We start from the raw sequence: 115,343 nt of genomic DNA, 5'->3' as shown, positions 1-115,343 counted from the left end.
TCAAGTCGCTCGCTGAACGCGGCAATACCCATAGCAACGACGCTGAGCAGCAGCACCGGAAATGCCCATTCCGTTACCTCTTTTGCCAAAACCGCGGAAATGCCACCCAGTAACCCGACCAGGGCAAACGTCCGTATGCCCGCGATGCGCTCTCCGGACTTTTGTTCCCGCGCATCCCATCCCCGTTCCAGACCAATAATGGCACCCAATAACAGGGCGATGGCTAGGTGGATCGTGGTCTGGTGAGAAGTGAGAAACTGCGCAGTTACATCATCCATGAACGGAGTGGCTTCCGGTGTTGGAGAAAATTTGAAGGTATTGGTGAATTGTAGCCTGTCATCCGATCATCAAGAAATACAGGGGATAATCCTTACCTTACTTGTAAGGTGCTAATCTGGTAAGCTTCGCGCCCCTGTTTTCAACCCCTTTTGATCAAAGCTCGCCGGAATTCTGTGATAGCCAGTCCGCCCTAGTGTTTATTCCCGCGCCATTTTTATTTGAGGGAATATTTTCTCGCGATCGTCTCAAGGTGACTGCCCCGCAGCTTTGTACCTGTTTTACCAATTACGGAACTCAACATGGTTAATACCCTGAAAAACCAATGGTTATCCAACGTTCGCGGAGATCTTCTCGCCGGCATCGTAGTCGCTTTGGCTTTGATACCCGAGGCCATTGCCTTCTCGATCATCGCTGGCGTCGATCCCAAAGTGGGGCTATATGCCTCGTTTTGTATCGCTGTCATTATCGCATTTGTCGGTGGCCGTCCTGGAATGATCTCGGCCGCGACCGCCGCCATGGCGGTATTGATGGTAACGCTTGTTAAAGAACATGGGCTTCAGTATCTGCTGGCGGCCACGCTGCTGACGGGTGTTATCCAGGTTGTTGCCGGTTATCTGAAGCTGGGCAGCCTGATGCGGTTCGTCTCACGTTCGGTGGTTACCGGGTTCGTAAACGCTTTGGCAATCCTGATTTTTATGGCCCAACTACCGGAGCTGACGAACGTCACCTGGCATGTGTATGCCATGACGGCGGCCGGGCTGGGCATTATTTACCTGTTCCCCCTGATTCCCGTGGTCGGAAAGGTTCTGCCATCCCCATTGGTGTGCATCGTGGCTCTGACTGCAGTGGCTGTTGTGCTGGGCCTGGATATCCGTACGGTGGGTGATATGGGCGCACTGCCTGACACGCTGCCGATATTCCTGTGGCCGGATGTCCCGCTGAACCTGGAAACCCTGATGATTATCCTGCCGTACTCCTTGCCGCTGGCGGTGGTCGGCCTGCTGGAATCGATGATGACGGCAACCATTGTGGACGACCTGACGGATACCGAGAGCGACCGGAACCGCGAGTGTAAAGGCCAGGGTATTGCCAATATCGGTTCTGGCCTGATTGGTGGTATGGCGGGCTGCGCGATGATCGGCCAGTCAATAATCAATGTGAAATCAGGCGGCCGTACCCGCCTTTCCACCCTGACGGCGGGCGTTTTCCTGTTGATCATGGTGCTGGTGCTGGACAACCTGCTGGTGCAGATTCCAATGGCGGCTCTTGTGGCTGTCATGATTATGGTCTCCATTGGTACCTTCTCCTGGGAATCCATTCGAAACCTCAAGGAACACCCGCTGTCCACCAACATCGTGATGCTGGTGACGGTGATTGTGGTTGTAGCGACTCACAACCTGGCCTTCGGTGTACTGGCAGGCATCCTGCTGGCAGCGATGTTCTTTGCCAACAAGATTGGCCATTACATGCTGGTAACCCCGGAGCTGGATGAGCAAACCGATACCCGCACCTACAGGGTTGTGGGTCAGGTATTCTTCAGTTCATCGGAAAAGTTCCTTCAGTCCTTTGATTTCAAGGAAGCAGTCGATAATGTGGTAATTGATCTGAGCCGCGCTCATTTCTGGGATATCACGGCGGTGGGAGCCCTGGACAAGGCCGTCATCAAATTCCGACGTGAAGGTTCAGACGTCGAAGTGATCGGGTTGAATGAGGCCAGTGCCACCATCGTTGACCGGTTCGGCGTGCACGATAAGCCTGAAGCCGTTGATCAGCTGATGGGGCACTGATATGACCCAGACCAAGGAATCCGGCAACGATCGCAGTCAGAATAACAACCACAAGGATCAGCAAGGCGAGGTTGAGATGTTACGAGTAGTAGCCTGTATTGACGGTTCCCGCGCTGCACCGGCTGTGTGTGACTACGCCGCCTGGGCAAGCCGGCACATGGAAACACCCATGACGCTGCTTCACGTTCTGGATGAAGAGCGCTATCCCGCTGAGCCGGATCTCGCTGGCAGCATTGGCCTGGGCAGTCGGGAGCAATTGCTGGATGAGCTGGCGGAGCTTGATCGCAAGCGCTCGAAGCTGGCACTTGAGCATGGTCATCATATGCTCGATGAAGCCGAGCGCCGGGTGAAGGCAGCAGGCGTTAATGACGTGGCCAAGCGTCAGCGCCATGATGACCTGACGGAGTCGCTGCTTTCGCTCGAAAACCAGACCCGCCTGCTGGTGATGGGACTGCATGGGGAGAGCAGTTCCGATCGTGACATTCATATTGGTAGCCAGCTTGAAACCGTCATTCGGAGCGTGCACCGGCCAATTCTGCTGGTGCCGGACCAATTCAGGGCGCCTCAAAGTGCCATGCTGGCCTTTGATGGCAGTGCCACTGCGTTCAAAGGTGTTGAATTGCTGGCCGGTAGTCCGGTGTTGAAGGGGATGCCGCTGCATCTTGTAATGATTGGCCCGGACACCAATGACCGCTGGGAACAGCTGAAAAAGGCGGAGAAGATGTTAGGCGGCCTCGAATCGGAAATTACGCTGGCTATTCGTGCCGGAGATGTCGAGCCTGCGCTCCACGCCTATCAGGAAGAGCATGATATCGACATTCTCGTGATGGGCGCCTACGGCCATTCCCGCATTCGGCAGTTTTTGGTGGGCAGTACAACAACCACCATGCTGAAAACCGCAGAAAAGCCGCTCGTTATTCTTAGGTAACCGGCTATCGCGATTCTTCTCAGGAGGCTTTCCTGGAAGAGTCGCCAAACTCCTTGACCTGCGATACAAAGTCGCTGAACCGGGCACCCTGAATCATCACATGCTCTTTCAGGTGTTGCTCGGCTTCTCGCTCTTTTCCCATCTCGATCGCCTCAAAGATCTTACGGTGTTCTTCAACAGAGTTATGAACCCGGTTTCGGGCCTGTAACTGCAGACGACGATACGGTTTTAAACGCTGTTTTAGCTGCCTTGCCTCTGAGGCCAGGAAGCTATTGTGGCTGGCAGAGTAGATGCAATTATGGAACTCTTCGTTTTCGTAATAGTAGTCGTCCGGATCGGCCATAACCTCTGGTTCCTCGCAGCGATGTAGTGCTGCGCGCAAGGCCTCAAGTTCGTCTGGCTGAATCCTTCTGGCCGCGAGTCGCCCGCACATGCCTTCCAGTTCCGCCATCACCTCGAACATCTCGATCAACTGATCAAAACCTACTTTGGCGACGAAGGTGCCTTTTTTGGGCCTCACAGTCACCAGACCGCTGACCACCAGTTGCTGTACAGCCTCACGAATCGGTGTCCGGGACACGCCATATTGTTTGGCCAGGGCATCGTGATCAAGCTTCTCGCCGGGGAGCAGACGGCCATTAATGATGTCTTCTTCAAGGGCGTCTTTCAGCTTCTGGGTACTTGAACGCTTCATTGTCGTCGTCCTGCCTATGGTTGAAATCGGACGTGGTTATACTTTAGTCAATTTGTGTTGACAACAATATACAACAAGTCTAATGATGTATACATCAGATTAGTCTGATCAATAATACAAAAACAATTCTGGAGACAAACAATGAAGATGCCCTTCGCTAAACTGGCCATAGCGGCCTCCCTGTCTGTATTTTTTTCCAGTGTCGTTGCTGCCGAGACAACGTTGCGCGTCTCCCACCAGTTCCCGGGCGGGAAAGGGGATGTGAGAGACGAGATGGTGCAACTGATGGCACGGGAAGTTAAAGCTGCTGATGTCGGCCTCGAACTTCAGGTGTATCCGGGTCAGTCTTTGTTCAAAGCCAAAGAACAATGGGGTGCGCTGGTTCGTGGGAGAGTGGATATGATCTCCCTGCCGCTGGATTACGCAAGTGGTCGCCATCCTGAATTTTCCGCAACGCTTATGCCTGGCCTGGTCCGCAACCACGAGCGCGCCCAGCGCCTCAACGATTCCGAATTCATGGGTATGATCAAGAAAGTGATCAATGATGCTGGTGCCCGGGTTCTCGCCGATGCCTGGCTGGCGGGTGGTTTCGCCTCAAACAAGCAGTGCATCACTTCGCCGGATACGGTCAAGGGGCAAACCATGCGTGCTGCCGGTCCGGCGTTCGATGAAATGCTTGCGACAGCCGGCGCGTCCATCGCGTCTATGCCATCGTCGGAGATTTACACCGCCATGCAGACCGGTGTTCTGGACGGCGCTAATACCTCTTCAGGCTCCTTTGTATCCTACCGCATCTACGAGCAGGTGACCTGCCTGACCGCGCCGGGTGAAAACGCCCTCTGGTTCATGTATGAGCCGGTGCTTATTTCTGATCGCAGCTGGAACAGCCTGAATGCAGAGCAACAGGCCGCTTTGACCGAAGCCGGTCAGAAAGCGGAAGCGTACTTTGCGAAAGAGGCGGCGGGACTTGACCAGAAGATGGCCGACGTGTTCTCCGAGAACGGTGTCGAAGTAGTCCAGATGAGTCAGGAGAACTACGAGGCGTGGCTGAATATTGCCAAGGAGAGCTCTTACAAGACCTTCGCAGAGAATGTTCCCAACGGACAAGCCCTGATTGATGCTGCGCTGGCTGTCGAGTAACCAGCCCGCTATCAGGTTTTCTGTCCACCTTGCCCCTTCCGGTTTTCGGCCGGACGGGGCAAGCACAACTTTTCCCGGGTTTGAGTTATGTCCCAATCTTCCAGTTATCGACGAGCCTCAGAACGAGGTGTGTTTGGCGGGTATATCCGCTGCATGGATGCCGTTTCAGTGGCCGCCGCAATTGTAGCGGGTGCTCTGCTTGCGCTCGGTGTGCTGTCCGTTGTTCACATGGTGTTTGTTCGATATGTGTTGGGTGAGAGCACTGTCTGGCAAACCGAGTTCACGACCTTTGCGATTACGGCGTCCATGCTTCTGGGTACGCCTTATGTTTTGAAAACCGGTGGACATGTTGCGGTAACGGTCTTACCCGACGCACTGCGGGGCTTCCCCAAGCGCCTTATGCGTTTGTCCGCTTCACTGGTGGGCCTGGCCTTCTGTCTGGCACTGACATACGGCTGCTGGTACTACCTCTATGAAGCTTACGCTTTTGACTGGACCACAGGTACAGTCTGGAATCCGCCTCTTTGGCCGGCAATCCTGCCGGTGGCTGTTGGCGCCGCTCTGCTGTCGCTGCAATACGTGGCAGAAATCCTGCGAGGAGAGCTCTAACTATGGATCCGGTAACTAGCGGTATTCTCGTCGTAGTTGTTTTGCTGATCCTGATGGCCATTGGCACCCCTATTGCGTTTGCACTGGGTGCGGTGTCACTTGGAGCCCTGGTTCTGGACCGTGGCATAGGCGAGTTGGTCTACTTTGGCGAAACCTTTTTCGGAAACGTTGCGTCTTTCGGCTTCGTTGCCATTCCCATGTTCATTCTGATGGGTGCGGCCGTCGCCTCGTCGCCCACGGGCCGGGATCTCTATCGGTCCCTCGATCTGTGGATGGGTAAACTGCCGGGTGGCCTCGCCATTTCCAATATCGCGGCCTGTTCTATTTTTGCTGCGTTATCCGGTTCGTCGCCGGCGACCAGTGCCGCTATCGGTAAGCTGGGTATTCCGGAGATGCGCAAGCGTGGCTACCCCGATGGTGTCGCCGCCGGATGTATCGCCGCCGGTGGTACCCTTGGCATTCTGATCCCGCCCTCGGTCACGATGATCGTCTACGGTATTTCGACCGAAACCTCCATTGGCCGCCTGTTCATCGCCGGTGCCATGCCGGGCTTGATGTTGGCCGCGCTGTTCATGGTCTGGACACTGCTTGCCTGCAAACTGGCCGGCGGCTACAACAGCCCCAATCCTGTGGCTCAGGCAGCGGCTCAGATCAAGGAAAACGTCGAAGGCAATCTAAAGGCGCTGGTGCGGGTCCTGCCGTTCCTGCTCGTGGTGATGGGCATTCTGTTTGCACTGTACGGCGGTGTGGCCACACCGTCCGAAGCTGCAGGTGTCGGAGCTTTCCTGTGCCTGGTACTGGCTATCGTGGTTTACCGGATGTGGCAGGCGAAGCCGATCGGCATCATCATGCGCGATGCACTGCGCGAGAGCGTGATGATCATGCTGATCATTGCCACGGCAGAAATCTTTGCGTTCGCCCTGTCATCGCTGTTTATTACGCAGACCGTTGCCGGTGCTATTGCTGACATGGAGGTAAACCGCTGGGTTCTTATGGGGGTTATCAACCTGTTCCTGCTGGTAGCCGGTTTCTTCCTGCCGCCGGTTGCCGTCATCGTTATGGCGGCACCCATTCTGTTGCCGATCATTGTCGCTGCCAACTTTGACCCTTACTGGTTTGCGGTCATTCTGACCATCAACCTGGAGATTGGACTGATCACGCCGCCTGTGGGTCTTAATCTGTTCATCATCAAGGGCATTGCCCCAGACATTGCGCTCCGGGACATTCTGCTGGGAAGTCTGCCGTACGCGCTGTGCATGATCCTCGGCATCTTACTGCTGTGCTTCTTTCCGCAGATCGCCCTGTGGCTGCCGGACCTGATTATGGGTGCCGGCTCCTGAGGCCAATCAAAAGGTTATGGCTATGAACATGAGTTTTTTGCAGGAGCTGTTCAGCAATATCACCCAGCGTGATGCCTTGCAGCGTAAGTTTGGAAACAAAAAACGCAGCTACGATCATCGGGACCTGATCACTGCCTGCGAAGAGTTGCTTCACAGTGATGGTGAAGCCGCCAGCATCGTGTTGGCGAGCCGGGCTCTGGACATCTACCAATCCCTCGGTGATGAAGAGAAACAGGCCTTTTTCGAGGTGCTGGCAAAGCAGTTTTCGGCCGACCCGGACAGGATCGATAAGGCTTACCGGGATTATAGAAATGACCGGTCCAACAAACACCTGGCGGTGCTGTTCGACGTTGCAGAGCCTCTCCGGCAGGAATTGCTACGGCGTCTGAACCTGGCTCAGGGGGCAACCTATGAGCTGGTCAAAATGCGCCAGGATTTCCTGGCGCTGATGAAGGGGCACAAAGATTTCGAGTCCATTAATGCGGATTTCGTTCATCTTTTTGCTTCCTGGTTCAACCGTGGCTTCCTTGTACTCAAGCGAATTGACTGGACAACTCCGGCCTCAATACTGGAAAAAATCATTCGCTACGAAGCTGTGCACAAGATAGAGGGATGGGATGACCTGCGCCGGAGGCTGGACAACAGGGATCGCCGCTGCTTCGGGTTCTTCCACCCCGCCATAGGCGATGAGCCTCTGATTTTCGTTGAGGTAGCGCTGACCAAGGGTATCCCGAACCGCATCCAGCCCATTCTGGCGGATGAACAATATGACATTGATGCGCCTGAGTTGGCGGATTCCGCCGCATTCTTTGGTATCAGCAACTGCCAGGTCGGGCTCAGGGGCATCTCGTTCGGTAATTTTCTGATCAAACAGGTGGTGCAGGAGCTGAAGCAGGAATTGCCCAACCTGAAAAATTTCGTGACGCTTTCCCCGCTACCAATGTTCCGGAGCTGGCTCGAGAAAACCTATCACCCGGATTCCGGCCTGCTGACGCCGGAAGCACAAGCCACGCTGAGTTTGCTGGACAACCCGGACTGGGCTGCCAATGAGGAGCTACAGAATCGTCTTAACGAGGTTGTTCGGCCGCTGGCGGCCCGCTATCTGCTGAAAGAAAAGAACAGCGAAAACCTGCCGCTGAACCCGGTGGCGAGGTTCCACCTGGGTAACGGCGCGGAGCTGCACCGGATTAACTGGCTGGGAGACGTGTCGGAAAACGGCATGAAACAGTCCGCCGGGCTGATGGTCAACTACCTGTATGTTCTCGAGAACATCGAACGCAACAATGAAAAATACACAATGAACGGCGAAATCGTCTGTTCCCCGAGCGTACGTGAGCTGGGCAAGCTTGGTCGAAAATTGTTTCAAGGAGAACTCGAAAAATGAACCATAACCTGTTCGATACGTTTGCCGCCAAAATGCAGGCCCGTGGAACGGCCAATTTCATCACCACACCCGAGGGCGGCAAATACTCCTATGCCGATGCCCTGGCTCAGACTGAACGCATGGCGGGGGCGCTGAGAGATCTTGGTGTTACGCCCGGAGACCGGGTCGCGGTGCAGGTTGATAAGAGCCCTGAGGCCATTTTGCTGTATCTGGCAACCCTGCGGATCGGGGGCGTATACCTGCCGTTGAACACGGGTTACACGGCGGATGAGATTGGTTATTTCCTGGGGGATGCGGAGCCTGCTTTGTTCGTGTGTCAGCCCGCTGCGCTCGAGGCGGCGAAGGCGATTGCTGCTGAAACCGATTGCCCGCAGGTAGAAACCCTGGGTGCCAGCGCCGACGGCTCCCTGATGGACGTTGTTGCCAATGCGGATGCTTACACCGGTATCGAGCAGCGTGATGAAGACGATCTCGCTGCGATTCTTTATACCTCAGGCACCACTGGGCGCTCAAAAGGCGCCATGCTGACCCACAAAAACCTGGGGTCGAACTGCAAGAGCCTCGCGGAGGCCTGGCGCTTCACTGAAAACGACCGCCTGATCCATGCCTTGCCTATCTTCCATACCCATGGCCTGTTTGTGGCCTGCAACGTCATCCTGATTTCCGGTGCCAGCCTGTACTTCATGTCCAGGTTTGATGTGGATACCATTATTGCCGCCATGCCAGAGGGCACTGCGCTCATGGGCGTGCCCACCTTCTATACCCGGCTTCTGCAGGATGACCGCCTCACGCCCGAGCTGACAAGGAACATGCGCCTGTTTACATCGGGCTCAGCCCCGCTGACGGCGGAAACCCATCAGCAGTTCGCGAAACGGACCGGGCATGCCATTCTCGAGCGTTACGGCATGACCGAGACCAACATGAACACCTCGAACCCCTACGATGGCGACCGTATTGCCGGCACCGTGGGAATGCCTCTGCCAGGTGTGGAGATCCGAATCACCGACCCGGAGACCGGGACCCATGAGCCACTGCCTCAGGGGGAAATCGGCATGCTGGAGGTTCGTGGCCCGAATGTATTCAAGGGCTACTGGCGTATGCCGGAGAAGACGCGGGCCGAGCTGCTTGAGGATGGCTTCTTTGTCACCGGTGACCTCGCCCTGATTGATGACCGTGGGTATGTCCAGATTGTCGGCCGTGACAAGGACCTGGTGATTTCCGGAGGTTTCAATGTTTATCCGAAGGAAGTCGAGCAGGTTATCGATGAAATGCCCGAAGTGATGGAATCTGCAGTTATTGGTGTGCCGCACCCGGATTTCGGTGAGGGCGTAACCGCTGTTGTGGTGCTGCTGCCCGGCGAGAAACTGGCAGAAGCGGATGTGATCAAGGCACTGGCCGGTCACCTGGCCAAATACAAGCAACCCAAGCGGGTCTTTTTTGTCGAAGCCTTGCCAAGAAACACCATGGGCAAGGTCCAGAAGAAGCAGCTCCGTGACGAGTACAAAGATATCTATCAGGGCGCCTGACGGGCATACGCCCTGGAGAATAAGTATGAGCCAGAGTTTTCGAATCGGTCAGATTGTGCCCAGTTCCAATACCACCATGGAGACAGAAATTCCCGCCATGCTCCGGGCCCGGGAGGCGGTGGAACCTGAACGCTTTACCTTCCACTCCAGCCGGATGCGGATGAAAAAGGTGACCAGGGAAGAGCTGGCGGCGATGGATGACGAGTCTGACCGCTGTGCGCTGGAATTGTCCGACGCCGCCGTAGACGTAATGGGTTATGCCTGCCTCGTCGCCATTATGAGCCGAGGAGCGGGATATCACCGGGAGTCCCAGGCTCGTCTGCACGACGTTACCGTGGAGAATGGTCATCCGACGCCGATTGTCAGCAGTGCCGGCGCGCTGACGGAAGGGCTGGGCATTCTAGGTGCCAAGCGCATCGCGATCATAACCCCCTACATGAAGCCCCTGACTCAGATGGTAATTGATTACATTGAGGCCGAGGGGTTTGAGGTGATCGACAGTATTGCGCTTGAAATTCCGGATAACCTTGAAGTGGGAAGGCGCGACCCACTGGCGCTGACAGAGATTGTGAAACGCCTGAACGTTGCCGGTGCCGACGCGGTCGTCTTGTCTGCATGCGTCCAGATGCCCTCGCTAGCTTCGATCCAGCAGGTTGAGGACTCCCTTGGTTTGCCGGTGGTCTCCGCCGCCACCTGCACAACGTATCAGATTCTCAAAGCCCTCAAACTGAAGCCGCTGGTGCCCAATGCCGGCAGGCTGCTGAATGGCAGCTACGGTTAGTAACCAGGCGGGGAATGCTGCCCAGGCCGTACATCTCACTTCGGTAGGTAAAGTGATGCATGGCGGCCCAGCCAGCAACTTTCTCATTCCGACGTTCCTCTGGTTCGGGCCATGGCAGCCAATAACGTCGTGACGGCTTCTTCAACGCTGCCATTGTTTGCGACCACCAGGCAGTCCGGTGGCAGGTGCTGTTCCAACTCACGGGTCCGGCGGATTCTGGCTTCGATTTCCTCTGCCGATTCCCGGCCGCGAAGTTCAAGCCGTTTTTGTAGCAGGGTCAGGTCGACGCTTATCAATACCGGAACCAGTGTGTCGCCATAACGCGACCGGGTCTGGTCGAGATAGGCTCGTGAGCCATTCACGAGTACCTGGCTGCCTTGGGCGAGCCAGAGGTCTATCTCCCGGCCGATGCCATAGCGGTAACCATTGGCGGACCAGTGCATGGCAAAGGCGTCCTTGGTTACCCGTTCCTCGAATTCAGCTTCCGAGAGGGAGATATGACTTTCTGTGCCCCCATCTGGCTGGCGGGTAATATAGCGGCGCGCCACCACAGGCCCTTGGCCATCGTCAAAGCGATCCTGACAGCCGCGCAGCAGCGTGTCCTTGCCGGCTCCTGAGGCTCCCATGATGTAAAACAGTTGCCCCGGCTCGGTTTGATTGCCTTTTAGATTCGTTGCTCCTGCCACTTTAGCCCCCTAGTAAACCCGTTCGCCATTTCGCCACACATTGTGAATGACCGGCAACTGACCTCTGGGCTCCACCAACACCAGATCCGCCCGTTTGCCCGGCTCGAGGACGCCCCGGTCATGAAGATTGGCGCACCGTGCGGGGGTTGTGGTGACCGTGGCGATGGCTCGCGCCAGGTCATAGCTGTTGTCTTCCATGCTGGCGAGGCGGAAAGCGGCATCCAGCATGCTGGCGGGGTAATAGTCCGAAGAAAGAATGTCGAGCACCCCCGCGGAGGCCAGCTCGGCGGCTGCAATGTTGCCGGAGTGTGAACCGCCGCGAACGATATTGGGTGCCCCCATCAATACCCTCAACCCAAGGTCGTGGGAAGCTTTTGCCGCTTCCAGCGTGGTGGGAAACTCCGCGATGCACATGCCGAATCCTGCAGACTCCACAGCATGATCCAGGGTGGCGTCATCGTGGCTGGCAAGGGGGATGCCCCTCGCCTGGCAAATGGCGACTATTGCCTTGCGGTTGTGGTCGCTGTGCAGCCGGGCGGACTCCTTGCGTTTGTGGGTGAAGGTATCCATTTCGGAATCGTTTAGGCCATGCTTTCCCTGGTAGTACTGACGGTACTTGTCTTCCCGGACGAACTGACGCTGCCCCGGGGTGTGATCCATCACCGAGACAAGCTGCAGGAGCGGGTGATCGACCAGATTTTCGAACAGCTGCAGCGTTTCGCCAAAACTGACCTCACAGCGCAGATGTAGAAGATGATCCGCCCGCAACATGCCCGCTTTGCGGGTTTCGGCCAGGGCGTCGATCAGCGTGCGCAGATGGTGGAGGCGGTTGCTGTCGTCGATCACATCACCCACGGAGAGGGCGTCGAACACGGTGGTTATGCCGGACGATACGATATGGGCATCGTGGGTCAGCACGGCTGGATGGCTGGGCCAGACAACGCCCGGTCGCGGGGAAAAATGCTTTTCCAGGTTGTCCGTATGCAGCTCCACGAGCCCCGGAATCAGATAGGCTCCCAGGCAGTCCCGTGCTCCCGGCGCCCGGCTGTTGCCCCGGTCCATGGCGCTTATCAGCCCCTTCTCGATCTTTAGTGTGCCGGTAAATACTTCGTTCTCCGTAACGATTCGGGCATTGGTCAGCAGCATTTCGCTGCTTTCAAGCCGTGGCCGTTCCAGGGTCAGATCCGTGGCGCTCATGCTGCTTCCTCCTTTGCGGGACGGGTCAGGGGTATCCGGCGGTCAGCCAGTTGCTCGCGAAGCCCGGCATCGTGGAAGATCCCCACAATGGCTGCGCCCCGTTCCCGCGCCTGCTTGATAAGCGACACCACCACGGCGGAATTGTCCGCATCGAGTGAAGCCGTGGGTTCGTCCAGCAACAGAATGGGGTAGTCGACGATAAAGCCGCGGGCGATATTGACCCGCTGCTGCTCGCCGCCGGAAAAGGTAGAGGGTGCCAGGTGCCAGAGTGTTTCCGGTATGTTCAGCTGGCGCAGGAGGCCGGCGGCTTTCTCGCGACAGGTTTCCCGGTCTGTGCCCAGGGCTCTTAACGGCTCCATCACCACTTCCAGGGTGGAAACCCGAGGTATCACCCGCAGAAACTGGCTGACATAACCCAGCGTCTGCCGGCGAATGGTCAGGATCTGTCTGGGAGTGGCCTTCACCAGATCGACAAGCTCGCCCTGGTGCCGCACTTGAAGCTGGCCCGACTGGGGCTTGTAGTTGGCATAAAGAGACCGCAGAAGCGTGCTTTTACCAGAGCCTGAGCGGCCATCCAGCACCACGCATTCGCCTGCGTTTACATCAAAGGACACGTCGTTCAGCACCGGGTAGGAAACACCACCCTGGTTGTGAAGGGTGAACCGTTTGTTCAGGTCGGTGACCTGGATCATGACAGTCATTGCAATTCTCCAGTTCGATCAGGGAGATGCCTCACGGGGTCAGCACCGAGGACACCAACAGCTGGCTGTAGGGGTGTTGCGGGTCATCCAGGATCTGGTCGGTCAGACCCTGCTCAACCACCTTGCCGCCACGCATGACCATGAGCCGGTGCGACAGCAGTCTGGCAACCGCCAGGTCGTGTGTAACAAGCACCACGGACAGGCCCAGATCCACCACCAGGTTGCGCAGCATGTCCAGCAGGCGTGCCTGGACTGAAACGTCAAGGCCTCCGGTGGGTTCATCCATGAACACCAGTCTCGGCTGGGTGACCAGGTTGCGGGCAATTTGCAGACGCTGCTGCATGCCACCGGAAAAAGTGCGCGGCAGGTCGTCAATGCGGCCGGTGTCGATCTCCACTTCCCGCAGCCATTTCTCTCCCGTTGAACGCAGGGTGCCGTAGTGGCGCTCGCCTGTGGCCATCAGGCGCTCTCCAATGTTCGCCCCGGCGCTTACGCCCATCCTCAGCCCATCCCGGGGATGCTGATGAACTATGCCCCAGTCCGTTCGCAGCAGAAGGCGCCGCTGGCTCTCGGATATGCCGTAGATGTCGAGTTTCTCCCCCTGCTTGCCGGTGTACTCGATCTGTCCCGAGTCCGGCGTCAGCATTCCGGAGAGGCACTGCAAAAGTGTGGTCTTGCCGGAGCCGGACTCGCCGACGATGCCCAGTACTTCGCCGGGCCAGAGCTCAAAGTCCACACCGTCGACGCCCTTTCCCGGTGAATAGAGCTTGCGCAGGTCGCTTACCCTGAGTACTGGCTCGGCCAGGGCGTCATCTGTCACAGCCATTGCGGTGCTGGTCATAGGGCCTCCCGATTTGCGCCGCATGCGACGCGCTGGTTGCAGTAGTCGGTATCAGAGCAGATGAAAATGCGTCCGCCCTCATCGTCGATGACGACTTCGTCGAGAAAGGAGTGGTCTGAACCGCAGAATTCACAGGTCTTGTCCCACCCCTGGATTTCGAAGGGGTGATCCTCGAAGTCCAGGCTCTCAACCCGGGTGAAGGGCGGGATGGCGTAGATGCGCTTCTCCCGGCCGGCTCCAAACAGTTGCAGTGCCGGGCTCCCGTGCATCTTGGGGTTGTCGAATTTGGGGATGGGGGAGGGGTCCATCACATAATGGCCGTTGACCTTGACCGGATAGGCGTAGGTCGTTGCGATATGGCCGAAACGGGCGATGTCCTCATAGAGCTTGACGTGCATGACGCCATACTCCTGCAGGGCATGCATCTTCCGGGTCTCGGTTTCCCGGGGCTCGATGAAGCGCAGTGGCTCGGGAATCGGTACCTGGTAGACCAGAATCTGGCCCGGGGTAAGGGGCGTTTCCGGTATCCGGTGACGGGTCTGTATGACGCTGGCCTCGACGGTTGATTCCGTGGTGGCAACGCCGGCGGTGCGGGAAAAAAAGCGCCTGATGCTGACCGCATTGGTGGTGTCGTCGGCTCCCTGGTCGATGACCTTGAGCACGTCATCGTGACCAATCACCGTGGCGGTGACCTGCATGCCGCCGGTGCCCCAGCCATAGGGCAGGGGCATCTCCCGGCCACCGAACGGAACCTGGTAACCGGGCACGGCCACGGCTTTCAGCAGGCAACGGCGGATCATGCGCTTAGTCTGCTCGTCCAGATAGGCAAAGTTATAACCAGTGTCGTTCGTCTGGGCGTCTCTGGTCTGTTCAAGGGTTGCAGCGGTCATGCGTGTTTCGCCTCCCGGCGTTCCTGGTTGCGGGATCTGCGCTCCTCAAACTCCTTGCGGAGCCGACGCAGTAATACCAGCTCCGACTGGAAATCCACGTAATGGGGGAGTTTCAGATGGGACACGAAACCCGAGGAATCCAGGTTGTCGCAGTGGGAAAGCACGAACTCTTCATCCTGGGCTGGTGAGACAACGTCTTCGCCAAGTTCCCGCGCCCGCAGTGCCCGGTCCACCAGTGCCATGGCCAGCGCCTTGCGCTCGGAATTGCCAAAGGCGAGGCCGTAACCCCGCGTGAAACGGGGCGCCTCGGTCTCAGTGCCGATAAACTGGTTGATCATGTCGCATTCGGTTACCTGGACATCACCGATGACGACGGGAAAGCCGAGCTCTTCCGGGGCTATTTCCAGCGCCACTTCGCCTTGGCGAACTTCACCAGCGAAGGGGTGATTGCGGCCGTAGCCGCGCTGTGTGGAGTAGGCCAGGGCCAGCAGGAAGCCTTCATCGCCGCGGGCCAGAGCCTGCAGCCGCAGGTCCCGGTCGGCAGGGTAGTCCAGTGGCTGCCGTGTAAGATCGGCGGGCTCCGCTGAATCACTGGGGTTGCCGGCTCCGCTTCTCGGACACGGGCTTTCAATCAGACCCTCGTAGTTGAGGAAGTCCAGTACCCGAGGGCACTCTTCCACGGTCTCTTCAGAAGACTCCGTGGCCGGGCGCTCACCGTTGGCCAGCAGGGTAAAATCCAGCAGCCGATGGGTGTAGTCGTAGGTCGGACCCAGCACCTGTCCTCCGGGCAGATCCTTGTAGGCCGCCGAAATGCGGCGCCGGATGGCCATTCTGCTGGTTTCAACCGGGAGGGAAGACAGAAAACGGGGCAGGGTGGTGCGATAGGCCCGCAGAAGGAATATGGCCTCTATCGCGTCGCCGCTGGCCTGTTTGAGCGCGAGTGCCGCAAGCTCCGGATCGTAAAGAGAGCCCTCGGTCATGACCCGGTCAACGGCAAGCGCCATCTGTTCCCGGATCTGGGCAACGGTCAGTTCCGGCAGTGAGGTGTCGCCGCGACGGGTCTCATCCAGCCAGCTGTGGGCCTGGTCGATGGCTTTCTCACCGCCTTTGACAGCAACGTACATGGTTATACCTCCACTTTGGTGGTGCGCGGGAGACCCATCAGGCCAGTTCCCGCGGTTAACAGAAGGTCCACACCGCAGGGGAAGCGCCTGAGGTTGTCAGCCAGCATGGCCGGCCAGCGCGGATCCAGCCCGGCAATACCTACCCTTCGAACGCCATCGATTCCGGGACCGCTCAGGGTCCAGTCAATGGTCGCATCCAGACTGTCGACCTGGACAATCAGCGTGGTGGACCGGTCGGGGTATTCATGACTGCCCTGGGCAAAAATGCTCAAATCGCCATCAAAGTCCGGTGTTGTCAGGGCAAATTCCGCCCGCTCGGGTTCGTCCACCACAGGGCAGCCGCAGTGAAAGCGCAGTGCGCTGACCAGGGCACTGGTTTTCAGGGAGGGGCCAATCCACAGGGGCGTTTCAGCGTCCAGAAGTGCCAGACAGATCTGGTAGGAGGCGATATGGACTCCCTCCGGGGTCTCGCTTACTGGCAGATTCTGAAGTGTCCCCGGCTCCGAAAGTGCCGTGAGTACGTGACGAAACACCTGTTGTGATTGCTGGACCGGATCCTCGAATCCGGCACATAGCCCCGTCAGTGAGAGGGTGGGCATTGCCGAAGACTGAAATTCGTTTTGAGCGCTCACTGGCCTGACTCCCCTCTTACCATGGTCATGAAATTGACTTTGGTGGCCGCCGCCTTGCGGGAGACCTGTTCACGGCGTGCCAGCCACTGCCTGTACAGGGGCTGAATCAGCGCGGGCCCGTGCTGATTGCTGTCCTGCTGCATAAGGCCGTCGAATAGCGCGGCCAGCTCGGCGTGACGCCGGCTGCGGCCCGTTACATAGCCAAAGCCCTGGGCGCCGGCCTCCAGTTCCACCACGCATCGGGTGACGGTGACCTCCCCCAGATTGAAGGGGGCACCGGCGCCCCCGGCCCGGCCACGCACCATGGCCAGGCCGATTTCCGGCTTGCGCAGGCAGCGGTAGGAGGGCTTTTGTGTCAGGTTTTGCCAGTAGGACTCAAGCGCGTCCAGATCGGCTCTGGCCAACACGGACATCCAGTGCTGACGGGCGGTGACCTCCGGATTGGCTTCGGGACTTTCTGAGAAAGTATTCGCGATGGTCATGGGGTGGGTTCTCCCGTGGGTAAATCGGTGATGCTGGGCTGAATTCTGAATTCGAAACTGTCGCCGCGGCCCCGGGAAACGCTGTATTCGAGCACTTCGCCGGTGCCGGCTCGGACATTGTTGGACTTCACCACCAGCAGCGGCATATGCCGGGGGTATTGCAGTAACTCTGCTTCGCGTTGACTTGGCAGGGTGGTGCCAATCAGTGCCTGCTGGCGAAGCAGTTTCACGCCATGGTTGTTTTCGATGTGGGCGTGCAGGGACCCGCCCTCATAACTGGTTTCCAACCCGGGAAAGGCATCCCGGCGCAGGTAGTGGCTGATCAGGTTGACCGGGCGTCCATCCATGCTGCGCAGGGTATCCACCTGTAGGATGGGTGTTCCTGCGGGGATCCCGCTTGAGTGCGAAAGACGCTCGTCGGCCACCAGTACACGGCGGCCAATCACTTCAGCGCAGGAGGTGTGACCCATGGCCTTAAGGGACTCACTGAAGCGGGCCCGGGCGCCGATGTTGTATTCCACGGAATGCTCCACCACGAGTGTGCCCTTGCCGCGCTGGCGCAGGAGCATCCCGGCGTCAACCAGCTGGTCAACTGCGCGGCGCAGGGTGTGGCGATTGATTGAAAAACGCTTCGCCAGCTCAGCCTCTGAAGGCAGATAGTCTCCGCAACTCAGATTCCGGCGAATTTCCTGTTCCAGCGTCTCGGCGACTTCCTGGTAAATGGCCATCGGTTTTCCTCTTGTCTAGACAATCCGGAGTATTGAAAATCCCGCCGAAGCGGGAATTCGGATGAGCCGGTTCAGATGAAGCGTTTGCGAATCCACTGGGAAGCGATATCCAGCGAGGTAACCACGGCGATGATGATGATCATCACTGCGCAGGTCTGGGCGAACTGGAAGCCGCGCATGCTCTCCCAGAGAATCACACCTATACCGCCTGCGCCGACCATCCCCACCACCGTGGCGGAGCGGACGTTGGACTCGAATCGGTAGAGTGAATAGGAGATCCACAGCGGCAGAACCTGGGGGATAACGCCGTAAATGACTTCCTGAAGCCCGCTGGCCCCGGTGGCACGAACCCCTTCAACGGGACCAGGGTCAATGGCCTCCACCGCTTCGGAGAACAGTTTGGCCAGAACCCCGGTGGTGTGGATGAACAGTGCCATTACCCCAGCAAAGGGGCCCAGGCCCACGGCCACCACAAACAGCATTGCAAAGACCATTTCGTTGATGGCCCGGAATGAATCCATGAGCCTCCGGACCGGCTGGCAAATCCACCAGGGCACCAGGTTTTCCGACGACATGATGCCGAAGGGAATGGCCAGAACCACGGCCATGACCGTGCCCCAGATGGCGATCTGAACGGTTGTTACCATCTCGCTCAGGTAGAGTCGCCAGTTGTGGAAATCGGGCGGAAAAAAATCGGCGGCGAACACCGCCATGTTGTTGCCATCAGCGAACAGTGCCGCAGGGTTCATTTCCGCCCCGCCCCAGGACCAGGCCAGGATCGCACAGGCGATGCCCCAGCCCAGAAGGCTCGTCCAGTTCCGCGACATCAGGTTGCTTTGACTGGCAGAGGGATTTGTTGGTGTTGCCGATATGCTATGCATGATAATCGCCCGTCGCCTTTGGGTTATTGATCTGGAGTTTCCGGGATCGCCCCGGCGCGGGAATGGCTGGCCCTGCAGGCCAGCCACCAGGCTCTTCAGTTGGTTTCTTCGCGGGCAGCGTCCAGAGCCGCGAGACGACGCTCCAGACCGGCGAGCTGGGCTTCGATTTCAGCCAGCTTCTGGGCCTTTTCCTGCTCTGAATAGTTTTCGTCGTTCTCGATCCCGGCTTTCTGCTTGAACAGCTCCAGCTGACGAATGGGAATCAGCTGGTCGTTGCTGGAGGCGCGGAAGGGGGCCCACTGGAGGTCTTCCAGCACTTTGAGTTCGTGCTTGTCACCGGTGGTGCCGTAGGTCATCAGGAAGTCGTAGACCTTCTGCTTGGTTTGCTCAGGCAGGTTTTTGCGCCAGACGATCGGGTCGGATGGGATCAGCGGAGATTTCCAGACCACTTTCAGATTTTTCGCTTTCTCCGGGAAGTTGATCTCCAGCCGCTCCATGCTCTCGGTGTTGAAGGTGGCGACATCAACCTGCTTGTTGGCAACTGCCATGGCATTGGTTTCATGGCCGGAGTTCAGCGTGCGTTTGAAGGCTTCCTTGGGATTGACGCCATTTTTCGCAAAGATGTAATAGCTGGGCACCAGGAAACCGGAAGTGGAATTGGGATCACCGTTACCGAAGGTAAGGTCTTTCGCGTTGGCCAGAACATCCTCAACACTGTTCAGGTGAGTGCTGTCCTTGTGGACGATCATCAGGCTCCAGTAGCCCGGCGAGCCGTCGGCGGCGACGGTCTGCACAACAACTTCACCACCGGCACGATCGACCGCTTCCATGGCAGACTTGTTGCCGTACCAGGCGATGTCTACCTTGTCGAAGCGCATGCCCTGGATGATGCCGGCGTAATCCGGTGCAAAGAAGCCCTTCACTTCCATGTCCAGTTTTTCGGACATGTCTGCAAGGAAGGGGTCCCAGACGTTTTTCAGATTGCTGGAAGATTCGGTTGAGATGATGCCGAAGTTGAGGGTTTTCTGTTCTTCCGCCTGAAGGCCGGTAGCGCTGACGGTGACGGCAGCAGCGAGGGCCAGGCGACTGATCCATTGCTTGAACATCTTTATTTTCCTCTGGTTTGTGGCTCTTGGTTAAAGTGCATGAACGGTTTCGGAATCAGCTGGCGGGTGCCAGCGCAAACCCTTTAGCGGGCTCGCGGGTATTTCTTCTTTTAACGGGTTCGCCGTCGACATCGAACGAGGTGGTGCCGTAAATGCTGGCGAGAAGTGAGGGGGTCAGCTCTTCTGAAGGACCGTCGAAAACCACTTCGCCAGCTTTCAGTGCCACGGCGCGGCGGCAAAACTCACGGGCGTAATCCACTTGATGGAGGGTAACCACCACGGTGCGACCGTCTACGCTGTTGATGTCGGAGAGAATTTCCATGACCCGGCGGGCAGATTCAGGATCCAGGGAAGCGATGGGTTCATCCGCAAGGATGACTTCGGCTTTCTGGGTCAGGGTGCGGGCAATGGCGACTCGCTGTTGTTGGCCGCCGGAAAGGCAGGACGCCCGATGATTCGCCCAGGCGTCCATGCCCACCCGGTTCAGACATTTCAGCGCCAAGGCTCTCTCCTCGGCATTGAACAGCCCAAGACAACCGCGCCAGCCAGGCACGCGGCCAAGGGTGCCGGTAAGCACGTTGGTCATTACCTTCATTCGGCCCACGAGATTGAACTGCTGAAAGATGTAGCCGATCCGGGCCCGAATTTTACGGGCATCGGAGCAGAGCCGCCCATTGCACTGAACCGATTGCCCCAGGACGCGAATCTCACCGCTGTCCGAGTCGCCGCAACTCAGGCCGGCCAAGTGCCGGAGCAGGGTCGACTTGCCGGATCCTGACGGGCCGATAAGAGCTACCATCTCGCCAGATTCGATGCTCAGGTCGATATTTTTCAGAGCCTTGTCGTTGCGGCTGCTTTTGCCGAACGTTTTGGACAAACCTTGAATCTGAATTTCGGGCTCCATGGGACGCCTCCCGTCTTGTGTCTGCAACTTGTATAGACAGTGTCTTCGGCAGCTGTGACGGTTGGGTGTCGCTTGGATGACAGCGGGTTGAAGGTTTTAAGACAGGAGCGTGAAACTGACGGAGGCGTGGAGGAGGTTTAAACGGAGAAGGCTTCGGGTATCCAGCGCCAGCTCGGCTTCATTCATGAGGGTGCTTTCCAGCGGCCGGTGCCAGACTCGCTTGCTCTCCGTCCCTGGCAACCCGGATGTCGGCGGGCAGGTCTGGGTTTGTGCTCAGGCGCCAGTCATCCAGTTCATGGCTGATGTGGGTAAGCCAGGTCCGGACCGGGCTAACGGCTTCAATGCAGTCCAGAGCCATAGTCCAGTCGTTATGACCTTTTGGTTCATCGGACGGCGGAAAGGAGCAGTCGATAGCCAGCCCATCAGGTTTCATTGCCCGCAAAAAATCGCCGGTTTCCAGCGGCAGGCCACGGGTGTCTGTGAGATAGGCAAAAGCCGGTCCGTCTGCAAGCTCAATGGCGTAGCCAAAGGTGATTTTTGAATGAATCAGAGGCAAAGGTGTGATTTTCAATGGTCCAACCTGAAATGCGGAAAACGCCACCTGAGGTCTGAACTCCAGCATGCCGGGATGACGGAAAAGATCAGCACAGCCATCCGGGTCTGGGGGTATGAAGACGGGAATGGTCGGTCCCTTACCCCAGCGCAGATGAAACAGCCCCTGCACGTGGTCGGGGTGAAAATGCGTCAGGAGGATGGCATCCAACTCGCCGGGCCCGAAGCGTTTGTGCAGGTCCATCAGGCCGCCATCAATCAGAATGCGGATACCCCCGGATTCGATTAATGCCGAGCAGGGCTCGCGCCCATAGTCGGGGCTGTTATGGGCGATCACACAGGCTGAGCATTGGCAACCGAATAACGGTACTCCGCCGGCCGCACCTGTTCCCAGAAAAGTGATGCGCATTGAGTCACCTCAGAGAGTGGGCTCGCTGACCCGGGCAGACTTTCGGGTTTCGACGTCAACACGCAAAAAGCCCGAAAAGGTGAATAGCGCCCAAGCTTGGCCTTTTTAGGTTAAGCGGATGTTACACTGCAATACCCGTTGTCATTTACCGATCCTGGTTCAGGCAGCATTCCCTGCTGCCACACCCGACGCCCACGCCCACTGAAAGTTGTGGCCGCCAAGGTGGCCGGTCACATCCACCACCTCGCCGATAAAAAACAGATTCGGGTGTTCCAGCACCGCCATGGTCTTGGAGGACAGCTGACGGGTATCGACGCCGCCAAGTGTGACTTCGGCGGTCCGGTAACCCTCAGTACCCGCTGGTTTGATTTTCCACTGCCCGAGCGTGGTGGCAACCTGCTCCAGGTCACTGTTCTTGTAACCTTGCAGCGAACCGATCCAGCCATTCAAGTCGTTGTAAGCCTGGGCAAACCGCTTTGGCAGATGCTGGGCAAGGTAATGGGCGATCGTAGACTGAGGTTTGGCTTTACGCAGTTGCAGAAGGTCTTCGTGAATACGGTTGGCGGGTAACAGGTTGACGGACAGTTCATCACCCGGCTGCCAGTAACTGGAGATCTGCAACATTGATGGGCCACTCAGTCCTCGGTGGGTCACCAGCATGGGCTCCCGAAAATGCTGGTTGTGGCAGGTGACATCGACTGGGCAGCTTACGCCAGACAAGGGCGAGAGCTGTTCCTTCAGTTCCGGCTGCAGGGTGAATGGCACCAGACCGGCTCTTGTGGGTAGAAGCTCAAGCCCGAACTGCCTCGCTATATCGTAGCCGAAGCCGGTGGCGCCCATGGTAGGAATAGAGAGCCCGCCACAGGCAACGATCAGGGATTCGCAGGTGAGGGTGCCAGCGTTGGTAGCCAGTTTATAACCGGTATCGGTGCTTTGTACGCGGGATACCGAGGTTTTAAGCCTGATGTCGGCGCCGGCCCATTCACATTCGGTAAGCAGGACATTCAAAATGTCTTTTGCGCTGTTTTTGCAGAACAACTGCCCCGCCGCTTTTTCCTCATGCTCCACGCCATGTCGTTCCACCAGTTCCAGAAAGTCCTGGGGGGTGTAACGCTTGAGTGCGGAAATGCAGTAATGCGGGTTGTCGGACAGGAAATTGGTCGGGTTGCTGTTCAGGTTTGTGAAATTGCAGCGGCCCCCACCGGACATCAGGATTTTCTTGCCCGGTTTGTTGGCATGGTCGATAACCAGGACCTTGCGGCCCCGGTAACCTGCCGTGGCGGCACACATCAGGCCTGCTGCCCCTGCACCGATAATAATTACGTCGTAGTCCGAACCCATGAATACCCGCACTTGATAAATGTGCGGGTATTATACGGGATACTGCTAGCTGTTTTTCAGTGTTGCCATATCAATAACAAACCGATACTTCACATCACCTTTTTTCATCCGTTCATAAGCGTCGTTGATGTTGTGGATATCGAGCATTTCCACATCACAGCTGATGTCATGTTCGGCGCAGAAATCCAGAACTTCCTGGGTTTCTGGCATGCCACCAATAAGGGAGCCAGCCAGGACCCGTCGCTTGAATACCAGAGCCCCTGCCTCCAAGGCCGGTTCAATCGGTTCAAGCAACCCGACGATGATGTGAGTGCCATCGTAGGTCAGGCAGTTAAGGTACGGATTCAGGTCATGCTGTACCGGCACCGTATCCAGCATGAAGTCCAACGTCTCCGCCGCTGCGGCCATCTGATCTTCGTCAGTGGAGATCACAACGTGATCGGCACCCTGTTTTTTGGCTTCAGATACTTTGCTTTCTGATCGGGTGAATATGGTGACCTCGGCACCGAGTGCCTTGGCAAATTTGACGCCCATGTGACCAAGCCCGCCCATGCCGATAACGCCGACTTTGTGGCCGGCTTTTACGCCGTAGTGACGCAGCGGGGAGTACGTGGTGATGCCGGCGCACAGTAAGGGTGCGGCTGCTTTGATGTCCAGCTTCTCGGGAATCCGGACCACGAACCGCTCACTGACGACGACACGCTCCGAGTAGCCGCCAAAGGTCACGGAATGGTCGTGACGATCCTTGCCATTGTAGGTGCCTGTCATGCCCTCTGAGCAGTATTGCTCAAGTCCGGCCTCACAGGCAGAACAGGCACGGCATGAGTCAACCATGCAGCCAACGCCAACCACATCGCCTTCCCGATAGTTCTGGACGTTGGGACCCACGGCTGTGACGCGACCGACGATTTCATGGCCGGGGACAACCGGGTATTGAGTGACGCCCCAATCGTTCTGGGCGAAATGAATGTCGGTATGGCAGACACCGCAGTAGTCGATTTCAATGGCAACGTCGTCTCTGCGTAAAGATCGCCTGCTGATTCCGTGAGGGGCCATGCCAGAGGTTGGGGATTGTGCTGCAAATGCCTTGGTTTCGGTCATGTTTCGGGCTCCTTCTCGGGATGTGGATGTAGTTATACTCCGGCGCGCTGCGAATCTATCACCGATCGACATTGCCATCGTGTAACCAGGTAGCTTAAAGCTGAACCTTCCCTTCCATGAAGAATGCTGCCTGGCCGGCTATGGATACGCGATCTCCCTTCAACTCGCATCGGAGTTCACCGCCCCGTTCCGAGACCTGACGGGCATGCATTCCTGTTTTGCCCAGGACGTCAGCCCAATAGGGTACCAATACGCTGTGGATGGAGCCGGTGACCGGATCTTCATCGATACCTGCACCCGGGGCAAAGTATCGGCTGACGAAGTCGCATTGGTCCCCTTTGGCCGTCACAATCAGTCCCTGGTTTCCGAGTTTCGTGAGCGTGCGCAAATCCGGTTGCGCAGCGCGCACGGCCGCTTCGCTATCCAGCACGACCATGTAATTGGTGTCACTTGGCACAAAAAACGCGGTATCCGGCACGCCGGACAGGGCTTCTCGCAGGATCGAAGGCGTTTCCCGTTGCTCAAAGGCGAGGTTGGGGAAGTCAAGAGCCAGCCAGCCTTCGTTGTGCTGTTCGACGCCCAGGGGGCCACTCTTCGACTGGAAACGAACGCTGTCTTTCTTCCAGCCCAGTTTGTTGAAGATCACCCAGGCCGTGGCAAGGGTGGCGTGACCGCACAGTCGCACCTCAACACCGGGCGTAAACCAGCGAATGTGAAAATCGGTGTCATCGTCGTTGGACAATGGCAGGAAAAAAGCCGTCTCGGAGAGGTTGTTCTCACCGGCCAGTGCCAGCAGCGTCTCATCCGGCAGCCATTCCTGAAGAGGCATAACGGCAGCGGGATTGCCGCCGAAGAGGCGGTCAGTGAAAGCGTCTACCTGGTAGATGGTGTGTGTCATGTTTTCTGCTCCTTGTTCACGTGATCAGAATAAAGCCCGGGCGGCGTTTATTCATGACGATATTCTGAGACACTACGGACAGCCATAACAGATTCAGATAATCCTGTTTTGAACCGGTACAGGCTATATTAACGGATATCTGTACTGGTCAGATTCCCGGCAAACTGTACTGATTCGACAGGCCTTGAATCTGATGCAATGAGGCCATCGGGCAATAACGGCGTGTGAGTGAGGTGGACCATGGGGGTTCTGTACAATCAGGTGGCGGATCAGCTTCAGGCGCTGATCAAGGAAGGCGTATACCGGGACGGGGACAGGTTGCCGGGCGTGCGAATGCTCAGCCGGCAGTACGGTGTGAGTATTTCTACGGTATTGCAGGCGCACCAGACCCTCGAGGGACGTGGTTATCTGGAGGCGCGGGAGCGCAAGGGATACTTTGTCCGTTTGCCGGCACTGGATGCCCCGGAGCCGGTTATGCAGAAGCACCGGACGCGCCCGGTGCCTGTGACCGCCCGAGAGATGACCCTGGACCTTTGCGCTGATGAAAAGAAGCGCATGGTGCCTCTGGCGACAGCCATTCCTCATCCGGACTACCTGCCCCTTCGCCAGATTCAGAAAAGCACGCTCTGGGCTGCCCGGCGAGGCCTGGAGACGCTGGATTATGCTTTCCCGGGTAAAGAGTCCTTTCGGCGCCAGATTGCCCAGCGAATGGCAACACTGGGTGTGCCGATTACACCGGACGATGTGCTGGCGACGAACGGAGCCCAGGAAGCCATTATTCTGGCTCTTCGGGCGGTTACCCAACCCGGTGACATTGTTGCCGTTGAGTCTCCCTCGTTCCCCGGCATCCTGCAGGCGCTGGAAGTGGTCGGGCTTCGGGTGATTGAAATCCCCACGCACCCTTCGGAAGGGTTGAGCCTTGACGGTTTGCAGATGGCCCTTGAGCAGTGGCCCCTGAAGGCCTGCGTTGTGGTTACCAATCACAGTAACCCCATGGGCGCCCGGATGCCCGATGAGCGCAAGAAACAGCTGGTCTCCATGCTGGCGGCTGCGGCCGTGCCCTTGATTGAAGACGATATTTACGGCGATTTGAACCACACCGGTGATCGCCCGAGGCCGGCCAAGGCTTTTGACCGGACGGATAATGTGATTTATTGCAGCTCGTTCTCGAAGACCATTTCACCCGGCCTTCGGTTAGGCTGGATGGTGCCGGGCCGTTATATGGCGGGTGCCCGGCAACACAAATATTTTGTGAACCTGGCTACCTCTTCCATCCCCCAACTGGCGGTAGCGCATTTTCTCGAGCAGGGCAGCTATGATCGTTACCTTCGGTCTGCCAGGCAGCATTACCGGGAGTGTTCGGAGCGAATGCGTGCTGCAGTTGCCCGTGCTTTTCCAGAGCATACCGCTGTCAGCAGGCCACAGGGAGGTTTTGTGCTCTGGGTGCAGTTGCCGGATGGGGTTTCGGGCACGGAAGTGTTTCAACGGGCGCGGGCTGAGAACATCAATGTCGCACCCGGTCTGATGTTTTCCACCACCGATAAGTACGACAACTGTCTGAGGCTTAACAGTGCCAACCCGTGGACCGAGCGCATTGAGCAGGCGGTCGCCCGGCTGGGCGCCCTGGCCCATGAAGTTCAGGGCGCTGCGGACTAGTTTCTAGGGTTCATTGCGCAAATTGAGCGGGTCCAGCAGGCCGGCGGCGACGGCCATGCCTGTCACGTCCGGCAAACGCTCTGCACCAAGCCGTTTCATCACCCGTGCCCGGTAGAGGTCGATTGTTTTCACGCTTACATCGAGCTGGTCGGCGATTTCGCGGCTGGTGAACCCCTGCGCCAGTGGCAGGAAAACATCCCGCTCACGGCGGGTAAGGGTGCCTAACAGATTTTCGGTCTCAACGTTCCCTTGCTGCTGGCCTTTGATCTGATGATGTTCCTGCAGTGCCTGTTGCACACTGTCCAGCAATAGCTGCTCGTTGAAGGGCTTCTCGATGAAGTCGAAGGCGCCAGACTTGAACGCTCGAACGACAATCGGCACATCCGCATGGCCGGATACAAAAATAATGGGCAGGTTCAGCCCCCGCTTCTGCAGTTCTTCCTGAACGTTGAGCCCGCCCAGGCCCGGCATCCGGACATCCAGAACCACACAGCCCAGGTTTCTCCCGGTGATTGCGTCCAGAAATTTACGGCCGTCACTGTACGCCTTTACCTGCAGGCCGACAGATTCCAACAGCCACTGAGTGGATTCCAGCATGCCTGCGTCGTCGTCGACAACGTATACCGTCGTGGTTTCCGGGGCGGGGTGATCAGTCATTTGGGTCTGTCTCCGTTGGCTTGGCGGCTTTGTTTTTGTTGCAGAAGGTGGCGGGAAAGCGACAGATCAGGGACAAGCCACCCTCGCGGGCCGGGCAGGCGTCAAGAAAACCGCCGAATCCCTCGATAATTGACCGGCTCATGGACAGCCCGAGTCCAAGCCCCTGCGGCTTGCTGGTGTAGAACGGCTGGAACATCTGGCGAATACCCTGGTCATCCAGCCCGGGCCCTTCGTCGGTGACCTCAATCAGGGTTTCCCGGGCTTCGGTCACGCAGGTTCTGATGACGATTGTGGACGGTTTGTTGTCATTCCTGCCTTCCCGGGATTCGACATTGGCTTCAATGCCGTTACGAATCAGGTTGATCAGGACCTGCTCCAGCAATACCGGATCGGCGGTAATAATGGGTGCGCAGCCGGCCAGTTTTTCGGTGATCTGAACTCCGTTTTTTTCGGCCTCCCACTGGCAGAGATGGGAGACATTGGTCACCAGGTCGTTCAGGGAAATGGGTGCTGTACGCTTTTGACCCTTACGCAGGAAGGCCCGCAAGCGTTTGATGACTTCCGAGGCGCGATTGGCATGATGAACAATCTTGTGCAGGCCATCATCGACACGTTCAAGACAGTCGGGATTAGAGCGTGCGTTTTTCAGATAACGCTGGCTGGCGCTGGCGAAGTTCACAATAGTCGCCAGAGGTTGGTTCATCTCATGGGCGATGCTGGAAGCCAGTTCACCCATGGTGGCCAGGCGGGCAGCATGGGCCAGCTCATCCGCCAATCGGCGGTTACTTTTTTCGGACTCAACGCGGGCGGTGATGTCCCGGGTTACGCTGATTACTTCTATCACCGCCCCGGTATAGGTCTCCCGTATGGCACGACTGGAAATTTCGAACCAGCGTTTGCTGCTATCCCGATGCACGATCTCAACCGTCATGGTGGCGTAACCATTATCCCGAAGCCGGTTGCGTGTCTCCATCAGTTGCTGGGCTACCGAGTTGCCCTGAAAAATGTCTTCCAGCGGCTTCCCCCGTAATTCCTCGGGCCAGTAACCCAAAAGCCGCCAGGAGGCCGGGGTGGCGTCAATGAATGTGCCATCCGGGGCGTGACGGGAAATCAGGTCTGTGGTGTTTTCGGTAATGAGCCGATAGAGCCGGTTCGAACGGGTAGCGTCTTGCTGCATGCGCACGTCGCTTGTGGCGTCTCTTGCCCGCACCAGAACCTGGCCGCTAACGTGATCAGGAATGAACGTCCAAAGCAATATCCTTGTCGAGATGCTGGATTCAACGGCCTCGATAGCACGGCTTTGATCCAGGGCCGACCGGACGAGCGCTACTGAATTTACCGGTAGCAGGTCGCCAACATCCGCCACTGAGGCGATTCGGCACAAATCCCGGGCCGCGCGGTTGGCCTCAAGTACCCGGGCGGCAGAGTCCAGCACGATCCCGGGTTGCGGGTCTGCGTCTGGCAAACTAAATACGGTAGGAGAGGGAGAGTCCATCATGAAAATAAGTTATAGCATATCCACTATAATACGTTGGTATAGTTTCTAGTAATGCCACTATTAAATACTATCCCGGCCAGCAGAAATTATAACTGCTTTAGCGATTCTCCTGAAATAGGCCATAAGAACAACAGCGCTCACAGAGGACCACGCAATGACCTCGATTTTTGATCAGGGCCTGGAGCCCGTCGATGCCAACTACGCCGTTCAATCCCCGATTGATTTCATCGAACGCACCGCAAGTGTTTACCCGGAATATCCGTCGGTCGTGCATGGTGCTATCCGGTACACCTGGGGAGAAACCTACGAGCGTTGCCGACGCCTCGCCTCTGCTTTGAAAGGGCGCGGAATCGGCCGTGGCGATACGGTCGCCGTTATGCTCCCCAATATTCCCGCCATGGTGGAAAGTCATTTTGGCGTGCCGATGATTGGCGCAGTGCTGAACACCCTGAATGTTCGGCTGGACGCTGACGCGATCGCGTTCATGTTGGAGCACGGTGAGGCGAAAGTGGTCATTGCTGACCGGGAGTTCGGGCAGGTTGTTAAGGATGCCGTTCGGCACCTGGCACACAAACCGTTAATTATCGATGTTGATGATCCCGAGTATGGCGAGGGCGTTCAGGTCAGTGACCTGGATTATGAGGCGTTCCTGCAGGAAGGTGATCCCGGCTTTGAGTGGGGATTTCCGGATAACGAGTGGGATGCCATTTCCCTGAATTATACCTCCGGCACCACCGGCAACCCCAAAGGCGTGGTCTACCATCACCGCGGCGCTTATCTGAATGCTCTGGGCAATCAGGCGGTATGGTCGATGGACATGCATCCGGTCTACCTGTGGACGTTGCCCATGTTCCACTGCAATGGCTGGTGTTTCCCCTGGACCATCACCGCGATGGCGGGCATTCATGTCTGCCTGCGCCGTGTCGATCCCGAGAAGATATTGCAGCTCATTCGTGATCATCAGGTTACGCATATGTGCGGCGCGCCCATTGTTCTGAACGCGCTGCTCAATGTACCCGAATCTGCCAAAGCCGGCATTGATCACGAAGTCAAATCCATGACCGCTGGTGCAGCGCCGCCTGCGCAGGTGATCGATGCCATCGAAAAAATGGGCCTCAAGGTAACCCATACCTATGGGCTCACCGAAGTTTACGGCCCGGTTACGGTTTGTGCCTGGAAGTCTGAGTGGGACAAGCTGCCTCTTGAGGATCGTGCTCGCATCAAGGCTCGCCAGGGCGTCCGTTACCATACCCTGGCAGGCACTATGGTGGGTGATCCCAACTCAATGGAGCCGGTGCCAAAAGATGGCAAGACTATCGGAGAGATTTTCCTCCGCGGCAATACCACCATGAAGGGCTATCTGAAGAACCCGACCGCGACCGAAGAAGCGTTCCGTGGCGGCTGGTTCCACACCGGCGACCTGGCGGTCTGGCACGAAGACGGTTATCTGGAGATCAAGGACCGCCTGAAGGACATTATCATCTCCGGCGGCGAGAACATTTCAACCATCGAGGTGGAAGATGCTCTCTACCGCCATCCCGCGGTGCTGGAAGCGGCCGTGGTTGCCCGGCCGGATGAAAAGTGGGGAGAAACACCCTGCGCCTTTGTGACTCTGAAACCGGAGGCGGGTGATGTCAGCGAAGAGGACATCATCAATTTCTGTCGTGAGCGCCTGGCCCGCTTCAAGGTGCCCCGGACGGTCGTGTTCTCGGAACTGCCCAAAACCTCTACTGGTAAGATCCAGAAGTTTGTACTGCGGGATCAGGCCAAAGAGCTGGGCTGATTTTCTGACACGCTGCCTCAGCTCTCTGGTTGAAGGCAGTTTCCCCTTGTGTGTCCTTGGGAGGCGAAATGCCTCCCTTTTTTATTGCTGCTGAGCGGAATGACAGGTTGTCATTTCGTGACAATTTGTCCGATTTTTCTTGCCAAAGCCTTCCGTCCGTCCTGAATTCGGGATTAAACTGACCCAATAGATGATGTTTTGTCCGCTGTTCGCAAGCTAAAACAACAATTCGACAGAGACAGGAGGCAGTCATGACCATCAGCTCAACACCCGAAGGTGTGTCCGTACAGCCACGGCACATAAGGTTTGATGTCAAAGAGGACCTCAAGACTTTTTGGCATGGCAACAATGCCTTCAGGACCGCTTTTTTCAATGCGCTGTCGTTGCAGTTTCCCGACGGCGAGCAGCAGTTCATCAATGCCGTGCGCCTATATCGTGACCGGATTGAAGACCCCAAACTGAGAGAGGAAATACGCGGTTTTATTGGCCAGGAAGCCCTCCACAGTCGCGAGCACAAGCACTATAACGAGGCATTGAAGGCCCGAGGCTACGACATCGACGCGATCGACCGGAGGTTTGTTAAACACATGAAGTGGGTAGCCAACCTGCCGCCCAGTCGCCAGCTTGCGGGTACCTGCGGGGCGGAGCATTACACGGCTGTGTTGGCCAATGCCATTTTGCGTCACCCCGAGTGGATGTCAGGTGCCACGCCCGACATGGCACGACTCTGGCGCTGGCATGCCATTGAGGAAACCGAACACAAGTCCGTTGCTTTCGATGTTTACCGGGAATGCGTAGGCAATGAACGACTGCGCCGGGTTGTTTTCCTGTTTGTCAGCTGGAATTTCTTCAAGTACACCTTTCTCAATACCTGCAGTCTGCTCAAGACTGACGGAAAACTGTGGAGCCTTCGAACCTGGCTTGGTGGGCTGAACTTTCTGTGGGGTAAGCCTGGTGTGATACGTAAGTGCCTACCGGAATTCTTCGCCTATTTCCGGGAGGGATTTCATCCGTGGCAGCATGACAATCGCCGGTTGCTGGAGGAAAACCTCAAGGAACTGGAATCCGTTTCTCAGGCCGGTTGACGGTGAAGTGCTGAAATTCTGACCAGGTTGTGTAAGACTGGCTGCCTAAAAAAACAATGAAATAAAGGGCGTTCCCCCTGCGGAATGTCCCGCAGCTGGAGGCCCCACCATGCGAGTTGGTTTGATCGTCGATTCTGCGTGTGATCTACCCTATGAGTTCAGCCGCAAGCACGATCTTTTCATCCTCCCCGTGACCGCCATGATTGACGGTGAAACCTATATCGACGAGCACGACCCGGTCAGAACCCAGGAGTTCTATCAGCAAGGGCTACTGCAAAAGGGCCATCAGGCAGAGACTCGCGCCTACACCGCCGATAAAATCCATGACCTTTTCATTGAGAAGATCGTTACCCAGTTCGATGTCGCCATTTGTGAAACGGTAACTCGTAGCCGCAGTCTGATTTATCAGAACGCCACGGAGGCCATGAACAGCGTTATGGCCAACTATGAGAAGGCCCGCCAGGCGGCTGGTCGGGACGGGAAGTTTTCCATGCGAGTCATTGATAGCAAACAGATTTTTTCAGGGCAGGGTTTGCTGGCTGCTCATACCTTGAAGCTGATCGAGCAGAAACTTTCGAAAAACGCTCTCCGGCATGAAGTGGAAACCTTCACTGACAAGATTTATACGTGTGTGATCCCCAGAGACCTTCACTATATTAGAGAACGCGCACGGAAGCGTGGTGACAAAAGCGTTTCAGCCGTGGTGGCTTTCCTTGGCAAGGCGCTGAACATTACGCCGGTCATTTTTGGACAGGGGGCCGAGGGCCAACCAGTGGCTAAAACACGAAGCTTTGACGTTGCTGTCGAAAAGGTCATGAATTACGCAGCTGCGCGCGTTGAAGCAGGCTTGCTGACGCCATACGTCAGTCTGTCCTGCGGTCTGACCTGGACTGAAATCGAGGACCTGCCGGGACTCAACCGGCTCCGGGTTGCGTGCGAAAGCAACGGTGTGGAGCTTCTCCTGTCCCAAATGGGAATAACCAGCTCCATCTATGTTGGTCCGGGCAGCCTTTGCCTGGCTTTGGCTGCGGAGCCTCATAGTTTCCGGGATTTTCAGTAGGCCCTGACGAGCCTGTGCCGTGGCCCGCATTTGCCCCGCCGCATAATCCTTCCGGTAGTTTTGGCGAACCGCTCACCGGGTCTCCCGTGTTAGCCTCTTGGTCTATTCTCCCTATCCAAAGCACAGGACAGCTTAAGCCATGACCACGAGCGACAAGAACCTCGCCAGCGAGCTGCTGGAGCAGCATGTAAAATACGAAATGGCAGCGCTTAAAGGCGCAAAGTTGCGCAAGTTTCTGGAGTAGGAGGTGATGCAACTCCTGGATCATGCTGAGAGCATTACCCTTAACCGGCTGACCTCTGTTGATCAGGTGATGGGCGTGATTCATCGCATCGTAATTAATATGGAGTTGGATCCCGGTATCCCGGAGCTGGCCGCTGAAATGGCGACAGAAGTCATGAACTCGCCGGTACAGGAACGGACAACGCTTGGCGAGATTCTCAGTCGCGAGCAGGCCACGGGATTCCTTGAAGAAGCTCTGGAGCTGCGCCAGCAGCGTGAACGGGTGATCAGTGAAATCATGGCACATCCGGTCTACCAGGAACTGGTTTCCAGTCTGGTTTATGCAGGTCTGGTGAACTACCTCTACGAGGACAATCTGATTACCAAGTCGGTCCCGGGTGTGGGTTCCATGATGAAATTCGGCAAACGGATGGCCAATAAGGCCATGCCGGGTCTGGATGAAACTTTTGAGCGACGGATCAAAACCTGGCTGTCGGACAGTCTGCCTGATCTGATTATCCGCAGTGAGCAGTTTCTGCATAAGGCCCTGACAGATGACGAGCTCCGGGACAGCGTGATGGCCGCGTGGGTATCCGTGGAGGACCAAACAATAGAGGAGCTGCGCCAAGGGTTGGGCGATGTTGAGTTGCAGGAGTTCGTGGTGCTGGGTTACGAGTTCTGGCTGCAGTTTCGCAGAACCGCCTACTTTGATGGCTGTGCCCGCGCGGTGGTCGAGCACTTGTTTGCCAAATATGGTGAGCGGCCAATTTCCGACCTGCTCAACGACGTTGGGGTTAACCATGACGTGATTATGGGCGAGATCGATGCCTACGCAATTCCGGTTATAGATGTTCTGCGCGAAGAGGGCTATGTTGAGGCTCTGGTTCGTCGCAGGTTGTCGGGTTTTTACAAGTCAGCGGCAATACGCAAGATTCTTGGGCCGGAGGCCTGATCAGGGCCGCCTCTGGCGTCAATCGGAGACATTTGTGTTTACGGAATTATTCTGGGCGTACCTCATTGCGATCACTCTGCTCACGATTACCCCCGGTGTCGATACGCTGTTGGTTATGCGCAACACCGGGCGCGGGGGGCTGAAGGACGGTTGCGTGACCAGTGTCGGAATCTGCAGTGGTCTGTTCATCCACGCTGCGCTCTCGGCGTTGGGTATTTCCATCCTCTTGGTGGAAACGGCCTGGGCCTTCTCAGCGCTTAAATGGGCGGGTGCTTTTTATCTCATCTGGCTGGGCATTGCATCTTTACGTCAGGCTCTGGGGAGAGGTGCCGAAGATTCTGATACCCGGCCTGCCGTCGTTAAGCGCAAGGTCTCGGTTGCCGTCTCGTTCAGGGAAGGACTGCTATCCAACGTTCTTAATCCCAAGACAGCCCTGTTTTACATGGCGCTCCTGCCCCAGTTTGTGGATCCGACAGGTAATGCGTTTCAGCAATCGCTGATTCTGGCAGGCGTGCACTTCCTTCTGGCGATGATCTGGCAGTGCGGGCTGGCGTGGGTGGTGGTTCGTTTCAGGGGGTTGGGTGCGAGTGTCAAGGTAAAGCGCGCACTGAACGCAACGACCGGCGGCTTCTTTGTTGCTATGGGCGCCAAGCTGGCCAGTGCATAATTCACTATGTGTATGCTCAAAGAAAAAGGGAAGCATGTGAGCTTCCCTTTTTCGTTCAATCAGTGGTTATTCTGACCGGGCCTTACTTTTCCAGGTACTGGAGCTTGTTCGGCTTGCCATCCCACTCTGCCGCATCCGGAAGCGGATCTTTCTTTTCGGTGATGTTCGGCCATTTTGCGGCCAGTTCCGCGTTCAGCTCAACAAACGGAACCTGATCAGCCGGCAACTCGTCTTCGGAGAAAATCGCTTCCGCCGGGCACTCTGGCTCACACAGGGCACAGTCGATGCACTCGTCCGGATCGATTACCAGAAAATTCGGGCCTTCGTAGAAGCAGTCTACCGGGCAGACTTCCACGCAGTCCGTATATTTACACTTGATGCAGTTATCAGTAACGATAAACGCCATAGTCAGATCCCCGGTCCAGTGGTCAATCTCATCGGGAGCTTGTCGTCAGGCTCCATGGTTATGTTTTAATGCGCGATATTGTAGGGAGCGCCCTGCGTACCCGCAAGCCTTGGGCTGCTATATCCTTATTACTCAGGTCAAAAATTTCTGATCTTTCCCTATTTGAGCAGCAATGCCTTCAGTTCGTAAAGCTGGTTCAGAGCGTCTCTTGGCGTTAGGTCGTCCAGCTCAAGAGTTTTCAGTGCCTCCTCGACCACACTGGGTTCCAGACTGGCAAACATATCACCCTGCATCACCGGCTCGCTGATCCGCGTTGATGGCTTTGGTCGCGTTTCCGGTTCGTTGGGCGCCGGAGCCTGGCTGGAAGGAGTCGACGGAGTGGCACTGCCCTCCAGGTGGGCAAGCTGACCTTTGGCGTTGCGAATCACCTCCTGGGGTACGCCCGCCAGTTTGGCCACTTGCAGGCCATAGCTCTGGCTCGCGGGACCATCGTGGACGTTGTGCAGGAATACGATGCTGTCGTCGTGCTCGGTAGCGGTCAAGTGCACGTTAACCGCATGCTGGAGCTCGTCGGCCAGTTGGGTCAGTTCAAAATAGTGGGTGGCAAACAGGGTATAGCAACGAATGTTCTTTGCCAGGTGCTCGGCCGTAGCCCATGCCAGAGACAGGCCATCGAAGGTGCTGGTGCCGCGGCCGACTTCGTCCATCAGGACCAGGCTGTATTCCGTGGCATTGTGAAGAATGTTGGCAGTTTCGGTCATTTCCACCATGAAGGTTGAGCGACCGCCGGCAATGTCATCGGATGAGCCCATGCGGGTGAAAATCCGGTCCACTGGACCCAGAACCGCGCGGTTGGCTGGTACAAAGCTGCCGGTATAGGCCAGCAGCGCGATCAGGGCAGCCTGGCGCATGTAGGTGGACTTACCGCCCATGTTCGGGCCGGTAATCACCAGCATGCGGCGCTGGGTGTCCATCAAGAGATCGTTGGGCACAAAGGGTTCGTCCAGCAGCTGTTCCACCACCGGGTGCCGGCCTTCTTCAATGTCAAAGCCTGGTGAGTCGCTGAATTCTGGTGCGGCAAAACGCAGTGTGGTCGCTCGCTCGGCAAAGTTACTCAGCACATCCAGTTCGGCAAGTGCCTGGGCTGCATCCTGGAGCGGTGCCAGCTGTTCGGCAACGGTTTCCAGCACGCTGTCATAGAGGGCCTTTTCGCGGGCCAGGGCCCGGCTCTTGGCACTGAGGGCCTTGTCCTCGAACTGTTTCAGTTCCGGGGTGATGAAACGCTCGGCGTTTTTCAGGGTCTGGCGCCGGATGTAATCCACCGGAGCCTGGTCAGACTGTGCGCGGCTGATTTCGATGTAGTAGCCATGTACCCGGTTGTAGCCGACCTTGAGAGTGCTGATGCCGGTACGTTCTTTTTCCCGGGTTTCTACGTCCAGCAGGTATTGGCCGGCGTTCTCGCTGATGTTACGAAGTTCGTCCAGCTCCTCATCAAAGCCTTCACGGATCACACCTCCTTCACGAATAACCACTGGCGGGTTGTCGTTGATGGATCGCTCAAGTAAGTCAGCCAGCTCGGGGTATTCGCCAATAACAGTGGCCAGCTTCACGATATGATGGGAGTTGACCGGTTTCAGGGTCTCCTGAAGGTCCGGCAAAGCCTGGAAGGCATCCCGCAGACGGGCAAGATCCCGGGGGCGGGCGGACCGCAAAGCCACTCGGGCCAGAACCCGTTCGATATCGCCGACCGTCTTCAGCAGGTTGTGCACGGGCTCGTAATGGAAGCCGTCCAGGAGCGCTGAGACCGCCTGCTGGCGCTGTGATACCACGGTTATGTCCCGCAGCGGACGATTGAGCCAGCGTCTGAGTTCGCGCCCGCCCATGGAGGTGGCCGTTCGGTCCATCACCCAGGAAAGAGTGTGCAGGTGGCCGCCCATCAGGTTGGTGTCGATTTCAAGATTGCGCCGGCTGGCGGCATCAAGAATTACAGCCTCATCCCGCCGCTCCCGCGTCAGTTTACGGATGTGGGGCAGGGCGGTGCGCTGGGTCTCCTTAGCGTATTGCAGCAGGCAGCCTGCGGCGCAGACAGCCAGTGTGAGGTCCTCGCAACCGAAACCCGTCAGGTCCCGCACCTGCAGCTGGTGGGTAATCACACGGCGGGCGGTATCGGGTTCGAACAGCCAGGGGCCCTGGCGACGGATGCCGGTGAAGCCTTCCAGGACGTCCTGAAAGGGAAAGTCCTCGCTGATCAGGACTTCCGCGGGCCGGAGGCGCTGAAGCTCGCCCTGCAGTGCTTCCAGGTTTTCCAGTTCACACACGGCAAAACGACCGCTGGAAATGTCCAGAGAGGCAAAGCCGAACTCTTCCCGCTGGTTATAGATGGCCACCAAAAGGTTGTCGCGGCGGTCTTCCAGATAGGCGTCATCGCTAAGTGTGCCCGGCGTAACGATTCTTACGACCTGTCGGTCAACAGGCCCTTTGCTGGTGGCCGGGTCGCCGATCTGCTCGCAGATGGCGATGGATTGACCTGCCCGCACCAGCCGGGCAATGTAGCCTTCGGATGAGTGATAGGGGATGCCCGCCATGGGAATCGGGTTGCCCCCTGACTGGCCCCGGGCAGTCAGGGTAATGTCCATCAGCTCGGCTGCTTTCTTGGCATCTTCATAGAAGAGCTCGTAGAAATCCCCCATACGGTAGAACACCAGTTCATTGGGGTGTTGGCCCTTGATCTTCAGGTACTGCTGCATCATCGGGGTGTGTGAAGATAGGTCGGTGCTTGTCATATTCGCGTTCTAGCCTGATTTTTCTTGGTTATCGCCTTTGTTTCAGCTGGTAGGCGATAACGGTAATTGCCGTGGTTTTTCGCTGGGATCGCCCTGATCCACCAAGTATGTACCGGTTTTCGTAGTGAAGGTTTCTGCCGATCGTATGTTGCCTAAGGCTTGGAACAAATTAGCTGTAGGTGCTGAGAGTCACGTCGCAGCTGAAGTGAAGGCACCTGCTTGCACGCTCAATCCTTGCGGATGAAAGCGCCAAAGCATACCAAACAAGGCCTCAAGTAACTATCGCGCCGGTGCTGATGCAAGGTCGTGAATTACTCGTCAACAAGAAAAATTTGAAGTGTTTGCTGCAACAGGGTGACGGACCTGATTGAGTCGTGCTTAAAGCGGTCTGATTTAGTTGTCTAACGAACGGTTAACCTCGATCCGAATACATTGTCCATGGAGAACAATTGGAGCTATCCCATCAAGCAGTTATGGGCTTGCCGAATTCGTCGGTGATATTCAGGGAAAGGGTGTTCCGGTCCAGTTAATAAAGCAATGGGTTCCGCTCATTAATATCTATGCAGTCGGGCTACTACAGCTGCCAAGGAAGTTGCTGCTTACATTCCTTTACTGATTATCTACGAGTTATTACAGAAGCTTGATATCGATAATTAATAATTATAATGCCTCAAATCTCGGCATGAACCCTATCTTGCTATCCGTTTCAGGCAATGCTCACACGCTTACCTACTGAAATTAAATGCCAAAATGAGGAAAAGTCCGGTGCGGACGACGGATGGTTCAATGCCGTGATTCCAGCCCAGTCTGACCACATGGCGGCGCCCAATATGACCTTTTGGCCGCATTTTTTGAGACGAACGGTCGGCGTGGCCGTCATAGATAATAGGCAACAACTAGATCGAGGTCTGCGCCATCCCCCATTTTGGGGATGCGCAGCATTAGCCAGTTACTTATGCTTTCTTTTAGGGAAAATTAAGAGAAAAATTATGACCTTATTGCTTGGATTTTTGAAGGGAGTGGCGGGTTTATGAAGTGTCAATCAGCCAATGCCTTGATTTATTTATCTCTGTTAAGTGGTTGCGGAGCCATTAATGCAGAGCGCGAAAACTACATGAAGGACAAGGTGTATGTAAAAAGCCACTATTTTGGTGACGCAATTTCAGAGCCAGAATTTTCCCACTATGAGCTCCGTGCCGATTACGAGGTTTCTGATGAAAAGCTCATGGTGAGTGTTGACCCGGTTGAGATCTATACCCAGAAAAAGGAGCGCTTTGCCATCAAGAAGGAGGTGAGCTACAAAAGGTATGGGCCCATTCGTTACAGTCCAACAAGGTGCGTGATTAGCGTGGTCGGGGTTTTCCCTGTGTTGTTTGCGATGATCGATAATGGCTACGCTGATAGTTTTAAAAAGGCCTGCAACAAGGTTTATGAGTGGCACCGGGAGGAGAAAGAGCTGCCACCGGAGAAGGCTGGGGTCAAGGCTGTAAACCTGGAGCTCAGAGACTACCTGGATTCCGATGGAAAATTGAACTTTCAGCTCAGGGCCGATGGAAAACTGGTCAACGGCGTGTTACTGACTGGTTTCAAGGGTGGCGATAGAAGAGGTCCCTATTCCTGGGAAATCAATAACTGGTATGACTTTTCCCAGCTTGATAATGATGATTCTCTGGACGTTAGAATTGTCAATGTCCGGGAAGGAAAATCACTGATCAGAGATTTATCGATAAAGAGTGAAGATGCGGAAAATTTGATATATAAAAGTAAATATGACGGAATATTTCACTTGTATTATTACTGCAGGTTATGTAATGCAAATCTGACGGATAATCTCTACACAGATCAAGAGGTGCTAATTTGGAAAACTCGTAATTTTCTTTACAAAGGCGATAACTCTTTGGATTGGGTTGCTTCATGTATTGAGGACCGGTTTGATCATTTGAGGCATGGTAATGTTTTGGTGAGGGAAGAAGGCACTCCAAAACAAATTTCTTATGTGAATTCCTTTATTTATGATGACTATGTCTGGGTTCGTGGTGTCAAGCCCCCTGGTAAACCAAGCACGGATGATATTCGATCCTGCATCCGAAAGAAGGGGTTGGACCTGGAAATCGAAGAATACTGAAAATAGTCTCTAAAAGTTAGGATAAAAAATGTTAAGTCGGGCCGTTTTTTCTGTTTTTTTTCTTGCTGTTGGGTCAACGGCGTACTCGGAAACGCACTCTCTGTCATGTGAAACGATAGGTTTCGCATATAGCCATGATAAGAAAGTGTTGTACCAGTCCAGAAAAGTTCATTTCTGGTATGAAAGTATAGAGCATTGCACCTTTGAAGGCCCGAACCACCATGCACTGATGGAATGGGGGCATTTTTTTGATAGCGAAGTCCGGGATAGTTATAAATACAGAAAAAATGTTAAAACAGATTGTGGATGTAAGGGTAAAAGAGCATCCGGGGTCTCCCGTAAATTCCAGGATGTTAAGAAAGATTTTGTGAGGGGAGACTTTGAGATTCGGCATCTCAAGGGGTTTTATCCGGAGAATAAAGAAATTAATTCAGATGCGCCGCCTGGGCAGATCCTGTTGCAGTACTGATTGAAATCATTAAACGAGTTGCTTTCATTTGATATCACCGATTTTTTCAAAGCGAGAAAGAGAGGAAATGGTTATGAAGACGATGCATTATCTGGGGAAGGGCCTTGTCGGTGTGTGCTTGTTCGTGGCGCTATCCGCTACGCAGGCGAGTGAAGGCGAATCTGGTTATATGTACTGTGAAGCGGATTATAGGTGGGCCGCTGACGATGAATATGAAGTATACATATCAAATGTTTTCTATGTTTCCTCTTTTTATGATGATGAAGTCAGTGATAGTTATAAAAAATTCATTGACGCACGATATGATCCGTCAAATCCAGCCTATAATGTGACTTGCGAATATAATTTATTTGAAACTGCAAGGGAAGCCAAAGATAGGCGAAATGAAGCGATTTCGGAGTGGCGCTCTACTGATTTTGATGTGCACGAAGTGAAGTGGAGTTATTAGGTTTCTATTTTTTGAGTTAGTGAGTGCATTACCTTTTATAACTAAATTTCATATCTATTTAATTATTTATATAAAATATTTGAAGGGTAGTTTGATGAGATTGATGTCAGCAGTAGGCTTTGTTTTTTCGCTGTTTTCCATTTTTGCGTCTGGTGCTCAAGCTGACGAGGCTTCGTCTTTGGCAGACGAGCTTTTTATGTTAATACCCGGATACGTCTCTTATGGAATGTATGAATATGAAAATGAGTTTAATCCGAACGGCTGTGAAGTTTTTATTTTTTCAAAAAAGGAATTTGAAAACAGTCAAGGCTGGCATAGAGAGGAATCCGAAGGGGGTATCAACTTTGGAGAAATTAATTATATTACCTTCCTGGATACTAAATCCGGTGGCGCTCGAGTGACTTATAGCTTTGAAAGCGAGGTGATTGGGTACAGTTATGAGCGAGATGGGAATATGGAATATATTGATAGGAAAGAGAAAAAAAATAGGATTAGTATTCATTTTGGTGGTGATGGCCGAAGTGCAAAGAAAGCGCTTCTTTTGTCGAAAAAACTAAAAAAGAAATGTGATGGACAAATCTAGGAGTCATCAATAATTTTAGGAATAGGAGGATGCGCCGATAGCACCCGGTAAGGTGAGCGGATTATGCAACTGCGAATGTTGAGAATGTTTTTTCTGGCGTTCGCATTTCCCATTTTATGGGTGGATGCAGCGCCGCTGGCAGAGGGAAGCAAGTTTTTGCCAGAGACTGTGGATTTTTCCGACTTCACAGTGGAAATATCGGCCCACGCGTTTAGGCGGGTGGATTTCAATAGTCACCCTGGCGCCATCGGTTTTAAACACCGCTTCAATTTTCTGGAAGGGCGTCGTGCCAATTTTGCGGGGCATTATCTTCTGCTGTATTGGGGGTGTGGTACAGGTTGCCAGCAATTCGCCATTGTGGATGTGAAGACGGGCCAGGTCTTTATGAATGAGGGCTGGTCAACGTCACTGGGGGTTTGCTATCGGGCGGATAGCGCGCTGTTGATCACCAACCCTGGTGCCAGTGAGTCAATGCGAGTGGATAGTGGTTATTACCAGTGGGATGGCGAGCAACTGAACCTGCTGGGGCGTGGGGTGACGCCTCAACTGGAAGACTGTAATGCCGCGACCCATGCTTCCCCTTAAAAAGATGAGCTAATACTCAAGTGTGAGTACTTTAAGGGAGTGGAAGGGGATAAGGTTATAAAAGATGGGCAAATGTATGTTGGCTATTATAAGTTAGCAGGTGATTCGTTTTATTTTTTGTGAAGTACGATGCGCGTTGGTCCAGGCTCGTAAATTATGGAAATCAACATGTTTATATTAGTGTCGGTGCTATAGAGTTTGGTACCGATCACAATAGTGGCAATTGTCATCGAAAAAGAATAGATCGGAGAACTGGTGTGTATACTGCTCATGCAGATTACGGTTCAGTAAAGAAATATAAAGGATCATGTGAACCCTACAGCGAGCTGACATTGGCTACCCCAAGTTCTAAAAAGTAGTATTTAACTCTGATCTGGCAGGGCTAACGCTGGCGCTGTCCCCTTGTGATTCCGCTTCTGAATAACGGCAATGAGCGGCACCCGCATCCTCATGGTTGCTGGGGCGGTTCATTATCGCTGTCTTTGCCGTTGTTGGATCTTGGGTTATCGAAGTCGAAATCTTCCGATGGTGTGACGCAAAGAAGGCTCTCGGTTTCAGCCCAAGGGGTAGCATCGGGAATGGGGGCGGGGATGGTTTTGACTGAAACAAGGTGACCCTGTTCAAAGGTCAGTTCCAGATGGTCAGGCTGTTTTTGCGTGGGTTCACTGCCCAGGGTTATGGCGCCGGTGTAATCGAGGGCGAGATTGATATTCTGGTAATGCCAGTATCCCATTCCTGCATTGGTGGGTTCCACACCATTGAGCGGGGGTAAAACGTAGTCGCCGATGATGTCGTCGAGGGTCGGTTCCAGTTGGTCTGTTCCCTCAAAGGGTGATCGTTTTTTTGTTGCAGGGATATGGCCGACCGTCAGGTAGTCCAGGTACAGACGCCTATCGTGGACGACAAAATGCGCGACAAAGCCCGCCCAATTGGAGGAATCAGCATCGTCGGGGCGAATGTCGTGGTCCCAGGGTGAAAAAAAACCGCGTTCTGCCCTGAGCAGAATGTAGCCCTCTCCCTCAAAGTGCACGTATTCTGTTGGCACCTGATCTGTCATGATTCGCCAAGCCTCCGTTTCAACTACTAGCCGTCAGACCTCTTCTTGCGGCGTATCCGCGTTGAGGTAGTCACAATAATATGTATCGGCATTTTGGGTGAGGTGCCCGCAAAAGATGCCCGTATTTTAACTTTGGTAATTATAACGGACATTTATTGACTCTGTACCGTATCTGACCTTCCCCCACTTGTGATCGCTCATTGAGGTAGCTTTAATAAGGGCTACCGACATGTGGGTGTCCGGGGTATTGGTTGTAAACAGAGGTGGGGGTTGTAAGAAAATAACATCGCGGATGAAACGAGGGAGATGCTGATGGCTGTTACCGATGAGCAACTCGCGGATGCGGGGAATCATCTCGGTCAAGTAATGGGTCGGCGGGGGTGCACGATCATCACGGCTGAGAGTTGTACCGGCGGCTGGGTTGCCAAGGTGCTGACCGACCGGGCCGGTTCCTCAGCCTATGTTCTTGGTGGTCTGGTTACCTACAGCAATGACGCCAAGCAGGCACTTCTTGGAGTAACCGGTAAGTCTTTGGACGAGCACGGCGCCGTCAGCGAACCGGTGGTGCGGGAAATGGTCGCTGGCGCCCTTGCAGCCACTGGTGCGGATATTGCCGTTGCTGTTAGTGGCGTGGCCGGCCCTGGAGGGGGCAGCGAGGAGAAGCCTGTGGGCACCGTCTGGTTCGCTTGGGGCAGTAGTCCGGCCAGCACGGTGGCCGTGGTCAAACACTTCGAGGGCGACCGGGACCAGGTCAGACGGCAGGCCGTACTCTTTGCCCTTCAGGGGGTTGACGGGTTTATAAATGAACTCTGACAGCTTTCATATCAAGAGGGGTTGGTCTCTTTTGCCGGTTATGTTTTAATACTGTTCAAATATACAGGGAATTTGCTGTATCTGCTGTACAAGTTCCCGATTCATTATTCCGCGACCGGTCCCGAGTGAGAGCCGGCCGCTACGGCGACAGAGGGTTTTGCACTGATGGAAGACAACCGCAAGAAAGCATTGAACGCAGCACTGGGCCAGATCGAGCGCCAATTTGGTAAAGGCGCGGTGATGAAGATGGGCGACCAGCCCCGTGAAGCCATTCCTGCGGTCTCCACGGGTTCACTCGGACTGGATGTTGCCCTTGGTATTGGCGGCCTGCCTTACGGTCGTATCTGTGAGATCTACGGTCCGGAAAGTTCCGGTAAAACCACGTTGACCCTGCAAGTGATTGCGGAAGCGCAAAAGAAGGGCAAGACGTGTGCTTTCGTTGATGCCGAGCACGCCCTCGATCCTGTTTATGCCGAGAAGCTGGGGGTAAACGTGGATGAGCTGCTGGTGTCCCAGCCGGATACTGGTGAACAGGCGCTGGAAATCTGCGATATGCTGGTTCGTTCCAACGCGGTGGACGTGATCATCGTCGACTCCGTTGCGGCCCTGACACCGAAAGCGGAAATCGAAGGCGAAATGGGCGATAGCCACGTTGGGCTTCAGGCACGACTGATGTCCCAGGCGCTGCGTAAACTGACCGGTAACGTAAAGCATGCCAACTGTTTGTTGATCTTCATTAACCAGATCCGGATGAAAATTGGTGTTATGTTCGGCTCGCCCGAAACCACAACTGGCGGTAACGCCCTGAAGTTTTACTCCTCTGTTCGTTTGGACATCCGCCGCATTGGCGCGGTAAAAGACGGCGATGAAGTTGTAGGTAACGAAACCCGGGTGAAAGTGGTCAAGAACAAGGTGTCTCCGCCGTTCAAGCAGGCTGAGTTCCAGATCATGTACGGCAAGGGTATCTATCACATGGCCGAAGTTCTGGATATGGGAGTGAAAGAAGGCTTCGTGGACAAATCCGGTGCCTGGTATGCCTATAACGGCGACAAAATTGGCCAGGGCAAGGCGAATGCCTGCAAATTCCTGGAAGAGAACATGGATATGGCGACCGAAATTGAAGCCAAAGTTCGCGACAAGTTAATGCCAAAGCCGGTGCCAAAAGAAAAAGTCGAAGAGGCCCCGGCAGAAGCTAACGGTGAATTGCTTTAAGTAACATCGGAGGGCGTTATGGATAACAAAAAGCGACTGCTGATTGTAGCTCATGCGCCATCTCCGAATACCCTCAAGCTTAGGCATGCAGTAGCAGAGGGAGCCGTTCACGAAGATATCGAGAATGTTGAAGTGACCGTTATAGCGCCCCTGGATGCCGGTCCTGATGACATCCTCGGCTGTGACGCAGTCATCCTTGGGACTACCGAAAATCTTGGCTATATGAGTGGTGCTCTCAAGGATTTCTTCGACCGAAGCTATTACCCCTGCCTTGAAAAGACCCAGGGCCTTCCCTTCGCTTATTACATCCGGGCCGGCCATGATGGTACTGGTACCCAGAGAGCCATCGAGAGCATTACCACAGGCCTTCGCTGGAAGCGGGTTCAGGAGCCGCTTGTTTGTCGGGGTGATTATCGCGATGAATTCGAGGCGCAGTGCCGGGAGTTGGGAATGTACGTAGCGGCCAGTCTGGATGCCGGCCTGATTTAGTCTCCGGCGTTAGCTGGCAAACCGGTTGTAAAAACCTTCAATGCGCGAAAGAGCGTTGTCTGCGGCTTTGGAATACCCCTTCTTGTCCCGACAATAACTGAACTGAACGCTCACCCGGTACCCGGTCTGAAAGGGCTGGCATTCCACAACGCGCGCGCACACCCGTGACTCATTGATGTACTTGCCTTCAAAGTCCATGTGCAGGCGAATGCCGGGCTCCATCGGGCGTGGACAGAGTACGGCCATGCCATAGCGGTTCAGGTCGAGGCAGGTGACCGGCATTGGGTTTCTGTTGCGGCTGAAAAAGCCGCGTTCACGTAGCAGAACCTTCAGGCAAGAGGCCGGGTAGCGATCCTTGATTCTGCGATCTGCTGAATCACTCGTCATACGTTGGCATCCATCGGGTGTCTTGTCTTTGTTGTGGACCGGGATGTGAAGTCTAGTTCCGGAACATCTGTCTGAAAAATGACCGAGGGACGTTTTGTGAACTGGGTAACAATTTCCCCGGGCTCTGAACTGTCTTGAGAAATCTTTGGCCTGCACGCGACAGGGGCGGCCGCAGAATCTACAATGAGCGGCCAATGATACAACCGTTACAGGACCCAACCTTGAAGTCACTGTCTCTGCACCAGCTCTACAAAGCCTGTGTTCTAAAAGATTTGCCATTCAAAACCACCCGACAACTGGAGCCTCTGTCCGAAATTGTCGGCCAGAACCGCGCCCAGGAAGCGGTGCGTTTTGCGCTGGCTATGCCCCATGGCGGCTACAACGTATACGCGGTGGGCCGTAACGGGCTGGGTAAGCGCACCATGATGCTGCGCTATCTGGAGCACCATGTGGACACCGAGCAGCAGAGCCATGACTGGTGCTATGTGGCGAACTTCGAAGAGCCGCGGGTGCCGAAGTTGTTGCAGCTGCCTGCAGGCAAGGGGACTCAGCTCAAGCAGGATATGGAAAAGCTGATGAGTCGCCTGGTGAAGGTGATTCCCCAGACGTTTGACAGTGACAGCTTTCTGGAGCGTTCCGAACAGCTCAAGAACGAGTACGGCAAGATGCAGGAAGACGAGCTGGAAAAAGTGGCTGCCCAGGCCCGGCGGAAAAAGGTAAGTCTGAACATTACCACGCCAGGCGGCTATCGACTGGTGGCGATGAATGGTGACGAGCCCCACACCGCAGAGTCCTTTCAGGCGTTGACCCAGGAGCAGCGTGATAAATTTGAAGACTCCATCGACAAACTTGAGAAAAAGCTTCGCCAGGCACTTCGCAAGTTGGCCGACTGGGAACAGGAGTACGCCGACAAGCAGCAGGCCCTGAATGAGGAAACGCTGGAGGGTATCTCCGGGCACCAGATTGAGGAACTTGAGCAAAAATACATGGATCTTCCGGACGTTGTAGCATTTTTTGAAGCTGTACGGGTAGATCTGGCTGAAAATCTCGATATCTTCCTTGAAGACAATGAAGAGCAGGCGGCCATTGCCTATGCGTCGCTGGATAAGAAGATGCCGCGACGTTATCTGGTTAACCTCCTGGTGCACCAGAAAACCAACGAAGTCCCCATGGTGGTGGAGGACAATCCGACCTACCACAACCTTTTTGGTTACGTTGAAAGCGTCACTTTCAAAGGTACCGTGTTCACGGATTTCTCGTTGATTCGTCCGGGTAGCCTGCACAAGGCCAATGGCGGTTACCTGTTGATGGATGCCATTAAGGTGCTTGAGCAACCCTTTGTGTGGGACGGTCTCAAGCGGGCATTACGTTCGAAATCGATCCAGATTAATTCGCTGGAACGTGAACTGACCCTTTCCGGGACCATATCCATCGAACCGGAAGCGGTGCCACTGGACGTAAAGATTGTTCTTTTTGGTGATCGTGAAACCTGGATGCTGTTACAGGAATACGATTCAGAGTTTGCGGAACTGTTCCGTGTAACCGCGGATTTCGAGAACGAAATGTACCGCTCTGATGACAGCCAGCTGCTTTACGCCAAATTTATCGCCAGTCTGGTGAGCGAGAAAAAACTGTTGCACTGCTCCAATAAGGCCGTGGCCAGGGTTATCGAGCACAGTGCCCGTATGGCCGAACACCAGAATCGACTGTCCCTCCATGCCGCCGATATTGCCAATCTGCTGAGGGAATCTGATTTCTGGGCCCGCCAGGCCGGGGCAAAACTGATTCAGGATATTCATGTGGAGCGCGCTCTGGAGAGCGCGAAGTACCGGAGCAGTCGTATTCGCGACCAGTTCTATGATTCCATCCGGGACGGTTCAACGCTCGTATCTACCAGTGGTACCTGTGTCGGACAGGTTAATGCCTTGTCAGTCCTCTCGACCGGAGGCTTTGAGTTTGGTCTGTCCAATCGCGTCACGGCAACCTGCTACTATGGAGATGGGGCCGTGATGGATATTGAGCGGGATGTAAAGCTGGGCGGTAACATTCATTCCAAAGGGGTGATGATTCTGAGTTCATGGCTGGCTTCTCACTTTGCGGTTAATGATCCCATGCATCTTTCTGCCAGTCTCACCTTCGAGCAGAACTATGGAGAAGTGGATGGCGACAGTGCCTCTCTTGCAGAGCTTTGTGCGCTGATTTCATCCTTGTCTGACGTGCCCGTGCGCCAGGATCTTGCCATCACTGGCTCAGTCAACCAGTTCGGAGAAGTGCAGCCTATTGGCGGCGTAAATGAAAAGGTGGAAGGGTTTTTTGCCACCTGCCAACTGAAAGGCGGCCTCACCGGAACCCAGGGCGTGATAGTTCCTGGCACCAATGTTCAGAACCTGATGCTGGACAGTGAGCTGGTAAACGCAGTGCGGGAAGGACGATTTTCTGTGTATGCTGTTACCCATCTGGAAGAGGCCGTTACGCTGTTGCTTGGCAAGCCTGCGGGCAAGGCGGACGAGAAAGGCAGGTACCCGAAACAGAGTGTTTTTGGCATTATCCAGCAGAGGCTCGAGAAAATGCGTGAGCACGAACACCAGGAGCATGCCCGGGATGCCAATAAAGACCCGTCAATTCATTGACCGGGCTCCATAAGAAAACGGACAGGAGAGAATACATCCATGACTGATATCCAGCAGACCGTGTATGTGGTAGAGGACGATGAAGCGGTTCGTGATTCACTGGAGTTGTTGCTGAAGTCGGACAGCAAGCCGGTGCAGACGTATGAGAACGCGACTGCTTTTCTCAAGGATTACTCTGACAAGATGGCTGGTTGTATTGTGCTGGATATCCGTATGCCAGGTATGGATGGTATGGAGCTTCAGAAAAAACTGAATGAGAAGCACTCGATCCTGCCGATCATTTTTGTGACCGGCCATGGCGATGTCCCCATGGCTGTGGACGCCATGAAAGAAGGGGCCGTGGATTTTATTCAGAAGCCTTATCGCGAGGAGGCGCTGCTGGAAAAAATCGAGGCGGCGCTGGAGCAGGATCGGGAGCAACGTAAATCCCTGGGGCAAAAACAGGAGATCATTCGGCGTATCAAGAGCCTGACACCACGCGAACACGAGATCATGGACCGCATGATCGCCGGCCAGGCTAACAAGGTTATTGCTATTGAGCTGGAAATCAGTCAGCGCACGGTGGAAATTCACCGCTCCCGGGTAATGCACAAGATGGGAACGCATTCCCTGGCGCACCTGGTTCGTATGGTCTTGTCCGTAAAGGACCTTATCGACGCAAGATGATCCTGCCTGCATTATACGGTGACGTTTTTAACCGGCCCCGTTTATATGACTGAAGTTGTCAGTGAGAACTCTGAGGTGACGGTTCTGCTTGTGGATGATAATCCGCAGAACCTCAAAGTCCTTTACGAGACCTTGAAAGACAAAGGCTATCGGCTGCTTATTGCCAATGAGGGTGAAAAGGCGCTGGACCTGGCCCACCGCCATCAGCCTGAAGTTATCCTGCTCGATATCATGATGCCGGACATGGACGGTTATCAGGTGTGTGAGCGCCTGAAGGCCAGTCCGGAAACAGCCGATTCTGCTGTGGTGTTCCTTTCTGCTCTGGACGATCTGCAGGCCAAGGTAAAAGGCTTTTCCCTTGGCGGAGCGGATTATATCTCCAAGCCTTTCCAGTCCCAGGAAGTGATTGCCCGGGTTAAAACCCATGCTCGTGTCATTCGCCTGGAGCGTGAGTTGCAGGCTCGTAACCGTGAGCTCCAGGGTGATCAGACCCGGATTCTCAACTCCATCAGCGAGGGTATTTACGGGCTTGATGAGAATGGAGCGATTGAGTTCGCCAATCCCGCAGCGGCCATGATTATGCGGTGTCCGGTGGAGGAGATTGTTGGCCGCAATTTCTTCGAAGCGCACTTTGCTACCTCCATCGAGGGCACTGGCGGATTGCCTGTTCATGGTACCTGCCGCCAGGGCGTGGCTGAAAACCAGCGGAATATTCGGATGCTGCGCCCGGATGGCAGTGCCTTCCCGGCTGAATGCCGTTCGACGCCAAAGCTTGATGACGACGAATTGCACGGAGCGGTTGTGGTTTTCCGCGATATCACTGCGGAGCTGGAAAGTGAGGCAGCCCTGGAAGAAGCCAGGACGCTGGTTCAGGAGCAGCGTGATCAGCTTGCCCACGCGTCGCGCCTGACAACGATGGGTGAGATGGCTGCCGGATTTGCCCACGAGATAAATCAGCCGCTGACTGCAATCACCAATTATGCCCGTGTCTCCAAGCGAATGATGGCCAAGGAAACGCCGGATCTGGGTCTGATCGGAGAAACGCTCGACAAGATTGAGGCCCAGTCTCATCGCGCCAGTGAGATTATTCGTCGAATTCGCCGGTTCATGAAAAAGCCGGCAACCGGAAAAGAGATTATTTCTCTGCCTTCACTGCTCGAGGACACACGGCAGTTTGCAGAGGTCGATATGCGCAATAACGATGGCGGCATTGAGGTCGCGGTTCCAGAGGAGTTACCGGATGTTGTTGCTGACCCGATCCAGGTGCAGCAGGTTGCCCTGAACCTCATTCGCAACGCGCTTGAGGCGACGCGCAGTTCCGGAGCGTCCACGCCAGTGGAGGTGAGCGCCAGTGTCGCCGGGCCACATTGCGTTCGGGTACAGGTACGGGATCATGGTATTGGCCTGCCCGAGGATGCCGAGGAAAAACTGTTCCTTCCCTTCTACACTACCAAGGATGAAGGTATGGGCATCGGGCTCGCCACTTGCAGGTCCCTGATTCAGGCCCAGGGAGGCGATATCGGCTTTGAGCGCCCGGAAGGTGGTGGCGCCTGCTTCTTCTTTACTTTGCCTGTTGCCGGCGCCGAGGGCTCGCCCTGCCGCCCGGAGGATCCGGTGAGCGCCCGGGAGGACTGACCTCAACCCTCCCGGAAGGCGCTACAACCAGTCAATGCGCCCACTCAGGTGGGGTGCGTCGCCTTTGTTATTCAGCAACTGATAATCCATGCCTGAGTGATCCGTTTGCCAGTCAAGTTGTGCTGTTCCCGGCAGGAACAGCGGTTTTTTGAACTGGCATGTGACCCTAAGGGGGCCGGATTTCCACCCTTTCTGCTGTTCCAATACCGCAAGCACATGAGCCTTGCTCCACATACCGTGAGCTATGGCTCTGGGAAAGCCGAAAACTTTGGCGCTGAGGGCATGCATGTGAATCGGGTTGCTGTCGCCCGATACTCTGGCGTACTGGCGCCCGATGGATTCGTGGACCTCAATGCTGAGAGTGTTGGGGTAGTGTTCAAGCTTGGGCGGTGCTGCTTTCCTGCGTGGGGGCTCCTGATCGTTCGTTTGGCGAAACAGAGTGACACTCGACTCCTCCCACACAAGCTTTCCGGCTGAATAGGCTTCGGTAATCAGGTCAAACTCTATTCCCCGCCTGGTGCGCGCTTGCTGCCCGAGCCGGACATGCAGGTCAAGGTTTTCTCCCGTTCCGATTTCCCGGTACTGCGTAATGGTGTTGCCAAGATGGACAAGGCCCAAAAGGGGTAACGGAAATGTGTTTTCAGTCAGAAGCTTCAGGTGCAGCGGAAAGGCCATGACATGTGGCCAGGTGACTGGGATTCGGGAGTGGGGTTGGTAGCCGCAGATGGTTTCGTACCGGTGTAGCCTGCTGTTGGAGGAATTGATCCCCATGAGCCTGGCAGACAGTTTCGGGATGGTAATGTCGCCGGAGGTTTTGCCGGATTTGCGAAGTAACGCCTTTGCATACAGCGGTAGCAGTGCTGGTGGGGCGTTATGATAGGTAGCGGTTTCTGGCATTTCAGTAGTCTCCCTGACTCAGAGTTTTCCCGTGTCATTGGCTGCAAACCAATGACTTAAGTACCGGTTATTTTTAATTCTGGTTCAACTGTTCGTCTGTGGCCTGATATGCTCTGATTTAAGACCATGGTCTAATAAGTGTAGTCTTACAGGCTTCAAGTCTGGCAAACCCGGCCAGATCAGGCATTGACCTGGCGCGCCCCGGCCATTGTCCGGCGGGTCAAAGTGACATTAAACAAATAAAAAAAGCGGGATCTTATGCAGGAACTTCGTGATGCGGGAGTGATGTTGCGCCTGATCTACGAGGCGATGAAAAAGAAAGGCATCGATACGAATGCTATTTTCAGTCGTCTGGGCGTTGACGAAAATTACGTCTACACCGAGCATTTGCGTACGCCTCACAGCGCCCAGCTCTACTTCTGGCAAGCAGTTGAGGAGGTCTCCGGAGATCCGGACGTGGGCCTCCACCTTGGTCAGCTGCTTCCAGCCTACAAGGGGCAGGTACTTGAATACCTGTTCCTCAGTAGTCCGACCTTTGGTGAAGGGTTACGTCGCGCTCAGAACTACCAGCGTTTGTTAAGTGATGCGGCCAATACCGATTTTTTCATCGAGGGTGAGGACGCGTGCATGGTCCTGGATGCCGCCTCTGACGAAGTAAGGCGTTTGAGGCACTTTAACGAGTGTTTCGTATTGGGCCTGATCACATTCTTTCGCTCCATAACGGACAACAGCTTTCATCCCTCTCGCATCGAATTTGAACACTCCCGGGACCCGCAGAGCCAGGGTCATGTTTCCGAGGTGCTCGGCTGCGACGTTACCTTTGGTGCAGACGGAAACCGGCTGTATTTTCCGGCGAAACTGCTGGCTCACGCATCGCCTCATGCCGAGCCCGAGCTGCTCGACCTCCATGAGCGTTTTGCCAGCGAACAGGTGGCGCGCCTTGAAAAGAAAGATATCGTTGGTCAGGTAGAGCGGATTGTGGCCGAGCTACTCGACAGCGGTGAGGTCACCCTGGACGCCGTAGCGGAACGCCTTTGCATTAAGCCCAGAACCCTACGTACGCGGCTGACTGAAGCTGAAACAAGCTTTAACCAGGTGCTGGCGGATTTTCGTTACCGTCTTGCCCGGCAGTTACTGGCCACCACAGATGAATCGATCGACGAAATCGTTTACCTGACCGGCTTCTCAGAGCCAAGCACCTTCTATCGCGCCTTTAAGCGGTGGTCCTGCATGACGCCGATTGAGTATCGCAAGACCGCCCAAGGCAAGGATGCCATGGTTGATGCCATGTGAAATGCTTGTTTCTCAATTTTTTTTCGGAAAAATTGTTGACATAACGGGGTGCCTCTTTATAATGCGCCCTCGTTGTCACAGAGCAGTCAGACCCCTGATTGTGCTGCCCGCCAAGGGCAAGACGTGATAGCCAACGCGGAGCGGTAGTTCAGCTGGTTAGAATACCGGCCTGTCACGCCGGGGGTCGCGGGTTCGAGTCCCGTCCGCTCCGCCATTTTTTCTCCCCTCTTGTTTTAACTTTTAACTCTCTTCTCTGTTTCTTGTCATAGCACTGTCATAGTCTCCCGATAGTCTTTTCCTGTATTCAAAGTGCAGGGTCGAATTATGTTGGACTACGAAGACGAATTGATTGAAAGCCAGTTTGAAGAGTTTGATGATGATGAAGGCTACGATGACGCAACGGAAATCTAGCGTTCTGCCTTTAACCGGTTCCGGTGTTCACCGGGGCTGATATCAAACCAGCGCCGATAAGCCTTGTGGAAAGCCGCCGGATTGGCGAAGCCCAGTAGCCAGGCGATTTCCGTAAGTGATGTCTCGGTCTCCCGTATATAATCCTTTGCCAGCTGTTTTCGCGTCTCGTCCAGCAGTTGACGAAACCCCGTACCTTCCGCTGTTAACTTTCTTTGCAGTGTCCATGGTGTGATGCCCAGTTTACCGGCAATGGTTTCCAGGTTTGGGCTTTCACCCCGAAACAGCGGTGTCAGCAAGTGTTTTACCCGGTCTCCTGTGGTCCAGCCTCTCTGGATCTGTCCCAATTCCAGCTCACATAGCTCCACCAGTTTCTCATGCATGGCTGGCTGCGCCTGAAGAGTCGGCTGAACCCAGGTTTCCGGTTTGAGAATGATGCCGTTTTCCTTGGCGGAAAAATGCACGGGGCACCGAAACCAGCTTTCGAACAGCTCGTCCTGCCCGGTGGATGGGTATTCAATTGTGACCCGTTCCAGTACCTCGTACTGACCTGTGATGTTGCGGACGAATTGGGTCCAGCCGGAGAGAACCGAATCCACGACGAAAAAATTGAACGCGTTGTAGGGTCGAATGGAGTAGAACAGGGCCTTCCGGTCGGACGGACTTATGGTTGGTGTGCCCCGGCTGTTTTGACTGGTGAGAAGGGAGTAGTGGATCAGAGTGGCCAGGGCTTCGCCTGTCGTGGCTGCTGATTGACCAGCCAGCCCTGCTATGCCGGCATCAATCGGGCGTGTGAGCGCCCCCATTCGCAGGCCTAGAGCACGGTTTCCCGTTTGTCTGATGGCCGCGTGCCCCAAACGCATAAAGCGCGGAATGCTGATCCTTGCAGCGGATGAATTCAGGGTTTTTGTTTCCAGCCGGAAATTCGATGTCAGCTCCTGGATGTCGGCACCTTCTGCAGCGGCGGCTCGTAGCAATACCGACGCGTAAAAGACACTGATGGTTCCAAGAGCGTTGCGTGGGTGCTGGGTGCTTCCCGGGTGCCTGTTCATCAAGATCCTGTGTAGGGAATGTAGTCTGAAGACAATAAAATGTTATTCCCGGATATTGTTGATGGCAAGTCAGCGGGGTAGTTTAGGGGCATAAATCAAGAATGAGGAGACCCACCATGACTGCATCCGCCACTCCCGGCGTCGCCAAGTACCCGAATCTGCTCGAGCCTCTGGACCTTGGTTTTACCAAGCTGCGCAACCGAACCCTGATGGGCTCCATGCACACAGGCCTGGAAGAAGCCAAGAATGGATTTGAGCGCCTCGCCGCCTTTTATGCTGAGCGTGCGCGTGGCGGTGCGGGCTTGATCGTGACCGGCGGTATTGCGCCGAATGTTGAGGGTGGTGTGTTTCAACATGCGGCCAAAATGACCAACGAAGATGAGGTTGAGAAGCACAAGGTCATTACTCGCGCGGTCCACGAGGCTGATGGCAAGATCTGCATGCAGATTCTCCACGCCGGTCGGTATGCCTATTCCCCGGAACTGGTGGCACCGTCCGCTATCCAGGCGCCAATCAATCCGTTCACGCCAAAAGAGCTGGATGAAGCGGGTATTGAAAAGCAGATCCAAGACTATGCGGAGTGTGCCGCATTGGCCCAGAGTGCCGGCTATGATGGCGTGGAAGTCATGGGTTCAGAAGGTTATTTCATTAACCAGTTTATCGTGTCCCACACTAACCACCGCACCGACGGTTGGGGTGGTAGCTACGAAAACCGAATCCGGTTGCCGATTGAAATTGTGCGACGTGTCCGGGAGCGTGTTGGTGAGAACTTCATTCTTGTCTACCGTCTGTCGATGCTGGACCTGATTGAAGACGGCAGTACCTGGGAGGAAGTGGTTCACCTGGCGAAGGCAATCGAAAAAGCCGGAGCGACCATTATCAATACAGGTATCGGCTGGCACGAAGCTCGTGTGCCTACGATTGCGACATCGGTTCCCCGCGGAGCTTTCACCAAGGTAACGGCCCGTCTCAAAGGTGAAGTGAGTATTCCTCTGGTCACCACGAACCGCATTAATATGCCCGATGTGGCCGAAAAAATCCTGGCCGAGGGTGATGCCGATATGGTGTCCATGGCTCGTCCGTTCCTGGCCGATGCGGATCTCGTGCTGAAAGCCTATGAAGATCGTTCAGATGAAATTAATACTTGTATCGGCTGCAATCAGGCCTGCCTGGACCACACCTTCAGCGGTAAGCTCACCTCTTGTCTTGTCAACCCCAGGGCCTGTCATGAGACTGAGTTGTCGTATGTAAAGACGGCTTCGCCCAAGTCCATCGCGGTTGTAGGCGCTGGGCCTGCGGGACTTGCCTTTGCCTCTGTAGCGGCTGAGCGTGGCCACAAGGTGACCCTGTTTGATGCGGGCAGTGAGATTGGTGGTCAGTTCAATGTCGCCAAACGAATCCCCGGTAAGGAAGAGTTTTACGAAACCTTGCGGTATTTTCGTGTGATGCTGGACAAGTATGGTGTGGATATCAGCCTGAATGCCCGGGTGAATGTTGAGGATCTCAAAGCTGGCGGGTTTGACGAGGTGGTTCTGGCTACAGGTGTTGAACCTCGCACGCCAGATATTGAAGGCATTGATCACCCGAAGGTCATTGGTTATCTGGACGCCTTGCTTGAGCGAAAGCCGGTCGGCCAAAAAGTGGCGGTGATCGGTGCGGGTGGTATCGGTTTCGATGTGTCTGAGTTCATCGTCCACAAAGGGACGTCGGCGGCATTGGATGCCGGTCACTTCATGCGGGAATGGGGTGTGGATTTGAGTGTTGAGCACCGTGGCGGAATTCAGGGGGTTGAGCCGCAGGTGCCGGAGCCTGCGCGTGAAGTTTATCTGCTTCAGCGCAAAGCCTCCAAAGTTGGCAAGAACCTTGGCAAGACCACCGGCTGGATTCACCGGACGTCCCTGAAGAACCGCCAGGTGCAGATGGTGCCGGGTGTCAGCTACCGCAAGATTGATGATGAGGGCTTACATATAACCGTAACGCCCAAGGGTGCTGAACAAGGTGAGGACCGCCTTCTTCCGGTGGATACCATCATTGTCTGTGCCGGTCAGGAGCCAATGCGTGAGCTTCAGGGTGGGCTGGAGGCAGCTGGAGTGTCGGTGCACCTGATTGGTGGAGCGGATGTCGCAGCAGAGCTGGACGCAAAGCGTGCTATCGATCAGGGGAGCCGGCTGGCTGCGGAGCTCTGAGCGCAAAGCGGGCCACCAGCCTGGTCACAAAACGTTGCAGTTTTTAGCTGTGCACCTGAGATTGTCTGGCTAGACTATTATCCGTAAGTCTGTCAGTTTGCACTGCCGCCCTGCGAGCATGGCCGGAAGGGCGGTAGTGCGGGCACTGAAAACCGATGGAACATCGTGGAGGTGTTTGTCGTCTGGGTGTCGAATTGTTGAATCTTGGGGAGTCACAAATGGTATCTGCCGACCAGGCGACTGATGGTTATGCGGCGGTGTTTTTCATGGAAGAAGGCCAGGTGGCGCGTCAGATGCGTGCCAGCGAGTTTGGTGCTTTCCTGGACGGATACGTGGGCTTGTCGGACCTCGCCGAAACCGATGTCAAGGCCGTGCTGGTCGAGTTGAGCAGTGATCTTCTCGTGCGTTCTCTGGTATTTTTCAGGATCTGGTTCGACGAAGAGGGGCGTGCGGATTCCAACTGGAATATCCCCATTGAAGAGCTGGCAAAGCATGGGGCGAAAGGTCCGGATATGGGCGGCGGTCCGATCCGGCTTGTGTGCCGAAGTCAATGTCCAGAGTCCCGTTTCACTGAAGACCTTTGGGACCCGGACATGACGCCGGGCAAAAATCACTTTCAGGCCATTCGAAAAGCCGTCGACGCCAACAGCCTCAAGTTTCGCAAAATCGAGCCAGCCCAAGAAGAAGATATCCCTGTACTGAGCGCCGATGCAGGCGGAGAGTCGGAACAGGAAGACACATCTAATGCCGCTGATCGTTCCCGCCTTGCTCAGCTGATTCGCGAGCAGAGACTTCGGATTAAAACCCTTCAGAGTGTGCACAGGGATTCGCTTTCCGATATCCAGCGTGAGCATCGCCTGGAAATGCAGGGGGTGCGTGGTGAGCTGTCCGATATCGAGCAGAAATACGAACGTCAGCGGCTGAGTAATGAGCAGCTGAAGAAGCGCCTGGCCGAACGAAATGAGCAATACCTCACCATGCAGGAGCAAATAGCCTCCCGAGGTGAGGAAAAGCAGCGCGACGATGCCAATGCTGGCGCGGAACTGGTTCTACTCCGGGAGCAGCTGGAGCGAAAGCAGCGAGAGCTTGAGCTTCGCGACGAAAAGATTGTGGCGCTGGAGCAGGAGAACCACGATCTCCTCAACCGGGAGCCCCCGGAAAACTCAATTATGGAACATCTGAAAAAGCAGAGTGTTTTTTTGGTTGCCTACCACCCGGGAGTCGGCCACATAACACTTCCCTTCGATGCGATTGAAACCTACTTTCTTAACCCGGTCTCCTTCGCGGCGGAGCGTTGCGGTATGAATGAGCCTGCCTACCGTGAATGGCTGGAGCATTATGAAAACCCGGTGTGTAAACATGTGGGAGAGGGTGGTGAGAGTTGCGGTGAGCCGATCATGAGGGTAAGCCAGCCCAGTGAGTTTCGGCCAGGCGTTGATGATCGATGTGAGCAGCATCAGGCCTGAATGCCCGATCTTTTTTCAGTATCCGGATGACTTTCGTTAAACTGTAACGCGAAATTCTCACATGGGCACCGGATTCATCCGGTCCTACCGCATTCCGACACCACAGGAAGCCTCATGGATCAGTTCAGGAACATCGGTGTTATTGGCCGGATGGGCAGTGTAAAAGTGGTTGAATCGCTGCGCCAGCTCAAACAATACCTGATTGCCAACAACTATCACGTCATTCTCGAGGAAGACACGGCCGGAATGTTGCCCGGTCATGGCCTTCAGGTTGCCAGCAAAAAGCTGCTGGGCGAGATCTGCGACCTCGTCATTGTTGTAGGTGGTGACGGTAGTCTTCTGGGCGCGGCCCGAGAACTCGCCAAATCAAAGATCCCCTTGCTAGGGGTTAACCGTGGCCGTTTGGGGTTCCTCACGGATATCTCTCCTTCGGATCTTGAAGAACGGCTTGGCAAAGTTCTGGGGGGGGAGTACATCGAGGAGACCCGTTTTCTGCTGGATGGCAATGTCGAGCGCAATGGTCAGCCGCTGGGGTTCGGCACGGCACTGAATGATGTGGTGTTGCACCCCGGTAAATCGACACGGATGATCGGCTTCGACCTGTTTATCGACGGGCACTTTGTCTACAGTCAGCGCTCCGACGGCCTGATTGTCGCGACTCCGACCGGCTCTACGGCTTACTCGCTTTCTGCCGGCGGGCCGATCATGCATCCGAAACTGGATGCCATTGTTCTGGTTCCCATGTTCCCCCACACTTTGAGTAGCCGGCCCATCGTTGTCGATGGCAAGAGCGAGATCAAACTGGTGATCGGGGAAACCAATGAAACCTATCCCCAGATCAGCTTTGACGGCCAGATGAATATTGCCTGTGCACCGGGGGATATCATTCGTATTACCAAGAAGCCATTCAAGATCCGCCTGATTCATCCGACGGATCATAATTTTTACGCTACCTGCCGTGACAAGCTTGGCTGGGCAAGTGAGATATCGGCGAGTTGATCATGGCAGTTAATCAGAAAACCGTGAGCCGCGGCTACGACATCATTGGTGATATTCATGGCTGCTCCAACACGCTGGTCCGCCTGTTAGAGCAGATGGGTTATCGCAAGGTAAACGGTGTCTATCAGCACGCCAGGCGGCAGGCCGTCTTCATTGGCGACATCATTGACCGGGGACCAAGGATTCGCGAATCCCTGCACCTTGTCCGGGATATGGTGGAGCATGGCGCGGCGCGCATTGTCATGGGTAACCATGAATATAATGCCTTGGGCTACTGTACCCGTGCGAGACCGGGTAGTGGCAAGAAATGGCTGCGTGAGCATAACTCAAGACACGATCGACTGATCCGGGAAACCCTGGATCAGTTTGAAGCCTATCCCCATGAGTGGAATGAATTCCTGGAGTGGTTCTATACGATCCCGCTTTTCATTGAAGATGAGCATTTCCGGGTTGTTCATGCCTGCTGGGACGGCGACCTTATCGAGAAATTCAAGCGAGTGCAGGGCGGCGCCTGTATCGATGAGAATTTTCTGCATGCATCCGCCGCGATCGAGTCGTTTGCCGGGCAGGTCATGGATACTCTTCTGCGGGGCACCGATTTGCGGTTGCCCGAGGGGATGTCGATTACCGGTCGCGATGGGTATGTCCGGGAATTCTTCCGTACCAAATTCTGGGCGGACGATCCCCATACTTATGCGGATGTGGTCTTTCAGCCGGATCCGTTGCCACCTGAGGTGGCATCCAAGGTGCTAACAGGCGAGGAGCGCAAACAGCTTATCAGCTATCCGCTGGATGCGCCCCCGGTGTTCGTTGGTCACTACTGGATGGAAGGTGAGCCAGCGCCGCTAAAGCAGAATGTTGCCTGCATTGATTACAGTGCAGTGAAATACGGCAGACTGGTGGCGTATCGAATGGATGGCGAGAGGGTGCTTTCCCCGGACAAGTTTGTCTGGGTGGATGTGGAGCGTCCCGAGCAGTCGGGATACCCCGGCATGGAAGACAGCGTCGCCCGTTAAGTTGGCGGGCACTGAACACCCTGAAAGGCGAGGTTATTTGTGTACCGCGTGAAGCAATTCGATACCACGGTGGACCTGGCAGGATTCAGCCGTTGGCTCAATGGGCAGGGGGTGGCGCACCGAATATCGGAAGAGGGCGGGCGCCAGGTCCTTTGGCTGGAGAACCCGGAGCATGCGGAGCCGGTCCTTGCAGCCCTCGACCGTTTTCTTGCGGAACCTGAGTTGAGGGATGCTGTGGAACGACAGAATCGTTCGGCCGTATTTGTCGGTGGGCGGTGGCAGCCGTCGCCGCGCCATGCCCCATTGGTATTGGGGCTGATTATTTTCGCCGTGATTATGGTCTGGGTGACCTCCATGGGCAGAAATGAAGTCGCGGCTGCCTTGATGGTGATTGACCCGAGGAATTTCGACTGGACGACGATGTCCGGCCGGATAGAGGGGTTTTCCACGACGATGTCCAATGGCCAGATCTGGCGCCTGATAACGCCGGATTTCCTTCACTTCAGCTGGTCACACATCATTTTTAATTCGGTGATGTTGTGGTTCCTTGGCAGTCAGGTTGAATGGTTTGACGGTCGCGTACGCCTGATAACCCTGTTTCTGATAACCAGTATTTTGTCCAATGGACTTCAGTATGCGGTATCCGGCCCCCTCTTTGGGGGGCTTTCCGGCGTGGTTTACGGGATCTTGGGGTACTGCTGGCTCAGTCAGCGAAGAAATCCAAGGTTTCAGTTTCCGCCGGCGCTGGTTACGTTCGCGGTAATCTGGATGGTGGTCGGGTTCACTGCCCTGCCAGAGATGCTCGGAATGGGGCGAATGGCAAATGAGGCTCACCTCGGCGGGTTTGTCGCGGGGGTGGCCCTTGCAGTGATATTGCCCGTAAGAAAGAGGTGATGGGGTAAAAAAGCCCCGCCAGAGGCGGGGCATAAAAAGAGCTTTTAGCTCCTGATGAGAGAGACCAAATGATACGACCTTCGTCATTTGGTGGGGTAATGATAATCATTATCGTTTGAGTCTGTCAAACGATTTACTGAACTTTTTATCGCTTAGCGGGAGAGCGGAATGACTTACGACGAATTGATTGAACGGCTGGACCCGACCGTTTACAGAAGCCTGCGCCAGTCTATTGAACTGGGTAAGTGGCCGGATGGTCGAAAGCTCACGCCGGAGCAGCGGGAAATCAGCCTTCAAGCGGTGATCTATTATGAAACGCTGCACAATGTCCCTGAAGAACAGAGGACAGGGTATATCGACCGTGGCAGCAAGGCTGGTACCGCCTGTGACCCTTCAGTGCAACGTGCCAGCCGAGGCAGCAACGGTGATGTCAATCCGGACCAGTTTGTTGAGGTCAAGTCTTGAGCGAACCCATTGATGTAACTGGTCGGCTCCGGAAGATGCCCGCCGAGGCTGGAGACCCGGTGGTCTATAACATTGCCGTTGGCGACACCCGCATTCCGCTGAACGGCGTGTTGGGAAAGCAAGTGCGCATCGACTTCGACGGCGTGATTCGCTGTATCCACTGTGACCGCACGACCAAAAAGAGTTTCAATCAGGGCTATTGCTACCCGTGTTTCCGGAAGCTGGCGGCCTGTGACAGCTGCATCATGAGCCCCGAGAAATGTCACTACCATCTGGGGACATGCCGCGAACCGGAATGGGGAGAGACCCATTGCATGGTGGAGCATGTAGTGTATCTGGCCAACTCATCCGGTTTGAAAGTGGGGATTACCCGTGGCTCACAGATTCCGACCCGCTGGATTGATCAGGGGGCGGTTGATGCCATTCCGATGCTTAGGGTCGCAACCCGCTACCTGTCGGGGCTGGTGGAGGTGGCCTGCAAGCGCCACGTAGCAGACCGAACGAATTGGCGTGCCATGCTTAAGGGTGATGTCCCTGAGTTGGATCTGGTTGAAGAGCGGGCACGAATTCTGGGTTTGATTGCCGACGATCTGGCGATCCTGCGGGAAACCCATGGAGAGGGCTCTATTGCCGAAGTCGACGAGGGCGGACTTGGCCTCAGTTATCCGGTGCATGTCTGGCCTGAGAAGATCAAAACCCATAATCTGGATAAAAGCCCGGAAGTCGAGGGTGTGCTTGAGGGCATCAAGGGTCAGTACCTCATTCTTGACACCGGCGTCATTAATATCCGGAAGTTTACCGGATACGAAGTACGATTCCGGGTGGCGGGCGACTGACTCGCCCGGCACCTGGTCGACCTGACAATGCCCGCGCGCCCATATTTCCGGCATGCGGAGCCAGATATACCTGGAGATATCCAATGCGTACCAGCCAGCCACAGACAATTTACCTGAGCGAATACCGTGTTCCTGCGTACCTGGTAGATACTGTTGATCTGCGTTTTGAACTGTTTGAAAACGGGGCCCGTGTTCACAGCACCCTTGAGGTGCGCCGCAACCCGGAATCTGATGCCGGTGAAGTTCCACTTGAGCTAGATGGAGACAGTCTGATTCTGGAGTCCGTGGCCTTGAACGGAGCACCTCTGGGCGACGCCGATTTTGAAAACCGCGGTGACAAACTGATTATTGGCCCCGTGCCCGCGAAGTTTGAGCTGTCGGTGGTGACGTGGATCGAACCCCAGAACAATACCCGGCTGGAGGGGCTTTACAAGTCATCCGGCATGTTCTGCTCGCAATGTGAGGCCGAAGGGTTCCGGTGTATTACGTTCTTCCCCGATCGTCCGGACGTGATGTCCCGTTTCCGCACACGTATTGAAGCGGACAAAGGGGCCTATCCTATTCTCCTGTCCAACGGTAACGATGTCGATCGGGGAGACCTGGATGACGGGCGTCATTATGTGATCTGGGAAGATCCATTCCCCAAGCCCTGTTATCTGTTCGCTCTGGTTGCGGGTGACCTCGTTGAGAAGCGGGACACCTTCAAGACGGGTTCTGGTCGTGATATTGACCTGAGAATGTATGTGGAGCCCCGCAATGCTGAAAAATGTGACCACGCGATGGACTCACTCAAGCGGTCCATGCGTTGGGATGAAGAGGTTTACGGGCGCGAGTACGATCTCGATATTTTCATGATCGTTGCAGTCGATGACTTCAACATGGGTGCCATGGAGAACAAGGGGTTGAACATCTTCAACTCGTCCTGTGTGTTAGCGAGTCAGGAAACCGCGACAGACCTGGCATTCCAGCGGATTGAGGCCATCGTTGCCCATGAGTATTTCCATAATTGGTCCGGAAACCGCGTAACCTGTCGTGACTGGTTTCAGCTCAGCCTGAAAGAAGGCTTCACTGTTTTCCGGGACTCACAGTTTTCTGCAGACATGGGGTCTCCGACCGTCAAGCGTATTGAAGATGTCACGCTGTTGCGCACGGCCCAGTTTGCAGAGGACGGCGGCCCGATGGCGCATCCTGTTCGCCCGGCTTCCTACATGGAAATCTCCAATTTCTACACACTGACCATTTATGAAAAGGGTGCGGAAGTTGTTCGCATGATATATACCCTGCTCGGCCCGGATATGTTCCGGAAAGGCAGCGATTTGTATTTTGAACGCCATGATGGTCAGGCGGTCACCACTGACGATTTTGTGAAGGCCATGGAGGACGCTTCCGGCCGCGATCTGTCTCAGTTCCGTTTATGGTATGAGCAGGCAGGCACGCCGGTATTGAGCGTTTCTGATGAGTATGATTCGGAGCGCGGCATTTATCGGCTGACGGTGGAGCAGAGCGTTCCCGACACTCCGGGCCAAAAGGCCAAGAAGCCGCAGCATATTCCTTTCGCACTTGGCCTGTTGGGCGCGCGGGGCGAGTCCCTGCCTCTGCGACTGGAACCAGAGTCTCAGGATGCGCCCACCGAACGGGTTCTTGAACTGACTGATACCTGTCATACCTTCGAATTCCACGGTATCAATGAGCGCCCCGTGCCATCCTTGCTGAGAGATTTTTCAGCGCCGGTCCGGGTCCGCTATTCCTGGACCCGGGAGCAGATGCTGTTCCTGATGAGCCATGATCCTGATGGTTTTAACCGCTGGGACGCGGGCCAGCGTCTGGCTGTGGACGTGATCCAGTCATTGGTAGGAGCTCCGAAAGATGCCCCCGTCGATGCCCGGCTTGTGGCCGCTTACCGCCAGCTCATTTCGGATTCGTCCCTGGATCAGGCGCTGGTGGCCAAAATGCTCCAGCTACCCTCTGAGGCGTACCTGATTGAGCTGGCTGAGAGTGCGGACGTTCCGGCCATTCATAAGGCTCGCGAACGGGTACTGAAACACTTGGCGATTGCCCTGCGGAGCGAACTTGTAGCCTGCTATCGCCGGAATCTCGAAGAGGGCGCGTACCAGGTGACTCCAGATCAGATTGCCCGCAGGAGCCTGCGCAATACGGCTTTGGCGTGGCTGTTGCAGATCAATGACGAAGAGGGCCGGGAACTGGCACTTCGCCAGTTTAAAGAGTCGGATAATATGACTGATCGTATCAGTGCTCTAAGGGCTCTGGTGAACTCAGACTACGAAGCTGATCGAAGCGAGGTACTGACTGATTTCTATGCCCGGTTCCAGGATGATCCGCAGGTGGTGGAGCAGTGGTTCTCGGTTCAGGCTTCCAGCGACCGTGCTGGGCAGTTGCCGGAGATCCATGCGTTGCTCGAGCATAAAGCCTTCGACTGGAAGAACCCGAACAAAGTTCGTTCAGTTGTCGGAGCGTTTGCCGGCCAGAACCTGGCCGCCTTCCATAATCCGGATGGTTCGGGCTATGACTTTCTTGCAGACCAGGTTTGCCGGCTTGATGACAGCAATCCCCAGATTGCGGCGCGCCTGGTTACACCGCTCACCCGGTGGCGGAAGTTTGCCCCCTCGTATAGCAACCGGATGAAAGCCGCTATTGAACGCATTCGTGACAAACCGGATCTCTCTCGGGATGTATACGAGGTAGTCCACAAGAGTCTCGCGGACTGATCATGCCCCTGGCAGTCCGGCTGTGATTTTAAACCCGTCGTCACAGCCGGATACAAAATCGCACTTTCGGTCGATAGACAATGTCGTCCGATCGGCTAATCTGGTTGAAAGTCTGAGCCCCGGCCAGACAACAATAAAAGGCCCCTCCAGAGGCTTCCAGACGGATTTAAGGTTACATAATGAGATATAACAAAAACGTGATTCTCGGCGGCCTGCTGGCCTTTTCTGTCGCTGCCGTGCCCGCGTACGCGGCGGTATCCGGCAGTGAAGCGGCACGCCTCGGTAAGGATTTGACACCTTTTGGCTCCCCGAAAGCAGGTAACAATGCCGGTACCATTCCTGCGTGGGACGGAGGGCTGACCAAACCGCCAACGGGCTATGAGGGCAGTGGCCAGCATCACCCGAACCCGTTTCCGAATGACGAGGTGCTGTTCACCATCAATGCCTCCAACATGGACCAGTACAGCGACCATCTGGCCGATGGTGTCAAGGCCATGCTGGAGACTTATCCCACCACTTTCAGAATACCCGTGTATCAATCCCGCAGAACTCATGCCATTCCGGACTGGGTGGCGGAAAACACCAAAGATAATGCCACCAGTGGGCAGGTAGTGGGGGAGAGTGCGGGTATCAAGGGAGCCTTTGGAGGCTACCCCTTCCCCACTTTGTCCGGCAATGACGAGCAGAAAGCCTGGCAGGTGATCTGGAATCACCTGACTCGCTGGAGAGGCGTTTCTTTGACCCGTCGGGCAAGTGAGGTTGCGGTTCAGACCAATGGCGACTATTCCCTGGTAACTTCCCAGCAGGAAGCCTTCTTCAATTACTATGACCCTGAAGGCAGTGAAGACAGTCTGGATAACATTATCTTTTACTATCTGTCGTTCACTCAGTCACCGCCACGGCTTGCGGGTGGTGCGGTCCTGATTCATGAAACCATGAACCAGATTATCAACCCGCGTAATGGCTGGGGTTACAATGCCGGTCAAAGACGGGTTCGTAGGGCACCGAATCTGGGTTATGATTCCCCGATTGCAGCAGCGGATAATCTGCGCACGGCCGACGACACCGATATTTTTAATGGTGCTATGGATCGTTACAACTGGACCTATGAAGGTAAGCGCGAGATCTACATCCCATACAACAACTATGAGATTGGTCAGAAAGGCCTGCCGTATTCCGAAATTCTCGGTATGTCTCACTTGAATCCGGACCTTATGCGCTGGGAGCTGCATCGGGTTCACGTGGTGACAGCTACCCTGAAAGAAGGGGAGCGTCATATCTACGCCAAGCGTCGTTTCTATGTTGATGAGGATAGCTGGAATACCGCACTGCTGGATCAGTACGATGGCCGCGGCGATTTGTGGCGGGTCAGTATGGGTGTTTTGAAGAACTACTACGAGCTGCCGGGTGTCTGGACGGTTCTGGAGGCTTTTCATGACCTTCAGGCTCGTCGGTACCACGTTCAGGGTCTGGATACCGAAGAGCCGAATACCCGGGTATTCACCAACGATGTTCCGAACAAGCGGTATTTTTCGCCGGCTTCCCTTCGTCGTCGGAGTGTCCGCTAAGGTGCTTTGATTAGTGGGACTTTGCTGCGCCGAATGGAGTTGGCAACAGACATACCGGCAACCGAAAGGTTGCCGGTATCTTTACAGTTAGAGCCGGACTGACCGGTCAGAGACACACAGTAAAAACAACCTATAGGCAATCCGAATGGCTACAAGCTTGATGTGCAAAACCCTTGGTGCAGCGTGCCTGGGGCTTTCCATGGCCTGTGCGTCCCCAGTTGCATTTGCGATCGCGGACGTTATTGATACACCGGCGCGTCCCACTCAACTGGCACCGGAAAATCTTCTGAACGATGTCACCGTTGCTGGTGATCGCATCGTGGCAGTGGGTGAGCGAGGACACATCATTTATTCCGATGATGAGGGCCAAAGCTGGGCGCAAGCTGACGTTCCGGTTTCGGTCACCCTCACCGGTCTGGATTTCGGCAGTGAGACCGATGGTTGGGCGATTGGCCACAGTGGTGTGGTATTGCATTCGAGTGACGCAGGCGAGACCTGGGAACTGCAACTGACCGGTATCCGGGCGGCTGAGCTTGCCATTGAAAGCCAGGAAGAAGCGATCGCAGAGATGGAGGCGCGTGTTGAGGTGGCTCCGGAAGAGCAAAAGGGTGATCTTGAATGGGCACTTGATGATCTCTTGTTCACCCTCGAGAACATGCAGGCCGATCTTGATATTGGCCCGGTGAACCCGTTTCTGGATGTCTGGTTTGCGGACGACCAACGTGGTTTTGTTGTTGGCGCCTACGGCATGTTTTTTCAAACGACAGATGGAGGCGAAACCTGGCAGGACTGGTCTCCGAAGCTCGATAACTCCCAGAATTTTCACCTGAACGCGATCACCCGTATAGCTGGGGGTGCCATGGTAATTGTTGGTGAGGCAGGTCAGATTCATGTCTCGGTTGACGCAGGAGAGACATGGGAGCGTCGGGAAAGCCCCTACCCGGGTTCTTTGTTTGGTGTTACGGGCACGGGCGGGGTTAATGAAGTCCTCGCATTCGGTCTCCGTGGAACGTTGATGCACTCAACGGATCTCGGGAAGTCCTGGAAGATGGTGAATACAGGGTCCAGTGCGACACTCAATGACGGTGTGGTCGAGGCTTCCCGGGTCATCCTGGTTGGCAACGGCGGGGCTGTGCTTACCAGCGGCAATGGCGGCGATACCTTCCGCGAGTATCTGCGGAACGACCGCCAGGGTGTGATGAGTGTGGTTCCTGTTTCAGGCACCAATCTGCTGCTGGTTGGCGAGGGCGGTGTGAAATTGACCGATGCCCTAGGCAAAAACCTTCAATAACGCCCTGATGTGGCAACAATCGAACAGAAAATAGAGGGGCTTTTGAATGTCCAACCCGAAGCATGATAAGGGCGAACATTACCTGACAACTCCAAAGGCAGAGCCGTTTCTTGAACGGGTCATATTCAATAACCGTGCGGTTATCCTGATTGCCTTTTTGCTGTTGACCGTATTTCTCGGCTATAACGCCGTGAAAATTCAGCCGGACGCCAGTTTCGAGCGCATGATACCGCTTGAACATCCGTATATCGTCAACATGCTGGAGCACCGTGAGGATCTCCAGAACCTTGGCAACTTTGTCCGTATTGCGGTTGAGGTAAAAGAGGGCGACATCTTTGCTGAAGATTACATGGAAACCCTCAAGCAGATTACGGATGAGGTCTTCTATCTGAATGGAGTGGATCGATCCGGTCTGAAATCGCTCTGGACGTCAAATGTACGCTGGGTTGAGGTTACCGAGCAGGGATTTCAGGGTGGTACGGTAATCCCGGACAACTACGATGGTTCCTCCGCCACGAGTCTGGAGCAGTTGCGGCAGAATGCGCTGCGCTCCAACGAAGTCGGCCGCCTGATTGCGGATAACTTCAAGTCGACCATTGTGTATGCGCCGCTTTACGAAATTAATCCTGAGACGGGTCAGCCACTCGACTATGGCGAATTCTCCCGTCAGCTTGAAGAGAAGATTCGACAGAAGTACGAAGCTCAGAATCCGAACATTGAGATTCATATTGTCGGCTTTGCCAAGAAGGTCGGTGACCTGATTGAGGGCATCGGATCCATCGCCTGGTTTGCAGGCATCACGATCCTGCTGACGACCTTGCTCCTCTTCTGGTATTCCCGATCCATAACCGGGACCCTCGTACCGGTGTTCACATCCATCATTGCCGTTTTCTGGCAATTGGGTACATTGCGCCTTCTGGGTTATGGCCTGGATCCATATTCGGTTCTGGTTCCTTTCCTTGTTTTCGCGATTGGCATCAGCCACGGGGTACAGATCGTAAACGCGATGGCGGTCGAGGCAGCGAAAGGCTTCGATGCCGTCACTGCCGCCCGTCTTGCGTTCCGGGCTTTGTACATCCCTGGTATGTTGGCGCTCATATCAGATGCGTTCGGTTTCCTGACTCTGATCTTTATCGAGATTGATGTCATTCGTGATCTGGCGGTAGCGGCCGGTATTGGCGTCGCGTTCGTGATTATTACCAATCTGGTTTTGCACGTACTCATTATGTCGTACGTCGGGATTTCCCAAGGTGGTATTCGTCATGTCCAGAACCACGGCGAGAAGCAGGATCGCAAGTGGCGGATTATGTCCTATTTCTCTCATCCCGGGGTTGCGCCGATTTCACTGCTTATCGCGGTGATTGGCCTGGGCCTGGGGCTTTACTATAAGCAGGACCTGAAGGTTGGTGACCTGGATCGCGGTGCACCGGAGTTACGTGCGGATTCCCGATACAATAAAGACAACGCATTCATCATCGACAACTACTCCACCAGTGCCGATGTGCTTGTGGTGATGGTCAAGACTCCTGTGGAGCAGTGCACCCAGTATGAAGTGCTGCGCGCGATGGATGGCCTGCAATGGGAACTGCAGAATACCCCGGGTGTCCAGTCTTCAGCGTCACTTGCGGATGTGTCGAAGATCGTAACCAAGGCGCTCAACGAAGGTAACTGGAAGTGGTATGAAATTTCACGTAACCAGACCATCATCAATGCCTCTATCCGGAGTGCTCCTTCCGGGCTGATCAATACCGATTGCAGCCTGACGCCGGTGCTTGTGTTCCTGGAGGATCACAAGGCGGAGACTCTACAGACAGTCGTTGAGAGAGTTGAGGAGTTTGCTGCCAATAACAGTAACGAGGAGCATACCTTCCTGCTGGGGGCGGGTAACGCCGGTGTCGAATCGGCTACCAATGAGGTCATCTCCAGCGCCAAAAACATGATGCTGATGTTTGTTTACGGTGTGGTGAGTTTGCTTTGTTTGGCTACGTTCCGCTCAATCAGGGCTGTACTCTGTATTGTTGTCCCGCTGGGTCTGACCTCGATTTTGTGTGAGGCAATCATGGCGGTATCCGGTATTGGTATCAAAGTGGCTACACTGCCTGTTATCGCACTCGGTGTGGGCATCGGCGTGGACTATGGTATCTACATCTATTCCAAACTTGAGAAGTACCTGCTGGAAGGCAAGACGCTTCAGGAAGCTTATTTCGAGACATTGCGGTCGACCGGTAAGGCTGTTGTCTTCACGGGCGTCACACTGGGCCTCGGTGTTGTGACCTGGATTTTCTCGCCCATCAAGTTTCAGGCCGATATGGGCTTCCTGCTGTTCTTCATGTTCCTCTGGAACATGGTTGGGGCAATATGGTTGCTGCCCGCCCTGGCGCGCTTCCTGCTGCGTCCTGACCGCATGCTTGCCAAGGCGCGAGCCGCGAAATAAACTTGCCAAGTCGTTCAAAAAAGCCCGCTTTGCGGGCTTTTTTGTTGTTTGGTCAAACGGTTAGCAACATAGCCGATCCTTTATTTCTGATTTGAAGTGGTCTATGTTTTAACGTGAACCAGCAGGTTGTCCTCACAATCTGACAGGCATTTATTCCAATGATTAAAAAAGGAAGGATTCACATGACGTTCAAACAAAAGGTATCCGCTCTCGCCGTTGCCGCAGCGGTGAGCTTTGGTGCTGCATCTACCTCGGTTTCCGCTCAGGAACAGCGTTTTGTAACTATCGGTACTGGTGGTGTGACTGGCGTTTACTACCCGGCGGGTGGGGCGATTTGCCGCCTGGTCAATATGGACCGGAAAGAACATGGTATCCGTTGCTCCGTTGAGAGTACTGGAGGTTCTGTTTATAACCTGAACGCCATTCGTCAGGGTGAGCTTGATCTCGCTGTTGCCCAGTCCGATTGGCAATACCATGCCTACAATGGCACCAGCCAGTTCAAGGACGACGGCGCCAACAAGAAGCTGCGTGCGGTATTCTCTCTGCATCCTGAGCCGTTCACCGTGGTCGCGAGCAAAGGCTCCGGCATCAAGACGTTTGAAGACCTCGAAGGTAAGCGTGTTTCGGTTGGTAACCCCGGTTCGGGTCAGCGCGCCACGGCAGAGGTGCTGATGGACGAAATGGGCTGGACCATGGACAAGTTCTCACTGGCTGCCGAGCTAAAAGCAGCAGAACAGTCTCAGGCGCTGTGTGATGGCAACATTGATGCTTTCTTTTACACTGTTGGTCATCCGTCTGGCTCCATCAAGGAGGCAACCACCTCCTGTGACAGCGTACTGGTAAACGTTGATAATGCTGCAACCCAGAAGCTGATTTCCGACAACCCGTATTACCGGAAAGCGACCATTCCAGGTGGTATGTATCGCGGCAGCGATGAAGACACCACTACATTCGGTGTGGCTGCAACCTTCGTATCTTCCACCGATGTGCCGGAAGAGGTGGTCTATGAAGTTGTCAAAGCTGTGTTCGAAAACTTTGATAGCTTCAAGCGCCTGCACCCCGCATTTGCAAACCTGAAAAAAGAAGAAATGGTGTCTGACGCTCTCAGTGCTCCTCTGCACCCGGGTGCTGCGAAGTACTATAAAGAGGCTGGTCTGATCGACTGATCGGGTTTCGGCTTAAGATGGCCGCGGGCAACCTCTGTCCGCGGCTTTAACTGACCCTCCCGTTTTCCTCTGACAGGATTCAGCTATGAGCAATAGCGACCCGAGAGCCGGAAATGATCCCGACAAGCAGAAAGTCGAAGAAGTTCTTCAGACCGAATCCGGTGGAAGAGCTGCAACTGGCAGTGCCGCCGTCATTCTTTTTATCGTTCCTCTGCTCTGGTCTCTTTTTCAGCTTTGGATAGCCTCACCGCTACCCTATATTTTCGAAATTGGCGTGTTCAACTCGACAGAAGCACGCTCGATTCATTTGGCATTTGCAGCCTTTCTTGCTTTTGCCGCGTTTCCGATGATTCGTGGAAAACATGCTAACCATGTTCCGGTCTATGACTGGATTCTGGCTTTGGCAGCGGCTTTTGCTGCATCTTACCTTTTTATTTTTTATGACCAGCTGGCAACGCGTCCCGGCGCACCAAATATGCAGGACCTGGTTATCGCTCTGGGCGGCCTGGTGCTTTTGCTGGAGGCGACCCGCCGTGCACTGGGGTTGCCCTTGACCATTGTTGCAGCCGTGTTTATTTTCTACTCCCTGGCCGGTCCGTACATGCCGGATGTGATTTCTCACAAAGGGGCGAGCCTGAGCAAGCTGGCATCGCACCAATGGCTGGGCACCGAGGGCGTATTCGGCGTTGCGCTCGGGGTTTCCACGAGCTTCGTGTTCCTGTTCGTTCTCTTCGGCGCTCTGCTTGAGCGCGCCGGTGCCGGTAATTATTTCATTAAAGTGGCCTATGCGATGCTTGGTCACATGCGTGGGGGTCCGGCTAAAGCGGCTGTTGTTTCCAGCGGTCTGAGTGGTGTTATCTCCGGCTCCTCTATTGCGAACGTAGTGACCACCGGAACCTTCACCATACCGTTGATGAAACGGGTTGGTTTTCCGGCCACCAAGGCCGGCGCCGTTGAAGTGGCTGCTTCGACCAACGGGCAGCTGACGCCACCGATCATGGGTGCCGCAGCCTTTCTCATGGTGGAATACGTGGGCATTTCCTACCTTGAGGTGATCAAGCACGCCATTCTTCCCGCCATGATTTCCTATGTGGCTCTGATTTACATCGTTCACCTGGAAGCGTGCAAGCTCAACATGAAAGGCATTGAACGCCTTGACCGGCCAACGCTGGCCCAGCGCATGTTGAACTGGGTCGTGATTGTTCTGGCGCTCAGCGTTCTTACCCTGGTGGTCTACTACGGTATCGGTTGGATGAAGGACTGGCTGGGTTCCGCTGCCATCTGGGTTCTGTCACCGTTGTTGTTGTTGGTTTATGTGGGGCTCGTCGGTTATGCAACCCGCTTCCCGGAACTTGAAGAGGACGATCCCGAGTCGGCAATGGACGAGTTGCCACCGGTCGGGCCGACGGTAAAGACAGGTCTGTATTTTTTGCTGCCGGTTGTGGTGCTGGTCTGGTGCCTTACCGTGGAGCGTTTCTCTCCGCAATTGTCGGCGTTCTGGGCAACCGTGTTCATGATTTTTATCGTGATTACCCAGGGGCCACTCAAAGCCTTCTTCTATAAGCAAGGCAACTACGTTGCGGGCCTGAAGCAGGGTGTGATTGACCTTGCTCACTCCCTGGTGACGGGGGCCAGAAACATGGTGGGCATTGGCGTCGCGACAGCTACCGCGGGTATCGTGGTAGGCACGGTCACGCTTACAGGTATCGGCCTGGTGATGACTCAGTTTGTCGAGTTTATTTCCGGCGGCAATCTGTTACTCATGCTGATCTTCACTGCCATTATAAGTCTCATCCTCGGTATGGGGCTTCCGACAACTGCGAACTACATCGTGGTGTCGACGTTAATGGCGCCCGTTATCGTGACACTGGGCGCGGCCAACGGCCTTCTCGTTCCTCTGATAGCGGTCCACCTCTTTGTGTTCTATTTCGGTATTCTTGCGGATGATACGCCGCCGGTGGGGCTCGCCGCCTATGCGGCGGCGGCGATATCCGGGGCTGACCCGATACGAACGGGGGTGCAGGGTTTCACTTACGACATCCGTACTGCCATTCTGCCGTTCATGTTCATCTTCAATACCCAGTTGTTGCTGATCGGTCTGACGGGCTGGTTTGACCTGCTGGTGACGATTTTCAGCGCGGTGACGGCGATGCTGGTCTTTTCGGCGGCAACTCAGGGCTATTGGTTCACGAAGACCCGCTGGTGGGAAACTGCTCTGTTGTTGCTGATTACCTTCACCCTGTTTCGGCCTGGTTTCTGGTGGGACATGGTGTATCCGCCTACGGAAGACCGGCCGGGTTCCGAGGTGCTGGAATATGTTGATAAGGTTCCTGCCGATGAACCTATTATTATTCGGGCATCCGGTATGTCCATAGACGGAGAGGAGGTCTCGAAGTACCTCAGGTTGCCGTTGCCTGCTGCGGAGACGCCGGCTCAGCGCCTGGCGGAGGCGGGCCTGGAAGTGTCCGCCCAAGGTGAGGAGATGGTTGTGGATTTCGTAAACTTCGGAAGCGTGGCCGAGCAGGCCGGCATCAGTTTCGGCTGGACCATCGATAAGGTCCAGGTGGAAAAGGATCGCCCACCAAAGGAACTCGCTTTCATTCCTGCGTTGATACTGCTGGCATTCCTGGCATTCGGGCAGCTCCGACGTAAAGAGCGCGAGGACGCCGTTGCGGAGCCCGCATGATCTGTAATGGCTGATTGGAGGCTCTGAAAAACCCGGCATTAACCTGCCGGGTTTTTTTCTGGTAGACTCCCGTTCGAACCGGCCCGTGGTTTGTGTCCCGGAATGCCGTCACCAAGTGATCTCTGGTATAGATCACCGCTGAGCAACCAACTGGAGTTTTTCATGCCCGTCGTAACCTTGCCGGATGGCAGCCATCGCAGTTTTGCAGAACCCGTAACCGTCCATGACGTTGCCGCCGACATTGGCGCAGGCCTTGCCAAGGCCGCACTTGCCGGTCGTGTGAACGGAACGCTGGTGGATACCAGCTACCGCATTGAAGATGATACCGAGCTGGCGATTGTTACCGATCGCGATGAAGACGGCGTGGATATCATCCGGCACTCTACTGCCCACCTGTTGGCGATGGCGGTAAAGGAGCTGTTTCCGGAGGCGCAGGTTACTATCGGGCCTGTCATCGACAACGGCTTTTACTACGACTTCAAGTTCGACCGCCCGTTTACCAACGAGGACCTGGCCCGGATCGAGAAACGCATGGAAGAAATCTCCAAACAGGATATTCCGGTTTCCCGTTCCGTGCTCTCCCGTGATGAGGCAGTAAAGCTGTTTGATGAGATGGGTGAAGAGTACAAGGTCCGGATTATTGAGGATATACCGGGTGATGAGGATCTGTCCTTCTATCGGCAGGGTGATTTTATCGACCTCTGTCGCGGCCCCCATGTTCCCAGTACTGGCAAGCTGAAGGCGTTTAAACTGACCAAGGTCGCAGGCGCGTATTGGCGTGGCGATACCAGTAACGAGCAGTTGCAGCGTGTTTACGGTACAGCCTGGGGCAGCAAGAAGGATCTCAAGGCCTATCTGCATCGTCTGGAAGAAGCTGAAAAGCGTGATCACCGCAAAGTGGGCAAGAAGCTCAACCTCTTCCACATGCAGGAAGAAGCACCGGGGATGGTGTTCTGGCACCCCGACGGCTGGTCGCTTTACCAGGAAATTGAGCAGTACATGCGCCGCAAGCAGCAGGAGCATGGCTACAAGGAAATCAAGACGCCCCAGGTGGTGTCTCGTACCTTGTGGGAAAAGTCCGGCCACTGGGACAAGTTCAAGGATGACATGTTCACTACGGAGTCGGAAAAGCACGACTACGCCATCAAGCCCATGAACTGTCCTTGCCACGTTCAGGTCTTTAATCAGGGTCTCAAGAGTTACAAGGATCTTCCCCTGAGGCTCGCAGAGTTCGGTTCCTGCCACCGCAACGAGGCCTCCGGTGCTCTCCACGGCCTGATGCGTGTTCGCGGGTTTACCCAGGACGATGCGCATATCTTCTGCGAAGAGGACGCGATCCAGAAGGAAGTGTCGGCCTTTATCGAGATGCTGCACGAAATTTACACGGATTTCGGGTTTACCGACATTCTCTACAAGCTGTCTACCCGTCCTGAAAAGCGCGTAGGTTCTGATGAAGTCTGGGACAAGGCCGAAGCTGCCCTGGAAGAGGCACTCAATCGCGAGGGTGTTGATTGGGAATTGCTGCCGGGTGAGGGGGCTTTTTACGGGCCGAAAATTGAGTTTTCACTGAAAGACTGTATCGGCCGGGTATGGCAATGTGGCACTATTCAGGTGGATTTCTCCATGCCGGGTCGCTTGGGGGCCCAATATGTGGCAGATAATTCTGAGCGTAAAACGCCGGTAATGCTTCACAGGGCCGTGCTGGGTTCTTTTGAGCGTTTCATTGGTATTCTGATCGAAGAATACGAGGGCGCGTTTCCGACCTGGTTGGCGCCGACTCAGGTTGCAATCCTGAATATCACCGACAATCAGCGTGAATATTGTCAGAATCTGGCGAAAAAGTTGGATTCTTTGGGCTTCAGGGTTAATGCTGACTTGAGAAACGAGAAGATCGGCTTTAAAATCCGCGAGCATACTCTTAACAAGGTTCCCTACCTTGTCGTTGTCGGCGATAAAGAAGTCGACAACAACGCCGTTGCGGTGAGAACCCGCAAAGGCGAAGATTTGGGAACACTATCGCTTGAAGCGTTCGAACATCTTTTGCAGAAAGATGTTGAACGTAAAGGCAAAACAAAGACGGAGATCTAATTATTAAACAGCGAGCGAATCGGGGTGGGCGTACACCAAAGGCGCCGATCAATGAGAATATTGACGCAACCGAAGTCCGACTCATCGATGCCGAAGGCAATCAGGTCGGTGTAGTACCAATTGAGGACGCCATTAAGCAAGCTGAAGAGGCGTCTCTTGACCTGGTCCAGGTTACGGATTCCGATCCGATCGTCTGTAAGATAATGGACTACGGCAAGAAAATCTTCGACGAGAAGAAGGCGAAAGCGGCTGCCAAGAAAAAGCAGAAGCAGACGCAAGTCAAAGAGCTTAAGTTCCGACCAGGAACTGAAGAAGGGGATTATCAGGTCAAACTACGCAACCTGGTACGTTTCCTTGAAAACGGGGACCGCGGCAAGATCACTATTCGCTTCCGTGGGCGTGAGATGGCACACCAGGAAATCGGTATGAAGCTCATGTCCCGCATAGAAACGGATATTGAGGAGCTGGCAACGGTTGAGATGCGGCCGAAAATGGAAGGCCGGCAGATGACCATGATTGTGGCGCCCCGAAAAAAGAAGTGAACCTGATCGGGTGATGATCCCCCGCGACTGCGGGGGATTTGTCGTTCAGGGACACATTTGTTGTTCTTAAAAATAGAATGCGGAGTTTTAAAAAATGCCTAAGATGAAAACCAAAAGCGGAGCTACCAAACGGTTCAAGAAAACCGCCACTGGCTTCAAGCACAAGCAGTCCTTCACCAGTCATATCTTGACCAAGAAGAGCCCCAAGCGTAAGCGTCAGCTCCGTGGTACCAAGCTGATTGCCAAGTCTGATGTGGCTTCCATCAAGCGTATGACCGCGTGCTAAGCAGCGCGCTGATTATTCCTGCAAAGGTTTATTAAGGTAGAAGGATTAAAGTATGGCTCGTGTTAAACGTGGTGTGGTCGCACGCCGTCGTCACAAAAAGATTCTCAATCAGGCCAAAGGTTACTACGGTGCTCGTAGCCGTGTATTCCGTGTAGCCAAGCAAGCGGTTATCAAGGCCGGTCAGTACGCTTACCGCGACCGTCGTAACCGCAAGCGTGCTTTCCGCGCTCTGTGGATTGCCCGTATCAACGCTGGCGCGCGTGCTAACGGTCTCTCGTACAGCCGTCTGATCGCTGGTCTGAAAAAGGCTAACGTAGAAATCGATCGTAAGGTTCTGGCCGATCTGGCCATGAACGAGCAGCAGGCTTTTGCCGCTGTCGTCGAGAAAGCCAAAGCATCTCTGTGATCGCTTAAGCTCTTCATCGATTGATGATCGATCCGGGCGCCCCATGGAAACGTGGTGGCGCCTCCTGATAGGGGAAGGGCACGCTCTTCCCCTATTTTTGTTTTCAGAATTCGTTTTTAGTACTCCCATTTCTGGTTTGGAGCAGGGTCAATGGAAAACCTGGAGCAATTGGTTCAGGACGGGTTGGCTGCGGTAGACAAAGCCGACAGCTTGCAAGCGCTTGATCAAATTCGTGTTGAGTACCTTGGTAAAAAGGGTGTGATCACCCAGCAGGCAAAAACACTGGGTAAGCTTTCCGCCGAGGAGCGTCCCGCTGCAGGCCAGAAAATTAATGAAGCCAAGGGACAGGTTGAAAAAGCCATAAATGCACGCCGTGAGAATCTGGAGCGTGCGGCAATCGAGCAGAAGCTGGCGAGTGAATCCATTGATGTCACGCTTCCGGGGCGTGGTCAGGATCTGGGCGGGCTGCATCCGGTGACCCGAACCCTGCAACGCATCGAACAGTTTTTTTCCCGGGCTGGCTACACGGTCGAGCAGGGGCCTGAAATTGAAGACGATTATCATAATTTCGAGGCGTTAAATATTCCCGGCCATCACCCGGCCCGCGCCATGCACGATACCTTCTATTTCAACCCGGGAACCCTGCTGCGTACCCATACCTCTCCGGTACAGATTCGCACCATGGAGGCGGGCAAGCCGCCATTCCGAATGATTTGCCCCGGTCGGGTATACCGGTGCGATTCTGACATGACCCATACTCCGATGTTTCACCAGGTAGAAGGGCTTCTGGTCGAGAAGAACGTCAGCTTTGCAGATCTCAAGAGCACAGTGGAAGAATTCCTGCGGGTGTTTTTTGAGAGGGATCTGCAGGTGCGCTTCCGCCCTTCCTATTTCCCCTTCACCGAACCCTCTGCCGAGGTGGATATCGAGTGGGGCCGTGAAGCAGATGGCAGCATCAAATGGCTGGAAGTCATGGGATGCGGCATGGTGCATCCGAAAGTGTTTGATTATTGCGGTATTGATGCCGAAGAGTACCGTGGCTTTGCGTTTGGGCTTGGTGTTGAACGCCTGGCCATGCTTCGTTACGGGGTGAACGACCTGCGCATGTTCTTTGAGAATGACTTGCGCTTCCTGCGCCAGTTCCGTTAATCCGGCGTTATACGGCGATCAAATCAACAGGCGAAACCGCATCAGGACAAGGCAAGAATCATGAAATTCAGTGAACAGTGGCTGCGCGAGTGGGTAAATCCGGCAATCGGAACCCAGGAATTGATAGACCAGATTACCATGGCCGGTCTGGAAGTGGATGGCTTTGAGCCGGTAGCCGGCCAATTCAGCGGTGTGGTTGTCGGAGAGGTGAAATCCGTTGAGTCACATCCGGACGCTGACAAACTGAGGGTTTGCCAGGTCAGCGATGGCGATCAAACCGTTCAGGTGGTCTGCGGCGCGCCTAATGTTCGCACTGGTCTCAAGGTACCGTTTGCGGTTGTGGGCGCTGTCTTGCCTGGCGACTTTAAAATCAAAAAGGCTAAGCTCCGTGGCCAGCCTTCGGAAGGCATGCTCTGCTCGGAATCGGAATTGGGTCTGTCCGATAATCATGACGGTCTGATGGAGCTTCCGGCCGATGCGCCTGTTGGTCAGGATGTTGCTGATTACCTGAAGCTCAATGATGTCACCATCGATGTGGATTTGACGCCGAATCGGAGCGACTGCCTCTCGATCAAGGGTATTGCCCGCGAAGTCGGTGTTCTGAACAGTATGTTGGTGACCGCCCCGGCGTTTCCAGCAGCCGAGGCTGTACACTCGGAAGTGCCGGATATTCGGGTTGAGGCTCCGGCGGGTTGTCCCCGGTATCTGGGCCGTATCCTGCGGAATGTGAATTTGCAGGCAGAATCCCCCTTGTGGATGCAGGAAAAGCTGCGTCGTTCCGGCATTCGGTCCATTGATGCCGCCGTTGATGTAACCAACTATGTCATGCTCGAGCTGGGGCAGCCCATGCATGCTTTTGATCGCCATGAGATTGAGGGTGGAATTGTGGTCAGGATGGCGAGCGCTGGTGAAAAGCTCGTTTTGCTGGATGGCCAGGAAGTCGAACTGACGAACCAGACCCTCATTATTGCGGATCATGCAAAGCCAATTGCGATTGCTGGCGTCATGGGTGGGGAGCACTCCGGGGTTAGCGAAAAAACCCGTGATCTTGTGCTTGAATCGGCCTTCTTTGACCCGATTACGCTTGCGGGCAAAGCGCGGCACTATGGTCTTCACACCGATGCCTCCCATCGCTTTGAGCGTGGCGTGGACTATCAATTGGCCCGCGAAGCAATGGAACGCGCGACTCAGCTGTTAATGGACATTGTGGGAGGTGAGCCCGGCGAAATTGTTGAGGTCGCCAGCGAGGAGTATTTGCCACAGAGCAAGACTATTTCGCTTCGTTCGCAGCGCTTGACGGATGTTCTCGGTCTTGAAATCGACCGAACGACGGTCGAAGAGATTCTGACCAGGCTGGGCCTCCATATTGATAAGCTGCTCAAGGGAGGCTGGCTGGTCAGTGTTCCCAGTTTCCGTCCTGATATTTCCATAGAAGAAGACCTGATAGAAGAAGTTGGCCGGATTTATGGTTACAACAACCTGCCAGTGACCGAGCCTACAGGATTGCTCGGTTTGCGATTGCAGGAAGAAGCGACTCGTCCTGTGGCTGCAATTCGCAATTTCTTTGTTGATCATGGTTACCAGGAGGCTATTACTTACAGCTTCGTGGATCCCGATGTTCAACGGCTGGTTGATCCCGATCGCGAGGGTATTGCCCTTGCCAATCCGATTTCGGCGGACCTCTCGGTGATGCGGACGAGCCTGTGGAGCGGGCTTCTGAAAACGGTAGCCTATAATCAGAACCGCCAGCAGCCACGCATTCGTTTGTTCGAGACAGGCCTCCGGTTCGTAAGAGAAGGTGACCGAATTGATCAGCGGCAAATGCTGTCTGGGGTCGTGGTTGGCTCTCAATATCCGGAAAACTGGGTAAACGGTCGCAGAACTGCCGATTTCTTTGATGTAAAAGGGGAGTTGGAAAGCCTTTTCAGCCTGCTTGGCGTTGAAATTCAGTTCGTTGGTAGCAAGCATCCGGCCTTACACCCGGGCCAGACGGCGGAACTGCTGCGGGATGGTGAACATGTCGGCTGGCTGGGCACATTGCATCCACAAGTTCAGAAAAATCTGGAACTTAATGGCACGATCCTGATGTTTGAGCTATTCTTGAATTCAATCGTTACCGGATATGTGCCTAATTTCAAAGAAATTTCAAAATTCCCGGAAGTTCGCCGGGATTTGGCTATCATTATCGGAAGCGAGGTTACGTTTGCCGATGTCGAGCGTGTGGCCAGAAAGCACGCGGGTGAGCGGTTGACAGCGTTGCGTGTGTTTGATGTGTACGAAGGAGAGAGCCTGGGGGAGGGTAACCGAAGCCTGGCCTTGAGCCTTTTCTGGCAGCACTCTGAACGTACGTTGAACGAAGATGAAGTACATTCGCTCTTCAACGGCGTGATTGACGCATTAAAAGAAGAGCTGGGGGCAATACTGAGGAGTTGAGACATGGCGGCTTTGACGAAAGCGGAAATGGCAGAGCGGTTGTATGAGGAGTTGGGCCTGAACAAACGCGAAGCCAAGGAAATGGTAGAAGCCTTTTTCGACGAGATCAGAGGTGCGCTCAGCCACAACGAACAGGTGAAGTTATCCGGGTTTGGTAACTTCGACCTGCGTGACAAGAAACAGCGGCCAGGACGTAACCCCAAAACGGGTGAAGAAATTCCGATCAGTGCACGGCGTGTTGTTACGTTTCGCCCAGGACAAAAACTAAAACAGAAAGTAGAAGCGTATGCTGGAACCCAGTCATAACAACGAACTTCCCGCGATTCCGGGGAAACGCTATTTCACTATTGGTGAAGTGGCGGACCTGTGTGCGGTCAAGGCCCATGTATTGCGATACTGGGAACAGGAGTTTCCGCAGTTGTCGCCGGTTAAGCGTCGCGGCAACCGCCGCTATTATCAGCGCGCAGACGTTATCACCATCCGCCAGATTCGAAGTCTACTGTACGATCAGGGCTATACTATCGGTGGCGCCAAGCAGAAGCTGAGTAGCCATGAGGTTAAAGACGACACATCCCAGTACAAGCAGTTGATCCGTCAGATGATTACCGAGCTGGAAGAAGTGTTGGATGTGCTGAACGCGCCTGTAAAATAGCCGGGTTTACGAACAAAAAAAGCCGAATTGGCGGAAGCCACTTCGGCTTTTTTGTGCCTGCTAGCCTACTGCTTCTTGCAGGTTTTGATGCCCAGTATAGAGTACGCTGGGCAGATTCCGACCAATGCTGTTGCCAGTGGCACGATGCCGATCCAGCCCCAAGGTGTCTGAGGTCCGACGAACACCAGTGCAAGAAGCACAATGCCGATGATGGCGCGGATGATTCGATCTGTTGATCCCATATTGATGCTCATAATCCATTCTCCTTTATTGGCATGAGGCGACAATACCAATTCTAACGCCTGCCCTCCGGTTCGTTCAGTGATAAAGTCACACAAGGCATGATATTGCCAATACCTGTTCTATTACCTGCTTATGGGAAGGTTGATGTTGCACCACAGTATTCTCGACGCACTGCCTGAGGATCTTCGCGCGGAGACCCTGAGCGGGTTACCGACCATGCGCTTTGAGCATGGAAAGATCCTTTTCCGGGCCGGGGATCCATGCCAGGGACTGCCTCTTGTACTCAACGGTACCGTCAAGGTTCAGATGACTGGCGTATCTGGCAACAGCATTGTGCTATATCGCATGGGCTCCGATGACATTTGCACCCTTTCGATCGGCTGCTTGATGACCGGTCACGGTTATCGGGCGGAAGCGGTTGTCGAGGACAGCGCTGAGGCGGCTATGTTGCCCAGGGGGTTATTCGATCGTCTGATGGCTCAGTCTGCGAGTTTCCGGCTGGGCATTATGGCGTCCTACGGCCACCGTCTGGATGACTTGATGCTGCTGGTGGAGGAGGTGGCGTTTCGGCGAATGGACGAGCGCCTTGAGCGCTGGCTTGAAGCGCGGGCCGGGCAAGGATCCATTGCAATTACTCATCAAGAGCTGGCTGTTGAGCTTGGCACTGCCAGAGAAGTGATCAGTCGGTTGCTGAAAGAGCTGGAGCGTCGTGGAAAACTCAGACTGTCCCGTGGTCGAATAACTTTCCCGCCAATGGCCTGAGGGCAAAATTAAAGTCGCCTTATGGTCCGTTTGGGTGGTTGTGCCGGTGGTTAAATGGCAGTAAAAAACAATGGAAATGCAGCATCAATGCCGTCAGGGTTGAGCTGTTGGCAAATGATCGGGGACGCCTGGATGCGCTCAAGATGACTGCACGTTTTCCTGCACCTACAGATCGCAGTCAGCCGAGAGCCCACTTCAATCTGCAACGGTATGCGCGTGCTGTCATTGTTCTCCTTGTATTGTTCTCAGGGAGCGCATCAGCTGTTCCGGAGAACAGAAACGAGCAGCCACCTGTGTTACTCGTTATCCCTGAAGAGAGCGCTGTCTATTCCAACTTCGTTGGTGGGTTTTCGGCATGTATTGGAACCAAAGGTGATCAGGGCGCGTTCTATAAAGTAAAGACCATCAGCCAGATCCAGGCGGAACCGGAACCCTTTGGTACGCAGCGTATCGTAGCGGTTGGTGCAGAGGCGGCAGAATTCATGCACAACCACCCTCATGGCAGGCAATTCACCAGTGCGCTAACTCCGGAAATTTCCATCCGTCGGTTGCTTGAGTCCGCGAGCCAGAGCCCGGGTGTCAGGTCGGCATTTCTTCTTGATCAACCTCTCAATAGGCGCTTATCTTTAATCCGGACCCTTTTGCCAGAGGCTGACAGCCTGAGCGTTGTTTTGGGCCCAGGCAGTGCTTACCTCAAAGAAGAACTTGTCCATGAAGCAAAACGTCTCGGTTTCGCCATGCAGGTTGTAACGGTGAAATCGGGCGAAGAGGTGCCGCAAGTCTCTGCAGACCTTTTCGACAACAGCGATGGCCTGTTTCTCATTTATGACCCGGTACTCACGCCCTCAAGCGTAATCAGATTTCTCTTTTATTCCGCCTACCAGAAGCGGGTTCCCGTGTTTGGCTATTCAGAGGGCTATGTAAAAGCTGGGGCTGTGGCAGCTATCTACTCAACTGCGGAGGAGCTGGGCTGCCAGGTCGGAGAACATCTAACACAGGATTCCCGGAATCAGGCCGGGGATCCGGGCCAGGAAAAAGCGCAGGTTTATTACCCCGAATATTACAGTTACAGGGTAAACCCCTCTGTTGCCAATTCGCTCGGGATCAGAATCGATAATCTACCGGCGAACCAGCCCGCCAGACTGGAGAAGCAATGAAGATCCCCTTGCCGAACCTGTCGAGTATACGGGCGCAGATAATTATTGGCGGTTTGCTTCCCCTGATACTGGTCGCCTCAATTTTCGGTGTATTGGTGGGTAGTTTTGGAATTCAGGATAAAGAGGAGTCTATTGAAAGTCAGGCTCGCCTGATTGTTGACAACCTGTCACAGGTTACCGAGTACTACCTGTTTTCAGGAGATCGGGAAATGTTGACGAAACTGGTTGAGGCTGCGGTGATGTCTCGATGGGTGGAATCTGTAGCCATCGTGGACCTGGAGCGCCATGTAATCGCACAGGGAGGAAGCGAGTTACCAAAGGAAGCAGTGCCGAATTACATTGATCGCTGGCGGAGTGCAGGCAAAACAGCATCAGTACTTCGTCATAGAGAACAGAGTCTTCAGGAAAAAAGAGTCGCCGTGAGCGATATGTTCTATGTTCGTGAAATTGGCGGCAATGTATTCGAGATTTCCAACGATTTATACACACAGAGCACACAAGCCAGCCTGCCTGCCAATAACATGCTTGGCTGGATAATACTTGGAGTGGATACCGCCGAGGTGGATTTTGCTACTGAGCAGGTCATTGTTCGGAGTATCTGGGTCATTCTCTTGGGTGTCGTTTTCAGCCTGCTGGTGTCGTTTTATCTGTCGAGCCGGTTTCTGAGGCCCATCAATGCTGTTACGGAAACCATTGATAGCCTGGCGCATGGCGATATGTCTGCACGCGCGCATCCGAGGGGCAGAGGCGAGATCGTTCGTTTGGCCTCCAACGTGAACAGCATGGCTGAAACCATAGAGTCATCTCAGCGGGAGTTGCATCAGCGAGTCGCTTGGGCTACCTCCTCGCTCCAGCGAAAAGTGAGCGAGCTCGAACAAAGAAACAGGGAGCTGGATGTGGCCCGCACTAAGGCCAATGAGGCGGAAAAGGTCAAAGCCAATTTCCTGGCCAACATGAGCCATGAGATCAGAACACCGGTCAATGCCATTTACGGTTTCAGCCAACGCATTTTGAGGCCAGGCTCAGCCTCGGAAACCAAAGAGTATGTCGAAATGATGTCTCGTGCAGCCAAGCTTTTGATACACCTGATCGACGGCATTCTCGGGTTTTCAAAGGCTGAATCCGGCGCAATAAGGCTGCATGAGTCTATATTCGATATTCGCTTGTGTCTGGAAAACATCGCTACGATTTTCAGTACAGAAGCGCAGCAAAAGGGCCTGGAACTGGTTGCTCTGATCGACAGCGATGTGCCGGAATACATCCGGGGGGACGAGCTTCGGATAGAGCAGGTGCTTGCTAATCTGTTAGCGAATGCCATCAAGTTCACGGAAGAGGGGCATGTGCTGTTACGGGCATCTGTAGATGGTGACCACAAGTCGCTGAAAATCAGCGTATCCGATACTGGCATTGGAATACCGGATGATGAAATCAGTAACCTGTTTAAAGCCTTTGAACAGAATGATTCTACCTCAACCCGCAACTTCGGTGGAGTGGGTCTCGGGTTGTCCATCTGCCAACATATCACCGCTCTAATGGGGGGATCCGTTGCGGTGGATAGCGAGCCTGGTAAAGGCTCGGAGTTTTCGTTCAAGTTGCCGATCAACACCCAGGTAAAAACCGAACTGCCTGTTGATGCGCCGTTATTGAAATTGAACGTTCTGATCTTTGAGCCTCACCCTATGGCCCGCCACAGCATGAGAAACATGCTGGTTATGCAGGGCATCACTGTATATACCGCTCAAAGTGTCGCGGTTGCCAGCCGAATACTCGCTAACGACCTTCCCGGAAACACCGCGATCGATGTTGTTATTGTTGGGCTCTCGCCCCGGAGCGACATGGCGGAAAGCAATCGAGAGAATATCAAAGCGGTAAGACGGTGTTTTACGGGGCCAATCCTTTTAATGGCCACGAGCCGCCACTCTGAAATCGATTTATTGACCAATATCGAGGGTAAGGTCCAAGTCCTGGTCAAGCCCGCTCGTACGGAAAGCGTCGTGAAGCGGCTCGCAGAATTGCTGGATGCCGGTACACGCGCAACCAGGTTGGCCGTTCACGAGGACTCTACCGAGGTATTCCTGCAGGGCTGCACCATTCTCGTGGCCGAGGACAATGAATTTAATCGTCGGCTAGTTGAATCCTGGCTGCTTGACTGGGGAGCAAAAGTTGTTCTGGCACGAGACGGCGAGGAGGCTGTAGCCCGTGCCGTCGAACATGGGGTTGATTTGGTACTGCTCGATTTACACATGCCAAACCTGGACGGCTTTTCCGCATTAAAAAAGTTACGGGCTTTGGATGACCCGGACATCAGTTCAGTTCCAGTCGTGATCGTTACTGCTGATGTGTTCGGCGCGAAAGACTGTCTTGGGGAGCAGTTTCCACGGGTTCAGCTCGTTTACAAACCCATCAATTCTGAATTGCTGGCCAAGACAATCTCCAACATGCTCGGGATGGTGGGCTCGGGCATTACCAGCGAGCCCATAACTCAGGCGCCTACGATTCCGGACCGGCTGCGGCCAAAGTTGGAGAGAGAGTTGGGGCGTTTGGGTGATGCGCTGCATTCTGCCATAAGCAACCAGGCCCACAGGGATGTTGGCGACTTGCTTCACCAGATCCAGGGTGTCGCTGGATATTTTCGGCTTGATGCGCTTGAGCATTCAGTGGACGCCTGTCGGAGAACATTAAAGAGTGAGATCAGCCAGCAGTTTACGAGGGAAGTGGAGCACCTCCTGGCGCTGCTTGCCGACCCCAGTAGACAGACCGGTGAGGAAGTGGATGAATAAGAGTACGTCGACCAGCGTGCGTGTGCTGGGCAGGCCCGGTTTGTTGTCTGCTATAGCTGCAATCACGGGCCTCGTGATGACATCGGGTCTGAAGGCGGAATCGGTGTTGGAATCTGCCCGGGAAACGCACTTTTTCACGGACATACCCGTGGGCATTACGGTTTCAAGAATGATGGAACCGGTCAACCAGTCCGGCGCATCAATGACCGTAATCGATCGGGATATGATCCGGGCATCCGGAGCCACCGAGGTTGCAGATTTGCTGCGACTCGTGCCTGGTTTCCAGGTGTCGGGTTCGACCATAAATTCCCCCTACCTTGTGGCCTACCACGGGCAATCCGACGTCCTGCAGCGTGGCCTTGAGGTAATGATCGATGGAGCATCCGTATACAGTTCCTATCTGACCGTAGACTGGCAAACTCTCGGTGTTGCCCTTGAAGATATTGAACGTATCGAGGTAATCAGAGGGGGTGGAGCACCAACCTATGGCTACAACGCATTCACGTCGACAATTAATATCATCACGAGAAAGCCGATAGGCACGCCTGGTCTTTTTCTGGGGGGGTACGCAGGATCACGGGAAAGTCACGCAGCGACAGCGAGGTATGGGGCAGGCGGCGGGCAAGTTCATTATCGGTTAACGGGCAGGTTCGAGGAGACGGACGGTAATCGCGGCAGATCGGATGGCAAAGCGCTCAGCACCCTGAGTTTTCGTGGTGAGGTCGGTTTGGGTAACAGCGACGAGCTGGATATCGCCCTCTCGGCTACCGATGGTGAGCTTGGCAACAGCTCGGATGTCCCGTTGATACTGCCTGGCACGTCCCGCGATATAAGGGGAGATCGCCAGCGGCTACGTTGGACTCGTAACCTCGACACGGACCGCGACTTTTATGTGCAGGTTTACCGGCGCTACTCAGAACAGGATGACCGGAAAAGCCTCGGCCTGCTATCCGAGATACTCAATGTGCCCCCGGAAACAATACCTTCGCTGTTCGACGGGCGCACGGACCAGGAAATCCAGGCTGGCGTGTATACCTTCCAGGAGAAACGGCATGATGTCGAGGTGCAATACCGTGATTACCAGCCAGGGTCCGTCAAGTGGGTCGTTGGCGCGGGGGGGCGACAGGAAAGCATGCAGAGCTATGACACTTTCGGTACCGACGAATGGAAGCGTGACAACAGTTACCGGGCTTTTGCCCAGGTAAGCCTCCCGTTGTCCGAGCGCTGGATAGCTAATGTGGGAGGCGTGTTGGAGAAGGGTGATTTGTACGACACCGGTGTTTCCTATCGCATGGGTCTCAACTTCTCACCGCTGCTGAATCACACGTTCCGGCTGGCCTATAGCCATTCCGAGCGCAAGCCAACACTCTTTGAGGAATACTATAACAACGCTTTGTATTTTGATGATGGGGGCGTTCTCACCCAGATAACTTTTTCCCGTGGCGGGCTGGAGCCCGAAGAGTTGGATGTGATTGATTTGGGCTACATTGGACAACTGTTTAATGATGCCCTTTTTGTTGATCTAAGACTCTTTTACGAGCGCCTGGACAACCAATTTCGAAGCAGAACTGATCGAACCTCGACGTTTCCGGGCTACCTGACTGACGGAGTCGAGGTTTGGTACGACGGTCGGGTCGGTGTCGATACCTGGGGTGTTGAGGGGCAAGTTAAGACAGAACCCTGGCGTGGAGGCCAGTTAAGCTTCCAGTTTGCTTTTCTGCGGAGCGAAGACCAATACGATGTCCTTGAGACCGGGCTTGTCAGTCGTGAGAACCACGTGCCGGACGCTACTTTAAGCCTGCTTCTTGCCCAGAAACTGGGGCGTCGGATGGAAGCCAGCATGGCCTATTATTTTCTCGATGATATGTCCTGGAATGGCGATGCCAACCTCGGCGTAGCACCCATAATTCAGCAGACTCATCGGCTGGATGTTCGGTTGGCAAGACAGGTGGGGCGAGGTTGGCTGATCGAGGGAATTGTCCAGAACCTGACGAATCGCTACGAGCCGGATGTTCGTGGTGAGAGCGCCCAGGATCCAAGGTACCTTCTGAAGGTATCCGTGCAACTGTGAATCAATTGGTTTTACTCAAAGCAACGGGTTGGAGGTCAGTTCCTGTGCCTTCATCACGGCCTGGGTACGATTGGAAACACTGAACTGCTCGTAAAGTTTTGCAAGATGATTCTTGATGGTATTGGATGAAATGTGAAGCTTGTTTGCAATTTCCTTGTTCGATTTCCCCTGCGCCAGTAACTCAAGGATCTGGCGCTGCCTGGGCGTAACATTAGGCAAGTTACCTTCTTCGCTTCCTGTGAGAGGCGGCATGAATACCCCTCCGGCCAATACCATTCTGAGTGCTTCTTCCAGCACGGTCGTCCCCAGCGATTTGTACACAAAGCCTGATGCACCGCACTCGATGGTCTTTAGCACAAGAGCGCGATCAGCAGATGCGGAGAGAACCAGAATGGGTGTTTCTGGCTGGAGCTGGCACAGCCGGGTGACCATCGGAAGACCGCTTATCCCCGGCAAAGAGAGGTCAATAACTGCGAGGTCCAGCCCGGGATGGCTCGTCGCAATTGCAATGGCCTCATCACCGGTTGTGGCTTCCAGAATGGTCGCGCCACTGCAAAGCTTGCTCAACAGGATGGTGATACCGTCCCGAATCAGCTCGTGATCATCTGAAACCAAAATTTCCATTGCCGTCACCCGCTTAATTCGGCCATCCCGGCCACCCTTTCATTATAGACATGCCTTTAAATGCAAAAACCACCCAAACGGACTATTACGGGCTTGTCATCATTTTTATTAAGGTCGTTATTAAAGTGAAAAGGTATTCCTGGCTCCTCGCCTCGACTTGCCACTCCATGGAAGGCATGCATGCCAAAACAACGCATTCTCATCTATTCCTCGTTACTCACCATTGCCCTGGCTGGGGGCGCTTTCTATGCCTTCAAACAGGCCTCTGACATCCGGCTTGCTGACAATGTGGTTGCCCGTATCGGAACCGCAACGATCACCGAAGACCAGCTGAAGGCGTACATGGCGCAAAGGAATTCGGCTTCCAATTCGCTGGAAATCAAGCAGCAATTACTGGACGAAATGATCGAGCGGAAAGCTCAGATTGCAACGGCCATAGAACTGGGGCTCGAACAGGACCCGGAAGTCGTCCGGGCTCTTGAAAACGCTCTCATCGCGCGCCTGAGAGCTCGTCAACTGAATCCCGCGCTCGACAGAATAGAGGTCAGCGAGGAAGACATCGAAGGGTATTACGAGGCCAACATTGTCCGGTACACCAACCCAGCTCAGAAGCGCGTTGCGATTATCCGGTTTGACCTTGCTGCAAACACCCCCGCTGAAGAGGCTGAACGAGTGACGGAGCTGGCAGGTCACGTCCATAAACTCGCTATGAGTCAGCCTGATGCCGTCAGAGGGTTTGGTTCACTGGCCGCGCAATACTCCCATGATCAGCGGTCCCGTTACGTGGGCGGCGATATCGGGTGGCACAGCGCCAGAGGCCAGAACCTTGATCCCGCGCTCTTGTCTGCACTTTCGGAATTGGAGAGCCCGGGCGATATGGCGCCACTTGTTCATGGTAGCCATGCGCTATACCTCCTGAAGCTTCTGGATGCCCGCAATGAAATCGTCACACCGTTGAATGCGGTTGCCAGCAACATTCGAGTGCAATTAATGCAGAAAAAGCGGATGGGGCAGGAGACCAGCTGGCTTCAGTCTACGGTCCAGCAAGTGAAACCCACCATTATCAACGAACCAGCGTTAGCAAAACTGGTTGTAACCCGGGACGAAGCGGTGGCTTCAGTGAAACCTCCGGGGCTCCCGCAATGAACAATTCTGAGTATGCAAAACCAAACAAGAATCCGGGCCCCGGGGACATCAACATGATTATTAAAAAATTCATTCAGCCATTGGCGTTAACTCTGACACTCGCCTTGTCATCATTGCCGGGCGTTACCTTGGCCGAGGTAGTCTGCAGTGGAGGGCTCAACTGTACTCAGACTATCCGGCTGACGCCCGGGTGGAATGCGATCCATGTGAAGGTGTCTCCGACGGATGACGCCACCGGGCAGGTGTTCGCGGATTTTGTTGACGGAAGCGGCGCACAGATCAGCAGTGTCTGGACCTGGCTTGCCCAGCGCGCCAAAGTCGATTTTATTCAGGACCCTGATGCAGAAAACATGCTCAGCGCTCCCGGGTGGCTGCGTTATTTTCCTGCCGCTGCTCCGCAGGCGTTCATGAGCAATCTGTATGCGATTCAGGCCAATCGTGCTTATCTGGTGAAGTTGGAGGGCGGCTCCGAAGCCACGCTTTCAATAACTGGTCGCCCTGCGGTGCCCCGAATTAGTTGGCAGCCGGGGGAGTTCAATCTCACCGGTTTTCATGTTGATCCGAATAATTCACCGGTTTTTTCGGATTTTTTCGCAGGTTCAGCCGCCCATGCAGGCCAGGCTATTTATCGTTTGGTGGGCGACCAGTGGCAGCAAGTGACTCCTTCCAGCACGGCAATTGATCCCGATGCAGCCTACTGGGTCTTTAGCGAAAGCGGGAGCGACTATCTTGGCCCCATGGACGTGGATTTGCCACAGATTGATCGCTTGGAATACGGGACGGTTTTGCAGGAACTGACCTTAAAGCTGCAAAACCGGCTGGATGTGGCGCATACCACCACCTTGCAGCTTGTTGGCGGATCCCCGGGTATGTTCTACGCCAACCCCGACCCCGTTTCGGAACAATCCTGGTTGCCGCTCGGCAACGGACTGGCGATTCCGGTAAGCGCAGCGGGAGAGAGTCGTCTGCCACTCGGGATTCGTCGGGCAGATTTCGAGCCAGACAATTTTGGGCAAACGCTGGAAATAAAGAGTACTTCCGGCGCCCGGTGGCTGGTTCCGGTTACCGCTTCAGCCCCGCAGCTCAATTCATTGTGGGTAGGCACAGTGACCATCAACCAGGTCTCCCAGGTGCATAATTACCTGAGGACATGCACCACAGAGCCGGCATTACCCGTTGAAATTGATGCGGACGGCGATGGTACCGTCGATGTTGAAGCCGAAGCAGTCACTATTGGCAGCAACCCCGGCTCTGGTAGTGATCTTTGCACCGACGCACAAGGCTTCCCCATATCCCAATCCAGTGATCTGGGCGCCGTTGCCGCCGACTTTTCCTTTCGGGTCATCATGCACCGGGAAGGTGGGCAGGTCCGATTGCTCAAGGACGTGATCCAGATGCAGGCCGACGATGGCCGTTATGTGCTTCTGACCGATGACAGTCTGATTCCCACTTTCCGGGGAATGGTACTGCGTGATGGCGAGCTTGTTGGCCGGCGTATGAGCACCATGGCTTACGACTTTTCGGGGGACACGCTGGCGATGGCTGGTGGCCTGGACGGTGTTTTGACGGCTGACATCGTACTTGGTGCCGATGCCCCCACTAATCCGTTTCGTCATTTCTACCACGCCGATCACGGGGGTGATGGTTATGAGGTGACTCGTCGCATGGAGTTCAGCTTCGCGCCAGTCGGTGCAGGCTTGGGTGCAAATTATGATTTAAAACAAGGTAGTTACCGGGAGGTTATCTCCGGGCTGCATAAAGAACAGATTGTTGCGGCGGGGAGTTTCACGCTTCGCCATGCTGCGCAAATTGACACATTGAACCAGTGAGGGATCAGGTCATGAGCAATAAGAGCCAGAATCGTGATCTGAGAAGCAACTTACTTAGATATGTTGCGTTGATGTTAATGGCTTTGGTGCCTTTAAGCGAGGCGTTGGCAGACTGGCCGATTCGCTATGGTGGTACCGGCACAGAATTACTCGCTGCAACAACGACAGACACGAGCGGTAATTCAATCGCATGGGGGCGTTATTATGGCGAGGATATGCTCGTGCCTCGGTTTGATAGTGAGTCGCCCGTTGTTCTGCTCAGTGGCGAGCTACCCTACGGGTTTGTGGTCAAGCGTTCGGGTTCGGGTAATCTCGTGTGGGCGAAGTCTGTTCCGGAAGTCATTATAGATGCTTGGGATGTTGTCACCGATAGTGAAGACAATATCTATATTTCTGGATGGATTGGCTCTGATACTAACTGGGCCGGCACTTCGCTTTCAAATGGTCAAGGCTTTGTCGCCAAGCTTGACGGATTCGGTAACACGGTATGGGTAAAAGCCTACGCCCAGATTGCTGTCAGGTTGTCGGTCCCCGAGGACAACACCGGTCTCTATGTGTTTGCCAGCAATACCTCCGCAGACGCCATGAATACACAAGTTTCCCGAATTTCAATGTCCGATGGCCAGGAAGTCTGGAGCGTGTCACTGGCGGCCGTTGGAGTGTCTCTTTCTGAGACTCCTTACTATTCTCAGCAGGTATTTGGGACGAGCATAGCGGCTACGGACTTTAACGAAGTCGCGAAAACACGTGACGTTTTTTTGTTGATGACAGGTTACGGTCAACTTGCATCCCTCTGCGGACAGGCATTCAGTAATGATGCGCCCGGCGCATTTGGTGATATTGAACCCTTCCTGGCGAAAGTCCGGATTAGTGGTGATGCCTCTATTGGCTACACCCCATCATGCCAATGGGCAAATCGGGTTGCGGATGACGATGCTTCCATTGGTCCCGATGTTGTCACCGACGGAACAGACGCATATGTCCCAGGGACAGGCGTTGGGGTCGGGCGGTATTCGGGTGGTAATGGCAGCCTCTTGTCGCAGGCAAGCCCGGTGCTTGGTACGGCGCTTTCATTTTTTACTCGTGACACCCCAAGGCTTGAGATCGACAGTGACAGAAATATCTATCTCTCTGCTGGCTATCAGGGGAGCATAACCTTGGGAGGCCTGGATCCACTGCCGGTTTCTGAGGACCGGAACTTTCCGGCAGCGTTTGTTGCCAAGCTCGCTGCCGATCAGACCTGGCAGTGGGCAAAGGCACTACCAACCAGCGGCAATACCGTAAGCGTCCTTCGTTCCGTTCACACGGCGTTGACTCCCTCGGGGACGGGGCTATATGTCACTGTTAACGGCAGCGGCACACTTAGCTTTGATTCGAACAATTTAACCTCAGTTGGACGCGCCACCCCAGACGTATTTGAAGCACCATTAGACACGGCAACGGGTGAATGGTTTATTCCCTCCGATATCACTATCGGGCAAGGTGTTGCACCTCCGGATGGTGCACTGGTTGAAGCACCAAGCATCTTTATCAATGGCGAGCTGGCTACTGATGCCGGTGACTATACGTTCTGGAGTCAGGCGGATTCTACCCTCTATATCATTGGCGAAGCTCCAGGGCTCCTCACCGTTCAGTGGCGAACCTCAACGGAGCTGGATCCAGCAAACCCAGAAAAGAATACAACAAGTATTCTCATTCAGCCTGTATTGCCCCCGGAAGAGTTGATTCAAACCCATATTGCAGGTACGGGTTCAGTACTTGAGCCAGTGCATGAAGTCAACGACCCGTCCAAGTCGCTTCGTTTCGCCCGAGTTGCTTATCCTCCCGGCAGCGACGGAGCGGTTTCTGACGGTGTATTCCGTCGAGAGAAGCCGGTTGGCTCGCAGCCGCCGTATGTTGTTTTGCAGTATGTAAAGACCAACACGCCGGATGAAGTGGTTAACCTCGAATCCCAGGTGCCAATCTTCCAGGTTGTCTATACCAAGGGATGGGATAGTCCTGATGTGTTGCAGGCAAGCAGTGCCTGCTCGCTTGGCGTCCAACTGACCAGCGCTCTGCATGACGCACCGACGAGAAATGGGCACATTGTTTTCCAGAAGGCCCGGTACGACGCGAGCTTGCATAATCGTGAAACCGGGGTCGGTCCAATCTTCCCCGTCAATTTCAGTAACCAGTTGGATAACTCCATGGCCGTTGTCTGGTTCGGAGAGAACCCGCTCGGTCAGTACTGGGGGGATTCACCTGTAAAGTACAGCTGTAATTATGATCATGGAAACTTTGGCCCCATCATTGTTGGTAATCAACTGGGATCCGGCCCGCTACCTACAAATTACAGTAATCCAGTCATCTACAACCAACCTGATCCTGATTTGCCAGGTTTCAATGCCAACGAAGAGCATGCCTATCTGACAACTGACCGGATATTTGCGTTGCACGATGACCTGAATCAGATTATTGAAGATAACAATTCCACCTATGCCTCACCGCCACTTGTATTGCTGAAGTATCAGGATTTAAACACGGGGCAATGGGCATACGAGCGTTACGTAGTTTGGCCAGAGAATACTGCTCCTTATGAAGTAACAGCAGGCAACCTGATGCCCTTGCCGACTGAGTTGAGAGCCTTGGGGACATGTGATGAAAGCATTATAACCGACCCGGCGAGCGCAGGATGGGAGGATCACGCGGGCAATTTCTGGGCTCGCTCCGCGGGCCAGGTTACGGCTCAATATTTTTATCCTCTGCGGCCGGGTTTCTTCTACGATCTGGATGGTAACGGTGAGGCAGACCAGGAGCCGGGCAGCTGTGTACCCTGGACCACGGGTTTCTTTGGCGGTACTCAGCCTCGCAGACCGATCGACGTGAGCTATCAGTTCAACTGGCCCGATTCGGTACCTGTCCTGGCGCCGGGCGAAACCCTGTTCTCGTCCAAAGAAGCACCTTGCTCCAGCCCGTCAGCAGAAAAATGCAATCTTCCTCAGATTAATGGCCAGGCCGCGGCCCAGATTATCTACGACGAAACACTGGAAACGTCAAATGCGGGGCCGTCGGACTCGCTCGTAAAGCTGATGGATCCAATCAGTGCACGGTCGGTTGATCTGGAGACATTAAGTGGTCAACTTGCTACGACTTCGCAGGGAGGGATCACCTATTTTAGCGATCTTCCTTTTGTCATACGTTCGAGACTCAGCTACGACCCAATCAACAAGATTCTAAGCTTTAATGGCTGGCTTGATGAAAGCCAGATTGGTGATCCACAGCTTTTGCCCAATATCATGACTGGAAACGAGAGGGACCGGATTCTTGCCCTGCCAGGCGCGGATCAGGCTTTCTCTGATGCCATTAATCAGCTATATCACCTCTCTCGCAATCCGAACGGGCTTAACCTGGATGGCGATCCCCAGGAAGCTGCGGACGAAGCCTATTTAGTGGGTGTTCAGCCTCTGTACCTGGGTGAAGGCATTGACGAAGACGGAGACGGAATCGCAGACAATTTCTCGGATGCCAACAACAACAGACGGGATGATCGCCTCGATGACCCTGCGTTTACCCTGCCGCCAACGCACTTTGTAGTAAGGGTGGAAGATAAAACAAAGCCTGAGCCACAAGCCCTGCTAGGCACGCCCATGGCGCTGACCGCAGGACGCCCGACGGGTGAAGGCTACGTAACGGTTGCCTTCAATAACGACCCAAGCCTGGGCTCACTGCCGGTGAGCCTGCAGGTCCTGCGGATGGACAACAGCAATGGAGTCTATCAGGGCAATATCTGGGTGGTGCCCTCCGATAATATCTTTGAGGAGGCTCTTACCCTTCGGCACAGTGGTGATTTCGCCGGGGATCCAGACCTGGTTGATTTTGAATGGTACTACCAGCCGGATACTAACGGGCAGCCTGATTCTCCGCCAGTACCTGGCGATCCTGCCTCGCCCTGGATCATCCATCCGGATTCGGGCCCTGGTGCTCTGGACATTACCATTGAAGGCCCGGGCCTTCTGACCCTGAGTGATAACTGGTTTATCACCCGTTATACCAACCTGGGTGGCACCGAATACGGCAACGATGTGACCCCAAGCGCTTGGGCCGGGGATCCAAGTTATGACCCTGCAGCTCCGTCTTCTGACCCCGCCATCCTGGCGAAAGGCATGCTTGCCACAGGATGGATCAAGCGGGTAATTGCCGGCCTGAATCCGTTTGATCAGCGGGTCAGTGACTTCCGTGAGGCGGAAGTGAACACGCTGACAAGTATGATCGCGCAAGCTGGCGAACCCTATGCCGGGCCTATTCCCTTTAACCCCGACCCGGATGTGGTCAATGGTGTAGGAATCATCGAGGCATACCAGACGGTGCTCGAACGTGGCAAGGATCTCAGTATCAATGCCGGGTTCAACGACATTGCCGCAAATACCCAGCTGCTCAATGTGGCGACCCGAATCGCGGATCTGTACATGCTGCTTGGTAACGAAGCCTATGCTGATGCCCAGGATCCGACCATCGGCCTTGAAGCTGACAGTGAGCTGGGCAGCGTCGCTTCCTCGCTCTTTGCATTCAAGAATCAGCTTCAATCGCCTCTGGAAGAGGAACTGGTGCTGTTGCGGGGGCGGGATGACAGTCGCGCTGGCGTTTCCGGCTACCCGGTGAATAACCGCCTGTTCTGGAACTTTACCCAGGGTAATGGCGAAGTGGCCTACGTGCAGAATTACCGGATAACTGATCAGAACAAGGACGGTTTCATCACGGAGACCGACGCTCGGGCTATGTATCCCCAGGGGCATGGCGATGCCTGGGGTCACTACCTCAGTTCGGTAAAGAGCCGCTATATCCTGCTGCAGGAACCAAACTTTACCTGGAAACCCAGAGCCGAGTCTGTCCTGGTGGCGGGTGTACCGATTGAGGTGGACTATCTGGACGAGCGGAAGTTTGCCCAGGCTGCCGCAGCCAAGGCGAAAGCAGGCACAGAGATCATTAACCTCACCTACCGCGAGAAGTATGTGGAAGCGCCCGCTGGGCAATGGCAAGGCTATAAGGATACCGCAGACAAGAGTGACCGGGCCTGGGGACTGGATGGCTGGGGTCGTCGTGCAGGGCAGGGTGCGTATTTTGACTGGCTGACCGCCAATGCGATTCTCCCGGCGGTGGATGAGCTCAATCAGGGCATCGAAAAGGTGGACCGCACCACGGTTGTGGAGCTTTCCCAGATCGTAGATCAATACGGAGCGGTTCAGGCTCAACTTGACCAGGCCGATGCGGGGCTGAACCCGTTGGGCCTGGCTAAAGGGGTGGTGCCGTTTGATATAGATCCGAATTTCCTGGAAGTGGGCTCCGGCATTCAGGGTGAAAGCCATTTTGACCAGATTGCGCAGAGGGCACAGGTGGCTCTGGATAATGCGGTTCAGGTATTCAACTTTGCCAACCAGCAGACGCAATCTGTACGTTCGGTGCAGGACGATGCAGACGAGCTGAATAATTCGGTAATCCAGCAGGAGCGGGATTACCGGAACCGGTTGATTGAGATTTTCGGTTATCCGTACGCCGGTGACATTGGGGGCGGGAAAACCTATCCATCAGGTTATACAGGCCCGGATCTTTACCATTACATGTATGTGAGTACGGAGCTGACCGGCGATCTTCCGCCCCCCGACGGGTCGTTTACGGGGTTTTATTCTCAGATCACATTTGGTGGCAGTGACGGGTTTGTCTTCCCCGAAGATGTCGTGAGTGGCGCTTTTGGTAGCCTTGAGGATACGCTCGAAGTTGCGTATCCGGTAGCGCAGGGAGCGGACTGGCAGTTTGTTGCTCCAGGAGTCTGGGGCAAAAGAAGAGCCCCGGGAAGTATACAGAATGCGATTTCTGATCTGCTTCAAGCTCAGTCCCAGCTGCAACGCGCTGCAAAAGAGCATGAAAACCTGCTTTTGGAAATAACGGACGCCGCAGAGTTGGTCCAGGCCGAATATAACCTTAACCTGAAAGAGATCGAAATCCTGGAGAACCAGCGGGATAAAGTCACTGGTTTTGATGCAGGTTTGGTGGTGGCAAGAACTGCCAATCTGACAGCTAGCACCGCTTCCCAAGCAATATCCGATGCTGCTGAGGCCGGCAAGGAGGGTATACCCCGAGTGGTTGGCCTTTCAACTGATGCTCTCAGCGGCGTGAGAGGTGCTTTGATTGGCATGGGGCTGGTTGCTACGACACCCTTCAATGCAGCGGCGGCAGTGGCTGAGGTTGCCGAATTTAATCTCGAATTGGCTAAAGATGCTGTTGGGTTGCAGACAGATGTTGCCCTTGCCGCGGACACTACCAATGTTGCGTTGATAGAGAGAATCAAGGAGTTAGAGCAGCTATGGCGGGAGGAAGCTTTACTGCGGCTTGAATTGTTCACTCAGGCTGAAGTAGTGAATCAGAGCTTTAACAGCTATTACGAGGTGCTCGCCGAGGGCCAACGTCTGCTGGAAGAACGCCGCTCATTCCGGGTATTCACCGCCGGCGATGTTCAGGCAAACCGCTACAGCGATCTTACCTTCCGGATTTTCCGTAACGATGCGCTGCAGAAATATCGCGCTCAGTTTGACCTTGCTGCTCGCTACGTCTATCTGGCCGCAACCGCTTACGATTACGAAACCAATCTACTGGGTGACGATGCCGGCTCAGGCCGCAAGTTCCTGGCGGATATCGTAAGACAGCGGGGGCTTGGTCAGGTTATCGATGGTGTGCCGATTGCAGGCACGCCGGGCCTCGCGGATGTGTTGGCCCGCCTGACCCAGAACTTCGATATCTACCGGGGCCAGTTGGGTTTCAATAATCCCCAGGTGGAAACCAACCGGTTCTCGCTTCGTTATGAATTATTTCGCAAACGGCTTGATCCCAAAGATCCGAGCAGCGACGATCTGGCCAGGCTTACCAATCAGGAGTGGCGTCAGAAACTTGAGGAAAGCCGGGTCGAGAATCTATGGGATATTCCCGAGTTCCGTCGCTATGCGAGGCCTTTTGCACCTGAGAGCGCAGGACCCCAGCCGGGCCTCGTTATCCGCTTCCCGACGACGGTGAATTTCGGGCTCAACTTCTTTGGTCGTGAACTGGGGGCTGGTGACAGTGCCTATGATCCGACGAATTTTGCAACCAAAGTGCGGGCCGTAGGAACCTGGTTCGAGGGCTACAATGATACGGGCCTGTCGAACACGCCTCGTGTCTACCTCCTGCCAGTGGGTATGGACATCATGCGCTCACCCACCGGCGACACGCTTGCAACCCGGGAATGGCGGGTTGTGGATCAACGATTGCCGGAACCTTTCCCGATAGGCGCCACGGATCTGACCAATCCGGAATGGATTCCGATCAATGACTCCCTCAGCGGCACCTATGCGGATATCCGCAGATCCTCAAGCTACCGTGCCTATCACGACAGTGGTGAATACGATCCTTCTCAAACTGCGAGTGATACCCGCCTGGTGGGCCGCTCCGTCTGGAACACGGACTGGATGTTGGTTATCCCCGGGGGCACGCTCAATTACCTGCCCGAGGAAGGTCTGGATCGTCTGATCCACGGACGGCTGACACCGGAAGGCACACGTGATGGTAACGGCATTGCAGACATCAAGTTGCACTTCCAGACCTACGGCTACTCAGGGAATTAAGGTGACCAGCATGAAAAATACAAACGTTTTCAGGGCTGTATCGTTAGGTTTGGCCCCCCTGATGTTGGTTGCTCAATCCGCTATGGCGGCGATTCCCGAACCCGATAACCTTCTTTATGGCACGGTGACCGTGGACGGTGCGCCAGTGACGGCTTCCGATTCCAATGTGTCGCTGGTGCTTGAATATCAGGGCCGGGTAATAGACAGCTACACCATGGGTGAAGACCCCGCTGCGCAGAACCGATACGTACTTTCAGTGCCGCTGGATGCGATTGATCAACGCCGCGACGGGTTCCTTCGCAAGGGTGATGTGTTGACGGTGCGTTACCAGATGGGGACTTCGCGATCGGCCGCCACGGAGGTTGTAGTGGACGACAGGGGTACCTCAGTGGAGTTGAACCTCGCCTTGAGAGGTGTCGACATCATTAATGGCCCCGATCCCAACAGTCAGGATACCGACGGCGATGGCATTTCCGACGTAGCAGAGGTGGCAGCGGGGCTGAATCCTTTCGATCCGTCCGACGCGCTTCTTGATGCTGACGGCGACGGGGTAAATAACCTGGATGAGTATCTTGCAGGCAGAGATCTCAACGCAGATGACGAGCCGCCGCTTCTTATTCCGCCCAATGATATTGAGGTTCCCGCCACCGGGCTCTTCACCAAGGTTGATTTTGGTGAGGCAACAGCCTTTGATGCACTTGATGGAGCCCTGAAGGCAACTAACGATTCCCGGCCACAATTAGCCCCGGGTGCCCATTTTGTGGAATGGAGAGCCAGTGACAAATCGGGAAATGTGGCAACGGCGACCCAGCTTGTGATCGTGAAGCCCATCGTCAACTTCCATACCGACGCTGTTGTGGCTGAAGGCAGTAACGTGGATCTGGTTGCCGAGCTTAACGGCCCGGCCGCGATCTATCCCGTTTCGATTCCTTTTACGGTTGCTGGCACTGCGGTCGGAGGCGGAGTTGACCATACGCTTGCGAGTGGAGAAATTCTTATCCAGAACGGGCTCCGGGGCAGTGTGAATTTTCAGATTATCGACGACGGTGACGCTGGCGAGACGCTTGAAACGATCGTGGTCACCATGGGGGCTTCAGGTAATGTGGTGCTCGGGGAGAAACGCGTCTATACAGCACGGATAAGCGATGAAAATATTGCGCCAACGGTTGAGCTGGTTGCTGAGCAGGGGCAGGGCCAGACAAGGCTGATCGTTGCCAGTGGAGGTGTGGTGACGGTAAATGCTCTGGTCCACGATCCTGATCCCGGCGACAGTCACAGCTACGACTGGTCTTTCAGTGACAGTCAGTTGTTGGAGATGGATGGCAACAGCTCTGACAGCCAGTTTGTGTTTGACCCGAACAACCTGTCACCGGGCTTCTACAGGGTTGCTGTGAGCGTCAGCGACGCCTCACTGGCAATAAACCGGACCGATGTTGTGATTGCCGTATTGAACGAAGCACCGTTGTTGACGTCACTGGATTCGGACGGTGACGGTATTGCTGACGATATTGAGGGTTACGTTGATACTGACGGTGACGGCATCCCGGATTACCTCGATAACCTGGAACCGGAGAACCTTATTCGTGCCATGGCGGCCATGGGCGATGAGTATCTGATTGAAACTGAGCCAGGTCTGAAACTCTCGCTGGGGTATACGGCACTTACATCAAAAAAGAATGGCGCCATGGTAAACGTTGAGGACATCGCGCTGGCCTTTTCATTGCCTCCCCTGAAAGAGGGGGAAGCCTCTGAGAAATTCCCCGGTGGAATTTTCGATTTCACGGTGAGTGGTCTGGCGCAGCCGTCGGATTCGGCTTATGTCGTTCTGCCTCAGCTCGCAGTCATACCTAAGCGTGCTGTCTACAGAAAATACTCGGCTGACACGATGGCCTGGAATGCGTTCGTTGAAAACGACAGAAATGCCGTCTATTCAGCACCTGGGGCAGAGGGCTTCTGTCCGCCGCCGAAAACAGCCGAATACAAACCCGGTCTGACGCAGGGCGACTGGTGTGTGATGCTGTTGATTGAAGATGGAGGCCCCAACGATGCAGACGGCCTCTCAAATCAAAGCATAAAGGACCCGGGCGGCGTTCAGGGTGAGGCTGTCAGTACCACCGGCAGCAGTGGCGGTGGAGGCGGTGGGCGTTTTGACCTGTTCCTGCTGCTGTTGGTGGCGCTGTCTGCGGGCTTAATGTACCGCAGCCGAAATCGTCGTATTCATAGTGCCTGGTGACATAGTGTCTTGTGATCCCGGGTACGATTTCCGTATCCCGGCAACAATGAGCGCAATAGCGTTCATTGTTGCCGTCTTCCTCCCGGAAACCTCGTCCTTTCTACAGTACCAGCATGACTTCGCCCAGAGTGGTGAAGTGTGGCGTCTGGTGTCGGCCCATTTCGTTCATCTTGACTGGCCACATTTTCTGCTCAACCTGCTGGGACTGTGGTTGCTTTGGCTGCTTGTTGGCAAGGCATTCAACATGGACCAATGGTTATTGCTGATCGTCCTGTTGTCCGTTTCAATCACGATGGGGCTGAGGATCTGGTCCCCGGAGGTTGATTGGTATGTCGGGTTGTCTGGTTTGTTATACGGAATGCTGGCGATCGGATTGGTGATGAGGATACAAAATCTGAAATCACCCCTTACTTTCCTGTTTTTTCTTGTCTTGCTGAAAGCTTTTCTGGACAGTTTCTTTGGACCGTTAACCCTGATCGATCTGACCGAGCATCGCGTTGTTTCAGATGCACATGTATACGGGATTGTCTCGGGAACTGGCTTTGGCTTGATCGGGCGAATAATGCTGTTTCAGAGAAACAAAAAGCCCGGACCTTTCGGCCCGGGCTCATTGTCGGAATCTGGTCGGGACGGTAGGATTTGAACCTACGACCCCTTGCACCCCATGCAAGTGCGCTACCAAGCTGCGCTACGCCCCGATTCGCTGTCTGCCTGTGAGAAACTTGAGAGTTAACTCAGTGGCTTAGCGGGAGCGAAGTCTACACCAGCCTATCGGAAAAATAAACAGGATTTGTTAATTTTGCGCCAGCTTGTTTAACGGAGTTTGGTCTCCCTGAGTTTGAGGATAAATTCAGGGGCGTCGAAGCTTTCTGAGGTGGCTTTATACCAGTATCTGTCGAATATTGTATGTCCGGTTTCTCCCTCAAGCAGGGCGCCGGGCTCAAGAAACGGGAACAGGTCCATATAAGAATGCACCTCGGTTTTAGACACCCGGCGTACCACGTGTTCCGGCCCCAGTTCTGAGGGGTGGCGAAGGCCGGAGGCCTGCAAAAGGTTCTGGAGTGCATCAAGAGTGTTCTTATGGAAGTTATGTACTCGTTTGCTCTTGATCTCCACATCAAGCTTCTCCCCCCGGCGGGGGTCCTGCGTTGCTATTCCGCTCGGGCAGCGGCCAGTGTGGCAGTTGAGTGCCTGGATGCAACCCAGTGAGAACATGTAGCCCCTGGCTGCGTTACACCAGTCGGCGCCAAGGGCCAGTGTCCGGGCAATGTTAAAGGCAGAGGTGACCTTCCCGGCAGCGCCGATTGCGATGTCCTCACGGAGGTTGGTGCCTACCAACGTGTTATGAACCAACAATAAGGCTTCGGTCATTGGCATGCCGAGGCGATTGATGAACTCCAGAGGCGCTGCACCGGTACCTCCTTCACCGCCATCAACCACAATGAAGTCTGGTTTACGGCCTGTTTCCAGCATGGCCTTGACGATGGCAAACCATTCCCAGGGGTGGCCGATTGCAAGCTTGAAGCCAACGGGTTTGCCCCCGGAAAGTTCCCGCAGATGATCGATGAACTCTAATAATTCTATGGGTGTCGAAAAGGCTGAATGGGTGGCGGGCGATACACAGTCCTCACCGATAGAAACCCCCCGGGCCTCTGCGATTTCAGGAGTGACTTTGGCGCCTGGCAGAATTCCACCGTGTCCGGGTTTTGCGCCTTGAGATAGTTTGACCTCTATCATTTTTACCTGGTCAAGAGTGGCGTTTTCCCGAAACATTTTCTCATTGAAGGAGCCATCTTTATGACGGCAGCCAAAGTACCCGGAACCGATCTCCCAAACGAGATCTCCCCCCGGTTGCCGGTGATAGCGGGAAATCGAACCTTCCCCCGTATCATGGTAAAAGCCCCCCATTCTGGCACCGGTGTTAAGGCTCAGAATTGCGTTTGCAGAGAGTGAACCGAAGCTCATCGCTGAAATGTTAAACACACTCGCACTGTAGGGCTTTGCGCAATGCCTGCCAATCAGAATCCTGAAGTCGCTGTCAGTGACCTTGGTAGGCGTCAGCGAATGATTCATCCACTCGAAACCTTCCTCGTACATACCCAGTTGTGATCCAAATGGACGCTTATCGAGAACATTTTTAGCGCGCTGATACACAATTGTCCGCTGTTCTCGCGAAAACGGGCGCTCTTCAGTGTCCGACTGAATAAAGTACTGACGGATTTCAGGGCCAATAGATTCAAAGAGATAGCGGAAGTTGGCAATAATGGGATAGTTCCGGCTGACCGTGTGTCTGCGTTGCAGAAGGTCATAGGTTCCCAGTGCGGAAGCTGCCCCGAACAGGGTTGGGAAGATGTAGCCAGCGCCCACTGCCAGGCTGATTGCCAGTGAGGTAATGAAGCCTGCAAGGCTCAGAGCGTAGGTTGTGTAGCGTAGCGGGAAGGTTGATGTTTTCTCCATTGATACCTCAGATGAATCCATTGCGCCTAATATACTGGCGTTATTGAGAGACAGTATATCGATACGGGACGATATCTATAGCCGATTGCTGGTTGTTGTACCTTTCGACTTTGTAATGATGGTCTATGCTAAAAGCTCAAGTGGCAGGTTATCGGGCCTTTGATGTTTTGAGTTCAAAACATTAGTATGTCGCGCTTGTAATCTTTGAGCTCCGATTTCGAAACTGATTTTTCAATTCAGGAGGCGCCAAACGTGGGCGAGGTAGTTAAAGACGAATACCAGACGGATTACGTCGCAGGTCAGGATAACATCAATCCTTTTGGCCTCGACCTTCACGCACCGGTATTCCCGATTACGGCAATACTGGTCGTGCTTTTTGTGGTAGGTACTCTAATGTTTCCGGCCGAGGCGAAATCGCTTCTGGACGGTGCTAAATGGGACATTATCGCGACATTTGACTGGTTCTTTCTGATCAGCGCGAACATATTTGTGGTGGTTTGTCTGGCATTGATTTTCATGCCGGTCGGTAAGATCCGGCTTGGCGGCATGGATGCAAAGCCGGAATTTTCCACTATGTCCTGGTTTGCCATGCTGTTTGCCGCAGGCATGGGTATTGGCCTCATGTTCTGGGCAGTTGCTGAGCCAACAGCGTACTTCACCGGTTGGTACGAAACGCCGTTTAATGTTGAGCCCAATACTCCGGCGGCTGCTGACCTGGCGATGGGCGCGACCATGTATCACTGGGGCCTTCACCCGTGGGCGGTCTATGCCATTGTTGCGCTTTCGCTGGCTTTCTTCTCGTTCAACAAGAACATGCCACTGACGATCCGGTCAGCATTTTTCCCGCTCCTCAAGGACAAGGTCTGGGGCTGGCCCGGTCACATTATCGATATCCTTGCGGTAGTCGCGACCATATTCGGTCTGGCGACATCTCTGGGGTTTGGTGCCCAGCAGGCAGCCTCAGGTCTGAACTACCTGTTTGACACTGGAAGTGGCACCAACGTGCAGATGGCCATTATTGTCGGGGTAACTGCTCTTGCGCTAATGTCGGTTCTACGCGGTCTGGATGGGGGTGTGAAAGTCCTCAGTAACATCAACATGGCTCTGGCGGGCATTCTGCTGTTCTTTATCATCTTTGCCGGCCCAACAATGACCATTCTGGAGACACTCTGGACGACCTCCTCCAGCTATGTTGCGAACGTCCTTCCCCTGAGTAATCCGTTCGGTCGGGAAGACGAAGCCTGGTTCCAGGGCTGGACCGTATTCTACTGGGCGTGGTGGATCTCCTGGTCACCGTTCGTAGGTATGTTTATCGCGCGGGTCTCTCGCGGTCGGACCGTCCGGGAATTTATCGTAGCCGTTCTGCTTGTTCCCACAATTATTACTGTGGTTTGGATGAGTGCTTTCGGTGGTACCGCCCTGGAACAGATTCAGGATGGTATTGGCGCTTTGGCCGAAAATGGTCTGACAGATGTTTCTCTGGCCATGTTCCAGATGTTCGCCAATCTGCCACTGACGGGGATTATCTCCTTCGTCGGCATTATTCTGGTGCTGGTGTTCTTCGTGACGTCCTCGGACTCCGGCTCCCTGGTTATCGACAGCATCACTGCCGGAGGCAAAACTGATGCACCGACTGCTCAGCGTGTGTTCTGGGTGGTTATGGAAGGTGCAATTGCGGCAGCGTTGATCTTCGGCGGCGGCGCAGATGCTCTTGGTGCGATTCAGGCAACGGCGATAAGTGCAGGTCTGCCATTTACAGCCATCCTGTTGGTTATGACATGGGGTCTGTTAAAGGGGCTGACGCACGAACGGAAACTCCTGATCGCCCGAGGCGAGATGTAGTTGCCGCATTAGTGGAAAATAACCGGGGCTTCTGCCCCGGTTTTTTTATGTCTGCTATTTGCTACAGGGCGGAGAAACTCTCCATGGCGAAGTCCGCTCTTTCCTGGGGGGTGAAGTGAGGGCGCTTGAGGCTTTCAATGGCTCTGAGTCGTGGCAGCAGACCTCGTCCGTTTGCCATCTGGATTGCGAGCCCGGGGCGGGCGTTCAGCTCAAGCAGAAGCGGTCCCTCGTTGGCATCGACCACCAGGTCTACGCCCATATAGCCCAACCCCGTTGCCTCGTAACAGCGGGATGCCATCTCCAGCATTTCTCCCCAGGCTTCGATTTCGATATTTTCCAAGGCCAGACCGGTATCCGGATGCAATGTTATGGGGCGGTTGAACTGCACCGCATTCAGGCTTCTACCCGAGCCGATGTCCAGCCCGACACCCACGGCTCCCTGGTGTAGGTTGGCTTTGCCGTCGGATGCGGTTGTGGCAAGTCTCAGCATAGCCATCACCGGGTATCCCTGGAATACAACAATTCGAATATCTGGAACGCCCTGGAATGAATAGCGGGCAAGAGAAGGCGCGGATTCCACGAGGCTTTCGACAATGGCTACGTCTGGCGTGCCGGCCAGAGAGTAGAGTCCTGCCAGAATGTTGGTGAGATGGCGCTCCAGGTAAGGTGCGTCCACGCGTGCACTTGAGGCCTTGATGTATTCTTCGTTGTCACGCCCGGTAATTACGGTAATGCCCTTTCCGCCAGACCCTTTGGCAGGCTTGATGGCAAATCCGGCAAGGCCTTCGGCCATGCCCCGGAACTTGGATATCTCGTGTTGCTGGCGCACCACCTGGAGCAGTTGGGGGGTTTTGACGCCGTATTCCGCTACTGCAAGTTTGGTCTTGAGTTTATTGTCCACCAATGGGTAGGAGGAACGCTCGTTATACCGGGCAATGTAATCCACATTGCGCCGGTTCATGTTGAGCATGCCCAGGCGGTTTAACCGTCGCGGTGATATCCAGTTCATATCAGTCGTAGACCTTCATCGGCGTGAAGCGCTTCAGCTCGCTCAGCTTGTACCCGGTATACTGGCCCATGAGCAGAATCAACCCCAGGATGGAGAGATGCAGCTCCGGGAAGTTGAACGTCAGGTGGCCGGCCAGTGGCGCGCTCATAAGGAGATACGCGCAGATTGCCACGAACAGACTGCCCGTACCCTGAACCAGAACTTCGCGCCCGCCTTCCTCTTCCCAGAGGATCGACATGCGTTCAATGGTCCAGGCGATAATGACCATCGGGAAAAATGTCACGGTCATGCCGGTATTGAAGCCCATCTGGTAGCCGATAATGCTTAGCCCCGCAGTAATGAATATCACCAGGATGATAAGAGCGGAAATACGAGAGACCAGCAGCAGGTTCAGGCTCGAAAGGTAACCTCGCATCAGTAGTCCGAGGGCAACCACCGAGAGAAAGGCAATTAACCCTGGAACCAGGGTTGTCTGCACAAAGGCAACAGCAATCAGGACCGGCATAAACGTTCCCGAGGTGCGGATACCAATTACAATCCGCATGAATGCTACAACCAGCGCGCCTAACGGAAGCAGTAACAACATCCGAAACATGCTCTGTTCTTCAATGGGCAGCTCATAGAAGCTCAGAAAACCAAGCCCGGCGGATTCAAATTGCATGGTTGCCATTTGCAAGGCCGGGACCGTTTGACGGAGCATGGAAAAACCAACCTCAGAATTGTCACCGCCAACCACGTCAAGCAATGAGGCCGACCCCTCACGCCATAGAAGGAGGTTTTCCGGAACACCTTGCTCTGCTGTTTGTGGGTCGAAGGTCAGCCATTGCCGTCCATCATAAATCTGAAGGAATGTTGTGAGTTTCTGGCGGCGTCTCGCATCCTCAAGCTCGAGCCCGTCAGCGGTGCGGGCGGGGATGCCGGAGTGGTTAAGCATATCGACGAGTAATTCGAGATAGTTTTCCTCTGCAACCAGCAGAGTGGTGTTCTGGGTACGGGTATCAGGCTGCATGAGGCGGATGAGTTCCCGGGTCATGCTTTCCGGTGTGCTTGAGCGCGCCTTGGCCTGCTCAAGGATTTCCCGCACGGCTGTCGCCTGCGGCTCCTCCCAGAAAACCCGTCGGGTCGTCGGAGGCTGGCTCAGGGGACCGCTCTCGGCGGAAGCGTCAGGTACGAATTGAGCTTTGAAGTACAGGGTTTGCGGACCGGATACGTCCCGTTTCGACCATTCCGCACGGCGGTTGCCGGACTTCTCAATGATAGAAAACCCATAACCTGGCGAAGCTGCCTGTTCGCTAAGAAGCCGGAACCCGGGGGGCTGCCCGGGAACGTTAAGGCTGGCAAGTACTGATTCGTTGGTGGCGTCGAAATCCACTCTTGCTTCGACCATCCAGACCGGGCGCTGCTCTCCAGTGAGCCAGGGAATGCCCAGCTCTACATGGCGCCAGATGGCCAGGGATATACCGGTTGCAATCAGCAGGAAGACGGCGACGTAGAAGGGCAGGCGGGAGCGATTGGTCACGAATCGTTCCTTTTATTGATGAGAGAATCGGGAAGCTCCGTTGCGAACTCCTTACCAACATCAATCAGCATGACGTCCCGCAGCACATTGCGCCCTATCAGTACTTCATAGGTCAGGTTGGTGCGATCCGTCAGGGTAAACTCAGCGACCTGCTGATGGTCACCGATAGCGAATTGAAGTTCCACCACCACACGCCGCTCGGCTTCATTGGCGCTGGCCTGAATAACCTTTACCCTCCGTGAGATTTCTTTCTCCAGGGTAATCAGCTCGCTTTTTCCCGTCACCGGGACGTCAAAGCGGACCCAGTTGCTGCCATCCCGCTCGAAGCGTGTAATGTTTCGCGCGTCGATTGAGGATGTTTCGGCCCCGCTATCAATGCGGGCTGTATATATCTGTTCAGGCTCCGCAAGGTAGATTTTCTCTACCTCTCCGACGATGACTTTGCCCTTAAGGCGATCTGCGCGTCCTTTGGAGGACTCCATGGACGGGCAGGCGCTTTGTTTCTGAACTGGAGGGCAGGTTGGTTTTTCGACCTGGTTTTTGATCGCATCAAGAATGGTTTCAGTAGAACCCCGGTTCCGTTCCAGCAGCTGCTCGTGCCGTACCGTTGCGTTATTTTCCATGGTAACCAGCGTTGCCCGCTGGGCCTGGGCTGAGGTGGTGAGCTGGCTCAGGTCCTGTTTGGGAACCATGAAATAGCGGTCCGAAGAGCAGCCGGCCAGCATTAGCAATACGCCGGAGATCAAAAAAACAGAAGATGAAGAGGAGCCCGCCGGTAATTTTGGTAAACCCATGAATATGCCCTTGAGCCGGTAGTCGGTCACTAACTTGAATATAGAGTCGGCGCGACGATCTGTAAGTGTGGATCTGAAAATATTTGGAGCAGGATTATACAACAACCCATCTGTCTGGTTGCTTTACAGTTGGTTAAGGGGGCGGGGTTGTGGCCTTTTTCTCAATATTGCAGCGTAAGTAGTTACCGGGGGAGAAAGTGCCCTTCTCCAAGGTCTGTTTCCGACCGCAGGTATTCCTGAATGACCGGCGAGCAGTTGAGATAAAATAGCAAGAGTTCCCGCTGGACGTCCTGGTCCTGGATTCGTGCTGCGAAACTGATCAGTTCCCGAATGGCCTCGTCACTGCCGGCGCCGACGTCTGCGTCCTGCAAAGTCTTGCCATACCTCTCTTTGAGAACCTCAGTAAGCCGTTCCAGATGAAATTCTCCGGTGTGAGTAATATGAGGGAGAATATGAAAACGGTCAGAGCGGGAATTGTCACGATTTCCGAATAGGCGCGAATCGCTCTCTGAGGACGAGCAATCGGTTTGAAGAAAGTCTGCTCCAAGTTTCCGCCAAAGTTCTTTTAACATAATCGGTCTATCCGTTTTGGGTCCGTTACCCTGTCTGATGCGGTTACCAAAACGTAATGCCTCCAGACCGGGGTAACATCCTATCCTTTTAACCGATTATACGGGCCTCGTCCAGATGCGGATCCGCCGGGGTTGCTGATTTGCAAAGCAGTCGAGATGCTAACCGTGAGGTGCGGCGGAAGAAGCGTGTCTTCAGGAAAAATGTTCTATTGATGGGGTAGACTGTAGCCTCCGACAATGCGTCTGGTTTTTTTGCCAGAAAATGAATAATGACAGGAGCGTTGCGCAGTGCCAGAGGCCGTCACCGAATTATTGAGATCCCAGCCTGATTTAATGGCCGGATGGATAGTCCTTCTGGTGATTGCGGTTATTGTGTTGGCTGCTGGGATGGCCCGCTCTGCGGCTAATAAACGAAGGTTGGCCGGGCAACTGGATGCAGTCGACAAGGAGCGCGAAGAAGCCGAAAACCTGCTCCAGGATGCCCGGCATCGGGAGGCAATGGAGCGACAGCAAACTGAACATCTTGAGCGGACACTCGATGAACACAAATCCAGGCTAATCAAACACGAACAGAAACTGGAGCAGTGGCGACAGCATGCGTCGGGGCTGGAAAACCGGGTCGCAGGGCTTGAATCAGACCTTGAAGGGCGCAAACACCGAATCTCGCAACTGGAGGCCGAGCGCCAGGCTCAGCAGAGCCGAAGCGAGGAGCTTGCCAAAGAGCTTCATGAAGCTCAGGTTCTACTGCGAGAGCAAGAGGTCACTCTGGATAAGGAGCGGCGGTCAACGTCTGAGAAGCTTGAATTGCTCGAGCGTAACCGGGATGCCCTGAAACAGGAATTTGAGAACCTTGCCAATAAAATCTTTGAACAGAAAAGCGAGAACTTCAGCCAGCAAACCCGTACCAGCCTGGACACGTTGCTCAATCCTTTTCGCGACCAGCTCCAGGACTTCCGGAAGCGGGTGGAAGATGTGTACACCAGTGAAACCCGGGATCGCCAGGCGCTGAGGAGTGAAATCAAGTCCCTTCAGGAGTTGAACCGTCAAATTACGGAAGAGGCGTCCAACCTTACTCGGGCTTTGAAGGGCGACAAGAAAATTCAGGGCAACTGGGGAGAGCTCATCCTTGAGCGGGTGTTGGAGAAGTCCGGCTTGCGCAAAGGCGTGGAATACGACACCCAGGGCAGTTACCGGGACAGTGACAACCAACTGCTTCGGCCCGATGTTGTTGTCCACCTGCCAGATAGCCGAAATTTGATTATTGATTCCAAGGTGTCGCTGTTAGCGTATCAACAGTGGGTTAACGAGGAAGATGATACCGCGAGGGAAGAGGCGCTCCGGCAGCATGTTGAAGCCGTGAGAAATCACATTCGCACGCTCAGCGAGAAGGACTACAGTCAGCTAAACGGCCTTCATTCTCCGGACTTTGTGCTGTTGTTTATGCCAATCGAGCCCGCCTTTGTGGCAGCATTTCAGCAGGACGAGAACCTTTTCGCAGAAGCCTTTGAGCGAAAGATTATTGTGGTAACACCCACAACCTTGTTGGCTACGCTGAGAACAATCGAAAATATCTGGCGCTATGAAAGGCAGAGCCAGAATGCCCGCCGGATTGCCGATCGGGCCGGTGCGGTCTACGACAAACTTCGGGTGTTCGTTGAGGCTATGGAGCGTCTGGGTGGGCAGTTGCATACGGCTCAAGGCAGCTACGACTCGGCGATGAACACCCTGACCAGAGGTCGTGGAAATCTGATCTCACAGGCTAATCGGTTTGTGGAACTTGGTGTGCGAGTCAAGAAGGAACTTCCAAAGGCTATTATGGATCAGGCGGAAGTGGATGCCGGAGATGAGCCGGGAGACGACGAATACGACCCGTCGGAGACTGAAGCGCAGGCAATTGGTGCAGATAATCAGCAGGAGTGAGTGCCATGGCAGTATCGTTTGATAAAGGTTTTCAGCTGGCCCGGGGACTTATCCTTGCGTCGGCACTGCTGGCCGGGCAGGCCTCCGCTCTTGCGCCCGAGCATGAGACGCGCCGGTTAATGCTGGCAACAGAGGAAGCGGTGGCTGCAGAAAACTGGGCTGAGGCGGGTGAGTACCTGAACCGGCTCCAGCAGCTTGAAGGCAACAAGCCGGCTGATTACTTCTATTACCGTGGTCGTGTCATGTATCAGGCTGCCCACTTGAATGAGGCGCAATCTGCTCTCGAATCCTATGTGGAGCAGGGGGGGGCTGACGGCAGCCACTACCAGGAAGCACTTAAACTCATAACGGGTATCGAGAAAGCCCGCAAGGAACGGGCCCTGGCGCCACAAGGCGGTAACTCGGACTCAGGCAAAATTGCATTGATAGAGCCGGCGGGTGATCAAAAGATTGCCTCGCTGCGCAAGCTCTACCTGGCGGACTCAGACCGTGAGGCGCTGACAATCCACCTTAACAGCTTGCTGGAAGTGGCGGGATGGCGTCAGGATCAAACCATTGTTCAGATGGACCGGCCGGCGGACGTGGAATACCGGGTCAGTGCGGCGGACAGCACCATTAATGTCCAGGAGATACGTCGGGATACGGGGGGACGAGTTGTTCGCAAAACCCAGTCCATGTCCGTATACGGTGTTAACCCTCAGGTTGAATGGGGCTGTGAAGCCGCCGCAGCAGCCTGCTGGATTTATGATCCGAGGGACGGTTCCCGGTTGCTGCAGTTGGCGGTCGATCGTGAACAGGCCAGGGAAGTGGCCCGGACACTGGGACAGCTTATCCGCAACCTTCAGGCGCCGGCTGATTCCTGACGGTGCCTATTCCGTCAGGTTGCCCCTTTCACCCTCGCGATAGGCTCCGGGTGTTACGCCCGTCCACTTCTTGAACGCCCGGTGGAATGTTGAGGGCTCGGTGAACCCCACTTTGGCGGCGATGTCATTGATCGGCAGCTCCTGTCGACTCAGATAATAAATCGCCATATCCCGTCTGAGCAGATCTTTGATCTCCTGAAACGAGGTGTTTTCCTGCTTGAGGCGCCGCCGGAGTGTCTGTGGGCTGGTGTGCAGTGCGGCGGCAATCCATTCAAAATCCGGCAATGGCCTGGAAAAGTCTCTGCCAATCAGGGCGCGAATCCGGCCAGTAAAGGTGTTGCTTTCATCCGGGCGGGACAGCAGGTCTGCCGGTGAGGTCTTGAGAAACTGTCTCATTTCAGACTTGTCCCGAATAACCGGTGCTGACAGGAATCGTTTGTCGAATGTGAGAGCCGTGCGGTCTGACCCGAATTCCAGCGGGCAATGGAAAATGTGGCGGTATTCGTCACCATGAAGCGGTCGTGGATAATCAAATTCCGCTTTTTCCAGCTCTACTGGCTGACCAATCAGCCAGCTTCCCAGCCGGTGCCAGATAACCAGAATACTCTCCCGAAGGAAGTAAGACGGATCGTGTATTTCACCTTCAATGCGGGTGACGAGTTGAGCTTTTTCACCGCTCGTTTCCAGCTCCATGGTAATCATGGGTTCGAAAAGCCGGGAAAACTGGAAAGCCTGGCGGTACACCGCCTCGAGATTCGGACAATCGATGACCAGCGCGCACATAGTCGCAAACGTCCCGCTGCGCGCGCGTCTGGGGCCGAAGCCCATGAACTCGTCCCCAAGCCGGCTCCAGAGTATCTGCATCAGACGACTGAACTGGTCACTGCTGACCCGTGCCATTTCGATACGTAAAAGATCCGGAGATATGCCGGCTTCCCTCAGCATATCGAACGTATCAAAACCAAGATTCTCCGCTCCGGTCAGGGCGGCCTGAACAAAGTGTCTTGAAACCGTCAGGTTGGACATGTCTCTCGCTATTCCATAAAAACGAAACCCATCATAAAACCCCCGTGAAACAATGCAACTGCCGAGCTGCCAACGCCGTGGCAGAATCGGCCAACTGAAATGAAGGAACCTGCGGTTGGCCCCGTCGGCAAAACCGTGCAGCATGAAACATTCCGGAAGAATCGACAAAAAGAAACCGACTACGTAAGGAGAATGCCATGGCAGGTCCTCTGACCTCTTTGAAAGTTCTGGATTTCAGTACCCTGTTACCGGGGCCGTATGCCACCATGCTGTTAGCCGACATGGGGGCAGATGTGCTGCGGGTGGAGGCGCCGGACAGGGTGGATCTTACGAAGGTAATGCCTCCATTTGACGGGAAAAACAGTACAGCGTTTTCGTATCTGACTCGGGGCAAGAAAACGCTTCCCCTGAATCTTAAGCAGGCTGATGACATTGAGAAAGTAAAGGAGCTCATCCACGACTATGACATCGTTATTGAGCAGTTCCGCCCGGGGGTTATGGATCGTCTCGGCATCGGCTATGAGACGCTGAAGGCTATCAACCCGAAACTTATTTACTGCGCGATTACGGGCTATGGCCAGACCGGGCCTTACCGGGACCGAGCCGGCCACGATATCAATTATCTTGCGTTGTCTGGGGTTAGCAGCCACTGCGGACGCGCCGACAGTGGGCCGCCTCCCATGGGCATTCAGATTGCGGATGTTGCAGGTGGTTCACATCACGCTGTGATGGGTATTCTCGCCGCAGTGATCCACCGGCAACAGACCGGAGAGGGCCAGTTCGTCGATATCAGTATGACGGATGCCGCGTTTGCGCTTAACGCAATGTCGGGTGCGGCTTGCCTTGCCGGTGGCCAGGAGCAGAAACCGGAGAGTTCCCTCCTGAATGGTGGCTCATTCTACGATTACTATCGGACAAAGGATGGTCGTTGGCTGTCGGTAGGCAGCCTCGAACCTCAGTTTTCGGCGCGTTTTTGCGACACTCTTGACCTCGCTGATATGAAGAGCCTGGCCCTGAGCCAGAAACCTGAGCATCAGCAAAAGCTCAAGCAGGCATTAAAGGAAAAGATTGCCGGGAAGACGCTGGCGGAGTGGCAGGCGACATTCGCCGATCAGGATGC

The 115,343-nt window shown here is 54.7% G+C and carries 94 protein-coding genes and 2 tRNA genes (2 of these 96 running past the window's edge); 61 read left to right on the top strand and 35 right to left on the bottom strand.

The genetic code is table 11. From position 1 onward, the window contains the following. On the bottom strand, positions 1 to 278 hold the 5' end (the start) of the coding sequence (locus BKP64_RS09180) for an MgtC/SapB family protein (RefSeq protein ID WP_070968847.1). It extends 1,003 nt beyond the left edge of the window; the window shows 278 of its 1,281 coding nt (coding positions 1-278); its start codon is at positions 276 to 278; its stop codon lies off the left edge, out of view. Positions 279 to 578: 300 nt separating this feature from the next. Between BKP64_RS09180 and BKP64_RS09175 the strand changes: the two genes are divergently transcribed. Both BKP64_RS09175 and BKP64_RS09170 read left to right on the top strand, forming a co-directional pair. Beyond that, a complete protein-coding gene (locus BKP64_RS09175) occupies positions 579 to 2,066 on the top strand; it encodes a SulP family inorganic anion transporter (protein ID WP_070968845.1) in 1,488 nt (495 codons plus the stop codon). Position 2,067: 1 nt separating this feature from the next. Further along, on the top strand, positions 2,068 to 2,994 hold the full coding sequence (locus BKP64_RS09170; RefSeq protein ID WP_070968842.1) for a universal stress protein: 927 nt from the start codon (positions 2,068 to 2,070) through the stop codon (positions 2,992 to 2,994). Between the two features lie 19 nt (positions 2,995 to 3,013). Here BKP64_RS09170 and BKP64_RS09165 read toward each other — a convergent pair whose 3' ends face one another. Next, positions 3,014 to 3,688: a GntR family transcriptional regulator gene (locus BKP64_RS09165; protein ID WP_070968839.1), complete on the bottom strand. Its 675-nt coding sequence runs from the start codon at positions 3,686 to 3,688 to the stop codon at positions 3,014 to 3,016. Between the two features lie 141 nt (positions 3,689 to 3,829). On the opposite strand from BKP64_RS09165, the gene BKP64_RS09160 reads away from it, so the two are divergent. From BKP64_RS09160 to BKP64_RS09135, 6 genes are all read left to right on the top strand, one after another. Continuing rightward, positions 3,830 to 4,828 carry a TRAP transporter substrate-binding protein gene (locus tag BKP64_RS09160; protein WP_070968836.1) on the top strand — a complete coding sequence of 333 codons (999 nt, stop codon included), beginning with the start codon at positions 3,830 to 3,832 and terminating at the stop codon, positions 4,826 to 4,828. A gap of 87 nt (positions 4,829 to 4,915) precedes the next feature. Next, positions 4,916 to 5,437 carry a TRAP transporter small permease subunit gene (locus tag BKP64_RS09155; RefSeq protein ID WP_070968832.1) on the top strand — a complete coding sequence of 174 codons (522 nt, stop codon included), beginning with the start codon at positions 4,916 to 4,918 and terminating at the stop codon, positions 5,435 to 5,437. A 2-nt stretch (positions 5,438 to 5,439) separates the two neighbouring features. Continuing rightward, positions 5,440 to 6,777 (top strand): TRAP transporter large permease, encoded by a 1,338-nt coding sequence (locus tag BKP64_RS09150; protein ID WP_070968829.1) that lies wholly within the window; start codon positions 5,440 to 5,442, stop codon positions 6,775 to 6,777. Between the two features lie 22 nt (positions 6,778 to 6,799). Next, positions 6,800 to 8,161, top strand: a complete 1,362-nt coding sequence (locus BKP64_RS09145) for a malonyl-CoA decarboxylase (RefSeq protein ID WP_070973625.1) — start codon at positions 6,800 to 6,802, stop codon at positions 8,159 to 8,161. Then, the gene (locus BKP64_RS09140; RefSeq protein ID WP_070968826.1) at positions 8,158 to 9,687 is read left to right on the top strand and encodes a malonate--CoA ligase; all 1,530 of its coding nucleotides are present in this window, start codon (positions 8,158 to 8,160) and stop codon (positions 9,685 to 9,687) included. Before BKP64_RS09145 ends, BKP64_RS09140 begins: the two co-directional genes overlap by 4 nt. 25 nt (positions 9,688 to 9,712) lie before the next feature. Then, positions 9,713 to 10,468 (top strand): maleate cis-trans isomerase family protein, encoded by a 756-nt coding sequence (locus BKP64_RS09135; RefSeq protein WP_070968823.1) that lies wholly within the window; start codon positions 9,713 to 9,715, stop codon positions 10,466 to 10,468. Between the two features lie 83 nt (positions 10,469 to 10,551). On the opposite strand, the gene phnN is transcribed toward BKP64_RS09135, so the two are convergent. The 16 genes from phnN to BKP64_RS09055 all read right to left on the bottom strand — a co-directional run bounded on the left by phnN (position 10,552) and on the right by BKP64_RS09055 (position 24,941). Further along, positions 10,552 to 11,154 carry a phosphonate metabolism protein/1,5-bisphosphokinase (PRPP-forming) PhnN gene (phnN, locus tag BKP64_RS09130; protein WP_227515553.1) on the bottom strand — a complete coding sequence of 201 codons (603 nt, stop codon included), beginning with the start codon at positions 11,152 to 11,154 and terminating at the stop codon, positions 10,552 to 10,554. Positions 11,155 to 11,163: 9 nt separating this feature from the next. Then, positions 11,164 to 12,351, bottom strand: coding sequence for an alpha-D-ribose 1-methylphosphonate 5-triphosphate diphosphatase (locus BKP64_RS09125; protein ID WP_070968820.1), 1,188 nt, complete (start codon positions 12,349 to 12,351; stop codon positions 11,164 to 11,166). After that, positions 12,348 to 13,052: a phosphonate C-P lyase system protein PhnL gene (phnL, locus tag BKP64_RS09120; protein ID WP_070968816.1), complete on the bottom strand. Its 705-nt coding sequence runs from the start codon at positions 13,050 to 13,052 to the stop codon at positions 12,348 to 12,350. The genes BKP64_RS09125 and phnL overlap by 4 nt, the downstream gene beginning before the upstream one ends. Positions 13,053 to 13,083: 31 nt before the next feature. Continuing rightward, the gene (gene phnK, locus BKP64_RS09115; RefSeq protein WP_070968813.1) at positions 13,084 to 13,893 is read right to left on the bottom strand and encodes a phosphonate C-P lyase system protein PhnK; all 810 of its coding nucleotides are present in this window, start codon (positions 13,891 to 13,893) and stop codon (positions 13,084 to 13,086) included. After that, positions 13,890 to 14,783, bottom strand: a complete 894-nt coding sequence (locus tag BKP64_RS09110) for an alpha-D-ribose 1-methylphosphonate 5-phosphate C-P-lyase PhnJ (RefSeq protein WP_070968810.1) — start codon at positions 14,781 to 14,783, stop codon at positions 13,890 to 13,892. Before BKP64_RS09110 ends, phnK begins: the two co-directional genes overlap by 4 nt. Beyond that, entirely contained in the window at positions 14,780 to 15,907 is a 1,128-nt protein-coding gene (locus tag BKP64_RS09105) for a carbon-phosphorus lyase complex subunit (RefSeq protein WP_070968807.1), read from the bottom strand. The genes BKP64_RS09110 and BKP64_RS09105 overlap by 4 nt, the downstream gene beginning before the upstream one ends. Positions 15,908 to 15,909: 2 nt before the next feature. Further along, positions 15,910 to 16,539, bottom strand: a complete 630-nt coding sequence (gene phnH, locus BKP64_RS09100) for a phosphonate C-P lyase system protein PhnH (protein WP_227515552.1) — start codon at positions 16,537 to 16,539, stop codon at positions 15,910 to 15,912. Next, positions 16,536 to 17,021, bottom strand: a complete 486-nt coding sequence (gene phnG, locus BKP64_RS09095; RefSeq protein WP_070968804.1) for a phosphonate C-P lyase system protein PhnG — start codon at positions 17,019 to 17,021, stop codon at positions 16,536 to 16,538. Before phnG ends, phnH begins: the two co-directional genes overlap by 4 nt. Further along, on the bottom strand, positions 17,018 to 17,749 hold the full coding sequence (gene phnF / locus BKP64_RS09090) for a phosphonate metabolism transcriptional regulator PhnF (RefSeq protein WP_070968801.1): 732 nt from the start codon (positions 17,747 to 17,749) through the stop codon (positions 17,018 to 17,020). Before phnF ends, phnG begins: the two co-directional genes overlap by 4 nt. A gap of 71 nt (positions 17,750 to 17,820) precedes the next feature. Next, entirely contained in the window at positions 17,821 to 18,576 is a 756-nt protein-coding gene (phnE, locus tag BKP64_RS09085) for a phosphonate ABC transporter, permease protein PhnE (RefSeq protein WP_083329190.1), read from the bottom strand. 149 nt (positions 18,577 to 18,725) lie between these two features. Beyond that, positions 18,726 to 19,736: a phosphonate ABC transporter substrate-binding protein gene (gene phnD, locus BKP64_RS09080; RefSeq protein WP_070968796.1), complete on the bottom strand. Its 1,011-nt coding sequence runs from the start codon at positions 19,734 to 19,736 to the stop codon at positions 18,726 to 18,728. A gap of 55 nt (positions 19,737 to 19,791) precedes the next feature. Beyond that, positions 19,792 to 20,640, bottom strand: a complete 849-nt coding sequence (gene phnC, locus BKP64_RS09075; protein ID WP_070968793.1) for a phosphonate ABC transporter ATP-binding protein — start codon at positions 20,638 to 20,640, stop codon at positions 19,792 to 19,794. A 178-nt stretch (positions 20,641 to 20,818) separates the two neighbouring features. Further along, complete coding sequence (gene phnP, locus BKP64_RS09070; protein ID WP_070968790.1) at positions 20,819 to 21,601, bottom strand: phosphonate metabolism protein PhnP; 783 nt, start codon at positions 21,599 to 21,601, stop codon at positions 20,819 to 20,821. Positions 21,602 to 21,760: 159 nt separating this feature from the next. Next, positions 21,761 to 22,942 (bottom strand): BaiN/RdsA family NAD(P)/FAD-dependent oxidoreductase, encoded by a 1,182-nt coding sequence (locus tag BKP64_RS09065; RefSeq protein ID WP_070968787.1) that lies wholly within the window; start codon positions 22,940 to 22,942, stop codon positions 21,761 to 21,763. 45 nt (positions 22,943 to 22,987) lie between these two features. Next, on the bottom strand, positions 22,988 to 24,043 hold the full coding sequence (locus BKP64_RS09060; RefSeq protein WP_070968785.1) for an NAD(P)-dependent alcohol dehydrogenase: 1,056 nt from the start codon (positions 24,041 to 24,043) through the stop codon (positions 22,988 to 22,990). A gap of 94 nt (positions 24,044 to 24,137) precedes the next feature. Then, the gene (locus tag BKP64_RS09055) at positions 24,138 to 24,941 is read right to left on the bottom strand and encodes a PhzF family phenazine biosynthesis protein (protein ID WP_070968782.1); all 804 of its coding nucleotides are present in this window, start codon (positions 24,939 to 24,941) and stop codon (positions 24,138 to 24,140) included. Positions 24,942 to 25,181: 240 nt separating this feature from the next. On the opposite strand from BKP64_RS09055, the gene BKP64_RS09050 reads away from it, so the two are divergent. Continuing rightward, on the top strand, positions 25,182 to 26,597 hold the full coding sequence (locus BKP64_RS09050) for an aminotransferase-like domain-containing protein (protein ID WP_070968778.1): 1,416 nt from the start codon (positions 25,182 to 25,184) through the stop codon (positions 26,595 to 26,597). Positions 26,598 to 26,600: 3 nt separating this feature from the next. Here the strand turns inward: BKP64_RS09050 and BKP64_RS09045 are convergent, their stop codons facing one another. Together BKP64_RS09045 and BKP64_RS09040 are read right to left on the bottom strand one after the other, a co-directional pair. Further along, entirely contained in the window at positions 26,601 to 27,254 is a 654-nt protein-coding gene (locus BKP64_RS09045; RefSeq protein WP_070968775.1) for a response regulator transcription factor, read from the bottom strand. Then, positions 27,247 to 28,752, bottom strand: coding sequence for a PAS domain-containing sensor histidine kinase (locus BKP64_RS09040; protein WP_070968772.1), 1,506 nt, complete (start codon positions 28,750 to 28,752; stop codon positions 27,247 to 27,249). The genes BKP64_RS09045 and BKP64_RS09040 overlap by 8 nt, the downstream gene beginning before the upstream one ends. 154 nt (positions 28,753 to 28,906) lie before the next feature. Between BKP64_RS09040 and BKP64_RS09035 the strand changes: the two genes are divergently transcribed. The 5 genes from BKP64_RS09035 to BKP64_RS09015 all read left to right on the top strand — a co-directional run bounded on the left by BKP64_RS09035 (position 28,907) and on the right by BKP64_RS09015 (position 34,521). Further along, complete coding sequence (locus BKP64_RS09035) at positions 28,907 to 30,535, top strand: acyl-CoA synthetase (RefSeq protein WP_070968770.1); 1,629 nt, start codon at positions 28,907 to 28,909, stop codon at positions 30,533 to 30,535. Between the two features lie 251 nt (positions 30,536 to 30,786). Further along, complete coding sequence (locus BKP64_RS09030) at positions 30,787 to 31,620, top strand: metal-dependent hydrolase (protein WP_070968767.1); 834 nt, start codon at positions 30,787 to 30,789, stop codon at positions 31,618 to 31,620. A 109-nt stretch (positions 31,621 to 31,729) separates the two neighbouring features. After that, entirely contained in the window at positions 31,730 to 32,680 is a 951-nt protein-coding gene (locus tag BKP64_RS09025; RefSeq protein ID WP_070968764.1) for a DegV family protein, read from the top strand. Between the two features lie 250 nt (positions 32,681 to 32,930). After that, a complete protein-coding gene (locus tag BKP64_RS09020; protein ID WP_227515550.1) occupies positions 32,931 to 33,854 on the top strand; it encodes a hypothetical protein in 924 nt (307 codons plus the stop codon). A gap of 34 nt (positions 33,855 to 33,888) precedes the next feature. Continuing rightward, on the top strand, positions 33,889 to 34,521 hold the full coding sequence (locus BKP64_RS09015) for a LysE family translocator (RefSeq protein WP_070968760.1): 633 nt from the start codon (positions 33,889 to 33,891) through the stop codon (positions 34,519 to 34,521). A gap of 82 nt (positions 34,522 to 34,603) precedes the next feature. Here the strand turns inward: BKP64_RS09015 and fdxA are convergent, their stop codons facing one another. Together fdxA and mutS are read right to left on the bottom strand one after the other, a co-directional pair. Next, positions 34,604 to 34,927, bottom strand: coding sequence for a ferredoxin FdxA (gene fdxA, locus BKP64_RS09010; RefSeq protein ID WP_070968757.1), 324 nt, complete (start codon positions 34,925 to 34,927; stop codon positions 34,604 to 34,606). A 158-nt stretch (positions 34,928 to 35,085) separates the two neighbouring features. Beyond that, positions 35,086 to 37,710 carry a DNA mismatch repair protein MutS gene (mutS, locus tag BKP64_RS09005; protein ID WP_070968754.1) on the bottom strand — a complete coding sequence of 875 codons (2,625 nt, stop codon included), beginning with the start codon at positions 37,708 to 37,710 and terminating at the stop codon, positions 35,086 to 35,088. 1,114 nt (positions 37,711 to 38,824) lie between these two features. Between mutS and BKP64_RS08995 the strand changes: the two genes are divergently transcribed. The 5 genes from BKP64_RS08995 (at position 38,825) to BKP64_RS08975 (ending at position 41,920) form a co-directional block, all read left to right on the top strand. Then, positions 38,825 to 39,835, top strand: a complete 1,011-nt coding sequence (locus BKP64_RS08995) for a hypothetical protein (RefSeq protein ID WP_157755417.1) — start codon at positions 38,825 to 38,827, stop codon at positions 39,833 to 39,835. Positions 39,836 to 39,863: 28 nt separating this feature from the next. Beyond that, positions 39,864 to 40,304, top strand: coding sequence for a hypothetical protein (locus tag BKP64_RS08990; protein ID WP_070968744.1), 441 nt, complete (start codon positions 39,864 to 39,866; stop codon positions 40,302 to 40,304). A 73-nt stretch (positions 40,305 to 40,377) separates the two neighbouring features. Beyond that, entirely contained in the window at positions 40,378 to 40,752 is a 375-nt protein-coding gene (locus BKP64_RS08985; RefSeq protein WP_157755416.1) for a hypothetical protein, read from the top strand. A gap of 103 nt (positions 40,753 to 40,855) precedes the next feature. Further along, positions 40,856 to 41,335, top strand: a complete 480-nt coding sequence (locus BKP64_RS08980) for a hypothetical protein (RefSeq protein WP_157755415.1) — start codon at positions 40,856 to 40,858, stop codon at positions 41,333 to 41,335. 63 nt (positions 41,336 to 41,398) lie between these two features. After that, entirely contained in the window at positions 41,399 to 41,920 is a 522-nt protein-coding gene (locus tag BKP64_RS08975; protein ID WP_070968734.1) for a hypothetical protein, read from the top strand. A 448-nt stretch (positions 41,921 to 42,368) separates the two neighbouring features. On the opposite strand, the gene BKP64_RS08970 is transcribed toward BKP64_RS08975, so the two are convergent. After that, the gene (locus tag BKP64_RS08970; RefSeq protein WP_070968730.1) at positions 42,369 to 42,977 is read right to left on the bottom strand and encodes a hypothetical protein; all 609 of its coding nucleotides are present in this window, start codon (positions 42,975 to 42,977) and stop codon (positions 42,369 to 42,371) included. 312 nt (positions 42,978 to 43,289) lie between these two features. Here BKP64_RS08970 and pncC point away from each other — a divergent pair, with 312 nt between their 5' ends. From pncC to BKP64_RS08955, 3 genes are all read left to right on the top strand, one after another. Further along, positions 43,290 to 43,790 (top strand): nicotinamide-nucleotide amidase, encoded by a 501-nt coding sequence (gene pncC / locus BKP64_RS08965; RefSeq protein ID WP_070968727.1) that lies wholly within the window; start codon positions 43,290 to 43,292, stop codon positions 43,788 to 43,790. Between the two features lie 165 nt (positions 43,791 to 43,955). Next, a complete protein-coding gene (gene recA, locus BKP64_RS08960; RefSeq protein ID WP_070968724.1) occupies positions 43,956 to 45,002 on the top strand; it encodes a recombinase RecA in 1,047 nt (348 codons plus the stop codon). A gap of 18 nt (positions 45,003 to 45,020) precedes the next feature. Then, entirely contained in the window at positions 45,021 to 45,491 is a 471-nt protein-coding gene (locus BKP64_RS08955) for a flavodoxin family protein (RefSeq protein WP_070968721.1), read from the top strand. A 9-nt stretch (positions 45,492 to 45,500) separates the two neighbouring features. Here the strand turns inward: BKP64_RS08955 and BKP64_RS08950 are convergent, their stop codons facing one another. Next, positions 45,501 to 45,878, bottom strand: coding sequence for a PilZ domain-containing protein (locus BKP64_RS08950; RefSeq protein ID WP_070968718.1), 378 nt, complete (start codon positions 45,876 to 45,878; stop codon positions 45,501 to 45,503). A gap of 221 nt (positions 45,879 to 46,099) precedes the next feature. On the opposite strand from BKP64_RS08950, the gene BKP64_RS08945 reads away from it, so the two are divergent. The 3 genes from BKP64_RS08945 to BKP64_RS08935 are packed head-to-tail and all read left to right on the top strand — an operon-like array spanning position 46,100 to position 50,809. Further along, positions 46,100 to 48,508 carry a Lon protease family protein gene (locus BKP64_RS08945; protein ID WP_070973622.1) on the top strand — a complete coding sequence of 803 codons (2,409 nt, stop codon included), beginning with the start codon at positions 46,100 to 46,102 and terminating at the stop codon, positions 48,506 to 48,508. Between the two features lie 39 nt (positions 48,509 to 48,547). Then, complete coding sequence (fixJ, locus tag BKP64_RS08940; RefSeq protein WP_070968715.1) at positions 48,548 to 49,174, top strand: response regulator FixJ; 627 nt, start codon at positions 48,548 to 48,550, stop codon at positions 49,172 to 49,174. Positions 49,175 to 49,219: 45 nt separating this feature from the next. Further along, positions 49,220 to 50,809, top strand: a complete 1,590-nt coding sequence (locus BKP64_RS08935; RefSeq protein WP_070968714.1) for an ATP-binding response regulator — start codon at positions 49,220 to 49,222, stop codon at positions 50,807 to 50,809. Positions 50,810 to 50,830: 21 nt separating this feature from the next. Here the strand turns inward: BKP64_RS08935 and BKP64_RS08930 are convergent, their stop codons facing one another. Beyond that, positions 50,831 to 51,706 carry a MaoC/PaaZ C-terminal domain-containing protein gene (locus BKP64_RS08930; RefSeq protein WP_070968712.1) on the bottom strand — a complete coding sequence of 292 codons (876 nt, stop codon included), beginning with the start codon at positions 51,704 to 51,706 and terminating at the stop codon, positions 50,831 to 50,833. Between the two features lie 258 nt (positions 51,707 to 51,964). On the opposite strand from BKP64_RS08930, the gene BKP64_RS08925 reads away from it, so the two are divergent. Together BKP64_RS08925 and BKP64_RS08920 are read left to right on the top strand one after the other, a co-directional pair. Continuing rightward, positions 51,965 to 52,999 carry an AraC family transcriptional regulator gene (locus BKP64_RS08925; RefSeq protein WP_070968709.1) on the top strand — a complete coding sequence of 345 codons (1,035 nt, stop codon included), beginning with the start codon at positions 51,965 to 51,967 and terminating at the stop codon, positions 52,997 to 52,999. A gap of 137 nt (positions 53,000 to 53,136) precedes the next feature. Further along, positions 53,137 to 53,213 (top strand) — tRNA-Asp (locus BKP64_RS08920). A 193-nt stretch (positions 53,214 to 53,406) separates the two neighbouring features. Here BKP64_RS08920 and BKP64_RS08915 read toward each other — a convergent pair. After that, positions 53,407 to 54,459: an AraC family transcriptional regulator gene (locus BKP64_RS08915; RefSeq protein ID WP_070968706.1), complete on the bottom strand. Its 1,053-nt coding sequence runs from the start codon at positions 54,457 to 54,459 to the stop codon at positions 53,407 to 53,409. A gap of 116 nt (positions 54,460 to 54,575) precedes the next feature. Here BKP64_RS08915 and BKP64_RS08910 point away from each other — a divergent pair, with 116 nt between their 5' ends. The 21 genes from BKP64_RS08910 to BKP64_RS08810 all read left to right on the top strand — a co-directional run bounded on the left by BKP64_RS08910 (position 54,576) and on the right by BKP64_RS08810 (position 81,748). Next, positions 54,576 to 56,645: an oxidoreductase gene (locus BKP64_RS08910; protein WP_070968703.1), complete on the top strand. Its 2,070-nt coding sequence runs from the start codon at positions 54,576 to 54,578 to the stop codon at positions 56,643 to 56,645. 218 nt (positions 56,646 to 56,863) lie between these two features. Beyond that, positions 56,864 to 58,111 (top strand): DNA repair protein, encoded by a 1,248-nt coding sequence (locus BKP64_RS08905; protein WP_070973621.1) that lies wholly within the window; start codon positions 56,864 to 56,866, stop codon positions 58,109 to 58,111. A gap of 114 nt (positions 58,112 to 58,225) precedes the next feature. Next, on the top strand, positions 58,226 to 59,110 hold the full coding sequence (locus BKP64_RS08900; RefSeq protein WP_070968701.1) for an NAD(+) kinase: 885 nt from the start codon (positions 58,226 to 58,228) through the stop codon (positions 59,108 to 59,110). 2 nt (positions 59,111 to 59,112) lie between these two features. Then, complete coding sequence (locus tag BKP64_RS08895) at positions 59,113 to 60,126, top strand: metallophosphoesterase (RefSeq protein ID WP_070968698.1); 1,014 nt, start codon at positions 59,113 to 59,115, stop codon at positions 60,124 to 60,126. A gap of 39 nt (positions 60,127 to 60,165) precedes the next feature. Next, positions 60,166 to 61,020 (top strand): rhomboid family intramembrane serine protease, encoded by an 855-nt coding sequence (locus BKP64_RS08890; protein ID WP_070968696.1) that lies wholly within the window; start codon positions 60,166 to 60,168, stop codon positions 61,018 to 61,020. Positions 61,021 to 61,188: 168 nt separating this feature from the next. Next, complete coding sequence (locus BKP64_RS19635) at positions 61,189 to 61,485, top strand: YeaC family protein (protein WP_070968693.1); 297 nt, start codon at positions 61,189 to 61,191, stop codon at positions 61,483 to 61,485. After that, positions 61,482 to 62,321, top strand: coding sequence for a DUF2797 domain-containing protein (locus BKP64_RS08880; RefSeq protein WP_070968690.1), 840 nt, complete (start codon positions 61,482 to 61,484; stop codon positions 62,319 to 62,321). The genes BKP64_RS19635 and BKP64_RS08880 overlap by 4 nt, the downstream gene beginning before the upstream one ends. Positions 62,322 to 62,404: 83 nt before the next feature. After that, positions 62,405 to 65,047: an aminopeptidase N gene (gene pepN / locus BKP64_RS08875; RefSeq protein ID WP_070968688.1), complete on the top strand. Its 2,643-nt coding sequence runs from the start codon at positions 62,405 to 62,407 to the stop codon at positions 65,045 to 65,047. 179 nt (positions 65,048 to 65,226) lie between these two features. Beyond that, positions 65,227 to 66,615, top strand: a complete 1,389-nt coding sequence (locus tag BKP64_RS08870) for a DUF1329 domain-containing protein (RefSeq protein WP_070968685.1) — start codon at positions 65,227 to 65,229, stop codon at positions 66,613 to 66,615. A gap of 145 nt (positions 66,616 to 66,760) precedes the next feature. Then, the gene (locus BKP64_RS08865; protein WP_227515548.1) at positions 66,761 to 67,906 is read left to right on the top strand and encodes a WD40/YVTN/BNR-like repeat-containing protein; all 1,146 of its coding nucleotides are present in this window, start codon (positions 66,761 to 66,763) and stop codon (positions 67,904 to 67,906) included. Positions 67,907 to 67,952: 46 nt separating this feature from the next. Then, positions 67,953 to 70,340, top strand: a complete 2,388-nt coding sequence (locus BKP64_RS08860; protein ID WP_070968678.1) for an efflux RND transporter permease subunit — start codon at positions 67,953 to 67,955, stop codon at positions 70,338 to 70,340. 182 nt (positions 70,341 to 70,522) lie between these two features. Beyond that, on the top strand, positions 70,523 to 71,506 hold the full coding sequence (locus BKP64_RS08855) for a TAXI family TRAP transporter solute-binding subunit (protein WP_070968677.1): 984 nt from the start codon (positions 70,523 to 70,525) through the stop codon (positions 71,504 to 71,506). Between the two features lie 85 nt (positions 71,507 to 71,591). After that, positions 71,592 to 74,192: a TRAP transporter permease gene (locus BKP64_RS08850; RefSeq protein ID WP_070968674.1), complete on the top strand. Its 2,601-nt coding sequence runs from the start codon at positions 71,592 to 71,594 to the stop codon at positions 74,190 to 74,192. A gap of 162 nt (positions 74,193 to 74,354) precedes the next feature. Then, positions 74,355 to 76,280, top strand: coding sequence for a threonine--tRNA ligase (gene thrS / locus BKP64_RS08845; protein ID WP_070968671.1), 1,926 nt, complete (start codon positions 74,355 to 74,357; stop codon positions 76,278 to 76,280). Between the two features lie 2 nt (positions 76,281 to 76,282). Further along, positions 76,283 to 76,822 carry a translation initiation factor IF-3 gene (infC, locus tag BKP64_RS19085; RefSeq protein ID WP_083329188.1) on the top strand — a complete coding sequence of 180 codons (540 nt, stop codon included), beginning with the start codon at positions 76,283 to 76,285 and terminating at the stop codon, positions 76,820 to 76,822. Between the two features lie 94 nt (positions 76,823 to 76,916). Next, a complete protein-coding gene (rpmI, locus tag BKP64_RS08835; RefSeq protein ID WP_007151842.1) occupies positions 76,917 to 77,108 on the top strand; it encodes a 50S ribosomal protein L35 in 192 nt (63 codons plus the stop codon). A 52-nt stretch (positions 77,109 to 77,160) separates the two neighbouring features. Next, positions 77,161 to 77,514, top strand: coding sequence for a 50S ribosomal protein L20 (gene rplT / locus BKP64_RS08830; protein ID WP_008170485.1), 354 nt, complete (start codon positions 77,161 to 77,163; stop codon positions 77,512 to 77,514). A 150-nt stretch (positions 77,515 to 77,664) separates the two neighbouring features. Next, positions 77,665 to 78,663 (top strand): phenylalanine--tRNA ligase subunit alpha, encoded by a 999-nt coding sequence (gene pheS / locus BKP64_RS08825; RefSeq protein WP_070968665.1) that lies wholly within the window; start codon positions 77,665 to 77,667, stop codon positions 78,661 to 78,663. A 60-nt stretch (positions 78,664 to 78,723) separates the two neighbouring features. After that, positions 78,724 to 81,096, top strand: coding sequence for a phenylalanine--tRNA ligase subunit beta (gene pheT, locus BKP64_RS08820; protein WP_070968662.1), 2,373 nt, complete (start codon positions 78,724 to 78,726; stop codon positions 81,094 to 81,096). Between the two features lie 3 nt (positions 81,097 to 81,099). Further along, the gene (gene ihfA, locus BKP64_RS08815) at positions 81,100 to 81,402 is read left to right on the top strand and encodes an integration host factor subunit alpha (protein ID WP_007151838.1); all 303 of its coding nucleotides are present in this window, start codon (positions 81,100 to 81,102) and stop codon (positions 81,400 to 81,402) included. Then, on the top strand, positions 81,383 to 81,748 hold the full coding sequence (locus BKP64_RS08810) for a MerR family transcriptional regulator (protein WP_070968659.1): 366 nt from the start codon (positions 81,383 to 81,385) through the stop codon (positions 81,746 to 81,748). The genes ihfA and BKP64_RS08810 overlap by 20 nt, the downstream gene beginning before the upstream one ends. Positions 81,749 to 81,813: 65 nt before the next feature. Here the strand turns inward: BKP64_RS08810 and BKP64_RS08805 are convergent, their stop codons facing one another. Then, positions 81,814 to 82,002, bottom strand: a complete 189-nt coding sequence (locus BKP64_RS08805) for a YgaP family membrane protein (protein ID WP_070968656.1) — start codon at positions 82,000 to 82,002, stop codon at positions 81,814 to 81,816. A 133-nt stretch (positions 82,003 to 82,135) separates the two neighbouring features. Between BKP64_RS08805 and BKP64_RS08800 the strand changes: the two genes are divergently transcribed. From BKP64_RS08800 to BKP64_RS08785, 4 genes are all read left to right on the top strand, one after another. Next, positions 82,136 to 82,753, top strand: a complete 618-nt coding sequence (locus BKP64_RS08800; RefSeq protein ID WP_070968653.1) for a Crp/Fnr family transcriptional regulator — start codon at positions 82,136 to 82,138, stop codon at positions 82,751 to 82,753. A 293-nt stretch (positions 82,754 to 83,046) separates the two neighbouring features. Beyond that, entirely contained in the window at positions 83,047 to 83,910 is an 864-nt protein-coding gene (locus BKP64_RS08795; RefSeq protein ID WP_157755414.1) for an ABC transporter substrate-binding protein, read from the top strand. Beyond that, the gene (locus BKP64_RS08790) at positions 83,907 to 86,690 is read left to right on the top strand and encodes an ATP-binding protein (RefSeq protein WP_070968649.1); all 2,784 of its coding nucleotides are present in this window, start codon (positions 83,907 to 83,909) and stop codon (positions 86,688 to 86,690) included. Before BKP64_RS08795 ends, BKP64_RS08790 begins: the two co-directional genes overlap by 4 nt. Next, complete coding sequence (locus tag BKP64_RS08785) at positions 86,683 to 88,761, top strand: TonB-dependent receptor plug domain-containing protein (RefSeq protein WP_070968647.1); 2,079 nt, start codon at positions 86,683 to 86,685, stop codon at positions 88,759 to 88,761. Before BKP64_RS08790 ends, BKP64_RS08785 begins: the two co-directional genes overlap by 8 nt. Before the next feature lie 15 nt (positions 88,762 to 88,776). Here the strand turns inward: BKP64_RS08785 and BKP64_RS08780 are convergent, their stop codons facing one another. After that, complete coding sequence (locus BKP64_RS08780; RefSeq protein WP_070968644.1) at positions 88,777 to 89,385, bottom strand: response regulator transcription factor; 609 nt, start codon at positions 89,383 to 89,385, stop codon at positions 88,777 to 88,779. Positions 89,386 to 89,565: 180 nt separating this feature from the next. Here BKP64_RS08780 and BKP64_RS08775 point away from each other — a divergent pair, with 180 nt between their 5' ends. The 5 genes from BKP64_RS08775 to rrtA are packed head-to-tail and all read left to right on the top strand — an operon-like array spanning position 89,566 to position 102,864. After that, the gene (locus tag BKP64_RS08775; RefSeq protein WP_070968642.1) at positions 89,566 to 90,531 is read left to right on the top strand and encodes a peptidyl-prolyl cis-trans isomerase; all 966 of its coding nucleotides are present in this window, start codon (positions 89,566 to 89,568) and stop codon (positions 90,529 to 90,531) included. A gap of 53 nt (positions 90,532 to 90,584) precedes the next feature. Further along, positions 90,585 to 92,360, top strand: a complete 1,776-nt coding sequence (locus BKP64_RS08770) for a hypothetical protein (RefSeq protein ID WP_157755413.1) — start codon at positions 90,585 to 90,587, stop codon at positions 92,358 to 92,360. Between the two features lie 11 nt (positions 92,361 to 92,371). After that, complete coding sequence (locus BKP64_RS08765; protein ID WP_157755412.1) at positions 92,372 to 99,988, top strand: hypothetical protein; 7,617 nt, start codon at positions 92,372 to 92,374, stop codon at positions 99,986 to 99,988. Between the two features lie 10 nt (positions 99,989 to 99,998). Continuing rightward, complete coding sequence (locus BKP64_RS08760) at positions 99,999 to 102,221, top strand: choice-of-anchor U domain-containing protein (RefSeq protein WP_157755411.1); 2,223 nt, start codon at positions 99,999 to 100,001, stop codon at positions 102,219 to 102,221. Positions 102,222 to 102,267: 46 nt separating this feature from the next. Beyond that, the gene (gene rrtA, locus BKP64_RS19080) at positions 102,268 to 102,864 is read left to right on the top strand and encodes a rhombosortase (RefSeq protein WP_083329187.1); all 597 of its coding nucleotides are present in this window, start codon (positions 102,268 to 102,270) and stop codon (positions 102,862 to 102,864) included. Here the strand turns inward: rrtA and BKP64_RS08755 are convergent. Together BKP64_RS08755 and BKP64_RS08750 are read right to left on the bottom strand one after the other, a co-directional pair. Continuing rightward, positions 102,843 to 102,919 (bottom strand) — tRNA-Pro (locus BKP64_RS08755). The two genes, rrtA and BKP64_RS08755, sit on opposite strands and share 22 nt — an antisense overlap. Positions 102,920 to 103,034: 115 nt before the next feature. Beyond that, positions 103,035 to 104,678 carry an FMN-binding glutamate synthase family protein gene (locus BKP64_RS08750; RefSeq protein ID WP_070968631.1) on the bottom strand — a complete coding sequence of 548 codons (1,644 nt, stop codon included), beginning with the start codon at positions 104,676 to 104,678 and terminating at the stop codon, positions 103,035 to 103,037. 252 nt (positions 104,679 to 104,930) lie between these two features. Between BKP64_RS08750 and BKP64_RS08745 the strand changes: the two genes are divergently transcribed. After that, positions 104,931 to 106,520 (top strand): BCCT family transporter, encoded by a 1,590-nt coding sequence (locus BKP64_RS08745; protein ID WP_070968628.1) that lies wholly within the window; start codon positions 104,931 to 104,933, stop codon positions 106,518 to 106,520. A gap of 61 nt (positions 106,521 to 106,581) precedes the next feature. On the opposite strand, the gene BKP64_RS08740 is transcribed toward BKP64_RS08745, so the two are convergent. From BKP64_RS08740 to BKP64_RS08725, 4 genes are all read right to left on the bottom strand, one after another. Next, on the bottom strand, positions 106,582 to 107,529 hold the full coding sequence (locus tag BKP64_RS08740) for an alpha-L-glutamate ligase-like protein (RefSeq protein ID WP_070968625.1): 948 nt from the start codon (positions 107,527 to 107,529) through the stop codon (positions 106,582 to 106,584). 1 nt (position 107,530) lies between these two features. Next, positions 107,531 to 109,048 carry an inactive transglutaminase family protein gene (locus tag BKP64_RS08735; protein ID WP_070968622.1) on the bottom strand — a complete coding sequence of 506 codons (1,518 nt, stop codon included), beginning with the start codon at positions 109,046 to 109,048 and terminating at the stop codon, positions 107,531 to 107,533. After that, entirely contained in the window at positions 109,045 to 109,740 is a 696-nt protein-coding gene (locus tag BKP64_RS08730) for an ATP-dependent zinc protease family protein (protein ID WP_099092586.1), read from the bottom strand. The genes BKP64_RS08735 and BKP64_RS08730 overlap by 4 nt, the downstream gene beginning before the upstream one ends. A 284-nt stretch (positions 109,741 to 110,024) precedes the next feature. Then, the gene (locus tag BKP64_RS08725) at positions 110,025 to 110,414 is read right to left on the bottom strand and encodes a hypothetical protein (RefSeq protein ID WP_070968616.1); all 390 of its coding nucleotides are present in this window, start codon (positions 110,412 to 110,414) and stop codon (positions 110,025 to 110,027) included. A 333-nt stretch (positions 110,415 to 110,747) separates the two neighbouring features. On the opposite strand from BKP64_RS08725, the gene BKP64_RS08720 reads away from it, so the two are divergent. Continuing rightward, positions 110,748 to 112,334, top strand: coding sequence for a DNA recombination protein RmuC (locus tag BKP64_RS08720; RefSeq protein WP_070973620.1), 1,587 nt, complete (start codon positions 110,748 to 110,750; stop codon positions 112,332 to 112,334). Positions 112,335 to 112,339: 5 nt separating this feature from the next. Continuing rightward, a complete protein-coding gene (locus BKP64_RS08715; RefSeq protein WP_070968615.1) occupies positions 112,340 to 113,197 on the top strand; it encodes a hypothetical protein in 858 nt (285 codons plus the stop codon). A gap of 6 nt (positions 113,198 to 113,203) precedes the next feature. Here the strand turns inward: BKP64_RS08715 and BKP64_RS08710 are convergent, their stop codons facing one another. Next, positions 113,204 to 114,223: an AraC family transcriptional regulator gene (locus BKP64_RS08710; RefSeq protein ID WP_070973619.1), complete on the bottom strand. Its 1,020-nt coding sequence runs from the start codon at positions 114,221 to 114,223 to the stop codon at positions 113,204 to 113,206. A 197-nt stretch (positions 114,224 to 114,420) separates the two neighbouring features. Between BKP64_RS08710 and BKP64_RS08705 the strand changes: the two genes are divergently transcribed. Then, a protein-coding gene (locus BKP64_RS08705) for a CaiB/BaiF CoA transferase family protein (protein ID WP_070968611.1) crosses the window boundary here: on the top strand, positions 114,421 to 115,343 show its 5' portion. 139 nt of this gene lie beyond the right edge of the window; 923 of the gene's 1,062 nt are visible here — the first part of the coding sequence; the start codon lies at positions 114,421 to 114,423; its stop codon lies off the right edge, out of view.

Source organism: Marinobacter salinus (assembly GCF_001854125.1).
Taxonomy (GTDB): Bacteria; Pseudomonadota; Gammaproteobacteria; order Pseudomonadales; family Oleiphilaceae; genus Marinobacter; species Marinobacter salinus.
The sequence above is the reverse complement of the archived record's forward strand: the minus strand, read 5'-3'. Positions and strand labels throughout refer to the sequence as shown.

Coding starts and splice junctions, on each gene's coding strand:
- phnK (WP_070968813.1), bottom strand. CDS start 13,893: ATGACCAGCACCGCAATGGCTGTGACAGATGACGCCCTGGCCGAGCCA.
- BKP64_RS08925 (WP_070968709.1), top strand. CDS start 51,965: ATGCAGGAACTTCGTGATGCGGGAGTGATGTTGCGCCTGATCTACGAG.
- BKP64_RS09140 (WP_070968826.1), top strand. CDS start 8,158: ATGAACCATAACCTGTTCGATACGTTTGCCGCCAAAATGCAGGCCCGT.
- ihfA (WP_007151838.1), top strand. CDS start 81,100: ATGGCGGCTTTGACGAAAGCGGAAATGGCAGAGCGGTTGTATGAGGAG.
- BKP64_RS09145 (WP_070973625.1), top strand. CDS start 6,800: ATGAACATGAGTTTTTTGCAGGAGCTGTTCAGCAATATCACCCAGCGT.
- BKP64_RS08910 (WP_070968703.1), top strand. CDS start 54,576: ATGACTGCATCCGCCACTCCCGGCGTCGCCAAGTACCCGAATCTGCTC.
- BKP64_RS08760 (WP_157755411.1), top strand. CDS start 99,999: ATGAAAAATACAAACGTTTTCAGGGCTGTATCGTTAGGTTTGGCCCCC.
- phnF (WP_070968801.1), bottom strand. CDS start 17,749: ATGGCCATTTACCAGGAAGTCGCCGAGACGCTGGAACAGGAAATTCGC.
- BKP64_RS08975 (WP_070968734.1), top strand. CDS start 41,399: ATGCAACTGCGAATGTTGAGAATGTTTTTTCTGGCGTTCGCATTTCCC.
- BKP64_RS08970 (WP_070968730.1), bottom strand. CDS start 42,977: ATGACAGATCAGGTGCCAACAGAATACGTGCACTTTGAGGGAGAGGGC.
- BKP64_RS09155 (WP_070968832.1), top strand. CDS start 4,916: ATGTCCCAATCTTCCAGTTATCGACGAGCCTCAGAACGAGGTGTGTTT.
- BKP64_RS09025 (WP_070968764.1), top strand. CDS start 31,730: ATGCGAGTTGGTTTGATCGTCGATTCTGCGTGTGATCTACCCTATGAG.
- BKP64_RS08860 (WP_070968678.1), top strand. CDS start 67,953: ATGTCCAACCCGAAGCATGATAAGGGCGAACATTACCTGACAACTCCA.
- BKP64_RS19635 (WP_070968693.1), top strand. CDS start 61,189: ATGACTTACGACGAATTGATTGAACGGCTGGACCCGACCGTTTACAGA.
- BKP64_RS08955 (WP_070968721.1), top strand. CDS start 45,021: ATGGATAACAAAAAGCGACTGCTGATTGTAGCTCATGCGCCATCTCCG.
- phnE (WP_083329190.1), bottom strand. CDS start 18,576: ATGTCGCGGAACTGGACGAGCCTTCTGGGCTGGGGCATCGCCTGTGCG.
- mutS (WP_070968754.1), bottom strand. CDS start 37,710: ATGACAAGCACCGACCTATCTTCACACACCCCGATGATGCAGCAGTAC.
- fdxA (WP_070968757.1), bottom strand. CDS start 34,927: ATGGCGTTTATCGTTACTGATAACTGCATCAAGTGTAAATATACGGAC.
- BKP64_RS08850 (WP_070968674.1), top strand. CDS start 71,592: ATGAGCAATAGCGACCCGAGAGCCGGAAATGATCCCGACAAGCAGAAA.
- BKP64_RS08915 (WP_070968706.1), bottom strand. CDS start 54,459: ATGAACAGGCACCCGGGAAGCACCCAGCACCCACGCAACGCTCTTGGA.
- BKP64_RS08995 (WP_157755417.1), top strand. CDS start 38,825: ATGAAGGACAAGGTGTATGTAAAAAGCCACTATTTTGGTGACGCAATT.
- fixJ (WP_070968715.1), top strand. CDS start 48,548: ATGACTGATATCCAGCAGACCGTGTATGTGGTAGAGGACGATGAAGCG.
- phnL (WP_070968816.1), bottom strand. CDS start 13,052: ATGACTGTCATGATCCAGGTCACCGACCTGAACAAACGGTTCACCCTT.
- BKP64_RS08725 (WP_070968616.1), bottom strand. CDS start 110,414: ATGTTAAAAGAACTTTGGCGGAAACTTGGAGCAGACTTTCTTCAAACC.
- BKP64_RS09050 (WP_070968778.1), top strand. CDS start 25,182: ATGGGGGTTCTGTACAATCAGGTGGCGGATCAGCTTCAGGCGCTGATC.
- BKP64_RS09135 (WP_070968823.1), top strand. CDS start 9,713: ATGAGCCAGAGTTTTCGAATCGGTCAGATTGTGCCCAGTTCCAATACC.
- BKP64_RS08720 (WP_070973620.1), top strand. CDS start 110,748: ATGGCCGGATGGATAGTCCTTCTGGTGATTGCGGTTATTGTGTTGGCT.
- BKP64_RS08800 (WP_070968653.1), top strand. CDS start 82,136: ATGTTGCACCACAGTATTCTCGACGCACTGCCTGAGGATCTTCGCGCG.
- BKP64_RS08865 (WP_227515548.1), top strand. CDS start 66,761: ATGGCTACAAGCTTGATGTGCAAAACCCTTGGTGCAGCGTGCCTGGGG.
- BKP64_RS08930 (WP_070968712.1), bottom strand. CDS start 51,706: ATGCCAGAAACCGCTACCTATCATAACGCCCCACCAGCACTGCTACCG.
- BKP64_RS08775 (WP_070968642.1), top strand. CDS start 89,566: ATGCCAAAACAACGCATTCTCATCTATTCCTCGTTACTCACCATTGCC.
- BKP64_RS08710 (WP_070973619.1), bottom strand. CDS start 114,223: ATGTCCAACCTGACGGTTTCAAGACACTTTGTTCAGGCCGCCCTGACC.
- BKP64_RS08770 (WP_157755413.1), top strand. CDS start 90,585: ATGATTATTAAAAAATTCATTCAGCCATTGGCGTTAACTCTGACACTC.
- BKP64_RS09150 (WP_070968829.1), top strand. CDS start 5,440: ATGGATCCGGTAACTAGCGGTATTCTCGTCGTAGTTGTTTTGCTGATC.
- BKP64_RS09065 (WP_070968787.1), bottom strand. CDS start 22,942: ATGGGTTCGGACTACGACGTAATTATTATCGGTGCAGGGGCAGCAGGC.
- phnD (WP_070968796.1), bottom strand. CDS start 19,736: ATGTTCAAGCAATGGATCAGTCGCCTGGCCCTCGCTGCTGCCGTCACC.
- pncC (WP_070968727.1), top strand. CDS start 43,290: ATGGCTGTTACCGATGAGCAACTCGCGGATGCGGGGAATCATCTCGGT.
- BKP64_RS08740 (WP_070968625.1), bottom strand. CDS start 107,529: ATGAACTGGATATCACCGCGACGGTTAAACCGCCTGGGCATGCTCAAC.
- phnG (WP_070968804.1), bottom strand. CDS start 17,021: ATGACCATCGCGAATACTTTCTCAGAAAGTCCCGAAGCCAATCCGGAG.
- BKP64_RS09030 (WP_070968767.1), top strand. CDS start 30,787: ATGACCATCAGCTCAACACCCGAAGGTGTGTCCGTACAGCCACGGCAC.
- pheT (WP_070968662.1), top strand. CDS start 78,724: ATGAAATTCAGTGAACAGTGGCTGCGCGAGTGGGTAAATCCGGCAATC.
- BKP64_RS08870 (WP_070968685.1), top strand. CDS start 65,227: ATGAGATATAACAAAAACGTGATTCTCGGCGGCCTGCTGGCCTTTTCT.
- BKP64_RS08990 (WP_070968744.1), top strand. CDS start 39,864: ATGTTAAGTCGGGCCGTTTTTTCTGTTTTTTTTCTTGCTGTTGGGTCA.
- rrtA (WP_083329187.1), top strand. CDS start 102,268: ATGAGCGCAATAGCGTTCATTGTTGCCGTCTTCCTCCCGGAAACCTCG.
- BKP64_RS08905 (WP_070973621.1), top strand. CDS start 56,864: ATGGTATCTGCCGACCAGGCGACTGATGGTTATGCGGCGGTGTTTTTC.
- BKP64_RS09165 (WP_070968839.1), bottom strand. CDS start 3,688: ATGAAGCGTTCAAGTACCCAGAAGCTGAAAGACGCCCTTGAAGAAGAC.
- BKP64_RS08985 (WP_157755416.1), top strand. CDS start 40,378: ATGAAGACGATGCATTATCTGGGGAAGGGCCTTGTCGGTGTGTGCTTG.
- BKP64_RS08935 (WP_070968714.1), top strand. CDS start 49,220: ATGACTGAAGTTGTCAGTGAGAACTCTGAGGTGACGGTTCTGCTTGTG.
- BKP64_RS08900 (WP_070968701.1), top strand. CDS start 58,226: ATGGATCAGTTCAGGAACATCGGTGTTATTGGCCGGATGGGCAGTGTA.
- BKP64_RS08715 (WP_070968615.1), top strand. CDS start 112,340: ATGGCAGTATCGTTTGATAAAGGTTTTCAGCTGGCCCGGGGACTTATC.
- BKP64_RS08810 (WP_070968659.1), top strand. CDS start 81,383: ATGCTGGAACCCAGTCATAACAACGAACTTCCCGCGATTCCGGGGAAA.
- BKP64_RS08780 (WP_070968644.1), bottom strand. CDS start 89,385: ATGGAAATTTTGGTTTCAGATGATCACGAGCTGATTCGGGACGGTATC.
- BKP64_RS09170 (WP_070968842.1), top strand. CDS start 2,068: ATGACCCAGACCAAGGAATCCGGCAACGATCGCAGTCAGAATAACAAC.
- rpmI (WP_007151842.1), top strand. CDS start 76,917: ATGCCTAAGATGAAAACCAAAAGCGGAGCTACCAAACGGTTCAAGAAA.
- BKP64_RS09125 (WP_070968820.1), bottom strand. CDS start 12,351: ATGAGCGCCACGGATCTGACCCTGGAACGGCCACGGCTTGAAAGCAGC.
- BKP64_RS08855 (WP_070968677.1), top strand. CDS start 70,523: ATGACGTTCAAACAAAAGGTATCCGCTCTCGCCGTTGCCGCAGCGGTG.
- pheS (WP_070968665.1), top strand. CDS start 77,665: ATGGAAAACCTGGAGCAATTGGTTCAGGACGGGTTGGCTGCGGTAGAC.
- recA (WP_070968724.1), top strand. CDS start 43,956: ATGGAAGACAACCGCAAGAAAGCATTGAACGCAGCACTGGGCCAGATC.
- thrS (WP_070968671.1), top strand. CDS start 74,355: ATGCCCGTCGTAACCTTGCCGGATGGCAGCCATCGCAGTTTTGCAGAA.
- BKP64_RS09040 (WP_070968772.1), bottom strand. CDS start 28,752: ATGATGGACTCTCCCTCTCCTACCGTATTTAGTTTGCCAGACGCAGAC.
- BKP64_RS08785 (WP_070968647.1), top strand. CDS start 86,683: ATGAATAAGAGTACGTCGACCAGCGTGCGTGTGCTGGGCAGGCCCGGT.
- BKP64_RS08805 (WP_070968656.1), bottom strand. CDS start 82,002: ATGAGCATCAATATGGGATCAACAGATCGAATCATCCGCGCCATCATC.
- BKP64_RS08950 (WP_070968718.1), bottom strand. CDS start 45,878: ATGACGAGTGATTCAGCAGATCGCAGAATCAAGGATCGCTACCCGGCC.
- BKP64_RS09035 (WP_070968770.1), top strand. CDS start 28,907: ATGACCTCGATTTTTGATCAGGGCCTGGAGCCCGTCGATGCCAACTAC.
- BKP64_RS08765 (WP_157755412.1), top strand. CDS start 92,372: ATGAGCAATAAGAGCCAGAATCGTGATCTGAGAAGCAACTTACTTAGA.
- phnC (WP_070968793.1), bottom strand. CDS start 20,640: ATGGAGCCCGAAATTCAGATTCAAGGTTTGTCCAAAACGTTCGGCAAA.
- BKP64_RS09020 (WP_227515550.1), top strand. CDS start 32,931: ATGCAACTCCTGGATCATGCTGAGAGCATTACCCTTAACCGGCTGACC.
- BKP64_RS09045 (WP_070968775.1), bottom strand. CDS start 27,254: ATGACTGATCACCCCGCCCCGGAAACCACGACGGTATACGTTGTCGAC.
- BKP64_RS09055 (WP_070968782.1), bottom strand. CDS start 24,941: ATGACACACACCATCTACCAGGTAGACGCTTTCACTGACCGCCTCTTC.
- BKP64_RS08790 (WP_070968649.1), top strand. CDS start 83,907: ATGAAGATCCCCTTGCCGAACCTGTCGAGTATACGGGCGCAGATAATT.
- BKP64_RS08750 (WP_070968631.1), bottom strand. CDS start 104,678: ATGGAGAAAACATCAACCTTCCCGCTACGCTACACAACCTACGCTCTG.
- BKP64_RS08730 (WP_099092586.1), bottom strand. CDS start 109,740: ATGGTTCCCAAACAGGACCTGAGCCAGCTCACCACCTCAGCCCAGGCC.
- rplT (WP_008170485.1), top strand. CDS start 77,161: ATGGCTCGTGTTAAACGTGGTGTGGTCGCACGCCGTCGTCACAAAAAG.
- BKP64_RS09060 (WP_070968785.1), bottom strand. CDS start 24,043: ATGACCGAAACCAAGGCATTTGCAGCACAATCCCCAACCTCTGGCATG.
- BKP64_RS09105 (WP_070968807.1), bottom strand. CDS start 15,907: ATGTACGTTGCTGTCAAAGGCGGTGAGAAAGCCATCGACCAGGCCCAC.
- BKP64_RS09110 (WP_070968810.1), bottom strand. CDS start 14,783: ATGACCGCTGCAACCCTTGAACAGACCAGAGACGCCCAGACGAACGAC.
- BKP64_RS08895 (WP_070968698.1), top strand. CDS start 59,113: ATGGCAGTTAATCAGAAAACCGTGAGCCGCGGCTACGACATCATTGGT.
- BKP64_RS09160 (WP_070968836.1), top strand. CDS start 3,830: ATGAAGATGCCCTTCGCTAAACTGGCCATAGCGGCCTCCCTGTCTGTA.
- BKP64_RS09175 (WP_070968845.1), top strand. CDS start 579: ATGGTTAATACCCTGAAAAACCAATGGTTATCCAACGTTCGCGGAGAT.
- BKP64_RS08980 (WP_157755415.1), top strand. CDS start 40,856: ATGTCAGCAGTAGGCTTTGTTTTTTCGCTGTTTTCCATTTTTGCGTCT.
- phnP (WP_070968790.1), bottom strand. CDS start 21,601: ATGCGCATCACTTTTCTGGGAACAGGTGCGGCCGGCGGAGTACCGTTA.
- pepN (WP_070968688.1), top strand. CDS start 62,405: ATGCGTACCAGCCAGCCACAGACAATTTACCTGAGCGAATACCGTGTT.